Origin of the sequence: Vreelandella stevensii S18214 (assembly GCF_000275725.1) — a bacterium.
Taxonomy (GTDB): domain Bacteria; phylum Pseudomonadota; class Gammaproteobacteria; order Pseudomonadales; family Halomonadaceae; genus Vreelandella; species Vreelandella stevensii.
The window spans coordinates 55,610-170,952 of the sequence record NZ_AJTS01000036.1 but is presented as its reverse complement, the minus strand read 5'-3'; the positions used below and the strand labels follow the sequence as shown (position 1 = coordinate 170,952).

At 61.4% G+C, this 115,343-nt stretch carries 97 protein-coding genes and 3 tRNA genes (1 of these 100 cut by a window edge); 75 read left to right on the top strand and 25 right to left on the bottom strand.

Annotation, left to right across the window (positions count from 1 at the left end):
* Positions 1-12: 12 nt before the first annotated feature.
* The 9 genes from HSS18214_RS0108700 to HSS18214_RS0108660 all read left to right on the top strand — a co-directional run bounded on the left by HSS18214_RS0108700 (position 13) and on the right by HSS18214_RS0108660 (position 8,621).
* Complete coding sequence (locus HSS18214_RS0108700; protein WP_016914906.1) at positions 13-369, top strand: RidA family protein; 357 nt, start codon at positions 13-15, stop codon at positions 367-369.
* A 119-nt stretch (positions 370-488) separates the two neighbouring features.
* Positions 489-1,256, top strand: coding sequence for a helix-turn-helix transcriptional regulator (locus tag HSS18214_RS0108695; protein WP_016914905.1), 768 nt, complete (start codon positions 489-491; stop codon positions 1,254-1,256).
* Positions 1,257-1,481: 225 nt separating this feature from the next.
* Positions 1,482-2,423, top strand: coding sequence for a bifunctional Delta(1)-pyrroline-2-carboxylate/Delta(1)-piperideine-2-carboxylate reductase (gene lhpI, locus HSS18214_RS0108690; RefSeq protein ID WP_016914904.1), 942 nt, complete (start codon positions 1,482-1,484; stop codon positions 2,421-2,423).
* 110 nt (positions 2,424-2,533) lie between these two features.
* Complete coding sequence (dctP, locus tag HSS18214_RS0108685; protein WP_016914903.1) at positions 2,534-3,607, top strand: TRAP transporter substrate-binding protein DctP; 1,074 nt, start codon at positions 2,534-2,536, stop codon at positions 3,605-3,607.
* An 88-nt stretch (positions 3,608-3,695) separates the two neighbouring features.
* Positions 3,696-4,241: a TRAP transporter small permease gene (locus HSS18214_RS0108680; RefSeq protein ID WP_026001825.1), complete on the top strand. Its 546-nt coding sequence runs from the start codon at positions 3,696-3,698 to the stop codon at positions 4,239-4,241.
* Positions 4,238-5,512, top strand: a complete 1,275-nt coding sequence (locus tag HSS18214_RS0108675) for a TRAP transporter large permease (protein WP_016914901.1) — start codon at positions 4,238-4,240, stop codon at positions 5,510-5,512. Before HSS18214_RS0108680 ends, HSS18214_RS0108675 begins: the two co-directional genes overlap by 4 nt.
* Positions 5,513-5,533: 21 nt before the next feature.
* A complete protein-coding gene (locus HSS18214_RS0108670) occupies positions 5,534-6,565 on the top strand; it encodes a histone deacetylase family protein (RefSeq protein ID WP_016914900.1) in 1,032 nt (343 codons plus the stop codon).
* Positions 6,562-7,668 carry a histone deacetylase-like amidohydrolase gene (locus HSS18214_RS0108665; protein ID WP_016914899.1) on the top strand — a complete coding sequence of 369 codons (1,107 nt, stop codon included), beginning with the start codon at positions 6,562-6,564 and terminating at the stop codon, positions 7,666-7,668. Before HSS18214_RS0108670 ends, HSS18214_RS0108665 begins: the two co-directional genes overlap by 4 nt.
* Positions 7,665-8,621 (top strand): branched-chain amino acid transaminase, encoded by a 957-nt coding sequence (locus HSS18214_RS0108660; RefSeq protein ID WP_016914898.1) that lies wholly within the window; start codon positions 7,665-7,667, stop codon positions 8,619-8,621. Before HSS18214_RS0108665 ends, HSS18214_RS0108660 begins: the two co-directional genes overlap by 4 nt.
* A gap of 28 nt (positions 8,622-8,649) precedes the next feature.
* On the opposite strand, the gene HSS18214_RS0108655 is transcribed toward HSS18214_RS0108660, so the two are convergent.
* The 6 genes from HSS18214_RS0108655 to HSS18214_RS0108630 form a co-directional block, all read right to left on the bottom strand.
* Positions 8,650-9,759 carry a pyridoxal phosphate-dependent aminotransferase gene (locus HSS18214_RS0108655; protein ID WP_016914897.1) on the bottom strand — a complete coding sequence of 370 codons (1,110 nt, stop codon included), beginning with the start codon at positions 9,757-9,759 and terminating at the stop codon, positions 8,650-8,652.
* A gap of 25 nt (positions 9,760-9,784) precedes the next feature.
* Positions 9,785-11,167 (bottom strand): FAD-binding oxidoreductase, encoded by a 1,383-nt coding sequence (locus HSS18214_RS0108650; RefSeq protein ID WP_016914896.1) that lies wholly within the window; start codon positions 11,165-11,167, stop codon positions 9,785-9,787.
* Positions 11,168-11,300: 133 nt separating this feature from the next.
* On the bottom strand, positions 11,301-12,953 hold the full coding sequence (locus tag HSS18214_RS0108645; RefSeq protein WP_016914895.1) for an ABC transporter ATP-binding protein: 1,653 nt from the start codon (positions 12,951-12,953) through the stop codon (positions 11,301-11,303).
* A gap of 9 nt (positions 12,954-12,962) precedes the next feature.
* Positions 12,963-13,796 carry an ABC transporter permease gene (locus HSS18214_RS0108640; protein WP_016914894.1) on the bottom strand — a complete coding sequence of 278 codons (834 nt, stop codon included), beginning with the start codon at positions 13,794-13,796 and terminating at the stop codon, positions 12,963-12,965.
* Complete coding sequence (locus HSS18214_RS0108635; RefSeq protein WP_016914893.1) at positions 13,793-14,770, bottom strand: ABC transporter permease; 978 nt, start codon at positions 14,768-14,770, stop codon at positions 13,793-13,795. The genes HSS18214_RS0108640 and HSS18214_RS0108635 overlap by 4 nt, the downstream gene beginning before the upstream one ends.
* A gap of 61 nt (positions 14,771-14,831) precedes the next feature.
* The gene (locus tag HSS18214_RS0108630) at positions 14,832-16,391 is read right to left on the bottom strand and encodes an ABC transporter substrate-binding protein (protein ID WP_016914892.1); all 1,560 of its coding nucleotides are present in this window, start codon (positions 16,389-16,391) and stop codon (positions 14,832-14,834) included.
* A gap of 216 nt (positions 16,392-16,607) precedes the next feature.
* Here HSS18214_RS0108630 and HSS18214_RS0108625 point away from each other — a divergent pair, with 216 nt between their 5' ends.
* The 13 genes from HSS18214_RS0108625 to HSS18214_RS0108565 all read left to right on the top strand — a co-directional run bounded on the left by HSS18214_RS0108625 (position 16,608) and on the right by HSS18214_RS0108565 (position 32,003).
* Complete coding sequence (locus tag HSS18214_RS0108625; protein WP_016914891.1) at positions 16,608-17,336, top strand: GntR family transcriptional regulator; 729 nt, start codon at positions 16,608-16,610, stop codon at positions 17,334-17,336.
* Positions 17,314-18,336: a histone deacetylase family protein gene (locus HSS18214_RS0108620; protein WP_016914890.1), complete on the top strand. Its 1,023-nt coding sequence runs from the start codon at positions 17,314-17,316 to the stop codon at positions 18,334-18,336. Before HSS18214_RS0108625 ends, HSS18214_RS0108620 begins: the two co-directional genes overlap by 23 nt.
* Before the next feature lie 103 nt (positions 18,337-18,439).
* Positions 18,440-22,099 (top strand): ATP-binding protein, encoded by a 3,660-nt coding sequence (locus HSS18214_RS0108615; RefSeq protein ID WP_016914889.1) that lies wholly within the window; start codon positions 18,440-18,442, stop codon positions 22,097-22,099.
* Positions 22,096-22,725: a condensin complex protein MksE gene (locus HSS18214_RS0108610; RefSeq protein ID WP_016914888.1), complete on the top strand. Its 630-nt coding sequence runs from the start codon at positions 22,096-22,098 to the stop codon at positions 22,723-22,725. Before HSS18214_RS0108615 ends, HSS18214_RS0108610 begins: the two co-directional genes overlap by 4 nt.
* Entirely contained in the window at positions 22,722-23,987 is a 1,266-nt protein-coding gene (locus HSS18214_RS0108605) for a hypothetical protein (RefSeq protein ID WP_016914887.1), read from the top strand. Before HSS18214_RS0108610 ends, HSS18214_RS0108605 begins: the two co-directional genes overlap by 4 nt.
* Positions 23,984-24,850 carry a DUF7281 domain-containing protein gene (locus HSS18214_RS0108600; RefSeq protein WP_016914886.1) on the top strand — a complete coding sequence of 289 codons (867 nt, stop codon included), beginning with the start codon at positions 23,984-23,986 and terminating at the stop codon, positions 24,848-24,850. Before HSS18214_RS0108605 ends, HSS18214_RS0108600 begins: the two co-directional genes overlap by 4 nt.
* A gap of 266 nt (positions 24,851-25,116) precedes the next feature.
* A complete protein-coding gene (locus HSS18214_RS0108595) occupies positions 25,117-26,220 on the top strand; it encodes a DUF262 domain-containing protein (RefSeq protein ID WP_016914885.1) in 1,104 nt (367 codons plus the stop codon).
* On the top strand, positions 26,217-26,864 hold the full coding sequence (locus HSS18214_RS18710; protein WP_081195301.1) for an MAE_28990/MAE_18760 family HEPN-like nuclease: 648 nt from the start codon (positions 26,217-26,219) through the stop codon (positions 26,862-26,864). The genes HSS18214_RS0108595 and HSS18214_RS18710 overlap by 4 nt, the downstream gene beginning before the upstream one ends.
* 276 nt (positions 26,865-27,140) lie before the next feature.
* Entirely contained in the window at positions 27,141-28,112 is a 972-nt protein-coding gene (locus tag HSS18214_RS0108590) for a ribonuclease Z (RefSeq protein WP_016914884.1), read from the top strand.
* Between the two features lie 137 nt (positions 28,113-28,249).
* Positions 28,250-28,873, top strand: coding sequence for a PAS domain-containing protein (locus HSS18214_RS19660; RefSeq protein WP_040460946.1), 624 nt, complete (start codon positions 28,250-28,252; stop codon positions 28,871-28,873).
* Positions 28,874-28,919: 46 nt separating this feature from the next.
* Positions 28,920-29,861, top strand: coding sequence for a cation diffusion facilitator family transporter (locus HSS18214_RS0108580; protein ID WP_016914882.1), 942 nt, complete (start codon positions 28,920-28,922; stop codon positions 29,859-29,861).
* Positions 29,862-29,925: 64 nt separating this feature from the next.
* Entirely contained in the window at positions 29,926-30,579 is a 654-nt protein-coding gene (locus tag HSS18214_RS0108575) for a DsbA family oxidoreductase (RefSeq protein WP_016914881.1), read from the top strand.
* A gap of 728 nt (positions 30,580-31,307) precedes the next feature.
* Entirely contained in the window at positions 31,308-32,003 is a 696-nt protein-coding gene (locus HSS18214_RS0108565) for an aspartate/glutamate racemase family protein (RefSeq protein WP_016914879.1), read from the top strand.
* A gap of 25 nt (positions 32,004-32,028) precedes the next feature.
* Here HSS18214_RS0108565 and HSS18214_RS0108560 read toward each other — a convergent pair whose 3' ends face one another.
* Positions 32,029-33,225, bottom strand: a complete 1,197-nt coding sequence (locus HSS18214_RS0108560) for an E22 family MetX-like putative esterase (protein ID WP_016914878.1) — start codon at positions 33,223-33,225, stop codon at positions 32,029-32,031.
* Between the two features lie 77 nt (positions 33,226-33,302).
* Positions 33,303-34,475, bottom strand: coding sequence for a UbiH/UbiF/VisC/COQ6 family ubiquinone biosynthesis hydroxylase (locus tag HSS18214_RS0108555; protein ID WP_016914877.1), 1,173 nt, complete (start codon positions 34,473-34,475; stop codon positions 33,303-33,305).
* 96 nt (positions 34,476-34,571) lie between these two features.
* On the opposite strand from HSS18214_RS0108555, the gene HSS18214_RS0108550 reads away from it, so the two are divergent.
* Positions 34,572-35,438 carry an NAD-dependent protein deacetylase gene (locus HSS18214_RS0108550; RefSeq protein WP_016914876.1) on the top strand — a complete coding sequence of 289 codons (867 nt, stop codon included), beginning with the start codon at positions 34,572-34,574 and terminating at the stop codon, positions 35,436-35,438.
* Here the strand turns inward: HSS18214_RS0108550 and HSS18214_RS0108545 are convergent.
* Positions 35,435-36,049, bottom strand: a complete 615-nt coding sequence (locus tag HSS18214_RS0108545; protein ID WP_016914875.1) for a DNA-3-methyladenine glycosylase — start codon at positions 36,047-36,049, stop codon at positions 35,435-35,437. The two genes, HSS18214_RS0108550 and HSS18214_RS0108545, sit on opposite strands and share 4 nt — an antisense overlap.
* 109 nt (positions 36,050-36,158) lie before the next feature.
* On the opposite strand from HSS18214_RS0108545, the gene HSS18214_RS0108540 reads away from it, so the two are divergent.
* The 7 genes from HSS18214_RS0108540 (at position 36,159) to HSS18214_RS0108510 (ending at position 42,992) form a co-directional block, all read left to right on the top strand.
* Entirely contained in the window at positions 36,159-37,652 is a 1,494-nt protein-coding gene (locus HSS18214_RS0108540; protein ID WP_026001822.1) for a protein adenylyltransferase SelO, read from the top strand.
* A 63-nt stretch (positions 37,653-37,715) separates the two neighbouring features.
* The gene (gene dinB, locus HSS18214_RS0108535; RefSeq protein ID WP_016914873.1) at positions 37,716-38,762 is read left to right on the top strand and encodes a DNA polymerase IV; all 1,047 of its coding nucleotides are present in this window, start codon (positions 37,716-37,718) and stop codon (positions 38,760-38,762) included.
* A gap of 127 nt (positions 38,763-38,889) precedes the next feature.
* A complete protein-coding gene (locus tag HSS18214_RS0108530) occupies positions 38,890-39,702 on the top strand; it encodes an alpha/beta fold hydrolase (RefSeq protein WP_016914872.1) in 813 nt (270 codons plus the stop codon).
* Between the two features lie 18 nt (positions 39,703-39,720).
* Positions 39,721-39,969: a YkoF family thiamine/hydroxymethylpyrimidine-binding protein gene (locus HSS18214_RS0108525; protein ID WP_016914871.1), complete on the top strand. Its 249-nt coding sequence runs from the start codon at positions 39,721-39,723 to the stop codon at positions 39,967-39,969.
* 170 nt (positions 39,970-40,139) lie between these two features.
* Positions 40,140-41,156: a TRAP transporter substrate-binding protein gene (locus HSS18214_RS0108520; protein ID WP_016914870.1), complete on the top strand. Its 1,017-nt coding sequence runs from the start codon at positions 40,140-40,142 to the stop codon at positions 41,154-41,156.
* Positions 41,153-41,665, top strand: coding sequence for a TRAP transporter small permease (locus HSS18214_RS0108515; protein WP_016914869.1), 513 nt, complete (start codon positions 41,153-41,155; stop codon positions 41,663-41,665). Before HSS18214_RS0108520 ends, HSS18214_RS0108515 begins: the two co-directional genes overlap by 4 nt.
* A gap of 22 nt (positions 41,666-41,687) precedes the next feature.
* Positions 41,688-42,992 carry a TRAP transporter large permease gene (locus HSS18214_RS0108510; RefSeq protein WP_016914868.1) on the top strand — a complete coding sequence of 435 codons (1,305 nt, stop codon included), beginning with the start codon at positions 41,688-41,690 and terminating at the stop codon, positions 42,990-42,992.
* Between the two features lie 107 nt (positions 42,993-43,099).
* Here the strand turns inward: HSS18214_RS0108510 and gabT are convergent, their stop codons facing one another.
* The 6 genes from gabT to csiR all read right to left on the bottom strand — a co-directional run bounded on the left by gabT (position 43,100) and on the right by csiR (position 49,657).
* Positions 43,100-44,374, bottom strand: coding sequence for a 4-aminobutyrate--2-oxoglutarate transaminase (gene gabT, locus HSS18214_RS0108505; RefSeq protein ID WP_016914867.1), 1,275 nt, complete (start codon positions 44,372-44,374; stop codon positions 43,100-43,102).
* A 67-nt stretch (positions 44,375-44,441) separates the two neighbouring features.
* Complete coding sequence (locus HSS18214_RS0108500) at positions 44,442-45,380, bottom strand: GGDEF domain-containing protein (RefSeq protein WP_016914866.1); 939 nt, start codon at positions 45,378-45,380, stop codon at positions 44,442-44,444.
* Positions 45,381-46,175 (bottom strand): EAL domain-containing protein, encoded by a 795-nt coding sequence (locus tag HSS18214_RS0108495; protein WP_026001821.1) that lies wholly within the window; start codon positions 46,173-46,175, stop codon positions 45,381-45,383.
* Between the two features lie 271 nt (positions 46,176-46,446).
* The gene (locus HSS18214_RS0108490; RefSeq protein WP_016914864.1) at positions 46,447-47,661 is read right to left on the bottom strand and encodes a CaiB/BaiF CoA transferase family protein; all 1,215 of its coding nucleotides are present in this window, start codon (positions 47,659-47,661) and stop codon (positions 46,447-46,449) included.
* 27 nt (positions 47,662-47,688) lie between these two features.
* A complete protein-coding gene (locus HSS18214_RS0108485) occupies positions 47,689-48,867 on the bottom strand; it encodes an acyl-CoA dehydrogenase (RefSeq protein ID WP_016914863.1) in 1,179 nt (392 codons plus the stop codon).
* 100 nt (positions 48,868-48,967) lie between these two features.
* Positions 48,968-49,657: a DNA-binding transcriptional regulator CsiR gene (gene csiR, locus HSS18214_RS0108480; RefSeq protein WP_016914862.1), complete on the bottom strand. Its 690-nt coding sequence runs from the start codon at positions 49,655-49,657 to the stop codon at positions 48,968-48,970.
* 111 nt (positions 49,658-49,768) lie between these two features.
* Between csiR and lhgD the strand changes: the two genes are divergently transcribed.
* The 4 genes from lhgD (at position 49,769) to HSS18214_RS0108460 (ending at position 54,694) form a co-directional block, all read left to right on the top strand.
* Positions 49,769-50,962 carry an L-2-hydroxyglutarate dehydrogenase gene (gene lhgD, locus HSS18214_RS0108475; protein WP_016914861.1) on the top strand — a complete coding sequence of 398 codons (1,194 nt, stop codon included), beginning with the start codon at positions 49,769-49,771 and terminating at the stop codon, positions 50,960-50,962.
* A 131-nt stretch (positions 50,963-51,093) separates the two neighbouring features.
* Positions 51,094-52,053 (top strand): TAXI family TRAP transporter solute-binding subunit, encoded by a 960-nt coding sequence (locus tag HSS18214_RS0108470; protein WP_026001819.1) that lies wholly within the window; start codon positions 51,094-51,096, stop codon positions 52,051-52,053.
* A gap of 13 nt (positions 52,054-52,066) precedes the next feature.
* Positions 52,067-52,588, top strand: a complete 522-nt coding sequence (locus HSS18214_RS0108465) for a DUF1850 domain-containing protein (protein ID WP_016914859.1) — start codon at positions 52,067-52,069, stop codon at positions 52,586-52,588.
* Positions 52,589-52,681: 93 nt separating this feature from the next.
* Positions 52,682-54,694: a TRAP transporter permease gene (locus tag HSS18214_RS0108460; protein ID WP_016914858.1), complete on the top strand. Its 2,013-nt coding sequence runs from the start codon at positions 52,682-52,684 to the stop codon at positions 54,692-54,694.
* A 103-nt stretch (positions 54,695-54,797) separates the two neighbouring features.
* Here HSS18214_RS0108460 and HSS18214_RS0108455 read toward each other — a convergent pair whose 3' ends face one another.
* Positions 54,798-57,326, bottom strand: a complete 2,529-nt coding sequence (locus HSS18214_RS0108455) for a penicillin-binding protein 1A (RefSeq protein ID WP_026001818.1) — start codon at positions 57,324-57,326, stop codon at positions 54,798-54,800.
* A 191-nt stretch (positions 57,327-57,517) separates the two neighbouring features.
* On the opposite strand from HSS18214_RS0108455, the gene pilM reads away from it, so the two are divergent.
* The 12 genes from pilM (at position 57,518) to eno (ending at position 74,522) form a co-directional block, all read left to right on the top strand.
* Complete coding sequence (gene pilM / locus HSS18214_RS0108450; protein ID WP_016914856.1) at positions 57,518-58,579, top strand: type IV pilus assembly protein PilM; 1,062 nt, start codon at positions 57,518-57,520, stop codon at positions 58,577-58,579.
* Positions 58,576-59,136, top strand: coding sequence for a PilN domain-containing protein (locus HSS18214_RS0108445; protein ID WP_016914855.1), 561 nt, complete (start codon positions 58,576-58,578; stop codon positions 59,134-59,136). The genes pilM and HSS18214_RS0108445 overlap by 4 nt, the downstream gene beginning before the upstream one ends.
* Entirely contained in the window at positions 59,133-59,777 is a 645-nt protein-coding gene (locus tag HSS18214_RS0108440) for a type IV pilus inner membrane component PilO (RefSeq protein ID WP_016914854.1), read from the top strand. Before HSS18214_RS0108445 ends, HSS18214_RS0108440 begins: the two co-directional genes overlap by 4 nt.
* Positions 59,778-59,791: 14 nt before the next feature.
* Positions 59,792-60,292, top strand: coding sequence for a pilus assembly protein PilP (locus tag HSS18214_RS0108435; RefSeq protein ID WP_016914853.1), 501 nt, complete (start codon positions 59,792-59,794; stop codon positions 60,290-60,292).
* Positions 60,293-60,367: 75 nt separating this feature from the next.
* The gene (locus tag HSS18214_RS0108430; RefSeq protein ID WP_016914852.1) at positions 60,368-62,383 is read left to right on the top strand and encodes a type IV pilus secretin PilQ; all 2,016 of its coding nucleotides are present in this window, start codon (positions 60,368-60,370) and stop codon (positions 62,381-62,383) included.
* Complete coding sequence (aroK, locus tag HSS18214_RS0108425; RefSeq protein ID WP_016914851.1) at positions 62,383-62,949, top strand: shikimate kinase AroK; 567 nt, start codon at positions 62,383-62,385, stop codon at positions 62,947-62,949. Before HSS18214_RS0108430 ends, aroK begins: the two co-directional genes overlap by 1 nt.
* Complete coding sequence (gene aroB, locus HSS18214_RS0108420; RefSeq protein ID WP_016914850.1) at positions 62,946-64,052, top strand: 3-dehydroquinate synthase; 1,107 nt, start codon at positions 62,946-62,948, stop codon at positions 64,050-64,052. Before aroK ends, aroB begins: the two co-directional genes overlap by 4 nt.
* Before the next feature lie 454 nt (positions 64,053-64,506).
* Positions 64,507-68,949 (top strand): glutamate synthase large subunit, encoded by a 4,443-nt coding sequence (gltB, locus tag HSS18214_RS0108415; protein WP_016914849.1) that lies wholly within the window; start codon positions 64,507-64,509, stop codon positions 68,947-68,949.
* Positions 68,950-68,981: 32 nt separating this feature from the next.
* Positions 68,982-70,400 (top strand): glutamate synthase small subunit GltD family protein, encoded by a 1,419-nt coding sequence (locus HSS18214_RS0108410; RefSeq protein WP_016914848.1) that lies wholly within the window; start codon positions 68,982-68,984, stop codon positions 70,398-70,400.
* A 234-nt stretch (positions 70,401-70,634) separates the two neighbouring features.
* On the top strand, positions 70,635-72,290 hold the full coding sequence (gene pyrG, locus HSS18214_RS0108405; RefSeq protein ID WP_016914847.1) for a CTP synthase: 1,656 nt from the start codon (positions 70,635-70,637) through the stop codon (positions 72,288-72,290).
* A gap of 10 nt (positions 72,291-72,300) precedes the next feature.
* Positions 72,301-73,164: a 3-deoxy-8-phosphooctulonate synthase gene (gene kdsA / locus HSS18214_RS0108400; protein ID WP_016914846.1), complete on the top strand. Its 864-nt coding sequence runs from the start codon at positions 72,301-72,303 to the stop codon at positions 73,162-73,164.
* A 68-nt stretch (positions 73,165-73,232) separates the two neighbouring features.
* Positions 73,233-74,522, top strand: a complete 1,290-nt coding sequence (eno, locus tag HSS18214_RS0108395) for a phosphopyruvate hydratase (RefSeq protein WP_016914845.1) — start codon at positions 73,233-73,235, stop codon at positions 74,520-74,522.
* Positions 74,523-74,996: 474 nt separating this feature from the next.
* Here eno and fdxA read toward each other — a convergent pair whose 3' ends face one another.
* Positions 74,997-75,320, bottom strand: a complete 324-nt coding sequence (gene fdxA, locus HSS18214_RS0108390; protein ID WP_016914844.1) for a ferredoxin FdxA — start codon at positions 75,318-75,320, stop codon at positions 74,997-74,999.
* Positions 75,321-75,471: 151 nt separating this feature from the next.
* Positions 75,472-78,039: a DNA mismatch repair protein MutS gene (mutS, locus tag HSS18214_RS0108385; RefSeq protein WP_016914843.1), complete on the bottom strand. Its 2,568-nt coding sequence runs from the start codon at positions 78,037-78,039 to the stop codon at positions 75,472-75,474.
* Between the two features lie 123 nt (positions 78,040-78,162).
* Between mutS and HSS18214_RS0108380 the strand changes: the two genes are divergently transcribed.
* The 9 genes from HSS18214_RS0108380 (at position 78,163) to HSS18214_RS0108340 (ending at position 85,459) form a co-directional block, all read left to right on the top strand.
* Positions 78,163-78,687: a CinA family protein gene (locus HSS18214_RS0108380; protein ID WP_016914842.1), complete on the top strand. Its 525-nt coding sequence runs from the start codon at positions 78,163-78,165 to the stop codon at positions 78,685-78,687.
* A gap of 89 nt (positions 78,688-78,776) precedes the next feature.
* Positions 78,777-79,838, top strand: coding sequence for a recombinase RecA (gene recA / locus HSS18214_RS0108375; RefSeq protein ID WP_016914841.1), 1,062 nt, complete (start codon positions 78,777-78,779; stop codon positions 79,836-79,838).
* Between the two features lie 26 nt (positions 79,839-79,864).
* Complete coding sequence (locus tag HSS18214_RS0108370; RefSeq protein WP_016914840.1) at positions 79,865-80,338, top strand: regulatory protein RecX; 474 nt, start codon at positions 79,865-79,867, stop codon at positions 80,336-80,338.
* A 288-nt stretch (positions 80,339-80,626) separates the two neighbouring features.
* Positions 80,627-83,239: an alanine--tRNA ligase gene (gene alaS / locus HSS18214_RS0108365; RefSeq protein WP_016914839.1), complete on the top strand. Its 2,613-nt coding sequence runs from the start codon at positions 80,627-80,629 to the stop codon at positions 83,237-83,239.
* A 106-nt stretch (positions 83,240-83,345) separates the two neighbouring features.
* Positions 83,346-84,596, top strand: coding sequence for an aspartate kinase (locus HSS18214_RS0108360; RefSeq protein WP_016914838.1), 1,251 nt, complete (start codon positions 83,346-83,348; stop codon positions 84,594-84,596).
* A 191-nt stretch (positions 84,597-84,787) separates the two neighbouring features.
* Positions 84,788-84,976 carry a carbon storage regulator CsrA gene (gene csrA / locus HSS18214_RS0108355; protein WP_016914837.1) on the top strand — a complete coding sequence of 63 codons (189 nt, stop codon included), beginning with the start codon at positions 84,788-84,790 and terminating at the stop codon, positions 84,974-84,976.
* 125 nt (positions 84,977-85,101) lie between these two features.
* A tRNA-Ser gene (locus HSS18214_RS0108350) sits at positions 85,102-85,194 on the top strand.
* Positions 85,195-85,238: 44 nt separating this feature from the next.
* Positions 85,239-85,315, top strand: a tRNA-Arg gene (locus HSS18214_RS0108345).
* 67 nt (positions 85,316-85,382) lie between these two features.
* Positions 85,383-85,459 (top strand) — tRNA-Arg (locus tag HSS18214_RS0108340).
* Positions 85,460-85,624: 165 nt separating this feature from the next.
* On the opposite strand, the gene HSS18214_RS0108335 is transcribed toward HSS18214_RS0108340, so the two are convergent.
* Positions 85,625-86,596: a tRNA dihydrouridine synthase gene (locus HSS18214_RS0108335; protein ID WP_237718599.1), complete on the bottom strand. Its 972-nt coding sequence runs from the start codon at positions 86,594-86,596 to the stop codon at positions 85,625-85,627.
* Positions 86,597-86,723: 127 nt separating this feature from the next.
* On the opposite strand from HSS18214_RS0108335, the gene HSS18214_RS0108330 reads away from it, so the two are divergent.
* The 3 genes from HSS18214_RS0108330 to HSS18214_RS0108320 all read left to right on the top strand — a co-directional run bounded on the left by HSS18214_RS0108330 (position 86,724) and on the right by HSS18214_RS0108320 (position 90,227).
* Positions 86,724-86,981 (top strand): OadG family protein, encoded by a 258-nt coding sequence (locus tag HSS18214_RS0108330; protein ID WP_016914835.1) that lies wholly within the window; start codon positions 86,724-86,726, stop codon positions 86,979-86,981.
* A 92-nt stretch (positions 86,982-87,073) separates the two neighbouring features.
* Positions 87,074-88,894 carry a sodium-extruding oxaloacetate decarboxylase subunit alpha gene (gene oadA, locus HSS18214_RS0108325; protein ID WP_026001816.1) on the top strand — a complete coding sequence of 607 codons (1,821 nt, stop codon included), beginning with the start codon at positions 87,074-87,076 and terminating at the stop codon, positions 88,892-88,894.
* 10 nt (positions 88,895-88,904) lie between these two features.
* Positions 88,905-90,227, top strand: a complete 1,323-nt coding sequence (locus tag HSS18214_RS0108320) for a sodium ion-translocating decarboxylase subunit beta (protein ID WP_016914833.1) — start codon at positions 88,905-88,907, stop codon at positions 90,225-90,227.
* 104 nt (positions 90,228-90,331) lie between these two features.
* Here HSS18214_RS0108320 and HSS18214_RS0108315 read toward each other — a convergent pair whose 3' ends face one another.
* Positions 90,332-90,949 (bottom strand): IMPACT family protein, encoded by a 618-nt coding sequence (locus HSS18214_RS0108315; RefSeq protein ID WP_016914832.1) that lies wholly within the window; start codon positions 90,947-90,949, stop codon positions 90,332-90,334.
* 29 nt (positions 90,950-90,978) lie between these two features.
* Positions 90,979-91,398: a LexA family protein gene (locus HSS18214_RS18005; protein WP_232710850.1), complete on the bottom strand. Its 420-nt coding sequence runs from the start codon at positions 91,396-91,398 to the stop codon at positions 90,979-90,981.
* 260 nt (positions 91,399-91,658) lie between these two features.
* Here HSS18214_RS18005 and ccmA point away from each other — a divergent pair, with 260 nt between their 5' ends.
* The 13 genes from ccmA to HSS18214_RS0108240 all read left to right on the top strand — a co-directional run bounded on the left by ccmA (position 91,659) and on the right by HSS18214_RS0108240 (position 107,177).
* On the top strand, positions 91,659-92,279 hold the full coding sequence (gene ccmA, locus HSS18214_RS0108305) for a cytochrome c biogenesis heme-transporting ATPase CcmA (RefSeq protein WP_016914830.1): 621 nt from the start codon (positions 91,659-91,661) through the stop codon (positions 92,277-92,279).
* A gap of 13 nt (positions 92,280-92,292) precedes the next feature.
* Complete coding sequence (ccmB, locus tag HSS18214_RS0108300; RefSeq protein ID WP_026001814.1) at positions 92,293-93,027, top strand: heme exporter protein CcmB; 735 nt, start codon at positions 92,293-92,295, stop codon at positions 93,025-93,027.
* A gap of 14 nt (positions 93,028-93,041) precedes the next feature.
* Complete coding sequence (locus HSS18214_RS0108295) at positions 93,042-93,785, top strand: heme ABC transporter permease (protein WP_016914828.1); 744 nt, start codon at positions 93,042-93,044, stop codon at positions 93,783-93,785.
* Complete coding sequence (gene ccmD / locus HSS18214_RS0108290) at positions 93,782-94,036, top strand: heme exporter protein CcmD (RefSeq protein WP_016914827.1); 255 nt, start codon at positions 93,782-93,784, stop codon at positions 94,034-94,036. Before HSS18214_RS0108295 ends, ccmD begins: the two co-directional genes overlap by 4 nt.
* Positions 94,026-94,535 carry a cytochrome c maturation protein CcmE gene (gene ccmE / locus HSS18214_RS0108285; protein WP_016914826.1) on the top strand — a complete coding sequence of 170 codons (510 nt, stop codon included), beginning with the start codon at positions 94,026-94,028 and terminating at the stop codon, positions 94,533-94,535. Before ccmD ends, ccmE begins: the two co-directional genes overlap by 11 nt.
* A gap of 51 nt (positions 94,536-94,586) precedes the next feature.
* Positions 94,587-96,587: a heme lyase CcmF/NrfE family subunit gene (locus HSS18214_RS0108280; protein WP_016914825.1), complete on the top strand. Its 2,001-nt coding sequence runs from the start codon at positions 94,587-94,589 to the stop codon at positions 96,585-96,587.
* Positions 96,584-97,111, top strand: coding sequence for a DsbE family thiol:disulfide interchange protein (locus HSS18214_RS0108275; protein WP_016914824.1), 528 nt, complete (start codon positions 96,584-96,586; stop codon positions 97,109-97,111). Before HSS18214_RS0108280 ends, HSS18214_RS0108275 begins: the two co-directional genes overlap by 4 nt.
* Entirely contained in the window at positions 97,102-97,572 is a 471-nt protein-coding gene (locus HSS18214_RS0108270) for a cytochrome c-type biogenesis protein (RefSeq protein ID WP_026001813.1), read from the top strand. Before HSS18214_RS0108275 ends, HSS18214_RS0108270 begins: the two co-directional genes overlap by 10 nt.
* Positions 97,569-98,816, top strand: a complete 1,248-nt coding sequence (gene ccmI, locus HSS18214_RS0108265) for a c-type cytochrome biogenesis protein CcmI (protein WP_016914822.1) — start codon at positions 97,569-97,571, stop codon at positions 98,814-98,816. Before HSS18214_RS0108270 ends, ccmI begins: the two co-directional genes overlap by 4 nt.
* A gap of 33 nt (positions 98,817-98,849) precedes the next feature.
* Entirely contained in the window at positions 98,850-102,347 is a 3,498-nt protein-coding gene (smc, locus tag HSS18214_RS0108260) for a chromosome segregation protein SMC (protein ID WP_016914821.1), read from the top strand.
* Between the two features lie 239 nt (positions 102,348-102,586).
* Complete coding sequence (zipA, locus tag HSS18214_RS18000; RefSeq protein WP_040460931.1) at positions 102,587-104,764, top strand: cell division protein ZipA; 2,178 nt, start codon at positions 102,587-102,589, stop codon at positions 104,762-104,764.
* Positions 104,765-104,871: 107 nt separating this feature from the next.
* On the top strand, positions 104,872-106,908 hold the full coding sequence (ligA, locus tag HSS18214_RS0108245; protein ID WP_016914818.1) for an NAD-dependent DNA ligase LigA: 2,037 nt from the start codon (positions 104,872-104,874) through the stop codon (positions 106,906-106,908).
* Positions 106,905-107,177, top strand: a complete 273-nt coding sequence (locus HSS18214_RS0108240) for a YheU family protein (protein ID WP_016914817.1) — start codon at positions 106,905-106,907, stop codon at positions 107,175-107,177. Before ligA ends, HSS18214_RS0108240 begins: the two co-directional genes overlap by 4 nt.
* Here the strand turns inward: HSS18214_RS0108240 and mnmC are convergent.
* Complete coding sequence (gene mnmC / locus HSS18214_RS0108235) at positions 107,171-109,141, bottom strand: bifunctional tRNA (5-methylaminomethyl-2-thiouridine)(34)-methyltransferase MnmC2/FAD-dependent 5-carboxymethylaminomethyl-2-thiouridine(34) oxidoreductase MnmC1 (protein ID WP_083844182.1); 1,971 nt, start codon at positions 109,139-109,141, stop codon at positions 107,171-107,173. The genes HSS18214_RS0108240 and mnmC overlap by 7 nt on opposite strands.
* Positions 109,142-109,348: 207 nt before the next feature.
* Positions 109,349-109,648, bottom strand: a complete 300-nt coding sequence (locus tag HSS18214_RS0108230) for a YciI family protein (protein WP_016914815.1) — start codon at positions 109,646-109,648, stop codon at positions 109,349-109,351.
* A 142-nt stretch (positions 109,649-109,790) separates the two neighbouring features.
* Here HSS18214_RS0108230 and HSS18214_RS0108225 point away from each other — a divergent pair, with 142 nt between their 5' ends.
* Together HSS18214_RS0108225 and HSS18214_RS0108220 are read left to right on the top strand one after the other, a co-directional pair.
* The gene (locus HSS18214_RS0108225; RefSeq protein ID WP_016914814.1) at positions 109,791-110,729 is read left to right on the top strand and encodes a PHP domain-containing protein; all 939 of its coding nucleotides are present in this window, start codon (positions 109,791-109,793) and stop codon (positions 110,727-110,729) included.
* Between the two features lie 81 nt (positions 110,730-110,810).
* On the top strand, positions 110,811-111,431 hold the full coding sequence (locus HSS18214_RS0108220) for an L-threonylcarbamoyladenylate synthase (protein WP_016914813.1): 621 nt from the start codon (positions 110,811-110,813) through the stop codon (positions 111,429-111,431).
* A gap of 71 nt (positions 111,432-111,502) precedes the next feature.
* Here HSS18214_RS0108220 and HSS18214_RS0108215 read toward each other — a convergent pair whose 3' ends face one another.
* Together HSS18214_RS0108215 and HSS18214_RS0108210 are read right to left on the bottom strand one after the other, a co-directional pair.
* Positions 111,503-112,393, bottom strand: coding sequence for an ion transporter (locus tag HSS18214_RS0108215; protein ID WP_016914812.1), 891 nt, complete (start codon positions 112,391-112,393; stop codon positions 111,503-111,505).
* A gap of 38 nt (positions 112,394-112,431) precedes the next feature.
* Positions 112,432-113,328: a CYTH domain-containing protein gene (locus HSS18214_RS0108210; protein ID WP_016914811.1), complete on the bottom strand. Its 897-nt coding sequence runs from the start codon at positions 113,326-113,328 to the stop codon at positions 112,432-112,434.
* Between the two features lie 131 nt (positions 113,329-113,459).
* Here HSS18214_RS0108210 and HSS18214_RS0108205 point away from each other — a divergent pair, with 131 nt between their 5' ends.
* Together HSS18214_RS0108205 and HSS18214_RS0108200 are read left to right on the top strand one after the other, a co-directional pair.
* Entirely contained in the window at positions 113,460-114,140 is a 681-nt protein-coding gene (locus HSS18214_RS0108205) for a TIGR00153 family protein (protein WP_016914810.1), read from the top strand.
* A 9-nt stretch (positions 114,141-114,149) separates the two neighbouring features.
* On the top strand, positions 114,150-115,343 hold the 5' portion of the coding sequence (locus HSS18214_RS0108200; protein WP_016914809.1) for an inorganic phosphate transporter. 72 nt of this gene lie beyond the right edge of the window; 1,194 of the gene's 1,266 nt are visible here — the first part of the coding sequence; its start codon is at positions 114,150-114,152; its stop codon lies beyond the right edge, outside the window.

Genomic DNA, 115,343 nt, shown 5'->3' with positions numbered 1-115,343 from the left:
GGAGACAACCCCATGGGCGTGACCTATCACGAAAGCAATGCACGCATGAGCCAAGTGGCCATTCATAACGGAACGGTCTACCTCGCGGGCCAGGTGCCGGCCGATGCCACGGTGGGCATGCGTGGCCAAACCGAACAGGTGCTGGCGCGTATCGATGAGCTGCTGGCGCAGGCGGGCACTTCCAAAGAGCACCTGATCTCTGCGCAGGTATGGGTCACCGACATGGCCGAGTTCGCAGAAATGAACGAAGCGTGGGAAGCCTGGGTAGTTCCGGGTCGTCCGCCGGTGCGCGCTGCGCTGGAAGCCAAGCTGGCCAAGCCCGAGTGGAAAGTGGAAATCATGGTCATCGCGGCACTGCCCGACGCCTGATCGGTTGCTTCAAGGCTGTCACGAGGGGGCGTTAACCGAGCGTTAACGCCCCCTCGATTTTTCTTTCGTGATCGTTTTATAGTGAAGCTTCCTTCTCACACTTCCCGAACGGTACGGTCATGGTCCAGTTCGAGCTGCATAGCCGCAATCTGGCGCAAGAGCAGGTAGCGCACACCCACGATTTTCACCAGTTGATACTGGCCACGTGTGGCGTGACGGAACTGTCCATGGAAGGCCAGGGGGAGCGGGTGACCGCTCGCCGGGGCTGCTTGATCCCTTCGTCACGCCATCACGAGTATCAGGGCGATGGCAGCAACCGTACCCTGGTGCTGGATATCCCCGTGCAGCACCTGGCCACGCTGGAAAAGGGCAGTGAGATCGAGCGGCTATTCGATAAACCGCGCTTCTTTACCGTTCCCCCCGCTTTGAACCAGCTCACCCATGCGCTGGCCCATCAGTTGGATCAGTGTCCAGCCCTGCAAAACGAAATTGCCGCACTGTTACTGCGGGCGCTCTACATGTACCTGCAGGATGCACCGCTCCAGACGGCAGCCCAAATGGGCGCGCGCTGCATCAGTGAGCGGCTGGACCTGGAGCGCCTGGATGCCTGGCTCGATCAGCACCTGGCCGATGACATTCGTGTCGAGCAGATGGCCGCACTATGCGCCTTGAGTCCCGGCCACTTTCATAGCTGCTTTCGTGAGCTGACCGGGGTGACGCCGCTGGCCTATGTGCAGCGCAGGCGGCTGGAGCATGCGCGCACCCTGGTACGCCATAGCGCCATGAGCCTTGGCCATATCGCCATGTTGGTGGGTTTTCGCGATCAGGGCAGCTTTTCCCGCGCCTACCGTCGTTACTTCGACATTTCCCCTTCGTCGGATCGCTAGCGTCTGAAACCTCGGCCTACCTGACTTACGGGCAAACTTGCCAGAGTCTCGGGCAAGCAACCGTTGCTGCATCGTCGTAGTCTCAAGAGAAGTTCGATGACTCTGGAGAGCGCTGATGCTACCACCCTCGTTTTATCCCCATACCCACACGCACGCGTTGGCCTTTGCTACCCATCGGGTCATTGTGCAAGGCCTCGTCGCCTGTCACCTGCAGGGGGAGTGGGCATGAAGGTCATTTCTGCCAAGGAAGTCGAGCAGTGTTTAGCCTGGCCAGGCCTGATCGAGCGCCTGCGCCACACCTTCGTGAACGGGGTGGAGTCGCCACCGCGCCACCATCACGCCATGCATCGGCCGGATGGCGAAGCCACCATGCTGCTGATGCCCGCCTGGGAAGCCGCAGGCTATATCGGGGTGAAGATGGTCAACGTGTTTCCGCAAAATGCCGAACACGGCCTGCCGGCCATTTCCGGCCTTTACCTGCTCAGCGAAGGCCAACACGGCCAGCCGCTGGCGTGCATCGATGGCAGCGAACTGACCCGCCGTCGCACCGCCGCTGCTTCTGCGCTGGCGGCTCAGGTGCTGGCCCGGGAAGACGCCGAAACGCTGCTGGTGGTGGGTACCGGCAAGCTGGCCCCCATGGTGATCGAAGCCCACGCAAGCGTCAGGCCCATCAAGCGCGTGCTGGTCTGGGGGCGTAACCCCCACAAGGCAGCCGCCATTGCCGAAGAGTATGCAGACCGCTTCGATACCCAGGTCGTCGACACCTTGGCCACCGCCGTGGCAGAGGCCGACATCGTCAGCTGCGTGACGCTCTCCACCCAGCCCATCATCCGGGGCGAGTGGCTGACGCCAGGCACGCACCTGGACCTGATTGGCGCTTTTCGTCCGCAAATGCGCGAAACCGATGCCGAGTGCCTGCGCCGTGCCCAGGTATTCGTGGATACCTACGCGGGGGCCCAAGGCGAGGCGGGCGACATCCTGCAGGCCATCGAGGAAGGTGCCTTCCAGTTCGAGGAGATCCAGGCGGAGCTGGCCGAAGTGCTGGCAGGCTCTGCCCCCGGCCGTTCGGACCAGCAGGCCATTACGCTGTTTAAATCGGTGGGGGCTTCGCTGGAGGATCTTGCCGCCGCGATTGAGCTGTGGGAGACACTGCCACGGCAGCATTGATAAAACCCGCTGCAGGTGTAGGCCGCACAACAACAACTCAGGCCGCTCCACCTGTCGCGTTGCTACGCCAGTCATAACGCGATCGACCAATAACCCGAACGAGGTATGTTATGAACGCTAAACGCTCCGTGCTATTCGCTGCTCTGGCAGTGCTTCCGTTGGCAGTGGCCAGCGCTTCGGCACAGGCCCAGTCTTATGAAATGGTGATTGCCACCCAGCTCCCGGAAGACATGAGTAATAACGAAATCTATCCGGCGCTGGTGCATTTTAAAAACCTGGTAGAAGCCCGCACCGGTGGGGATCTGGAGGTCACCCTGTTTGGCGGTGGCCAGCTCGGTTCTGAAGTGGAAAATGGCTCAGAAGTGCAGGGTGGACGGACGCTACAGTCCACCATCATGTCCGCTGGGGCAATGTCATCGTTCTACGGTGACTATCAAGCCGTTACAGCCCCTTTCTTGTTTACCAGCTGGCGCCAGGCGTGGAGCTTTTTTGACAGTGAGTGGTTTGCCGATTTCATGTCGGGCACCGTGGAAGCTGCCAACATGCGCTACCTGGGCACCTTCGATGATGGGGGCGGCTTTGTGGCCTTTACCAACAACGTTCGATTGATCGAAACGTTGGAGGATCTGGAAGGGCTCAACATTCGCACCGAAGAGAACCCTGCCCACGTGGCCATCATGCGCTCGCTGGGGGCGTCTGCCACGCCGCTGCCCTGGGGGGAGCTGATCACTGCGTTGGAAACCGGCCTGGCCGATGGTCAGTTCAACGCTCCGGTCCTCAATACCACGTTCAACTTCGATGCGGTCACCGACTACACCACGCTCACCGGGCATGTGTATAACAGTGCGCCCTGGGTGGTCAGCGAGTCCTGGTACCAGTCGCTGCCGGAAACCCACCAGCAGGCGTTGGTGAGCTCTGCACGTGAGGCCATTCAGCTGAGCCACGGCATGTCGGGCGCGCTGGCCACGGCTAGCTGGGTAGAGTCCTGTGAGCGTTTCGAAGCGTGCTACCTGATGCCTGACGCCGAACGTGAGCGTATGGCTGAGATTGCCCGCCCCGCCTGGCAAGAGTGGATCGTTAACGACTTTGGAATGGAAGCAGAGCGTGTGCAGGGGCTGTTGGATGAAGTCGAGCGTGTGGGTCAGCAACTGGCAGAAGACGACATGCGCATTTATGGCCAATAAAAGCCCCGCCTGAAACCGACGTGCATCATCACGATGCGCGATGAAAAAACACCGGGGCCTTGCCCGCCCTGGTGCGAGGACCCTCGCCATGAGTGTGCTAACGCCTTTACGCCGACTTAGCGATGTCGTTAATCAGATAGCCATTGTGGTATGTGTTGGCTGTATTCTGGCGATGCTGAGCATCTCCTTTACCGCGTTCCTGTATAAGTTGATGACGGGCAGCACGCTGAGCTGGACCTACTCGTTGGCCAGACTATTTCTGCCTTGGATCGGCTTTCTGTCCATGACCATCTCCTTGCGCTACGGCGAGCACGTTGCCATGACGCTGCTGGTCCGTAGCCTGCCGAAAATACTGGTGCAGGTGGCAGCAGGCGCCTGTTTGGCGATTATCGGGCTCTTTGCCCTCATGCTGACCTGGTATGGCTGGGGGTATTTCAGCAATGCCACGCAAGTTTACATGGTGTCTGACCAGATTCGGATTCCCAGTAAGGTCACGGCCATTGTGGTGCCGATCAGCGGTGCGATCATGCTGCTACATCTGGTGCATGGGTTTGCCTTGCTGGAACACTTTCTTGATGAGCGGGAAGTCATCGATGAGCTCATCGAAACCGTGGATGTGGAGCGCCGCTCATGACCCCTGCCATTATCGTTTTTGTGTTGTTGCTATTGATTGGCGCACCGGTCGCTGTGGTCATGGCCATGTCGGGCTTGGCGGGCGGCTTCATGTTAGGCGGTGAGCGCATGCTGGGTATTATTGCCGACCGCATGTTCTCGGGCGTTTCCGGCTTTCTGCTGATTGCCGTGCCCTACTTTATCTTTACCGCTGAGCTGATGAACCAGGGAGGGCTCACCCATAAACTGATCGCCTTCAATAACTCGCTGTTTGGGCGTGTTCGTGGCGCGCTGTCCCACGTCAATATCTCGGTCTCGGTATTTTTTGCCGGGCTAACCGGAGCGGCGGTGACCGATACGGTGGCAATTGGCAAGATCATGATTCCCGAGATGAAGAAGCAGGGGTATGACGCCGAATATGCGGCCGCCGTGACGGCCTGCTCCTCTATCATTGGGCCGATCATTCCGCCTAGCGTGGTGATGGTGGTTTACGCCACGTTATTGCGCGATATCTCCGTCATCGACCTGTTCGCGGGCGGTATCATTCCCGGGCTGCTAATGGCGCTGGCCTTGTTGGGGGTCAGCTTCTTTTTAGCCTGGAAGCGAGGCTATCCCAAACAAGCGCCTACCCCTTTTAAAGTGGCCATGATGTCGCTGGTCGTTGCGCTGCCTGCCATGGTCGTGCCGTTCATCATTCTGGGCGGCATTCTCTCGGGGCTGACCACCATTACCGAAGCTTCGGGCTTCGCTGCGGTATATGCCATCGTGATTGGCATGGTGTTCTACCGTAACCTGACGTGGAAAAAAGTCTGGGCTGCGCTGGTCACGACAGTGCGCTTTTCCGGCGTGGTGTTTTTCCTGCTGGCCACCTCGGCAGTGTTGGGCTGGTTCGTGACCCGCTCCGGGATCGCCCGGGAAGCAGCGGGTTTGATCACCACGTTTAGCGATGCCGCCTTCATGCAGCTGATGCTGGTATGCGTGCTGCTCATTATTATCGGCACCGTGATGGATGTCCTCCCCGCGTTGGTGGTGGTGGCGCCAGTGCTGGTGCCCGCCATGATTCAGCTAGGCTTCGATCCGCTGCACTTCGCCATTCTGATGATCGTGGTGCTCAATATTTCCAACGTGACACCGCCGGTGGGGATGACGCTCATGACCGCAGCGAGAATTGCCGAGGTGCCCTATGAACGGGCCATCGTGGCCTCTCTGCCGTTTTATGTCTCGTTTCTGGTGGTGATTGTGCTGCTGGCAGCCTTCCCGGCGCTTTCCACCTGGATTCCGTCACTGCTGTGATTCGCTAAGGACTGCAATGTCATGAAGTGTTTTTATCATCCTGACCAGGCGCTGCATGCGCCGCCCACTTTCCTGCTGCGTGGCCAGCCGGCGCCTTCCCCGGAAGGGCCGGTGCGGGCCGAGCTGCTCACCCAGGGGTTGGCAAAGGTGGGCCTGGCGCTGGTGGCCCCGGGCGCGTCGGACTCGCCCCAGCTGCGCCAGCGGCTGGCGCAGATTCATACGCCGCGCTATCTGACCTTTCTGGAAACGATCCATGCCCGCTGGCAGGCGTTGCCCAACGCCGCCGCGCTGGTGGCGCCCAACATTCACCCCTGCGGCGGCGGCCACCACTACCCCCGCCACCCCATCGGCCAGGCGGGCTGGCACCTGCACGACATGGCTTGCCCGCTCAGCGCTACCAGTTTCCAAGGCGCATTGGCCTCGGCGGCCACCGCAGAAGCAGCCGCGGAAGCCGTGTTAGCAGGGGAGACGGTGACCTATGCGCTGTGCCGCCCACCCGGCCACCATGCCGGGCCCGAGCGGGCAGGCGGCTTTTGCCTGCTGAACAACTCGGCGCTGGCCGCGACCGTGCTGCGCGAACGCTTTGCCAGAGTGGCGATCATCGATGTGGATTTGCACCACGGCAACGGCACCCAGGACATTTTCTACGCCAGAAACGATGTATGGACCGGTTCGCTGCACGCCGACCCCAGCGACTTCTACCCCTTTTTCTGGGGTGGGGCTGACGAAGAAGGCAGCGATGACGGCGTGGGCGCCAACGTGAACCTCCCCCTGCCGGTGGGCAGCGACGGTGAGGTCTATCTGGACGCGCTGGCAATTTTGATCGATCACTTGCAGCGTTTCGAACCGGAAGCGGTGGTGGTCGCTCTGGGGCTGGATGCCCATAAGGAAGACCCGCTGGCCGGTTTGAACGTGGAAACCGAAGCGTTTATCGAGGTAGGCAAGCGTCTGGCCGCGCTGTCGCTCCCCATGGTGATCGTGCAGGAAGGCGGCTACCCCACCGAACATCTCAGCGCCAACCTGGCGGCCTTCATGGAGGGGTTTAACGCATGAGCGGTACCGGCTTCTACTGGCACGAACGCTGCTTCTGGCACGACCAGGGGGCCATCGGCGTGTTCTCGGCGCCGGGTGAGTTCTTGCAGCCCCAGGCCGCCTCGGAAAGCCCCGAAAGCAAGCGGCGGCTGAAAAACATTCTGGAAGTCAGCGGGCTGATCGACGAGCTTTACGTGGTCAAGCCGCCCGCCGCCACGCTGGAACACCTGCTGCGCTTTCACACGCCGCGCTACCTGGAAGAACTTCAGGCAGGCGATGCGGCAAGGGGCGGTAACGGCGGCGACTGCGCGCCCTACATGCCGGGCAGCTGGGCCGCCGCGACCCACTCGGCGGGCTTGGCCATCGCCGCCGTAGACGCCGTCGCCCGGGGCGAAGTACGCAACGCCTACGCCCTGTGCCGCCCGCCGGGCCACCATGCCGAAGCCGACCAGGGCCGTGGGTTCTGCCTGTTAGGCAATATTCCCGTGTCGGTGATGCGTGCCCAGGCGCTGGGCCAGGCCAGTCGCGTGGCGATTCTCGACTGGGACGTACACCATGGTAACGGCCAGCAGGCTGCGTTCTATCGCGACCCGAACACCTTCACCATCTCAATACATCAGGCAGCCAACTACCCGCTGGAGAGCGGCGCTTTCGAAGAGCAGGGGGAGGGCGCTGGAACCGGGACGAACCTCAACCTGCCGCTGCCCCCCGGATGTGGCCTGGGGGCCTATGCGTATGCCATGGAAAGGCTGGTGCTGCCTGCGCTGGAAGCCTTCCAGCCCGATCTCATCATCGTCGCCTGTGGCTATGACGCCTGTGCCAAGGACCCGCTGGGCAAGATGCTGCTCAACAGTCAGGCCTTCGCCACCATGACGGCGCAAGTAAAGGCCGTGGCGGAGCGCTGCTGCGCTGGCAAGCTGGTGATGGTGCACGAAGGCGGCTACTCCGAAGGCTACGTGCCGCTCTGCGGCCATGCGGTGGTCCAGACGCTGGCGGGCAGCACGACCGCCGTGTTCGACCCGCAAAATGACGAAATCGCCGCCTGGGGTTATCAGGCGCTGCAGCCGCATCAGCAGGCATTGATCGATAACTGGCAACGACAGTGGGAGCAAACCACCCGATGACACCTCTTCATGATCGAGACGGCTGGATCTGGCAGGACGGCCACTGGCTTGCCTGGCGAGATGCCAGGGTTCACGTGTTCACCCATACGCTGCATTACGGGATGGGCTGCTTCGAGGGCGTGCGGGCCTACGCCGGTGCGCAAGGCCCGTGCCTGTTCCGGGTGGAGGAGCACACCCGCAGGCTCGTGGACAGTGCCCACGCGCTGGATATTCCGCTGCCGTTTCGTGAAGCCGAGCTGATCGATGCTCAGTGCAAAAGCATCACCAAAAACGGCTTGCAGGATGCCTACCTGAAGCCCACCGTGTTTCTGGGTTCGGAAGGCCTGGGGCTGCGCGCCCAAGGGCTGACCACCCATGTGATGATCGCCGCCTGGGATTTGGGGCCGTACCTTTCACCGCAGGCCGCGACCCATGGATTGCGTGCCTTGACCTCTTCCTGGGCGCGCCACCATGTCAACATCAGCCTGTGCCGCGCCAAGACCAGCGGCCACTACGTGAATTCGATGCTGGCGCTCAACACGGCGGTCAAGGCCGGGTTCGATGAGACCATCATGCTCGACCCCGAAGGGTACGTGGCCGAGGCCTCGGCGGCGAATGTCTTCCTGCTGCGCAATGGCGTGCTGCACACCCCGGAAGTCACCTCTTGCCTGCAGGGCATCACCCGAGACAGCATCATACAGCTGGCCCGCGACGTGCTGGGCATCGAAGTGAAAGAGCGGCGTATCACCCGCGATGAGCTGTACACCGCCGACGAAGCCTTCCTGACCGGCACTGCTGCCGAAATTCTGCCGCTCAGGGAGCTGGATGGACGACGCATCGGCCATCGTGCCGAAGCACCGCCGCCCAGCGAGCCGATACCTGCCCACAGCGTCACGGCGCAGCTGCAGCAGCTCTATCGCCAGGTGGTACGCGGCGAGCTGGAGGCCTACCAGCACTGGCTGACCCCGGCATGAGAGGGGAATGGCGCCGGGGCCTGCGCGGCTAGCCGTGCTGTCGAAGCGCCTTTTCCAGCGCCGCCAACCTGCCCGGCTGCAGTGCCTCTTCTACCGCCGTGATGCGAATCACGTTGGACAGTTGCGGGTGAGCAAGGCGGGCCACCAGCACGCCATCGTCCAGCAGCTCCTGATGCACGGTGGCGGCCAGCTCGGCGCTGGATAGGCGGATGCCGACGAAGTTGGTGGCGCTGGGCAGCACGTCTGCCCCCAGCGCCGTGAAGTGCAGCGCCAGCTGTTCACGGCGCGCTTTGACATCCGCAATATGCTGCTGCACTTCCTCGGGGTGGTCGAGCACGACCTCGGCGGCGGCCTGGGTGAAGGAAGAGACCGCGTAGTGAATACGCACTTTCATCATCATTGCCAGCACGTCGGGCTCAGCAATTGCGTAGCCAATCCGCATGCCCGCCAGTCCATGAGCCTTGGAGAGCGTGCGCAGGCGAATCACCCCCGGCAGCGCCTGGCCCAGAAACTCACTTCCCGCATCGTCACGAAAATCCCCGTAGGCCTCATCCAGCAGCAGCCAGCAGTCGTTGGGGAGCGCCTGGCGAAACTTGAGAATGGCGCTATCGCTGTGCAGGTGGCCGCTGGGGTTGTCCGGGTTGGCCAGGTACACCAGCCGCGCTTGCTCCTGATGGGCCGCTGCTGCCAGCGCTTCCAGATCGGGGGCGAGCACGCTAGGCGCTTCATGGTAGCTGGGCTCGACCAACCGGCAGCCCTGGCCCTGGGCAAAGTACCCGAAGGTGGGGTAGGTGCCTGCGGTGCTCACCACGGCCTCACCCACGGTGCAGGTGGTGCGCAGCGCCAGGGCGATCAGGCTGTCGGCACCGGCGTCCACCAGCAGGTGGTCGAGGGGAATGTCTTGCTGGGCGCTGATGCGCTGGCGAACGCCCAGCGCTTCGGCATCGCCATAGCAATACACGTGTTGTGTCACGGCATCACCGAAGTGTTCCCGCAGCGCGCGGTGGGGCATGTCCAGCCCCTCGTTGGAGCCCAGGCGGTGAGGGATCTCACGGCCGAGCCGCCGCTCCAGCACCTTGATGCCGGGGAAAGGGTTCACGGGGCCAACGCCCGTCAGGTGGTCGGGGTAGCGGGGCATAATCAGGTCCTGATCAGTTCAATGTTCAACGCAATATTTTGCCACGGTTCAGCAGCTTATGAGGGTCGAGTGCCTGCTTGAGGGTGTGCATCAGCGCAACTTCCTCTGCCGAGCGGCAGGTCTCCAGCCATGGGCGCTTTTCCAGGCCGATCCCATGTTCGGCAGACACCGAGCCGCCCAGCGCCGCCAGGGGTTGATATACCAGGGTCTCGACTTCCCGGCGTACCGCTAATTCATGACTGCCCACGCACACCGAAATATGCAGGTTGCCATCGCCCAGGTGGCCAAAGACCACGAGCCGGGCATCGGGCCAGCGCTGGGTCAACTGGTGCTCCAGGGCATCGGTGTAGCGCTGCATATCGGCAATCGGCAGGCTGACATCGAACGTCAATACCGGGGTCATGGCCTTGACCAGGCCTTCGATGTCTTCACGAATGGCCCACAGGCCGTCTCGCTGCGCCGCTGATTGAGTCAGCACCGCATCGACGATCAGCTCGTTCTCCAGCGCGCTCTCCAGGGCCTCACGGAACTGGGTCGTATTGCGCTCGGCATCGCTGCCCAGGGATTCGATGATGACATAAAACGGATGGCTGGTGGCAATGGGGGGCGTGTGGCGTCCCGAGGTTTCCGTCAGCAGGCGGTAATGGTTCTGCCACATGACCTCGAAAGCCCCCAGGCTACCGCCCAGCGCCTTGCCCATGTGGCGGAGCAGGGCCGTCAAGGCCTCGAACGAGGGGCAGGCCACCAGCGCGGTTTGTTCACTGGGCGTGGGCGGCTGCAAGCGCAGCACCGCGCGGGTCACGATACCCAGCGTGCCTTCACTGCCAATGAAAAGCTGCTTGAGATCGAACCCGGCATTGTTTTTCAGCATGCGGTTCATGGAGCTCACGATACGGCCATCGGCCATCACAGCTTCCAGCCCCAGCACCTGCTGGCGCATCATGCCATAGCGGATCACCCGCACGCCCCCAGCGTTGGTGGCGATATTACCGCCAATCGTGCAACTTCCCCGGGCGCCCAAATCCAGCGGGAACTGCAAGCCCGCGTCGCTGGCGGCTTCCTGTACCCGCTGCAAAGGGGCACCGGCCTGAACGGTCAGCGTACCGCCAACGTGGTCGATCTCTTCGATGGCGGTCATGCGCTCCAGTGAAATCACCAGCTCCTCTTCGCTGGCGTCGGCGCCGTGCACCAGCCCGGTCAGCCCGCCGTGGGTCACCACCGGCTGCCGGACCTCGTGGCAAGCGCGCATCACCTCGGCCAACGCTTGGGTGCTGGCCGGGCGCACGATGGCACCGGCAAGGCAGGGAGCGCCGGTCATCCAGTCGACGCGACGGCTTCGCACATCGTCTCCGGTGAGTACGTGCGCGGGGCCGACGATGGCGCGAAGCGCCTCTAGGGTAATCTGCATGCCTGTTTCCTTACGTGACGTTCCATTGTTGTGTGAAGACAGTTGTGTGAAGACAGTTGTTTGAAGACAGTGGTGTGAATAAAGACGTATAAATCAACGCTGATGAACCAGTGTGTGATGCCTAAAAGGCTGTTCAAGCAGACGCGGCGGCAGGCGCTTCGCGCCCCGGAATCGCATCGAGCAGCGAGCGGGTATAGGCCGCCTGGGGGGCCAGGAATATCTGCTCGGCGCTGCCTTGCTCGACAATGCGCCCATGCTGCATGACGACGATACGATCACAAATCTGGGCGGCCACCCGCAAGTCGTGGGTGATGAACAGCAGTGACAGCGACAGCCGCTGTTTCAGAGATTCCAGCAGCTCCAGCACCTGCGCCTGAATGGAAACGTCCAGCGCAGAGACCGCCTCATCGGCCACGATCAGCTCAGGGTTGAGGGCTAGCGCTCTGGCAATGCCGATGCGCTGGCGTTGGCCGCCTGAAAACTCATGGGGGAAACGCGTCACGGCACTGGCACCCAGCCCCACCAGTTCCAACAGCTCACCGGCTTGGCGGAGCGCGTCGGCCTTCGGCGTGCCGTTGGCCATGGGGCCTTGGGCGATGGCCATGCCGACCCGGGTGCGCGGGTTCAAGGACGCATAAGGGTCCTGAAAAATCATCTGCACCCGGTGGCGTTCGCGGCGCAGCGCGCTGCCGCTCAACTGCGAAAAATTGACCCCATCCAGCAGCAGCTCGCCATTATCCGGGTGCTCCAGGCGCACCACGCAGCGGCCAAGGGTCGATTTGCCCGAGCCGGACTCGCCCACGATACCCACCGTCTCGCCTTTGGCCAGCGTCAGCGATACGTCATCCAGCGCGCGCACTTCCCGAGTGGCCTTGAACCAGCCCCCGCGTGAACGAAACACCTTGTTGAGCCCCTTGATCTCCAGCAGGGGCGCCGAGGTGGCAGGTTCCCGGTGAGGGGGAAGGGCGTTACTGGGAATGGCGGCGATCAAGGCCTGGGTATACGCATCCTGGGGGTTCTCCAGCACATCACGGGCGTTGCCGATTTCGACGATGCGGCCATGGCGCATGACGCAGACACGGTTGGCGATTTCCGCCACCACGCCAAAATCGTGGGTGATGAACATGACGGCCATGCCACGCCGCTGTTGCAGATCACGAATCAGCGCCAGAATCTGCGCCTGGGTGGTCACATCCAGCGCTGTGGTGGGCTCATCGGCAATCAACAGCACCGGTTCGAGCGCCAGCGCCATGGCAATCATCACCCGCTGCCGCTGCCCGCCGGAAAGCTCGAAGGGGTAGGCGCTGATGGCCTTCTCTGGCTGCGGGATACCCACTTCCACCAGCAGTTCCAGCGCCCGCGCCTGGCGCTGCCGGGGGCTGAGCTGGCCATGGGCCTCGAACACTTCGGCAATCTGTGCGCCCACGCGCATCAAGGGGTTCAGCGCCGTCATTGGCTCCTGAAAGATCATGCCGATCTTCAGGCCGCGCAGCGTTCGGTGCTGTTTTTCGCTCAGGGCCAGCAGGTTCTGGCCTTCGAACGTGACGCTGCCCTGCACGGGGCGAACGCCCTTGGGCAGCAGGCCCATGACCGTGTTGGCGGCCATGGACTTGCCCGACCCGGACTCCCCGACCACGCACATGATCTCGCCACGGTTGACGCTATAGCTGACATTCTCCACCGCCAGCGGCCGGTCTGCGCCTTTGGGCAACGCCACGCTCAAGCCTTCGATCTGTAGTACGGCGGGCGCATCGTCCTGGCCAGCGGGTTGCACGACATCGTTCATGGCAGGCTCCTAACGCTCACGGGAAAGTTTGGGGTTCAGCGCATCGTCCAGCCCTTCACCGACCAGGTTGAGTGCCAGGACGGTCAGCAGAATGGCCACGCCAGGGAAGAAGCTCAGCCACCATGCCTGGCGAATCACGGTTCGCGCGGCACCGATCATGTAGCCCCAGGACATGACGTTCGGGTCGCCCAGCCCCAGAAACGAGAGCGACGACTCCAGCAGAATCGCCGTGGCCACCATGAGCGAGGCCAGCACGATGATGGGCGAGAGGGTATTGGGCAGGATCTGGCGCAGGATGATGGTGGTATTGGACTGGCCGACCAGCCGAGCGGCCTCGACGTACTCCCGGTGGCGCAGCGACATGAACTCCGCCCGCACCAGGCGGGCCACGGGCGGCCAGCTCACCAGGGCAATGGCCAGCACGATGGAGGTCACGCTGGGCTGCATGATGGCCACCAGCACGATGGCCAGGGCAAAGTTGGGAATGGTCTGGAAAAACTCGGTGATGCGCATCAGCACGTCATCGATCCAGCCACCGTAATACCCGGCAATGGCCCCCAGCGGCACGCCAATCAGCAGGGCCACGCTGGTGGACACTAGGCCAATCAGCAGCGATACCCAGGCGCCATGCATCAGGCCCGCCGCCACATTGCGGCCCATGGTGTCGGTGCCCAGGGGAAACCCCTCCTGCGAGAACGGCGGCAGAAAGGGGCGCTGCACCATGCGCCAGGGCGATTCGGGAAACAGCAGCGGGGCAAGAAGGGCCATGGCGATGATCACCAGCAGGATAACCAGCCCCACCAGCGCCCCGCGGTTCTGGGCGAAACGTGCAAAAAAGCTCATGAGGCCCCCTTGATGCGTGGGTCTGCCAGGCGATACACCAGATCGGTGAGAATGTTGAACACGATCACCAGCGCCGCAGAGAAGAAGAAAATACCCAGCAAGAGGTTGTAGTCACGCTGTTGCAGCGCTTCGAACATCAGCCTGCCGATGCCGGGCCAAGCGAACACGGTTTCGGTGAGGATCGCGCCGCCCACCATTTGCCCGGCCTGCAGGCCCGCCAGCGTGATGATGGGAAGCAGAGCGTTGCGCAGCACATGGCGGCGCTGGATGACGCCCGGCTTGAGCCCCTTGGCCCGGGCCGTTTTGACATAATCCTGCTGAGCGGCATCCAGCATGGAGGTGCGCGTCATGCGGGTGTAAATCGCCATGAAAAAGAGCGCCAGGGTCGTGGCAGGCAGCACCAGGTGTTTCGCCACGTCCAGCGCCAGGGCCAGCCCGGTATGGCCAGCGCCCACGGTGTACAGCCCATAGGCAGGCAGCCAGCCCAGGTACACCGAGAACACCACCACGGACATCAGCGCCACCCAGAACAGCGGCGTCGCGTAGAACACCAGCGCCAGCGCCATGATCAGCGAGCCCGATGGTTTCTTGGCTCTGGCCGCCGCCATGGAACCGGCAATGATGCCCAGCACCAGCGAGAGCACAAAGGCGGTGCCGGTGAGCAGCAGCGTGGCGGGCAAGCGTGCCATGATCAGGTCGAAGACGGGCGTGCCCAGCCGGTAGGAGTAGCCAAAATCCAGCATGGCAATGCCGGAGGCGTAGCGCCATAGCTGCACGTAGATAGGCTGGTCGAGGCCGAAGCGCACGCGCAGCTGGTCGAGAAATTCCTGGTCGGCGGCACCGGCTTCCCCGGCCAGAATGGCCGCCGGGTCGCCGGGGGCCATCTGAATCAGGAAGAAGTTGAAGATCACGATCAAAAACAGGACGATCACGGCTTTGAACAGCCGCATGACGATCAAGCGGGCATATAACATGAGCATATTCCTGACATAGCTGAAACACCCGGGTCGCCATGGCGGCCCGGGTGGCACCTACCTAGCGGTCCAGCCAGGCATCCTTGAAGCCATCGTTCACGCCGACCCCGGAGGTCACCAGGTCCTGAACATCACAGCGGTAAAGGGTGGGGAAGCCAAGCTCCATCAGCCAGCCAACCGGAACATCCTCATGCAGAATTTCCTGCACTTCACGGTAGAGGGCTTCGCGCTCCTCATCAGGAAACGCCGTGGCGGCGGCATTGAACAGCTCATCTACCCGCTCGTTCTCATACCCCTGAACGTTATTCCAGGGGGAGCCCTTGGCGATGTTGTCAGATAGATAGGTACGTGAAATGCCCAGCGCAGGGTCGCCGTACTGGAAAAGATAGGTAAAGGCCAGGTCGTAATCCCAGTCACCCAGGCGCTGGTTCCAGCCGCCCACGTCGGTGGCCTGGGTGCGGACGTTGATGCCTACTTCACGCAGGTTCTGCTGCACGGCTTCTGCCCAGCGGGTCCAGGTCTCGCCGTAAGGCAGCGGCAGAATGGTGATCTCTTCGCCGTCGTACTCCATCTCTGCCAGCAGCTCCCGAGCGCGCTCGGGGTTGTGGTCGTAGGGCTCCAGGCCGTCATACTGGAAGCTGGCATTCGAACCAAATGCCGACAGCGGTACATTGCCCAGCCCATTCCAGAGCACGTCGCGGGCAAATTCGCGGTCCATGGCGTACATCACGGCCTGGCGGAAGCGCTTGTCGGCGGTGGGGCCTTCCCGGTTGTTCATCCACAGCATGGCAAAGGGGCTGAAATACTCATGGCCCTGCTCGGTCATGCAGACGTTATCCATGGCCGAAAGGCGCGGAATATCGAAGTTTTCCACGGTGCCGCTGGGCAGGACATCGATGGTGCCATTCTCGAAGGCCACAGCCCGGGAGCCGCCATCGGGAATCACGTGCCAGTTGACCCCATCCAGGTAAGGCAGGCCCTCTTCGTAGTAGTCGTCGTTTCTGACCAGCTCGATGACCGTGCCACGCTCCCAGTTGGCGAACTTGAACGGCCCCGTGCCAATCGGGTGGTCATTGTGCTCGTTATTGCGGAAGTCGGTGCCTTCGTACAAGTGCCTGGGTACCATGGTGAAGGTGCCTGCCTCGAACGAGATCAGGAAGGGGCCGAAGGGCTCGGTCAGGGTAAATACCACCGTGTGGTCGTCGCTGGCCTCGATGCTTTCCACATGCTGTAACACGGCCCGTGCGCTGGGGTTCAACTCACGGTGGAAAACATCGGCAGAAAACACCACGTCGTCGGCGGTGAAGGGCTCTCCATCGTGCCAGCTGACGTTATCGCGCAAATGGAAGGTATAGACCCGGCCATCGTCGCTGACCTCCCAGGACTCGGCCAACTGGGGCATGGGCTCCAAGTCGGTGGTGTAGCGCAGCAGGCCTTCATAGATATTGCCCGCCACGGTGCGCGTGGGGGCGTTCTGAATCATGCCCAGTACCAGCCCCGGCGGCTCGGGTTGAATGATGGTGTTGACCGTTCCACCGGATTGCGGGTCTGCGGCCAGCACGGATGTGGAACCCAGCGCAAGCGTGACGGCAGAGAGTGCCAAAGCCAAAGGTGTTTTCATGTTTCCTGCTCCTCGGTTTATTGGTACGTAAAAGCTTTACGTCGTCGTTAGTCGAGCGAGGCGTGACGTGTTCAGGCCAGGTTGTGGTGTTTGTTGGCGGCCCTTTTTGACCATAGCAGCGGCTGGTAAAACTGTCGACAGTCGTCAATCGTCCGTCGACAAGTGTGGTTTTTTTGTCATACTCAAGGCATGTCATGGCGACCACGAGTAGACTTTATGGCCCCTTTGCCAACGGCGCCGCAGGCGGTTATCCAGCAGCACAACCTGGTCGAGCAGGTGGCGGATTACCTGACCCAAGCAATTATTCAGCAACACTTTTTACCCGGCGAACGGCTTTCTGAAGTGCAGCTTTCCCGCGCGCTGGGGGTGAGCCGTGCGCCGGTCCGTGAAGCGGCGCGCTTGCTGGAAAGCCGCGGTTTGCTGATTTCGAAGCCGCGGAAGGGCTTCTTCGTACGTGCGTTGAATACCGTTGAACTGGAGGATGTCTTCGACCTGCGGCTGTGCATGGAGCGGCACGCCATTCAGCGCCTGTGCCAGCGTTACACGCCCGAGGCCGAGCAGGCCTTGCAGCAGCAAGTAGCCGTGCTGTGCGAGGCCGCCGCTGGAAACGACGGCACGCGCCGCATCGAAGAAGACCTGACGTTCCACCGCCTGATGCTGCACTACGCAGGCAACGAGCGTCTGCTGCGGGCCTTCGATGACCTGGCCCATGAATTACGCCTCTGTATTGCGCTGATCACTAAAACCCATGAAGCCCCCGAGACCATCGCCACCAGCCATTTCAAGTTGCTCGACGCCCTGGCCACGGGCCGCCCGGAAGCCTGCCGCGAGGCCATCGATTTTCATATCGGGGTGGCCAGAAACTTCGTGGTGAAGGGGGTGGGCGAGAGTGAGAGCGAAAGCGAGAATGGAGCCCCGGCCAATGAAGACCTTCTTTCACGCTGAACAGCGCCTGCACCATCCGCGCACCTACTTCTCGCGGGGCAAGATGCGCGCCCCGCAGGAAGTACCCGAACGCGCCACGGCGCTGCTGTCGGCCGTGCACCGGCTGGGGTTTGATGTGCAGGCTCCCATCGACCACGGCGTCGCGCCGTTACGGGCCGTGCACTCGCTGGCCTATTTGCGTTTTCTGGAAAGTGCTTATCGGCGCTGGCATGCGCTGGACGAAGACTGGGGGGACGAAGTGATCTCCAATATCTTCGTGCGATCGCCCAACGCCCTGCGCGGTATCCTGGCCGAAGCGGCACGTTACCTGGCCGATGGTAGCGCGCCCGTGGGCCAGCACACCTGGCACTCGGCGTACTGGTCGGCGCAAAGTGCCGTGTCCGGGGCGGAGGCGTTATTGGCTGGGGAGCGCTTCGCGTATGCGCTGTCACGCCCGCCGGGCCACCATGCGGGTATCGACTCCGCCGGTGGTTTCTGCTTTCTCAACAATGCCGCCATTGCTGCCCAGCACCTCACCGCGCGGTTTCCGCGCATCGTCGTGCTCGACCCGGATATGCACCACGGTCAGGGCATACAGGAGATCTTCTACCAGCGCGACGATGTGCTCTATATCTCCATCCATGGCGATACCACCAACTTCTACCCGGCGGTTTCCGGCTTCGAAGAGGAGCGCGGGGAAGGGGCCGGGCTGGGCTACAACCTCAACCTGCCCATGCCCCACGGCTCGGCAGAAGCGGTGTTTTTCGACCGCCTGGCCCAAGCCTGCCAGGCCATTCGCCTGTTCGAGCCCGATGCGCTGGTGCTGGCGCTGGGGTTCGATATTCATGAGCGCGACCCTCAGGCCAAAGTAGCGGTATCGACACCAGGTTTTGGCGAGTTGGGACGCACCATCGCGAGCCTTGACGTGCCCACCCTGGTGGTACAGGAAGGCGGCTACTACCTGGAAGGGCTGGAAGCCAACGCGGTGAGCTTTTTTGAAGGATTGATGATGCGCCGCTGATCGTACTGCCACATTCCACCCGCTTCACCGAGAAGAGTAAGACAAGCGCTGGAGGTGTCTGGCAAGATAGCGTTTTCGGACGTTAAACGATCAAGGACACGGCATGGCGCATCTGCTACGCATCGTGATGATTCACGGCCACCTGAACGGCGTGGTCGAGCTCAGTGTGGACGGCCACACCAATATTTGCGGCACCAACGCGTCGGGTAAAACCACGCTCCAGCGGCTGGTGCCGGTGTTTTACGGCGAGCTGCCCAACAAGGTGGTGCCGAAAACCCGCATGAAATTCGATGCGTTCTATTTGCCCCATCGCAACAGCTACCTGGTATACGAATACCGCCGCGAAGCGGGCAACGTGTGCCAAGCGGTGCTGACCCGTAAGCAGGAAGGCGGCGTGGAGTATCGCTTCGTCGGTGCGCCTTACCGCCCGGAAGACTACCTGGTCGAGACCGAGCAGGGCCCGCTGGCGCTGGACTACACCCAGTGGGCCAGCGGGCTGCGCCGCAGCGGCACGCCGGTGTCGCCCAAGCTGGGGGCCACCTCCGAGTTCCGCTCGGTGATCCAGAACGACTTTACCCAGCTCCACGGCAACAGCCGCGATGGCCTGAAGCTGCGCCAGATCGCCGCCCAGTTCAGCCTGGTCAACCCCGAGCGGCGCATTCGCCATATCGAAAAGCTGGTCTCGGCGGTGCACGCCAAAGAGGGCAAGATGGACACCCTCAAGACCATGCTGGCGGCGATTTTCGAAGAGGACGGCGTCGAGCTACCGGTTACTCGTATTCGCAGTGCCAAGGCCCGTGAGTGGATTCACCAGATGCGCCAATCCATGCGCCTGGAGCCACTGCAGGCCGCGTTGGCCAAACTCTCCGGCATCGACCGGGAACTGGCCGAGCTCGACACTACTCTGTGGCAACTCAAACCCCATTTGGCCGCCGACCGCGAACAGGCCCAGCGGCAGGTCGCCGACCTGGAAGGCGAACTCAACCGCCACCAGCGGGAGTTTCAGGCCGAAGAGCAGGCCTACGGCGAACGGCGGGATGCGCTCAACGACCAGCACAGCGAAGTGGCAAGCCAGCTGCAGCACGCCCAGCACCGCCTCAACGACCTGCAAACCCGCTTCGAGCAGTACGCCGATGCCGACATGCCCGGCCTGGAGCGGGACATCAACGCGCTGCCCCAGTGGCGCGAACAGCGCGACCAGCTGCAGCAACACCTGCAAGTGATGCAGGACGCAGTAAAGGAAAGCCAGGCACGCCTGGATGGGCGACTGCGCGAACTCTCCGAAAACCTCGCCCGCCAGACTCAAGAGCACCAGGAACTGATCGACGCGCTGGTGGAGGAGAAAGCCGAGCGTCGCGAGCAGCAGTGGCAAACCGAACAGCAGCATAACGAGCGCTACCAGCAGGCCCGCCAGCGGCTGGAGAGCGAGTATCAGGCCCAGCTGGAGCTAGGCGTCGAGCAGCTGGCCGAGCTGAAGGCCCAGCTGGCCATGCCCAGCCAAACCCGCGAAGAGGCCCAGGAGGCCGAGCTGGCCCAGGCGCGGCTGGACGATGCCCAGCAGGCCCGCAGCGCGGCCGGGGCCACCCTGGAAGCGCTGCGCCGCGAGCTGGAAGCCCACAAGCGCGAGCGCGACACCGCCGAACAGCATCTCGTGCAGTGCCGTCAGCAGCGGGAGCGTGCCGAGCAGCACTGCTACACGCTTTATCAGCAGCAGACCCCCGAGCAGGGCAGCCTGCGCCACTTCCTGCGCTACCACCGCCCCGGCTGGGAACAGCAGCTCGGCAAGGTGATCGCCCCGGAACTGCTGGAGCGCCGCGACCTCGCCCCCCAACTGGCCGACCACGCCAGCGACGACCTGTTCGGCCTGGCGTTGGACCTTTCCGCCATCGCGCTGCCCGACTACGCTCAGGACGAAGCCAGCCTGCTGGCCGCCATCGAGGGAGCCGAGAGCGCCAAGGCCCGAGCCCACACCGCCTGCACCGCCGCTGAAAAGGCCCTCAAGCAGCACAACGAGCGGGTACAGCAGGCCGATGACGCCCAGGACACCGCCCGCCTGGCCCACCAGCGCGCCGAGCAGGAGGTGGAGTACGCCCTGGAAGCGCGCCGCCAACAGCAGGCCCGCCACGCGGAAAGCCAGAAAGCCCGCCGTGCCCACATCGAAGCCGCCCTGGCCCGCCAGGAGCAGGCCCAAACCGAGCTGCGCGACGAGAAGCGCGACGCCCTGGCCGAGCTGGCCGAAACCCATCAAGGCCAACTGCTGGAGCTCAAGGCCGACGCCCAGAGCCAGCTCGATAGCCTCGATGCCCAGCTACGCACCTACAAACAGCAGCTCAGCGATGCCAACGCCGAACACCAGCGCCAGCGCGCCGAGCTGGAAGAGGCCTTCAGCCAGGAGCTGGCCGAACAGGGCGTCGACCCCGCCCAGCTCAAGGCCACCCGAGCCCGCCTGGAAGCCCAGAACGAGCGCATTCGCAAAACCGCTGCCCGCCAGGAGGAGCTGGCCGAGTACCAGCGCTTCATGCGCATCGAGTGGGGCCAGCACAAACCCCAACTGGTGGCGGAAGAGGCCGAGCTGACCCAGCGCGACCAACAGCTCAAGCGCGACAAAGCGCATCTGAAAAACGCCTTCCACGCCGCCAGAGAGGCCCATCAGCAGGCAGTGAACGGCCTGAAGGCCCAGCGCGACAGCGCCCGTGGCACCCTGGAAGCCCTGACGCCGCTGCTCAACCAGCTGGAAAGCCTGGAGCTGGTGGCCGAAGGCGCGCCGCTGGAAGCCAGCCTGGGCGATGTGGACGAACGCATCGAACGCACCCGCCAGGCCCTGGCCAGCCGCCACCAGCAGCTGGAGCAACTGCGCCGAGGCTGCCTGGACGTCGAGAGCCAACTGATCAAGGACGCCAGCAGCGGCTTTGCCGATGCCCTGCAAAGCGAGCGCGACAAGCTGCCCAGCGACAGCCCCCGGCTACTGCTGCCGCTGCTGCGCGGCATGCTCAAACTGCTGGAAGACCAACAGCAGCAGCTGATTCAGGAAGGCCGCAACCTCAGCGACGACCTGGACAAGTTCTTCATCGTCTTTCGCGACCTGAACCGGCGCATCAGCGCCCAGAGCCGTCGGCTTTCGGAAGAGGTCGCCGACGACCTGCGCCTGGAAGGCATCACCAAGGCGGAAGTGCGCATTCAATCCACCATCGACGAGCTGGGCTTCTGGGAGCCGCTCAAACTGTTCGCCCAGCGCTACAAGGCGTGGCGGGAGTCCGGCCAGACGCTGCCCAGCGACGACTACCTCAACGCCCTGGCCGACGTGGTCGATTTGCTGCGCAGCGACCAGCAGTACAGCTTCGAAAGCCTGCTGCGCCTGGAGCTGCACCTGAACGAAGGCGGCACGGACCTGGTGATCAAGAACGACCGTCAGCTGCTGGAGTCCTCCAGCCACGGCATGGCGTATCTGATTCTGTGCAAGTTCCTGCTGGCGTTTACCCGCCTGCTGCGGGGCGATGCGCACATCGCCATCCACTGGCCCATCGATGAGATCGGCACCCTGGCCTACCACAACGTCGAAAAACTGTTCGATGCCTGCGACAGCAACCGCATCCATATCGTCGGGGCCTTCCCTAACCCGGAATCCGACGTGCTGCTGCTGTTCGCCAACCGCTACCTCATCGAACGGGACGCCCAGCAACAGCGCCAGCTCAAGCGTATCGAGCCGCGTCTCAGCGCGCTGGCGCAGAAAATCAAGCAGCGCCAACAGGAGGTGAGCGCATGATCGAACACGGCCCCCTGCTCGAACGCCTGCTGGCAGGCGACTTCATCTGCGCCGTCAGCGACGACAACGCCTACCGCCACCTGGCCAACGAAGAGACCCGCGAGGCCATCGACGCCTACCTGCGCCCGCTCAATCGGCGGCTGGCCAGCAACGAGGATGCCAGCGTCTACTTCCTGGCCTGGCGGCAGCTCAACGACACCGCACGGGAGCAGCTCTCCCGCCAGCTCGCCGACACCCTCAACAGCCTGCTGCCCATGCTGGAGTGGCTGCAACTGGTGCAGGAAGCGCTGGGCCGCGACGCCCTGGCCGCCCCTGGCGATGTGCTCAAACCCGCCGAGTTCAGCGCCAAGTGCGAAGACAACCAGAGCCTGCGCGAGCGCCTGGAGCGGCTGGCCACAGACAGCTTCTTTGGCTCCCAGAGCGACCAGCTGGATGCCCAGGTGAAGCAGATCTTCAAACGGCTGAAAGAGCACGGCTACCTGATGCAGCCCCACAGTGAACGCCAGGTGTTCGTGGTGACCGGCAAGATGGACTACCTGGTGGACGTGGTGCGCTTCATCCGCGACGAAGAGAACCTGCCCATCGATGCCGACGAGGAGACGGGCACGCAGGAGGCCCTGCTGTGAGTCGGCGTGAGGGCAGCGTTGCGGGCAGTGGCTTGAGCGAGCTGGAGAGCCGCCTGCTCAAGACCGGCGCGGAACGCCTGGCACTGCTGGGCAAGCACGCCGAACGGCTGATGCAGGCCTACACCCGCGACGACGTACCGCTGGAAGGCCTGAGTGACGGCGCGCTGCGCAAGCTGCTGGCCGCCCGGGTGCTGTGGCGGCCCGACGAGCAGAGCGGCGTCAAACTCTCGCCCAAAGTGCGCGACCTGATTGCCGAAATGCTCGCCGACGAAACCCGCCGCCACGTCAATGCCGATGTGGCCGAAACCCTGGAGCTGATTCGTACCCAGGTAGATAGCTACCGGGAAGCCCGCAGCAAGGGCGAACACTGGCGCCAGGAGCAGCAGCTACTGCGCCTGCGCCAGGAGGTAGACGACCTCAACGGCCGCTTTGCCGACGCCATCGACAGCCTGTGGCAGCGGCTCAACAGCGATTTCGGCTTCGTCAGCCAGCTCAACGACAAAATCCGCGAGAACGACCGCGCCCAGAAGCAGATCGTGCGCCTGCTTGACGGCCTCGCGCTGATCGACTTCGACGAGCTGATCGCCCTGGTGGGCAGCGACGGCAGCCTGCGCAAGCTGCTCATCAGCCAGCTCCAGAACCGCTTGAGTCACCACTACACCAGCCTGCGGGAAGTGCAGCGGCGGCTGATCGAACTCATGGCCCGCTTCCGCAAGCAGCAGGCCCGCAGCCGCCTGATGACCGGCATGGCCGCCTTCATGCGCGAACACCCTGGCTTCGTGCCCGGCAACTACGCCCAGCGCAGCGAGGTGCCCGCGCTGTTCAACCGCGCCGCACCGCTCAACCCCGCCGCTGCCCCAGCGCTGGACCGCCCCCTGGACACTCGGGTACTGGCCGAGCTGCTGCATGACTTGCCCGCCCCGCGCCACGCCGCACAAAACGTGGCCGTGGCCAACCCCGTGCAGCTCGCCGAAGAGAGCCTGGCCGCCGCCCGCCAGCAGGCCCTCAAGCTGGACGTCGAGCGCTTCTACCTCGCGGTGCTCGACCAGCCGCCTGCTGAATCCGTCAGCGCCCTGGCCTACCTGCAACAGAGCGGCCTGGAGTGGGCAGATGAAATCTGGCTGTTTCAGGTGATCGCCGAATACCAGGGCCTGCCGCGCCGCGAGCAGCAGGCCTTTCGCCTTCATCAGGAAGAGAGCAAGGCCAGCGCCTATAACGACCTGCGGCTGATTCACGATGTGGCCTTGGCGGTGGCGGTATGAACCTGCCCAGCCGCGCACGGGCAGGGCTCAACGGCGTGGCCCGGGAACTCAACCGCCAGCCCACGGTGGAGAAGCCCCGCCGCCAGTGGGTGGAAGACGTGGTGGCCTGGTGCCGCCAGCAGGATATCGACCTCGGCATGCGGCTTTCCAGCCAGGCCCTGCGCTTCGATACCGAGCTGCTGGCGCAGATCGATAGCGTTCTGGCCAGCGCCCACCTCGCCCCGCTGGGCCGCTCGCTCAGCGGCCTGAGCAGCGCCGCCCAGGCCAAAGAGGGCGTGGAAGAGGACAAAGCCACCCGCGAAGGCCCCCGCGCCTGGCGCGTACTGCTCAACCTGCCGCCCCAGCCCACTCCGGGGCTTTCCCACGAGCCGCGTTGCAGTCGCGACGTGGACGTTCGCCACCTCACGTTGGGGGCTTTCGGCGCGCTGGTGCAAGTGGAAAACCTCGACAGCTTCTACGCTTTCAACCCGAACATCAGCGCCCTCAGCGGCTACGCCCAGCCGCTCATCGCCTACCGAGGCGACAGCCACTACGGCGGCGGCTTCGCCCACCTGGCCGAGGTATGGCGCAAAACCCGCAGGCCGCACCTCTACGCAGGCGACTTCGACGCCAAGGGCGTGACCCTCGCGCTGGACAGCGGCGCCACGCACCTGCTGCTCCCCGACATCGCGTGGCTCAGCCAACACGCCACCCCCCTGCACCAGCCCGCCGGGCAGCTCCCCTACCAACGGCGCCTGCGCCAACTCCACGTCAGCCTACCGCCCCAACACCCGCTAAGGCCCTACCTCACACTGCTGGAAAAACAGCGCGGCCTCAAACAGCAGTGGTTTGAGGGGGAATTGGTGGCGGTGGGGGTTGGTTAGCGGATTGGTTTCTGCCTCTTGGCTGGGAGAATCAGCCGTGCAGTGCTTTGCTTGCGGTTTGGTGAGGCAGAGCAGAACGTGCCAGCGTGCAACTTTGGGCTGTTCCGGCTACTTTTTCTTTGCTTTCAGGCGAATCGGTGGGGTAGAGTCGATTGAGGTGGCTACATAACACTCAATGAATGAGCGGTCAGGTTTATTAAAATTATGTAGCCTTCCAGGTAGCCAGTGTTTTTAAAATCAATTAATGGAAAATGCAAGGAATATTGATGAGTCTCGAAAAAGAAATAAAGACAGCTAGGAAAGAGATAGTATCTGACGGGTATGATATGTCCTTGGGTGAGGTCATGAATTTGTATAAAGATGGTGAGCTAAGGATAAACCCTGAATTTCAAAGGCTATTTCGTTGGGATATTACTAGAAAAACAAGGTTCATTGAGTCGATATTGTTAGGCATCCCGATACCCCCAATTTTCGTTTTTCAGGACAAAGATGGAAATTGGGAGTTAATTGATGGTCTTCAACGTCTTTCAACTATTTTAGAGTTTACAGGGATTTTAAAAGACCCAGAAGGCAAGAAAGTAGAGCCCAGTACACTTGAGGGGACTAAGTTTTTGCCAAGCCTATCTGATAAGCGATGGCAGGTATGGGTAGACGGGGATGCTGCGATTGATAAATCGATGCAAATGCAGGTGAAACGGGCTAGGATACGCGTTGAGATTTTGCTTAAAGAAAGTGATGAAAATGCCAAGTATGAGCTTTTTCAGCGTTTAAATACAGGGGGTGCACAACTATCACAGCAGGAAGTTAGAAATTGTATCGCTGTTATGATTAATCCTGATTTGTATAATCTTTTGATTAAGCTTTCCAAAAATGATGATTTTGTTGAAACGACAAATCAAACAGAGAGCGCTGTAGAAAAGCAGGCAGGGGTTGAACTTGTTCTTAGATATTTTGCATTTAAGCACCACCCTTATACAAATGGTTTAGATGTTCATGAGTACCTTGACTCTGCGCTGGTAGAAATATCTAAGAATGAAGAAATTGATTGGGAAAAAGAGGAGGAAGAGTTCGATAAAACATTCAGCTTGCTAAATGAGTCACTGAGTGATAAAGCATTTAAACGCTGGGATGGTAATAAGTTTAGTGGGAAGTTCTTAATGTCACTTTATGAAACTATTGCCTTTGGTGTTTCTCAAAATATCGATGAAATTACTAATCAGGGTAGAAGCGATCAAAAGGAGTTTGTCATTTCTAGAGCGAAGGAGCTTTGGACTGACCCTGTTTTCGAGAAAAATTCTGGTGCAGGAGTGAGAGGGACAACACGCCTTTCAAAGCTCCTTCCAATGGCTAAAGGTTTCTTCAAGCCATGAGTAAAATTAGAACGATTGACCAGCTTCAAACTATCTTGGATGGTGAGTTTTCATGGCGATTGAAAGAAATTGCAAATTTAAAGATTGTTGTTCGGTCGTCTGATAAGCTCAGCAGAAACACAGCCGTCAGAGCTGCAATACCTTTGTTGTATGGACATTGGGAAGGTTTTATAAAAAACGCATCAACGCACTACTTAGACTACGTAAATGGACAGTCATTAACTTATAGAGAGCTGAAGTCTTGCTTTGTAGTTTTTGGTGTTAAAAGAAGAATTAATGATTTGGTTAGTTCTAAAGATTCTTCTGTCTCTATCGCTACTTTAGATTTTTTACGGGATGAGCTTGATGAAAGAGCGAAGCTGAAAATTGAATCGGCGATTCGGACTGAATTTAACTTGAGTTCAAAGGTATTTGCTAATATTGCTAAGTCCATTGGTATTGATACTCAAGGTTATGAATCCAGGTACCACCTCATCGACGAGAGTTTGTTGAACAGGAGAAACCATATAGCGCATGGTGAATATTTAGATGTCGACTCAGAAGGGTTTCGAGAGTTAGCAGATGAAATACTTTATTTGCTACGTTCATACAAGACAGATATAGAAAATGCGGTCTCGCTTGAAGAATATAAGCTAAGTGCATAATAATTGCTTCCAATGTAATGTCAAAAACCGTATTTTTTATTACTCGCTGCGCTAAAGTGCTAATAAAAGCTGTTCCTTGGGTGCAGCTGGAAACGTTATTCTTGTCTTCATGCTAATTGCTATAATCACATATTGCATCAGCCGCATTTACAGTATGTATATAGGGGTTAGTTAGGTTTGTTAGTTATTTTAAAAGTGCAGTGGTTTAAGTTTGGCTGGATGATGTTTATTGTTTTAATTGTAAAGGGAGTGTATAGGCGTGGTTACGAGCAAGTTATGAACCTACTTTTCCTCGGCACTTCCGCCGGTGTGCCTACCAAACAACGCAACGTCTCCGCCATCGCCTTGCAAGAGAGCAAGGGCAAGGGCTGGTATCTGGTCGATTGCGGGGAGGGCACTCAGCACCAGGTGTTGCACACCAGGCTGTCGTTTCATTCGCTGAAGGCCATTTTGATTACCCATGTGCACGGCGACCACTGCTACGGGCTGCCGGGCATTCTGGCCAGTGCGGCCATGGGTGGGCGCACGGCGCCGCTGACCCTTGTGGCACCCAAGGGTATCCAAACCTGGCTGGAAGCCACCTGTGCGGTCACCCAACTCTGCCTGCCCTTCGCGCTGGAGTTCATCTGCGCCGATGACCTGCCCAGCATCGAGTTCGAGAACATGGCGGTGGAAACGAGTGTGCTTTCCCATCGCGTGCCGTGCTACGCCTATACGTTCACCGAGCGCAACGTGGAGGCCGCCTTGGACGTGGATAAATTGGATCGGCACGGCATTCCCAGAGGGCCGTTGTGGGGGCAGTTGAAGCAGGGGAGGGAGGTGGCATTCGAGGGCAAGCCGTTGCGCAGCCAGGATTACCTGCTGTTCAAACACGCCGCCAGAAAAGTGGTGATTGCCGGAGACAACGACCAACCCGAGCTGTTGGCGCAAGCCTGTGCCGGGGCGCAGGTGCTGGTGCATGAAGCCACTTACACCGAAGCAATGGCCGAGAAAGCCGGTGAGGTAGGGCATAGCTACGGCAGGCAGGTGGCGGCGTTTGCCGAGCAGGCCGGCTTGCCCCACTTGGTGCTGACCCACTTCAGCCCCCGCTACCCGCTCATTTCCCATACCGTGCCTTCCATCGCGGACATCCAACGCGAGGCACAAAGCGTTTACTCAGGCGCGCTCTTCCTGGCGCAGGACTTTAGCGAGTACCACCTGGATAAAGCGGGCCATGTCACCGAGCAAACCCGCGAGCCGCCTTGTTAAGCGTTGCTTGCAAGTGAGTTTGGCGTTGGACTTGGCGGTGCGGTCTCGGCATAGTGCTGTGCAGATACGTACGACTTAAGTCGCCGGTGAACAGGCGGGCGTACCCTAGCATTCCACTTTGAAAGGCCATGACCAGCATGTCTGAGCAAGACAGTATCTATGAAAGCATCGCGTCGCGCATGAACGGGTTTCTGTACCGCTGCCGCAACGATGAGCACTACACCATGCTGAACCTGAGCGGCAGGGTTCAGGAACTGACCGGCTATGCCATCGACGATTTGATCGATAACCGCCTGCAATCCTACGTGGCGTTGATCTACGCTGAGGATGCGCCAGGGCTGGATCAGGCCATCGAGCGCGCCATCGACGCTGACAAGAACTGGCAAGCCGATTATCGGGTGCGCTGTAAAGATGGCCGCCTGCGCTGGGTGAGCGAGTACGGCGGTGCCGTGAAAGATGGCGAGGGCAACGTCATCTACCTGGAAGGGGTGGTCACCGACATTCAGCAGCGGCGGCAAAGCGAGGAGCAGCTGAGTGCCATCAGCCGCGACATTGCCACCGAAACCGAGAAAATTGCCCATTCACTGAAGATGCTGCAACTGCTCAGCATCAACGCGGGGATCGAGGCAGGGCGGGCAGGCGAGGCTGGCAAAGGCTTCGCGGTGGTTGCCGAACACGTGCGCCGCCTAGCGGATGACACCAGCAGCTCGGCAAAAGTGATTACGGGATTGATGAAGCAATTGAGAGAGCTGCAGGGTTGAGAGAACGGAAGGATGAGCGGATTTTCGCACTGAAAGGGATAACGTCATGCGTAGTTTCGATCTGAGCGACGAGAGCGGCGTACTGAGAACGTCCATCGCCGTCACGCTGGTGATTGCGGGGCTGGGCATCGGCTTTGGCCTGATGTCCGGGTCGTTTTCGATCATGTTCGATGGCATCTATGCCCTGGTGGATGCCAGCATGAGCCTGCTTTCGCTGCTGGTGGTGAACCTGATTACCTCGTTCGTGTCGTCGAAAGGGCTGTCGCGCAAGCTGAGGGAGCGCTTTTCCGTGGGCTTCTGGCACCTGGAGCCCATGGTGCTGGGGGTCAACGGCACGCTGCTGATTGGCGTGGCGGTGTATGCCCTGGTCAACGCCATCAGCAGCCTGCTGGAAGGCGGGCGCGAGCTGGAGTTTGGCTGGGCAATCGTTTATGCGGTGATTACCCTGGTGGCGTGTGTTGCCACCGCTATCGTGGAGGCCCGTGCCAATCGCCGTATCGGCTCTGACTTCGTGCGGCTGGACGTGCGGGGCTGGATCATGTCGGCAGGCATCACGGCGGCGCTGCTGGTGGCGTTCTCGCTAGGCTATCTGGTGCAGGGCACGTCGTGGGAGTGGGTGTCGCCCTACATCGACCCGGCGGTGCTGGCGGTGGTGTGCGTCATCATCATTCCGCTGCCGATTTCCACCGTGCGCCGCGCGCTGGCGGATATCTTCCTGGTCACCCCGAGCGCCTTGAAGCAGCATGTGGATCAGGTGGCACAGGCCTTCGTGCAACAGCACGGGTTTACCACCTACCGCGCCTATATTGCGCGGGTGGGTCGCTCCAGGGAAATCGAACTCTATTTTATCGTCCCCGCCGATGCGCTCCCGCGCACCATTGGCGAATGGGATGCCCTGCGTAACGAAGTCAGTGACTTGCTGGGCGACGAAGGGCCGCACCGCTGGCTGACGGTCGTGTTTACCGGAGACCTGGAGTGGGCGGATTGAGGCAGTGGCATGGCCATAACTGCCGGATGTTACCCATGATGAATGAACCCAAAGGAGACACCCCATGCAAAAGGTAAGAATCGATCTGGTATCCGATGTGGCCTGCCCGTGGTGTGCGATTGGCTATCGGCGCCTGGAGCAGGCGTTGGAGGTGCTGGCTGGCGAGATCGAGGTCGAGCTGGTCTGGCAGCCTTTCGAACTGAACCGGGACATGCCGCCCGAGGGCGAGCCGATTCTGGAGCATCTGTGCCGCAAGTACGGCAAGGATGCGGCCACCATGGAACAGTCCCAGCGCGAGATCATGGCCGCCGCCGAAGCGCTGGGCCTGAATTTCCGTGGCGCGCTGGAGCGCCGGGCGAACAACACCTTCGCCGCGCACCGTGTGCTGGCCTGGGCCGGCACGCAGCACCAGGAAACGGCGCTTCAACTGGCGCTGTTCGAGGCCTACTTTGGCGAGGCGAAAAATCCCGCCGACCCCTTGGTGCTTCGCGAAAAAGCTATCGAGGTGGGGCTGGACGGCGACACCGCCGAGGCCATCGCCCGCTCCGACCAGTACACCGAAGAAGTGCGTGAGGCAGAGCAGCGCTTCATGGACATGGGCGTCAGTGCCGTGCCGGGCTTCATTCTCGATGGCCGCTACCTGATTTCCGGCGCCCAACCCGCCGATGTGCTGGTCGATGCGCTGCGTCAGGTGGCCGAGGAAAACGCCAGCGGCTAATGTGTGGGAAGCGCTGCCTGAAGTATGTGGCATCGGAATCTTGTGGACGACGAAGGTCTGCGCCGCTGGCTGACCGTCGTGTTTACCGGAGATATGGAGTAGCCAGGTTGAGCTTTCACAACCAACAATGCAACGAGTAAGGGAGTCATGATGCCAAGGATGCAAATGCGCCCGCTGATGGCCAGCTTGTTGGCGCTCTTGGGGCTATGGATAGCGCTACGTCCATTACCGGATGCCGCCGTTTCTCTGTCGATCGCTCTGGCTGGTCAAGAGGACATTTCTTCAAGCGTATTGATGGCTCAGTTTGTGCATTTTTTTAGCAATAGTTTGATCGGGCTGAGTCTTATTCTGTGGCGTGAGGCATTGAGCCGATGGCTGGTGCCGCAAGGGTCAGGTGTATTGGTAAGCCCCCGAGCTTGCATGGCGGTGGGGACAGCGCTCATGGGTATTTATTTTATCGCTGCTGGCACGGTGCTGTTGGGGGAGTTTCTCGCGCAACAGCGGCCAAACGCTAGCGCTTACTTATTAGGGCGTGGGGGGACCTCCGTGGTCGTGGGAGCCGTTTTGCTTTTAAGCTCAGCGGGGGGCAGCCGGTTATGGGCGCTACTGTTAAAACTGCGAAGTGCCGGATGGCGGTAAGCATGTGAGCCTCTGATAGAGTCCGAAGCCTTGTCTGCTGCCTTCGCAATACACTCTCTTTCTTGTGACCAAAAGGTGGAAGTGCATCCATGAAAACCATCGGCTTGATCGGCGGCATGAGCTGGGAGTCCACCCAAACCTACTACCGCCTCGTCAATCAGCATGTGCGCACGGCGCTGGGCGGGCTGCATTCTGCCAAAGTGGTGCTGTACAGCGTGGATTTTGCCGACATCGAGGCGCTGCAGCATCAGGGCAACTGGGAGGCGACTGCCGAGATATTGGCAGCGGCGGGCAGCGCGGTGGGGGCAGCAGGGGCCGATTTTCTGGTGCTGTGTACCAACACCATGCACAAGGTTGCCGAGCCGCTGGAAGCGGCGGTCTCCATTCCGCTATTGCATATCGCCGATGCCACCGCCCGGGTGCTGCAGCGCCAGGGCATTACCTGCGTAGGTTTGCTGGGCACCCGGTTCACCATGGAGCAGGCGTTTTATATCGAGCGTTTGCAGCGCCACGGTATCGAAGTAGTGGTGCCTACCGAACCACAGCGCGAGCGTGTGCACACGGTGATCTACCAGGAGCTGTGCCTGGGTGTGGTGAAAGCAGAGGCCAAAGCCGACTACCTGGAGATCATCGAGGCGCTTGCCGAGCGCGGCGCGCAGGGGGTGATTCTAGGCTGCACCGAAATCGGCCTGCTGGTTCAACAGGCCGACACTCCCGTGCCGCTCTTCGATACGACCGAGATCCATGCAGAGCAGGCGGTGCAGTGGGCGCTGGAAAGCCGCTAGCGAGATTGGACTTCCAGGCGCTGTGTCACTCCAAAAACGCCCGCAGCGTATCGCTGGCTTGCTCGATGGCCACCACGCCATCCAGGTGGCCTCGGTTGCCTTCCAGCGTTTCTAGCGTCACCTCAGTACCGTCAGCTTCGATCAGCTCGGCGGTGCGGCGTACGCCCTCGGGGGCGAAGACCAAGTCGTTCTCGCTATACAGCATCAATGTGGGGGCTTCGATGGCGGCCAGCCCCGCTTCCAGCGAGTCGCCGTAGCCAGCCATGAAGGTCTGGTTGGCGCGCACTAGGTAGAGCAGGTGGTTGGCATCGGAAAGCGCCGCACGGGCGGCGGCGATGTCATCTAGGGTTTGTTCGATGGCATAGCGGGCGGTGATGTCCTGGGCGGGGTCGCGCGCGTCGTCGGCCCAGTCGCGGTTGAACGCTTCGTTGGCCCACTGCCAGTGGTTGGCATTGAGCGTCACCAGCTTCAGCGCCTCTTTAAGCCCGTCGGTGGGCGGTTCGCCGTCGTAATAGTCGCCTTCGTTCCAGCGGGCATCCAGGCGAATCGGCGCGGCCCAGGCGCTGAGCGTGGCCAGCAGCCACGGGTCGGCCACACCGCCACCAATCACGGGAATCAACCGCTCGACTCGTTCAGGGTAAGCGCTGGCCCACTCGATGGCCTGCAAGGCACCCATGGAAGCGCCCATGACCGCATGCAGTGATTCAATGCCCTGGCTTTCCAGCAGGGCGCGCTGCACCTCGACAAAATCACGGATGGTCACGACCGGAAAATCCATGCCCCAGGGCTCGCCAGTATCGGGGTTAAGGGTGGCAGGCCCCGTGGTGATCACGTTCGGGTCGTTCGCCCCCAAATTGACCAGCGTATCGGATGAGATGATGTAGTACTGATCGGTATCCAGTGGCTTGCCAGGGCCAATGATGGCATCCCAGTAGCCGGTAGCCTCACCCTCGGCCTCGTAACGGCCTGCGGCGTGGCTGGTGCCTGAGAAGAAGTGCGTAATCAGAATGGCGTTATCGCGTGCCTCGTTCAGCTCGCCGTAGGCTTCCCAGCCCACCGCCACGTTGGGAATCGTCTCGCCGCCCTGGGTGGTAAAGCTCTCGATCTCGAACCGCTGCTTCTCGACCACGCCATCCCAGGCCCATAAGGGCGTGGCTAGCAACAGGCCAAGGCCGGTAAACGAGGCGGTCGTTACTAGCGCGAATGGTTGCTTGCGTCGCATGCGCTTTCCTTTTTTGAGGGGTTATTGTGATTGTTGTAGGGCTGCTTTCCGCAGCCACTCCCTCAGCATAGTCAGCTTCAGCCCACCTTGAACGGATTCAACCCATTGGCCTGCTGCATCATCATACGTTTGGCAAACGGTACTCGCTCGGCGAGGTGCAGGCTGAGATCACCCAGTTGGCGGAGCGGCTTGGCCCCGGTGAAGAGGTGGTGGAAGCTATCGGTGGCGGCAATCATCGCCTGGTTGGCCAGACGCCGGTGGCACTCGAAACGGTGCAGGCTGATGTGGTCGCCAGGGTCACGGCCTTTGATGATCAGCTCGGCCAGGGTGTCGGCGTCGTGCAGGCCGATGTTCAAGCCTTGACCTGCCAGCGGGTGCACCACGTGGGCGGCGTCGCCGATCAGCGCGAGCCGTTTGCCGATGTAGCGTTTGGCGTGCTGGCGCTTGATGGGGAAACTGGCCCGTGCCACCACCCGGGTCAATTTGCCCAGCCGTTTGGGGAAGGTGGTTTCAATGGCGTGTTGCAGGGCGTCGTTGGAAAGCTGTTCGCGGGCCTTGGTGGCCTCATCGCTGTCGTACCACACCAACGAGGCGCGGTGGCCGGGCAGCGGCAGCATGGCCAGCGGGCCTTTGGGGGTAAAGTACTGCCAGCTGACATCCTGCTGGGGCAGCTCGGTCTCGACGTTGATGATCATCGCCCGCTGGTGGTAGTCGTAGCTGCTGGTGGAGATGCCTGCCAGCTCACGCAGGGTTGAACGTGCGCCATCTGCGGCCACCATCAACCGGGCGCTGAGGGTCTTGCCGTTGTCCAGCTCCAGCAGCCGATGGGTGCTGGCGGCCAGCGTACTCACCGGGGCACACTGGGTGTAGCAGGTGACGCTGGGAAGCTGCTCCAGGCGCTGCCAAAGGGCGTACTGCAGGGCGCGGTTTTCGATGAAAATACCGAAATCGTTCATGCCGCTGTCGTGGGCCGAGAACAGCGAGTGACCGCTGCCATCCAGGTTGGAGACATCGATGTGCCGGAACGGGCAGCAGCGCTCTCCCGGCAGGACCGCACCGCTGGCTTTCACGAACGCCAGCGAGCGGGCGTTGAGTGATGAAATACGCAGGTCGTAATCGCCGCTGGGGGGCGTGGGAGCGCTGGCGCGCTCTACCAGGCCAACCGACATGCCCGCCTGGCCCAGCCTGGCCGCCAGGGCCGCGCCCACCATGCCGCCACCAACAATGACAATCTCGTGATCCCACTGCATGAGAGGCTCCTTAATCCGCTATCGAGGGCACATTGCATGTGCTTATATTGTCCTACAGTATCGTTGACTTGTCGCAGTATTGCCTAGGGTGATCCATTGACGCAGGCCGTGGAAAGTGTCGAAAAACGTGAGAGCAGCCAGGTGGCCGGGGAAGCACTGGCCGCCTTTATCAGGCGCTACCCCAAACTCTGGGTGATTACCGGGGCGGGCGTAAGCACCGACAGCGGAATCCCCGATTACCGCGATGCCGATGGCCAGTGGAAGCGCCCGCCGCCGGTGCAGCACGGCGATTTCATGAGTTCCTTCGCCGTTCGCCAGGGCTACTGGGCGCGAGCGCTGGTAGGCTTCAAGGCCATGCGTGAAGCCCAGGTGAGCGGCGCGCATCGTGCGTTGGCGAAGCTCGAGGCCATGGGCCACGTGGAGCTTCTCGTCACGCAAAACGTTGACCGGCTGCACCAGCGGGCGGGCTCGAAAAAGGTGATCGATCTGCACGGCAGGGCAGACGTAGTCGCCTGCATGGCCTGTGGCTACCAGATGATGCGCCACGCCATGCACAGTGAAATGGCCCGCATGAACCCCGCCTTCGCCGCGCTGGAGGCCCGCCACGCGCCGGACGGCGATGCGGATCTAGAAACCGATTTCTCCAACTTTAAAGTATTGGACTGCCCGCGCTGCCGGGGCATCCTCAAACCGCAGGTGGTCTACTACGGCGATGTGGTTCCTCCGGCGCGGCGCCTGGCAGCTCAGGAGGCGCTGCAACGTGCCGACGCGGTGCTGGCAGTGGGTACGTCGTTGATGGTCTATTCCGGCTACCGGTTCTGTCGTGATGCCCACGCCATGGGCTTGCCCGTGGCCTCGCTGTCGTTGGGCGTGACCCGCGCCGATGCATTACTGACCCACCAGTGGCGCGCACCGCTGACGCCGGTATTGGAGCAGGCAGTGGCCTGCTTGCAGAACGCTTAACGCGCTTTAGATACCCAAGGGTTGCTCTCGCTCCACAGCCGCCAGGGGGCGTCGCGGTCAGCGGGCTGGGCGTAATCGATGCCCACGCGTGGGCCGCTGGCAACGGCGCCGGGTGGTTCGCCCGGTGAAATCCATAGCCCGTCCGTGGGGTCGTCGCGTTGCGTCATGTCGTGGCCGTAGAGGGCGTTGTCGATACGCAGTGCACGGGTGAGTTTGCCGGGGCCGTTGCTGAGGTTGCGCCCCGCCACGCTGCGCCATGCCCGCATGGCAGGCTCGCCGATCACCGGCTCTACCGCTCGAATCAGTACCGCGCAGGGGTTGCCTTCCGGCTGTGTCACCACGTTCAGCAGCCAGTGCATGCCGTACACCAGATACACGTAGGCGTGGCCGGGTGGGCCAAACATTGCCTCGGTGCGCGGGGTTCGGCGCCGATGGGCATGGCAGGCGGAATCTTCCGAGCCCCGGTAAGCCTCGGTTTCCACGATGCGTGCTGCCATGAGTTCGCCATCGAGCTGGCGTACTAGCAAACAGCCCAGCAAGTCGCGGGCGACCTCCAGCGTATCGCGATTGTAGAAGGCCTGGGGCAGGGGAGTGAAAGCCTCTTGTTCCATCGGTAATTTAATACGGGTTAAAGCGTCTCTATGCGGCATGCTATCGCCCATTACTTGAGTAAGCTGCTAGGGTATTCTGTAGGCCATTCATTGAACAGCGGAGTTGCCCGTGCTGACTTTCGAACACCAGTTCGCCACCTTGCCAGAACCGCTCTGGGCGGCCTGCCAGCCCACGCCCGTGGCGCAACCCAACCTGATCGCATTCAACGAACCCTTGGCCGTGGCGCTAGGCATGCAAACGCGGCCCGACGATGCCACGCTGGCCCAATGGTTCAGCGGCAATCGGCTACCGCCAGGGGCCGAGCCCAGAGCGCTGGGCTATGCCGGGCATCAGTTCGGTAATTTCGTGCCTCAGTTGGGCGATGGCCGGGCGCTGCTGCTGGGGGAAGTGGTGGATCAGCAGGGCCAGCGGCAGGACGTGCAGCTCAAGGGCAGTGGCCGCACGCCGTTTTCACGGGGCGGGGATGGACGCTCGCCGCTTGGCCCGGTGCTGCGGGAATATCTGGTGAGTGAGTTCATGGCCGCCGTGGGCGTGCCCACCACTCGGGCGCTGGCGGCCGTGACCACGGGGGAGCGCGTGGTACGCCAGATGGCCGAGCCGGGGGCCATCCTGACCCGCGTGGCTCGCAGCCATATCCGCGTGGGCACGTTCCAGTTTGCTGCCGTGCGTCGCGATGAAGCCGCGCTGAAAGCGCTGGCCGACCATGTGATTGCTCGCCACTACCCAGAAACGGCCAATGCTGACGATCCGTACCTTGCCCTGCTGGAAGCCGTTACCGCCCGTCAGGCGGCGCTGGTGGCACGCTGGATGAGCCTGGGCTTTATTCATGGCGTGATGAATACCGACAACTGCAGCATTGCTGGCGACACCATCGATTACGGCCCCTGCGCGTTTATGGAACAGTTCGACCCGCAAAAGGTCTTCAGCTCCATCGATCAGGGCGGGCGCTACGCTTTTAACCACCAGCCGGGCATCGCCCAGTGGAACCTGGCCCGCTTTGCCGAAACCCTGCTGCCGCTGATGGGGGAAGAGGGCGAGGCCGTTGTAGAGCAGGCCACCGAGGTGCTTCGCGGCTTTACCGCTCGTTTTGGCGCCGAACAGCGCCGCCTGCATGCCGACAAGCTGGGCCTTGCCCCGGAAAGCGATCACGCCGTGGCGCTGATGGAGGCATTGGAAACCCAGATGCATCAGGGCCGCATGGACATGACCGCGACGTTCGACGCGCTGACGCACTATGCCAAAACGCTGGGTGCCCAAGCCTTGAGCACGGACACGCCAGCCCACTCCCAAAAAGAGGCGCTGCTGGCGCTGACCACTCAGCCAGATGGCCTTGCGGCTTGGCTGGCCGACTGGGAGAACGCCCAGCAAGCCAGCCGAAAGAATGAGCGCCTGGAGGCCATGCGCCGCGCCAACCCGGTGGTGATCCCCCGTAACCACCGCATTCAAGCGGTGATCGACGCGGCAACAGAAGGTGATTTCGAGCCTTTCCACACGCTGCTCGCGGCGGTCACTCAGCCCTTCGATGAATCTGAAGCCGCGCGCCAACTGGCAGCCCCTGCCACGGCCAGTGAGCAGGTGCTGCGCACTTTTTGTGGTACGTGACGGCGGCACACCCTGTGATAAACTGTGCTTTTTTACAGGTAAGGGCGGAGGCAAGGTCGGCCTGTGCGCAAAATCATTCACTGCGACTGTGACTGCTTCTATGCGGCGGTCGAGATGCGCGACAACCCCGCGCTGGCGGAGATTCCCATTGCCATTGGCGGCAGTGTGGAGCAGCGCGGGGTGGTGGCCACCTGTAACTATCCTGCCCGCGCGTTTGGCATCCACTCCGCCATGCCCATGGCTCAGGCGCTCAAACGCTGTCCTCACCTCACGGTGATTCGTGGCGATATGGCTAAGTACAAGGCCGTGGCACGCCAGGTGTTTGCCATCTATCGCGATGTCACCGAACTGATTGAGCCGCTCTCGCTGGACGAAGCCTTTCTGGACGTCTCGGACGTCACGCAGTATCACGGCAGCGCCACCCGCATGGCAGAAGCCATTCGCCAGCGGGTGAAAGAGCAAGTCGGCATTACCGTGTCGGCGGGGGTGGCACCCAACAAGTTTCTCGCCAAGATCGCCAGCGACTGGCGCAAGCCCGATGGGCTGTTTGTCATCACGCCAGACGACATCGACGCCTTCGTGCAGCAGTTGCCGGTGAAAAAAATTCATGGGGTGGGGCCGCGCACCGCTGAAAAGCTGGCCGAACTGGGGATTCAAACGGGGGCGGATCTGCGCGCCCGGCCGCTGACCGAGCTGGTGGAGCGCTTTGGTCGCTTCGGCCATCGGCTGCACGAGCTTAGCCACGGGCGAGATGAGCGACCGGTCAAGACCCACCGCGAGCGCAAGTCGATCAGCACCGAACAAACCTACTCTCGGGACTTGCCGACCCTCGACGCCTGCCGCCATGAGCTGCCAGAGCTGATCAGCGATCTGGAGCGCCGCTACGCACGCCTCGACCCGGCCCCCGCCGTGCGCGGGCTGATGGTGAAGGTGAAGTTCAACGACTTTACCCAAACCACCGTCGAACACGCCGACCCGGCGCCCGATCTGGAGCAGTTCGAAACCTTGCTGAACGTGGGCTGGGCCAGGGGTGAACGCCCCGTGCGCCTGTTGGGGGTGGGGTATCGGTTGGCGGAAGAGACGGCTGCCCAGCAGCTCTCGCTGTTTTAATTAGCCGGTTAATCCTTGGGTGGATTGACGGGTACTCGGGCTCGCGTTAAAACAGTTGTATGATAGGGCTTGCGTGATAGCCCTTATGTGATCGCCCCCGAACCGCCAGATGACCCACGAGCCCGCCATGCCTGCCGATGCCACCCAACGCCCCCGTTTAGTGTTTGCCCATGCCAACGGCTTTCCCGGCTTGAGTTACCGCAGCCTGTTAGACCCGCTGGCGGAATCGTTCGATGTTCACCCGCTGGACCGCTTGGGCCACCACCCGGATTACCCGGTGAACCACAACTGGGGCAACCTGGTAGAGGAGCTGTTGAGCTACCTGCCCGACACCGATGCACCGCTCTTGGGGGTAGGGCATTCGCTGGGCGGCACGCTGATGGCCATGGCTGCCGACAAGCAGCCGGAGCGTTTTCGCGGTGTGATCATGCTCGACCCGCCGCTGATGCTGGGGCCAGACGCCTGGGCCATGAAAGCGGCCAAACGGTTTGGGTTCATGGACCGTATCACCCCAGCGGGTAAAACCAAGGGGCGGCGCACGGTGTGGCCCAGCCGTGAGGCCATGGCGATGTCGCTGCGGCGGCGAGGGCTGTTTCGTCGCTTTACCCCCGAGGCACTCAACGACTACATTGAAGCAGGCACGCGACTATTGGACGACGGCAGCGCCGAGCTGACCTTCGACCCGCGCATCGAGCTGGAAATTTTCCGCCACCTGCCGGATCACCTCTCCGGCTTGCCCCAACGGGTAGGCGTACCCGTACAGCTAGTGGCCGGGCTGGAGTCGCACTTGATGACGCCATCGCGGGTCAAGCGCATCGCCCGCCGGGGGTTGCCGGTCAGTACGGTGCCGGGCACCCACATGTTCCCCATGGAGCACCCGGAGGAGACCCGCTCGGCGATCCTGGCCGCGTGGCAGCAGTTTCAAACAGCGCCATCATAGGGCGCTCAAGGAGTCGATATGTACCTTTCCGTACAGCTGAGTTACTACCCGCTGGCCGATGATTTCAAGCCCGTGGTGAAAGAGGTGGTCAAACGCCTGGAGGCCACCGGGTTGGAAGTACACCCCAACCGAATGAGCACTCAGGTATTTGGCGAGTTCGATGAGGTGATGGCGGCACTCGGCGAGGTGATGAAGTGGTCGTTCGAGACCCACGGCAAAGCCGTGTTTACCGCCAACTTTTTGGAAGGTGATCGGCGGCCCCGGTAAATGATTTTGTGCTCAGTCATTGAGCAGCCGGGAAAGTAAATTAAACTTTTGTTTTACCTAGCTCTGCGTGTCGCAGTTCCAATGTTGCATGTCGTAAATGCGAATCGAGAGGGGTGAGATCATGGTAGGTTGATGAGCAAGATCAATAAAAGTCAGGGGAACCTTAAAACATGATCACAACGACACTCAAGCAGGGACGCTATGCCCCTGCCACGGCCCTACTGGCCCTTCTGAGCGTTTCGGCCGTGCTTCCATCGGCGCATGCGCAGACACACCGGCTAGACTTTTCCAACGAATACAATGCAAGTTCCATCCACGCCCAGGGCGATGCCTACTTCATCGAACGCGTTGATGAGCTGACCCAAGGAGAGGTCGCCATCACCCTGCACACTGGTGGAGCGCTTGGGTTTAACTCCGGAGATCATTTTTACGCTGTTGCCGATGGTGCCATCGATATCGCTGATACCCTTTCTGGGACCATGAGCGGTGTGGACTCTATCTTTCTCCTTTCTTCTCTACCATTTCTGGTCAATGACATAGAAGACGCACGACGACTCTACGACATTGCCAGACCCTACTACGAAGCAGTCTTCGAGGATAACGACCAGGTGCTTCTGTACGCGTCTCCTTGGCCGCCCAGCGGCATCTGGTCCAGAGGTGACATTGAACACGCCAGTGATCTGCAAGGCCTAAAAATTCGTACTTTTGATCGCAGCGGCACGGAAACCTTCCGCAACCTGGGTGCGTCGCCGGTCAGTTTGTCCTGGGGAGATGTGGTGCCACAGTTGGCGACAGGCGGCATCAGCGCAGTGCTGACCTCGGCAGAGGCGGGAGCCAATGCCAGTTTTTGGGAGCATCAGGACTACTTCTCGGCTGTTCAGTACGCTATTCCGCTCAATATGGTGCATATGAACAAGGCTGTCTTTGATGCTCTCGACGAGACGCAGCAGGAAGCCGTGCTGGAGGCCGCGCGCCTGACCGACGAGCACAATTGGGAAGCGGTCATCACGCGGACCGAAGAGAACTACCGCACGTTGGCCGAGCATGGTGTCGTGGTCAACGATCCTGCCACGCAAGATGTCATGGAGGCGTTGTCTCAGGCGTCAGAAAGCGTGATCGACAATTGGCTGGCGACTAGCGGTGAGGTCGGTGAAGCGATTCTGGATGCGTTTCGGAGCCCGCAATGAGGCTGCTTTACGCCATTGAGCGTGTCTCGGTGCTGTTGAACAGGTTGGGTGCGCTCATCGCTATTTTATTGATCGTCTACATGCTTGGTCATATCGTGCTGGAAATCGTCTTGCGATTGATGGGCCGTTCGACGTTCATCCTGGATGAGTACATTGGCTATGCCGTGGCGACCATGTCTTTTCTGGGGCTGCCCTATGTACTGGAAAAGGGCGGTTTGATCCGTGTCTCACTACTATTGGGGCGCATCCCCGTGGAGATGCGCTGGCCGCTAGAGCTGTTCAGCAGTCTGCTGACGGCCGCGGGTTTCATCTGGTTATCCACCTTCTGGTTTACCAACGTGCAAAGGAGTTACTTGCGGGGTGTGGTCAGCGACACGATGGCTGAAACGCCCCTTTGGTTGCCCGAGGGAGGCATCTTGATCGGAATGTGGCTGATCGCCTTCACACTGTTGGTAAGGTCTCTGAAGATTAGCTTGCTGCGCTCACGCTATATATCACCGACGGCCTGAAGCCGGTGAACAGGAAGAAACTATGGATATTTTCTGGACTGCCGTTGGTGTCGCGCTGCTGCTGATATTCCTGCTCTCCATGGGTACCTGGATATTTGCTTCGATGCTGGCCGTTTCCATCGGGTCGTTATGGCTGTTCGGTGACTTTGGGGGTGACCGTATCGGCTTGATTTTCTCGCGTATTCTGTATCGAGCAAGTAATAGTTGGGAGCTGTCGGCGATTCCGCTATTCATCCTGATGGGGGAGCTGATCTTTCGATCCAATCTCTCGGAGCGGTTGTTCAAAGGGCTGGTACCCATGACCAGTCGCTTGCCCGGTGGGATTCTGCATACCAACGTTCTGGGATGTACGTTGTTTGCGGCAGTGAGCGGTTCCAGTGCCGCCACGACCGCTACCATTGGTAAAATAACCACTCAGGAACTCAAACGGCGCGGCTATGACCGACATTTATCGATTGGCTCGCTGGCTGGGGCGGGCAGCCTTGGTCTGTTAATTCCTCCCTCTATTGTCATGATTGTGTACGGGGTACAGGCGGAAGTCTCGATCAGTCGGCTGTTCATGGCGGGGGTTGTGCCTGGTTTGGTGATCGCCCTGCTCTACAGTGGATATATTGCGTTGCGTGCCATGCGTTCGCCCGAGCTGGCACCTAAGCAGGTCATCCATGGGCAGACGCTGGTGCAATCTCTGGGTCTTTTATTTCCCATCGTAATGTTGATCGTGATTGTGATCGGCTCCATCTATACGGGCATTGCCACACCTTCCGAGGCGGCCGCCGTTGGTGTGACCGCGACCCTATTGCTATTGGCAATAGAGCGGCAGCTGAGTATATCGATGCTGGCAGATGCGCTTCGCGGCACACTGATCACCTCCATCATGGTGTGTAGTCTGCTGATCACGGCCACGCTGCTATCGACCGCCATGGGCTACCTGCACTTGCCGCGCGAACTGGCGAGCTGGATTGCGGCTCAAGCATTCAGTCCTATGCTGCTGCTATTGGCATTGGCCCTGTTCTATATCGTGTTAGGGCTGTTCCTGGATGGTATTTCCATTACCGTCATGAGCCTACCTATCACCCTGCCCATTGTACTGATGGCTGGGTTCGACCCGATCTGGTTCGGTATTTTTCTTATTATCATGATCGAGCTTGGGCAGATTACCCCGCCGGTAGGTTTCAACCTGTTCGTTCTACAGAGCCTGACGGGCGAAAGTATTGGACGCGTTGCCTGGGCATCACTGCCGTTTTTCTTGCTAATGTGCTTGGCGGCAGTGATCGTCAGTGTCTGGCCGGAATTGGTCCTTTGGCTACCTCGTTATATGGCGGGCTGACTCTTTTTGATTGAGGACGTTTGGGAAGTCTGAACGATTAGCCTGATGATCAACGCCGCCCGATGGGGCGGCGTTTTATCTAGTGTGAACTGCGTTGGGATAAGGGCTTAGATCAGCGATTCCAGGCAGGACTCGATGATGTCCAGGCCTTCGTTCAGCACGTCGTCTTCGATGGTGACGGGCATCAGGAAGCGGATGGTGTTGCCGTACATGCCGCAGGAGAGCAGGATCAGACCCTCTTCACGGGCTTTTTTGCACAGCGCTGCTGCCAGCTCCGGGTTCGGGGTGCGGTCGGTCTTGTTGTTGACCAGTTCGAAGGCGGCCATGGCGCCCATGTTGCGCACATGGTCGATGCAATCGAACTTGCCCTGCCACTCGTTGAAGCGCGCCGCCAGCTTCTCGCCCAGCGCCTGGCTCTTCTCGAGGATGTTCTCCTCTTCGAAGATTTCCATGACGGCCAGCGCAGCCGCACAGGCGGTGGGGCTGCCGGTGTAGGTGCCGCCCAAGGAGTTGGGGCCAGAGGCGTCCATCACCTTGTCGGTACCGACGATGGCCGAGATCGGCATGCCGTCGGCCATGCTCTTGGCCATGGTCATCATGTCCGGCTCGACGCCGCTGTGCTCGATGGCGAACATCTTGCCGGTGCGGCCAAAGCCTGACTGCACTTCATCGATGATCATCAGCATGCCGTGTTCATCGCAAATTTCGCGAATCTTTTCGAGGAAGCTTTTCGGGGCGGGGTAGAAGCCGCCTTCACCCAGTACTGGCTCCAGAATGATGGCAGCGGTGTCTTTGGGGTTGGCGTCGGTTTTCAGCGTCATCTTCAGGCCGCGAATCGCTTCGTCTTCGCTGACGCCGTGGTAGGGCACCGGGTAGGGGGCGCGGAATACGGTGCCGGGCATCGGGCCGAAATCGGTCTGGTAGGGTGCAACCTTGCCGTTCATGGCCATGGTGTAGAAGGTACGGCCGTGGTAGCCGCCATCGAAGCAGATCACGTTGGAGCGGCCAGTGGCGGCGCGAGCGATCTTCACCGCGTTTTCCAGCGCTTCGGCACCGGAATTGGCCAGCATGACTTTGGCGTGGCCACGGACGGGAACCAGATGGCTGAGCTTTTCGGCGACCTTGACGTAGCCTTCATAGGGCATGACCGTCTGGCAGGTGTGCATGACCTTGTCGAGCTGGGCTTTTACCGCGGCCACCACTTTCGGGTGGCGGTGCCCCACGTTTAGGACGCCGATACCGCCCGCGAAGTCGATGAAGCGGTTACCGTCGGCGTCCCAGATCTCAGCGTTTTCGGCGCGGTCCGCAAAAGCGGTGGCAGGGCTTGCTGCCCCTGCCGCGACGTATTTCTGCTTTAGTTCGTTTAGCTCGGCGTTGCTCATGGCTCAACTCCTTTGGGTTGGGGTGTGCTTGTCAGCATCTTGTAAGCATAGTGCGCATCAGCGTGCATCACACAGGTGACGATGCGATGACGACGCGATTCCGCCCTGCCTGCTTGGCTTGGTACATGGCCTTGTCAGCCCGGTCCAGCATTCGTGTGCTGGTGGCTTCACTGTAACATGCGATACCCGCCGACAGCGTCACGGTGAGCTGGTGCTGGGTATAGGGCGTTTGTGCCACCTCTTGGCGGATGCGCTCCAGGGCGGTTTGAGCCCCTTCGGCGTCGATCTCCGGCATGATGATCAGGAACTCTTCGCCTCCCAGACGTATCTGGACATCCGTGTTGCGTAGCTGTTGGTTGACCACCCGCGTCAGCTCCTCGAGCACGCCGTCGCCGGCGCCATGCCCATAGGTGTCGTTGATCTGCTTGAAATCATCCAGGTCGAAGAGCGCAATGCTCAGCGGGTTGCCGTAGCGCTGGCAGCGTTCGATGGCTTCCTCCAGCTTGGCAAGCCCTTGGCGACGGTTTAGCAGGCCGGTCAACTCATCGTGGTGCGCCAGATATTCCAGGCGCTCGTTGGCTTGCTTCAAGCGCTCTTCCAGCCGCTTGCGCTGGGTGATATCGACGATGAACGTGACCTTGCGGGCCAGCCCATCATCGCCCTCTATGCGGGCGGCTTCGGCGATGATGGTGCGTACTTCGCCGTTCTTGCAGCGCACTTCCCACTCCTGGCGCAGCTCGTGAGTGTCGTTGCCCTGGATGAACACATCGTGCAGCTGGCTGAGCTGTTGTCGATACGCTTCGGGCACCACGATGGTGAAGTGCTGGCCGATCAACTCTTCCTCTTGATAGCCGTAAAACTGGCAGTAGGCAGGGTTGACCATTTCGAAATGACCATGGGGGTCGGTGATACAGATGCCCAAGGGTGCGGTCTTGATAACGTTCTTCGTATTGCGCTTTGAGCGGTGTATCAGTTGATACAGATAATCGGTGCCGATTGCGTTCATTCAGCGCTCCATGCCTGACGATATCTCGTGACCTAGCGCTTCCAGCATAGGCGTTAGTTCCGTTGCCAGCTCGCCAATCCGGGGTTTGGCATAAAAGAACCCTTGCTGCCGCGTGATGCCAGCCCGGGCAAGCCACAGCGCTTCCTGGCGTGTTTCCACGCCTTCGGCAATCAGCGTCATGTCCAGTTCCCTGGCCAGCAGGATGATCGCATTGAGCAGGGCCTGACGACGTGGGTGCTGATCACAGTGCATGACCAGTTCGCGGTCGATCTTGAGTTTGTCCGGTGCCAAAACAGTCAACAGGTCCAGGTTGGCGTAGCCGTTGCCAAAGTCGTCCAGGGCTGTCTTGAATCCCATGCTGCGGTAAGCATCGATGATGTTGCACAAGTGTTGGCGGTCGCGTACCCGCTCGGTTTCGGTGATCTCGAAGATCAGTTTGTCGGTGGGCCAGCCCACCCGTTGAGATACCTCCAGCGTGGCTTGAATGCAGGCCTCGGGTTCATATACGGCGTTGGGCAGGAAGTTGATGGAGAGGTCGGTCTCCATGCCAAGTTCGCTGGCCAGTTCGATGGCACGAACCCGGCACGCCTGATCGAAGCGATACAACAGGTCATCGGTCACCTGGGACAGGATGCTCCATGCCGATTCACCATTCGGGCCGCGCACCAGTGCTTCATGGGTTACCACGCGGGCCTTTGAAAGCTCGACGATGGGTTGGAAGGCCATGGTGAACTCAAAGGGCAGCTCGCCCTCACAGCGTTTACACACTCCGCTCACTCGCGCACAGTTAGCCATGCCGTTACCCCATGTCGTCTTTTATTCGGCCGACGGGTCACGTCGCCTGGATTGGAAATCGTCGTAAAGCACGTGCTCGGGTTGGCCACGAGCTGCCAAGAGATAAGCTTAGTCTAGCGATAACGACACTGTCTGTATAGGTTTTGTATAGAGTGGTGATGGCAGGCAAAAAAAACGCCCGGCTGGGCGTTTCAAGGGGTACTACATCGACATAGGTTCATAGTTAAAGTGGGTAATAGTTAAAGTGGGTCATATTCGGAAGAGAGCAGTGCTAGATGATGCCTGCCGCGCGAAGCGCCGCGCGCTGCTCGTCACTAATACCGATGGCATCCAGCACGCTATCGGTGTGCTCGCCCAGGGTCGGGGGAGCGCTCTGGGCACTCAGTGACTGCCCGTTGATACGAATCGGGTTGGCGACGAGATTGACCTCGCCTGCCAGTGCATGGGGCAGCGTCTGTTTGAGCCCGCGTGCCTTGACATGAGGATCGTCAAACACGCGATCAAGGGTATTAATGGGCCCGCAGGGCACACCGACCGCTTCGCAGGCTGCCAGCCAGCTATCGGTAGGCTGTGCTGCCAGGGCGAGTGCCAGGATCGGCACCAGCGCTTCGCGATGCTGTACACGACTGCCATTGGTGGCAAAGCGCTCGTCCTGTGCCAGCTGCGGCTGGTCGATGACCTGGCAGAAGCGCTTGAACTGTTCGTCGTTGCCGACGGCCACGATCATGTGACCATCGGCGGTAGCAAACGCCTGATAGGGCACGATATTCGGGTGCGCATTGCCCAGCCGCTGGGGTACCTGGCCGGAGGTCAGGTAATTGAGTGCCTGGTTGGCCAGCACACCTACCTGTACGTCCATGAGCGCCAGGTCGATATGGCAGCCTTCGCCACTGTCGCGGCGCTGGTACAGCGCTGCCAGCACCGCATTGGTGGCATACAGGCCCGTGAAAATGTCAGTGATGGCGACCCCCACCTTGACCGGGCCGCCACCGGGTTCACCGTCGGGTTGGCCGGTCAGGCTCATGAGGCCGCCCATGGCCTGGATCATGAAATCGTAGCCCGCTCGATGGGCGTAGGGGCTCTGCTGGCCAAAGCCCGTAATGGAGCAGTAGACCAGGCCAGGATTGAGTGCTTTCAGGCTCGCGTAGTCCAGGCCGTATTTTTTCAGCCCGCCGACCTTGAAGTTTTCCAGCACCACGTCCGATTGGGCCGCCAACTGCTTGATCAGTGCCTGGCCTTCGGGCTTGGCCATATCGACCGTCACCGAGCGTTTTCCACGATTGGCGCACAGGTAGTAGGCCGACTCGTTGCTGCCGGAGAGCCAGGGTGGCCCCCAGTGGCGCGTGTCATCGCCGCTTTGGGGGCGCTCTACCTTGATCACCTCGGCACCCATGTCGGCCAGCATCTGCCCGCACCAGGGGCCTGCCAGTACCCGAGAGATATCGAGTACCTTGATGCCTGCCAGGGGCTTTGCGACTGTGCTCATGGGGTGCCTCGCTGAGTGATGACGACGTTAGAAGAACGACTGAATGCCGGTTTGTGCGCGGCCCAGAATCAGGGCGTGCACATCGTGGGTACCTTCATAGGTATTCACGGACTCCAGGTTCACCATGTGGCGGATCACGCCGTACTCGTCGGAGACGCCATTGCCACCGTGCATGTCGCGGGCCACCCGGGCGATGTCCAGCGCTTTGCCACAGTTGTTGCGTTTGATCAGCGAGATCATTTCCGGCGCCCAGTTGCCGCTGTCCATCAGGCGGCCCACCTGCAGGGCGGCTTGCAGGCCCAGGGTGATTTCGGTCTGCATGTCGGCCAGCTTCTTCTGGATCAGCTGGTTGGCGGCCAGCGGGCGGCCAAACTGCTTGCGGTCCAGGGTGTACTGGCGGGCAGCGTGCCAGCAGAATTCAGCGGTGCCCATCACGCCCCAGGCAATGCCGTAGCGTGCTTTGTTCAAACAGCCGAAAGGACCTTTCAGGCCGCTGACGTTGGGCAGCAGGTTCTCTTCGGGAACGAAGGCGTTGTCGAGGACGATTTCGCCGGTGATCGATGCACGCAGAGAGACCTTGCCTTCGATTTTCGGGGTGGAGAAGCCTTCGGTGCCACGCTCGACGATGAAGCCTTTGATCTGGTTATCGTGGGCAGCGGACTTGGCCCAGACCACCGCGATATCGGCAATCGGGCTGTTGGTGATCCACATCTTCGCCCCGGTCAGGCGGTAGCCGCCATCGACTTTTTCTGCACGGGTGATCATGGAGCCCGGGTCGGAGCCATGGTCGGGTTCGGTCAGGCCGAAGCAGCCCACCATCTCGCCACTGGCCAGCTTGGGCAGGTATTTGTGTTTCTGCTCTTCGGAGCCATACGCTTCGATGGGGTACATCACCAGCGATGACTGCACGCTCATGGCCGAGCGATAGCCAGAATCGACACGCTCCACTTCACGGGCGATCAGGCCATAAGCCACGTGGTTGACGCCCGCGCCGCCGTATTCCGGGGAAACCGTGGCGCCCAACAGGCCCAGCTCGCCCATCTCGGACATGATGTCACGATCGAAACGCTCTTCGCGGAAAGCGCTCAGCACACGTGGCTGCAGGTTTTCCTGGCAGTAGTCGTGGGCGGCGTCACGAATCTGGCGCTCTTCATCGGTGAGCTGGTGTTCGAGAAGCAGCGGGTCGTCCCAGTTGAAGCGTGTCATGGCGTTGAACTCCGAAAGATGATCTTGTTGAGCTCAATGTATCGCCGTTATTTAAAAATATCTACATTTTTTTAAAACGCAGAATTTAATCGCCCGGCATTCAATCGATGCCGCGGGCTTGCAGTACCCGTGTAATGATAGGCACCGGAGTCATCAGGTGGTCGCGCATCAGGTCGGCCGCCTGTTCGGTGTTGCGGGCGAGAATGACGTCGACCAGCGCCGCATGCTCCTGGCGCTTGATGTCCAGCGCCTGGGGCGACATGACGGTCTCTTGCAGCCACAGGTGGCGATAGCGCTCTACCTGATCGAACAGGGTGTTGCGCATCTGCAGCAGGTGGGGGGAGTTGCAGCCGCTGGCAATGGCGGTATGGAACGCCTTGTGGCGTAAATCCCAGCCGTCCAGCAGTTCGTCGGGGGAGCTGACGTCGGTGACTTTGGCCAGGCGGTGCGCCGTGGCCAGCACGTTGGCTTCCCAGTCGTCGTCGCCACGTTCGATGGCGAGGCGCAAAATCAGCCCTTCCAACTGAGCGCGAGCGTCGTAGATATCGTTCAGTTCGGCCAGCGACATGGCCGCCACCCGGTAGCCCCGTTGGCTGATGGCCACGACCAGTCGGTCGGCGACCAACTGTGACAGCGCTTCACGCAGGGGGCCGGTGCTCACGCCGTAATACTCTTTCAAACGGCTCATCAAGAGCTTCTCTTCGGGGGCATAGCGGCCACGAATGATGTCCTGCTTGAGCGCGTGGTAAGCGCTAATCGCCAGGTTCTGGCGCGGTGCATCGTGCTCCATGGGGACTCCTTGGATCAGTGTGGCTTAGACCAATGTAGGGGCATGGCGGTCAACGTAGAATAACGGCTATTATCAATAAATTTTGCAAATTTGGCACAGGTAACGACATTCATGTGGGATTTCATCATTGTCGGCGGCGGCATACTGGGTTTTTCCACCGCCATGCAGCTGCAACAGGCCTATCCGGACAAACGCTTGCTGGTGTTGGAAAAGGAAGCAGGCCCCGCTCAGCATCAAACCGGCCATAACAGCGGCGTGATTCATGCTGGGGTGTATTACACGCCGGGAAGCCTGAAAGCGAAGTTTTGCCTGGAGGGGAACCGTGCGACCCGCGAGTTCTGTGACCAGCATGGCGTGGGTTACGACATCTGCGGCAAGCTACTGGTGGCCACCAACCCGCTGGAAAAGCAGCGTATGGAAGCGCTCTGGGAGCGCACCGCCGCCAACGGCCTGGAGCGGGAGTGGCTGGAGGCCGCGGCGCTCAAGGAGCGAGAGCCTAACATTACCGGTGTGGCGGGCATTTTCGTGCCTTCCAGCGGCATCGTGAACTATGCCGAAGTCACCCAGGCGATGGCTGACGAGTTCACCCGGCTGGGCGGCGAGATTCGCTTCGATCACTGCGTGACGGGCCTTGACGAGCGGGCCGATGAGGTCGTGGTGACCACCCAGCACGAGACCTTCACCAGCCGCTACCTGGTCTCCTGCTCGGGGTTGATGGCCGACAGGGTGATCCGCATGCTGGGCAAGGATCCCGGCTTCACGATTTGCCCTTTCCGTGGCGAATACTACCTGCTTCCCGAGCACCACAACCGCATCGTCAACCACCTGATCTACCCGATTCCCGACCCCGCCATGCCTTTTTTGGGTGTTCACCTCACCCGCATGATCGACGGGACGGTTACCGTTGGGCCCAATGCGGTGCTGGCGCTCAAGCGCGAAGGGTATCGCAAGCAGGACATGTCGCTACGCGATATGGGGCAGATGTTCAGCCACCCAGGCATCCTGAAAGTGCTGGGCAAGCATCTCAAGCCTGGACTGGTGGAAATGAAAAACTCGCTCTACAAGCGCGGCTATCTGGAGCTGGTACGCAAGTACTGCCCGAGCCTGACCCAGGAGGATTTGACCCCTTACCCGGCGGGCGTACGCGCTCAGGCGGTCTCCAACGATGGTCGGCTGGTGGATGACTTCCTGTTCGTGAATACTCCGCGCACGGTCAACGTGGGCAATGCGCCATCGCCTGCGGCGACCTCGGCGCTACCCATTGGTGCGCATATCGTGGAGCAGGTGAAAACGTTGTTGGATTAGTATCTAACGCAACTGCCGTGCTAACGTTTAAATACCGTTCTCGACGCCGCTGACGGCGGCGAGAAACTGGCTTCTTACCTCCTTTACGTCAACCATAATCAATAAGTCCAAGCAGGACGGAGGCAATTCCAATGAACAAACTAAAATACACCGTTGCAGCGACCATGTTGGCGGCTGCACTGCCCGCCAGCGCCCAGCAGCTCTCCATTGCGACCGGCGGTACCGGCGGCGTTTACTACCCGATCGGTGGTGGCTTTGCCGAAATGATCAACAACCATATCGATGGCGCTCAGGCGACCGCCGAAGTGACCGGTGCTTCCGTCGAGAACATGGGGCTGATCATGCGCGGTGATGCCGACCTGGCCTTGGTGCTGGCCGATACCGCCTACCAGGCCTATACCGGCACGGGTGATTTTGAAGGTCGTCAGATCGAGAATACCCGTGCGCTGGCCTCGGTCTACCCGAACGCGGTACAGCTCGTGACCCTGGCCGATTCCGACATTCACAGCATTGCGGACCTGGCGGGCAAGCGTGTTTCCGTGGGTGCGCCGGGCAGTGGTACCGAGCTGAACGCGCGTGCCCTGCTGGAAGCCAACGGCGTCAGCTACAGCGACTTCACTCCCCAGCGCCTGAACTTCAACGAAACCGCTGATGCCATCCGTGATGGCGATATCGACGCCGGTTTCTGGAGCGTTGGTCCGCCCACCAGCTCGATTCTCAACCTTGCTGCCACGCGCGACATTCGCCTGATCGGCCTGTCCGATGAAGAGATTGCCAACGCCCAGGAAGTGGAAGCGGTGTTCGCCCCTTATGAACTGGCCGCGGGCATGTACGACGGCATGGACGAAGCGGTCCAGACCATTGGTATTCCTAACGTACTGGTCGTCAACGCCGATTTGGACGAAGAGCTGGCCTACCAACTGACCCAGCTGCTGTTCGAAAACATCGATGAGCTGATCGCCGTTCACCCGGCTGCCAACGACACTACCGTCGAGTTCACCATGGGCTCTACGCCGGTGCCGCTGCATCCGGGCGCTATCCGCTACTTCGAAGAAGTCGGTGCGGATATCCCTGACAACCTGCGCCCCTAATCGCGGAGCCGCTATGCGGTGGTGTTTTCCACTGGTGGCGCTTTTCTCGATGAGCGGCATGTGCGCCGAAGCGGGGACCGCCCCTGCTTCGGCGTCGCAGCGTCTGGTCGTCACGACGGAAGAGCATCAGGCGCTGCTGAATGTCGCGGCACCCAGCGGCAGCCGCTGGTGCATCCAGTGGCAGCACTCGGTGAAGCATTTCACGGTCCTGGACTGCTACCGCAATGCGGCAGGAACGCTGCAGCTGGAGCGTAGCCATCAGCCGGATTTTGCCGCTGGGCTCGGGCATGTCCTGGGCCGTGGCGAGCAAGTGTCGGATGGGGAGGGTGGCTACTGGATCGATGCTATCAACGAAGCAGTGCCCAATAACCGCTACGCGCTACGGGTGGGGGCTCTCGCGGTAAACCATCAGGTCATCTGGCCCGATGGTGAGCATGCCGTGTGCAGCTTGAGCGAGCGGGTGGCCGGGCAGCGTGTCACGATTCAACTGATGGAGGCTCGCGACGTTTTACCCCATGACGATATCTGTCAATGACAGCCTGATGCCAAGCACATCATATAAAGCCGGGTGTACCACGCCTGGCGTTATTACATAACGTATAAGTTTGCTAACGCTTCCGAGGACTTCATGAACGAATCCACTCCACCGCCGGTCATCATGCCGGGCGGGAATGCGATTCAACCCCGCATCGTGCTGTGGTGTATCACCATTGTTGCCGTGGGGCTTTCGTTATTCCAGCTCTATTCTGCGGGTATTCAACCCCTGGGTCTCTTCTATCAGCGTAGTATCCACCTTGCGCTGATCATGCTGTTGGCCTTCATGATGTTTCCTGCCTTTGGCCCTCACCGTAAACGCGGTGTGCTGGGCTGGGGGATCGATCTTATCTTTTTTGCCGGGGCGCTGATCACCGGGGGGTATCTGGTGCTCAACCTGGACGCCATTTTCAGCCGCGCCGGGTTCTGGAACGAGACGGACATTCTGGTGGCCTGTATTGCCACGGTGACCGTACTGGAAGCCAGTCGCCGTGCGGTGGGCCTGGGCATGACGATCATTGGCCTTCTGGCGATCATCTATGCCTTTGCCGGGCCAAGGGGCGAGCTGCCTTGGCTGGGCGAGTGGATGCCCGGCATTCTGGCCCACCGTGGCTACAGCCTCGACCGCGTGGCGGGCCAGCTTTATCTGGGGCAGGAAGGTATCTTCGGCCTACCGCTGGGCGTGGCGGCAACCTATATCTTCATTTTCGTCCTGTTTGGCGCGTTCCTGGAAAGCACGGGGGCGGGCAAGTTTTTCATCGATATGGCGTACGCAGCCACGGGCAGGCAGCGTGGTGGCCCGGCGAAGGCGGCGGTGCTGGCATCTGCGGGCATGGGGTCGATTTCTGGCAGTGCCATCGCCAACGTGGTGACCACGGGGGCGTTCACTATTCCGCTGATGAAAAAGCTGGGCTATAAGCCGAAGCAGGCGGGAGGCATCGAGGCGGCGGCCTCTACCGGTGGGCAGATCATGCCGCCGCTGATGGGGGCCGGGGCGTTCCTGATTGCCGAGTACACCAATACGCCGTACCTGGAAATCGTCAAGATCAGTATTCTGCCGGCCATCATGTACTTTGCCACGGTGTATCTGTTCGTGCATATCATTGCCTTGAAGCAAGGCATGCAGGGCATGGCCAAAAGCGAGCTGCCGCAGATGCGCCAGGTGATGAAGGATGGCTGGCATTTTCTGCTGCCGCTGGCGGTGCTGGTATGGCTGTTGGCCATGAGCATGTCGCCCATGCGAGTGGGCTACTACGCGGTGGTGACCATGATTGCCGTGGCGGTGATTCGCTACGCGCTGTGGTACTTCTTCGTGGCCCCCAAACAGGGCCAGCCCGTGACCCTGGAGCGCACCAGGGGCGTGCTGTGGGCAGGGTTGGTGAAGCTTGTGCAAGGGCTGGAGCTGGGCGCGCGCAATGCCGTGGCGGTTTCCATGGCCTGTGCCGTAGCGGGCATCATCGTAGGCGTCGTAGGGCTGACCGGCCTGGGGCTCAAGTTCTCCTCCATGATGCTGGCCTTCTCTGGCGGTAACCTGGTGCTGGCGCTGGTGATGGTCCTGCTGGCGAGCTTGATTCTGGGCATGGGGCTGCCCGTAACGGCCAGCTATATCGTGCTGATCGTACTGGTTGGTCCGGCCTTGACCGCCGAGTTCGGCGTGCCGCTGCTGATCGCTCACCTGGTGGTGTTCTGGTACTCCCAGGACTCCAACGTGACGCCTCCCATCGCCCTGGCAGGCTTTGCCGGGGCAGCGATTGCGGGCAGTAAACCCATGGAGACCGGCGTGCAGGCGTGGAAGTTTGCCAAGGGCCTCTACCTGATTCCGCTGTTCATGGTGTTCAACCCGGAAATCATCGTGGGTGGCCCGGTGCCGGTGGTGATCTGGAACGGGGTCATTGCCATCCTGGCGCTGGGGGCGTTTGCCGCTTCGCTGGAGGGCTATCTGTTTACGCGCATGTCGTGGTTGCCGCGTTTGGCCATTGGCGGCGCGATCTTCGCGGTGTTCTACCCCAGCCTGTGGACAGAAATCGCCGGTGTGGTGGTCATGAGCGTGGTCATCGCAGCCAACTGGCAGGCCAGCCGTCGTGAAAATCTGAGCGTAACGAGCTAACGGCCATCCCTAAAAGAAAGCCCGGAAACCTTGAGAGGTTCCCGGGCTTTTTCATGCCTGCGGTTCAGGCCAGGCTATTTCGCAGCGCGGTCCTGACGGGCGGTTAGAAGATCGACTCTGCCGCGCCTGACCCCTGCGAGCCGCTGGCTTCTTCCAGCTCCTGGCTGATGCCTCGGGCCTGATAGTCCGGCAAGTGGTCGCGGTGGAACAGCTCGGAAATACCGCCTGACTGGTCATCGTGCAGGCGTCGCCCAGTGGAGGCGTCCACGCGTGCCGATATGACCGTGGAAGGCCGCTCGGGGATCGCTGAGGGCGAGCCTGCCAGGGCATCCCCCATGAACTCTATCCAGATGGGCAGGGCGGCATTGGCACCGTACTCGGCGATGGTTTCATTGCTGTCCTTGCCCACCCAAACGGTGGTCACCAGGTCGCCGTTGAAGCCCGCGAACCAGGCATCGCGTTGGCTGTTGGTGGTGCCCGTCTTGCCCACGATGTCATCGCGATTCAGGCTGAGCGCTGCACGGCCAGTGCCCGAGGTAATGACGTCACGCAGCATGTCACGCAGGATATACACCGCCGCCGCATCGGCCACGCGGGGAGCAACGGGGTAGGTCTTGCCATCGATTTCCACGGTTTCCTGGCCTTCGGCACAGCTGGCACAGGCCACTTGCGGGGTGGCTTCGTCGATCACTTCGTTGTCATCGTCGCGGGTAATCCGGTCGATGAACCAGGGGGAGACCTGGAAGCCGCCGTTGGCAATCACGGCGTAGGCATTGGTCATTTCCAGCGGCGTCAGGTCGGCACTGCCCAGCGCCAGCGACAGGCCACGTGGCAGGCGCTGGGGCGCAAACCCAAACCCTTCCAGGTACTGGATGGTGTGATCCAGCCCCATGGTCTGCAGCACACGAATGGTGACCAGGTTGCGAGAGCGAGCCAGCGCGGGGCGCAGGCGCATGGGGCCCTGGAAGTCACGGCTGGAGTTCACCGGGCGCCACAGGGCGTTGCTGCCGTCGTCCAGCACTACCGGTGCGTCATTGACCACACTGGCGGCGTTCATTTCGCCATCTTCCAGCGCCGCCAGATAGATGAACGGCTTGAAGATGGAGCCCGACTGGCGCTGCGCCTGTACGGCGCGGTTGAACTTGCTGGCGTTGAAGTCGAAGCCACCTTGCAGGGCCAGAATCGCACCGGTACGCGGGTCCTGGGCTACCAGTGAGCCTTCGGCATCCGGGCGCTGGGAAAGGCGCAAGGAGCCATCGTCGTTCTCGATGACGCGAATCAGGTCGCCACGCTCGGCAATCTGGCTGGCGCTGCTGGGTTCGGCGCCGCGGCTGCGCGGGCTGAGGTAGGGGCGCGCCCAGCTCAAGCCGCTCCAGGTGATGGTGTGCAGTTCACCGCCACGGGTGAGTACCTGCATTTCACGGCCACTGCTTTCGACCACGATGGCGGGGCGCAGCAGGCCGTAGTTGGGCGTACGCTCGAGTACCTGCAGCCAGTTACTCACGTCGCCATCGACACCGTCCACTTCCGTCTGGCTGCGCTGGGCGGCCTGGCGGGCGGTCTGGCGAATTTCAGGAGACTCCGAGAGCTCTTCTTCTAAGCCCTGGGTGTTGGTCTGTTCCTGAGCTTCGACCAGACTGGACGCAATTTCACGCTGCTCGGCACCACGCCAGCCATGACGCAGGTCATAGGCAATCAGGCCGTTGGCCAGCGCCTGACGGGCGAAGGGCTGCATGGTGCTGTCGATAGTGGTGTAAATGCGATAGCCACCGGTGTATGCCGTATCACCAAAGCGCTCGATTGCGTACTGGCGCGCCATCTCCGAGACGTAGGCGGCATCCACTTCGGTTTGGGTGAAGTGACGACGGGCGGTGACCGGGGCCTGCACCGAGGCCTGGTACGCTTCGTTATCGATGTAGCCCAGTTCGCGCATCCGGAACAGGATCCAGTTACGGCGAATCAGCGAGCGCTCGGAGTTGGCCAGCGGGTTGAAGGCAGACGGCGCCTTGGGCAGGCCTGCAATCATGGCGGTTTCGGCCAGACTCAGCTCGGCCAGCGGCTTGTTGTAGTAGGTTTCCGCTGCCGCGGCGATACCGTAGGCGCGGTTGCCAAGGAAGATCTTGTTGACGTAGAGCTCGAAGATCTCCTCTTTGCTGAGCACTTTTTCCATCTGCAGGGCCAGCAGGATCTCGCGTATTTTACGCGTGAACGTCTGATCCAGCGTCAGCATGTAGTTACGTGCCACCTGCATGGTGATGGTGGAACCACCGGACTGAATGGCACCACCGCTCTGTACCAGCTCGACCGCTGCCCGGGCCAGGCCACGAGGGTCGACACCGGCATGGTTGAAGAAGCTGGCGTCCTCGGCGGCAATCAGCGCGTTGACCATGTTGTCCGGGATTTCATCGAAGTCGATCGCCATGCGGCGCTCTTCACCAAACTCGCCAATCAGCTTGCCGTCATTGGTGTAGATACGGAGCGGTGTGTGTAGCTCGAAATTCTGCAGTTGCCGAACGTCGGGTAACCCCGGAGAGAAATAGATCGCTGCGCCGATGACCGCCAGTACCGTGGCGCCCATCAGCGCAACGACCAGCGAAAATAGCGACAGCACTAGAGTTCGTAAAAACGTCATGAACAGTGGGCACCCATGAAAAGAGAGTAGGTATGGTGGTGTAACCGCCATAGCGCGCAATGGCTGCCATTATAGGAAGGGGAAGCAGCGGCCACCAGTGTTGATATGGCGTAGAGGCATTGGCGTGTGCCTTAAGCAAAAATCATGTAACCTCGAAACTTGCACGATAGGCAGGCGGAGCCGAACTCAACATGCGCTTACTAACACCCAGTAAAGGGTTGATTGGTGTCGATATTACCTCGGCGACCGTCAAGCTGCTCGAACTCAAGCAGAGCAATGACAATTTTCAGGTAGAAAGCTACGCCGTGCGACCCCTGCGTGAAGGCGCAGTGGTCGAGCGGCGTATCCGAGATATCAACGATGTGGCCAGCGTGTTGAGTCGGGCAGTAGAGCATGCCAAGCCTTCGACCCGTAAGGCGGCCGTTGCCGTTCCCGCCAGCGCCGCGATTACCAAAACGCTGCAATTTCCCGTCTCGCTCAGCGAAGACGAAATAGAAGAGCGGATCATCGCCGAGTCTGACCGCCATATCCCCTTTCCGTTCAATGAAGTGGCGTTCGATTTTCACTGCCTGGGCCCTGCGCCTTTCGATGAAGAGCAGCAGCAGGTCATCCTGGTCGCTTGCCGCCAGCAGGACGTCTCTCAGCTCACCGAAACCCTGGAGCGTGCGGGGCTCGAACCCGCCGTGGTGGACGTGGAAACCTTTGCCATGGAACGCTCGCTGGCCGAGCTGCGCCGTCAGTTGAAGGTAGATAGTGACCCCAACGCCTGCGTGGGGCTGGTGGATATCGGCGCCAATATGAATGCGTTCCATGTGGTGCGCGGTGGTCATATCGTCTATAGCCGCGACACGGTCTTTGGCGGAAAGCAGTTGACCGACGCCATCCGCGATCACTATTCGCTCAGTATCGAAGAAGCCGGGTTTGCCAAGAAACGCGGCGGCTTGCCCGATGACTATCAGGAGAGAGTGCTCAATCCGTTTCTCGATACGGTCGTGCAACAGGTAGGGCGCTCTCTGCAGCTTTACTACACCGCTGGCCGCCAGCACGAAGTGCAGCATATCGTTCTGGCTGGCGGGTCCAGCGTGATTCCCGGGTTGGCAGAACGCATCGCCGACGATAGCGGCATGTCGGTGACCATCGCCAACCCCTTTCAGCGCATGCGGATCAACAAACGGCTCAACATCGAAGGCCTCACCAATGATGCGCCTGCCATGCTGACCGCCGGTGGGCTGGCCATGAGGGCCGGGCTATGAGTATTACCATCAACCTGCTGCCCTGGCGTGAGGCGCGCCGCCAGCGCCGCACACAGCGCTTTTACAAACTGTTGATCATGATGGTGCTGCTGGCGGTGGGTCTGGGGCTGGGCGCGTCACAGCTCTATCAGCAGATGCTGACGGCGCAGCAACAGCGCAACGCTTATATTGCGCAGCAGATCGAGCGCCTGAACAGTGAAATTGCCGATGTGCAACGCTATCAGGCCTCAGTGACCCGGCTGGGTGAGCAGCTGACGCTGTTTCAAACGCTGCAGGGCGAGCGCGCCAGCACGGTCAAGCTATTCAATGACATCGCGGCCAGCGTGGTCGATGGCGTGGTGTATCAGCGTCTGTCGCGCAGTGGCGACCGCGTCAGTGTATCGGCCATGGCCGGCAATGAGCGTCAGGTATCCGAGCAGTTGCGCCAAATAGCGGACATGCCAGGCCTGGGGGTGCCGCTGCTGTCGGAAGTCGCCAGTGGGTCGGACGGTACCAGCCGGGTCTTCCAGTTCGAGGTCGTGCAGCTGTTGCCCGGTAGTGAGGAGGCGACGCCATGATCTGGAGCCGAGAGCGTTGGCGCAACGAATGGCAGCGGCTGCGGGACGTCGAGTGGCAAGCGCTTGATGTCAAAGAGTCTGGCGAATGGCCGACCTTGCTGAAAGCGTTATCCGGCCTGCTGGTCTTTGCCATCGTGCTCGGTGGTTTGAGCTGGTGGCTGCTTGGCGAGAAACGCGCTGCGCTGGAGGCGGCGCAGCGCCAGGAAGTGCGCCTGCTGGGGGAGTATCGTGGCAAGGTCGGCGAGGCCGCGTTCTTGCCGGAAGTACGCGACCAGTTGATGCTGCTGGAAGAGCAGATTGCCTCGATGCGCGCCATGCTGCCCACCAGCGCGGAAATCCCGACGCTGCTGGACGGCATCAGCGATGCCGCAGTGAGCAATAACCTGACCATCGAGACCATTCGCCTACGGCCTACGGTGCGTAATACCCACTATGTAGAGCATCCGTTCGATATTCAGGTCAGGGGCGGGTATCACGAATTGGCGCGCTTTGCGGCAGATATCAGCCAGCAGGCGCGGATCATTACCCAGCAGGATGTCACGCTGGTGCCGGTCGAACAGGGCAGCGATACGCTGCGTATGTCGTTACTGGCGCGTACGTATAGCTATATAGAAGATGCACAGCAGGGGGGTACGCCATGAGGCGGTGGCCAGGCATGGTAGGTGGGCTTTTGCTGCTGGCCGGGTGTGGAGAAGCCAACCTTGGCGAGCTGGACGAACAGCTCAGCGACATTCGGCGCAGCCCAGCGGGGCAGCCGCCGGTAGAAATACCGACGATTCCCGATTACCGAGCCGTCGATTACCGTTATAGTGACGCGCGAAGCCCTTTTTTAGCGCCCGAGAGCATTCGTACCCAGGCCGCGACGGCCCTGTTGGAAAGTGCGTTGGCCCCCGACCAGCAGCGTTCTCCCGAGCCGCTGGAGCAGTTTCCTCTGTCATCGCTGCGCCTGGTGGGTACGCTGCGCATGGGCGGTCAGCAGGTGGGCATGATCGCTGCTCCGGATGGCAGCGTGACCAGTGTCAGGGTGGGCAACTACCTGGGCACTGACCATGGCCGCATTACGGCCATAGCGCCGCAGGAAGTGCGTCTGACCGAGCGCGTTTTCAATCAGCAGCAAGGCTGGCAGGAGCGCCCGGCGACGCTGACGTTGGAGTAAACCGCCCCGCGTCTGCTGCCCAATAGTTTCGCCCTTGCAATAGTGTCGACCTTTTTCAGTTACTGGATGACTTTTATGGCCATCACGCTCCGCCAAATAACGCTTTCCCTGTTTGCCATGATGCCTGCGCTGGCCTGGGGCTCCGTGCTCACGGCGCTGGATGTTCGCGAGACCTCACGGGGTGATGTGGAGCTGTTGCTGCAGTTCAGCGGCGGGGTGGCGGAGCTGAGCGGTTATCGCCTGAATGCGCCGCCGCGTCTGGCGCTGGATCTTGCCGATACGCAAAGTGGGCTGGCGCAGCGCCGCATCAACGTCGGCAATGCGGGCGTCGAGCGAATCACCGCGTTAGAGGGCAATGGCCGCACGCGGCTGGTGGTCGACCTGAGTCAGCCGTTGGAGTACACCTCGCGGGTCGACGGCGACCGGTTGAGGATTACGCTCTCGCCTGATGCCTCGCCTCAGGGAGGCCTGGAAACGTCGCAAGGCCCTCAGGTCAGTAACATCGACTTCCGCCGGGGTACGGATGGCTCGGGGCGCTTGCTGGTGACCTTCGACCGTGACGGTGTCGTCACGCAGGTGCGTGAAGGCAGCGGGGGGCGCGTGATTGCCGAATTGCGAGACGTGGATATCCCCGATGCCTTGAACCAGATTTACGATGTCACCGATTTTGCCACCCCGGTTAGCCGCATCACGCCCCGCGCTGGCCAGCGCGATACGCAGCTGGAGCTAAGCATGGATGGCCCATACGCCATGCTGTCCTCGCAGAGTGGCCGCACGTTGACCATCGAGGTCCAGCCGGTCAGTCAGGCGCCCCAGCAGCAGCGCGAGCGCGAAGGGCAAGCGTTCACTGGCGAGCGCTTGAGTCTCAACTTCCAGGATATCGAAGTGCGTGCCGTGCTGGCGACGCTGGCCGAGTTTACTGGCCTGAACCTGGTGGCCAGCGACAGCGTGACGGGGCGCGTCACCTTGAATCTGAATGACGTGCCCTGGGATCAAGCGTTGGCGCTGATTCTGCAAAGCCAGGGGCTCTCCAGCCGTGAGCAGGGCAATGTCATCGTGGTAGCCCCTGCCAGCGAGCTGGCCGATCTGGAGCGGCAGGAGATCGAGGCGCGCAACCAGCAGCAGACTCTGGCCCCGCTGATTACCGAGTTCGTCGAAGTCAAGTATGCGCGGGCAGAGAACCTGGCGCAGCTGTTGCGTGGCGGTGACGGGTTTGGCTTGTTGACCGACCGCGGCCGCGTCAGCGTAGACCAGCGCACCAATACGCTGCTCATTCAGGATACCGCGGAACAGGTACGCGACATCATGCGTACTCTGGACAGGCTGGATGTGGCCGTGCGCCAGGTGCAGATCGAGGCGCGTATCGTGATAGCCCGAGACACCGCTTCCCGGGAGCTGGGCGTGAACTGGGGCGTCTCCAGCACGCGAGGCTTCATGGAAAACGATGCTGGGCAGTTCGTGCCGCGTAACATCAACCCGGGAGGGCTCAACCGTGCCCAAGGGGGGCTGGCGGTGGACCTGGGCTCTGCCTCTGCGGCCAGCACCGGTTTCAGCTTTGGTTATCTCTCCGGGGATATTCTGCTCGACCTGGAGCTGCGTGCCCTGGAAAGCGAAGGCAAGAGTCAGACCATCTCGCAGCCACGGGTGATTACCGCCAACCAGCGCACGGCCACCATTCGCCAAGGTGAAGAGCGTGCTTTCCAGAGCGTCGATGCACAGGGTAACCCGGATACCGAGTTCAAGGAGGCGGAGCTGTCGCTGGAAGTCACGCCGCAAATTACCCCGGACAACCGTATCATCATGGATCTGGTGATCAAGAACGACAGTTTCCGGGAAAGCGAGTTTGGCGGTGAGCCGCCCATCGACACCAATCAGATCGAAACTCAGGTGTTGGTGGACAACGGTCAGACGGTAGTGCTGGGTGGGATTCTGACCACCGAGCAGCTGAGCCAGATGGCCAAGACCCCGCTGCTGGGTGATTTGCCCTTTATCGGTCGGCTGTTTCGCTATACCGAAGAGAGCAATGAAAAGGTAGAGTTACTGGTCTTTATTACTCCTCGTTTACTTGATGATGGTTTGGCGGTTCGCTGATGCAGGATTTACCCAATATTTTTTTGATCGGCCCCATGGGGGCTGGCAAGAGCACGATAGGCCGCCTGCTGGCGGCGGAGCTATCGCGCACCTTCCATGATAGCGACCATGCCATCCAGGATCGTTGCGGTGCTGATATTCCGTGGATCTTCGATGTCGAAGGGGAGCCCGGCTTTCGTCAGCGTGAAATTCAGATGATCGATGAGCTGACGCGGCTCTCCGGTGTCGTGGTGGCCACCGGAGGCGGTGCGGTGCTACGTGAAGAGAACCGTCGTGCGCTGCGTGAGCGCGGCACCGTGGTGTACCTGATGACCACCGTAGAACAACAGCTCAAACGCACGGCCAAGGACCGTAATCGTCCGCTACTCCAGTGTGCCGACCGGGAGCAGGTGCTCAACGACATGTTCGCCACCCGTGACCCGCTCTATCGCGCCACGTCCGATATTACCGTGCGCACGGATCGTCGCAGCCCGCGCGCCGTGGTCAATGAAATTCTGCGCCGAGTCCACCGGCTGGTCGACCCGCTGGAAGCAACCGGCACAACGCAAACAAAGGTATCGTCATGACACAGCCCTCAGGCATAGAACGCACTCTGAACGTGGATCTGGGTGAGCGAAGCTACCCCATTCATATCGGCGTGGGGCTGTTGAATCGCCCTGAGCGGTTCGTGCCTTACCTGGCGGGTGAGCAAGTCATGGTGGTCACCAACGAGACCGTTGCGCCGCACTATCTCGAAGCGCTGTGCCACGGCTTGCCTGACCACCTTGACGTACGCACGCTGGTGCTGCCCGACGGCGAGCAATACAAGAGTATCGAACAGGTCAGCCGCATCTGGGATGCCTTGCTGGAAGCTGGGTTCAATCGCCGCTGTACGCTCATTGCGTTGGGTGGTGGCGTGATTGGCGACATGGTGGGCTATGCGGCGGCCTCCTATCAGCGTGGCGTCGCGTTCATTCAAGTGCCCACCACCCTGCTCTCGCAGGTGGACTCCTCGGTGGGCGGGAAGACCGGGGTGAACCATCCGCTGGGCAAGAACATGATAGGCGCCTTCTGGCAGCCCAAAGCCGTCATCGTCGATATCGATACCTTGGCCACGCTGCCGCCCCGGGAACTGTCGGCGGGCCTGGCCGAAGTGGTGAAGTATGGCTTCATTCGTGACGAAGATTTTTTGGGCTGGCTGGAAGCGCACATGGATGCCCTGCGTCAGGTGAAGCCAGGCATCGTGGCCGAGGCGATTGCCAAAAGCTGCCAGATCAAGGCCGACATCGTGGCCGAAGACGAAACCGAGCAGGGGGTTCGCGCGCTATTGAACCTGGGGCACACCTTTGGCCATGCCATCGAAGCGCATCAGGGGTATGGCAACTGGCTGCACGGTGAGGCGGTGGGGGCGGGCATGGCCATGGCGGCCACGCTGTCATGCCAGCTAGGCTGGATCACGGAGGATGCGCTGGCGCGCACTCGCTCGGTGATCGAAAGTGCCGGACTGCCGCTGGCCGCGCCGCGCGATATGAGCGCCGATGATTTTCTGGTGCGCATGCGCCTGGACAAGAAAAACGTCGATGCGCGCCTGCGCCTGGTGCTGCTCAAGGCGCTGGGGGATGCCTGCGTCAGCGATGCCACGCCCCCGGAACTGCTGACCGAGCTGCTGACCGGCTACCCTCGCGCCTAGCGAGGTAGCGTCGGATGCTGATCATGCGTCAGTCATGATATTGGCAAAGCCCGCCCACTCCACGGCGGGCTTTTTATTGGCTCTCAGTATCCAATCAGCATGGCTTATGCGCTATCGGCATGGGTTTTTTGCTTTACTTTAGACCAAAGTCTAATGCTTTGTAGGCAGCGTTTAAAAATCGTGCAATGACTGTGCAAGTGCTTGAAGTGTATGTATTTTTTTGTAGTTTGAGCATGCAACTACAGGATTTGACAAGGTTTTTTTGCGATTGGCGAGTTCTGGGTGATTGCGCTACGCGACTGCAAATCGCTATGCTGAGCAACCATTTTCTTGCAGCAGCGGATGCGGGAAAGCCCTTATTGTAGGCGGGTAATAAGAGCTATAAAAAAAGAAAAACCCGAAATAATACCATAAAAACGCTGCTGGTAAAATACGCTGACTAGAGGCACGCCCAATGAATAGAGGTCTTCACCAGCCTGGCGAGTTTCGCGATAACTGTGGTTTTGGCCTGATTGCCCATATGGAAGGGCAGGCCAGTCACGACTTGCTGAAAACGGCCATTGAATCACTTACCTGCATGACGCATCGCGGTGGTATCGCGGCAGACGGTAAAACCGGCGACGGCTGTGGTCTGCTGCTCAAGATGCCAGCGCAGTTCATGCGCGCGGCAGCTCAAGAGGCGCTCGGTGTGGCGCTGGGCGAGCGCTTTGCCGTGGGCGTGGTATTCCTGCCTGACGACGATGCGCGTGCCAGCAAGGCCAGGGAAACCCTGGTCGGCGAGCTGAGCACCCGCGGCCTGGACGTGCTGGGCTGGCGAGTGGTGCCCACCGACTCAAGCGTCTGTGGCCCCATGGCACTGGACTGCCTGCCGCGTATCGAGCAGCTGTTCGTGGCGCCCGGCAGCAGCGACAACTTCGATGTCGACCTGTTCATGGCGCGCCGCTATGCCGAGCAGGCCCTGCGTGGCGATGAAGACTTCTACGTGGCGTCGCTTTCCAGCGAAGTGGTCTCCTATAAAGGCCTGGTAATGCCGGAAGACCTGCCAGCCTTCTACAAGGACCTGAACGACCCGCGCCTGGAAACCGCCATTTGTGTTTTCCACCAGCGCTTCTCAACCAACACGGCGCCGCGCTGGCCGCTGGCGCAGCCGTTCCGCCTGCTGGCACATAACGGTGAAATCAACACCATCGAAGCCAACCGCGGCTGGGCGAACTCGCGCAAGGCGAACTTCGTCAACGAGCGTCTGCCCGATATCGCCAAGCTGGATGAAATCGTCAACACCACCGGCTCCGACTCCTCCAGCATGGACAACATGCTGGAAGTACTGCTGACCGGGGGGATGGAGCTGCACCGCGCCGTGCGCATGATGGTGCCACCTGCCTGGCAGAACGTGGAGACCATGGATGCCGAGCTGCGGGCGTTCTACGAATACAACTCCATGCACATGGAGCCCTGGGATGGCCCCGCTGGCGTGGTCATGACCGACGGCCGTCAGGCCGTGTGTATGCTCGACCGTAACGGGTTGCGTCCGGCGCGCTGGGTGATCACCAAAAATGGCTACATCACGCTGGCGTCGGAAATCGGCACTTACGGCTATCAGCCGGAAGACGTGGTGGCCAAAGGTCGAGTCGGCCCTGGTCAGATGCTGGCCGTGGATACCCACACCGGCGAAGTGCTGCACACCCAGGACATCGATGACCGCCTGAAGTCTGCCTACCCCTACAAGCGTTGGCTGAAGCAGGAAGCCAGCTACCTGGAGTCGGCGTTGACCGAGCTGGCGCGATTCCAGACCATGGATACCGATGCCCTGAACGTGCAGCAGAAGATGTTCCAGGTGACCTTCGAAGAGCGCGACCAGGTGCTGCGTCCGCTGGCAGAAAGCGGCCAGGAAGCCGTCGGGTCCATGGGCGACGATACGCCCATGGCGGTCCTGTCGAGCCGTCCGCGCCTGCTGACCGACTTCTTCCGTCAGAAGTTTGCTCAGGTCACCAACCCGCCCATCGACCCGCTGCGCGAAGCGATCGTCATGTCGTTGGAAACCTGCTGCGGTGCCGAGCTGAACGTCTTCAAGGCCACGCCGGAGCACGCGCACCGCTTGATCCTGACCACGCCGGTGCTGTCGCCACGCAAGTTCACTGCGCTGGTGAGTCAGGACGACCCGGCATTTGCCAGCCATCTGCTGCCGCTGGGTTACGACCCGGAAAGCACCAGCCTCCAGCAAGCCATTGTGGCGCTGTGCCAGGAAGCCGAAGCGCAGGTCAAGGCGGGCAAGGTAATTCTGGTACTGAGCGATGCCGAACTGCCCAAGGGCCAACTGCCCATCCAGGCAGCCCTGGCCGTGGGTGCCGTGCACTCGCACTTGGGGCGTCTGGCGCTGCGCCCGAATGCCAACATCGTGGTCGAGACCGGCTATGCCCGCGACGCCCACCAGATGGCCGTACTGTTCGGCGTGGGCGCCACGGCGGTCTACCCGTGGCTGGCCTATCAGGTGATGGCCGACATGCACCGCACTGGCGAACTCACTGGTAACCCGGCAGATGCCCGCGAGAACTACCGCAAGGGCCTGCAGAAGGGGCTGTTCAAGATTCTTTCGAAGATGGGCATCTCGACGCTGGCGTCCTACCGTGGCTCCATGCTGTTCGAAGCCGTGGGCCTGGCCGATGAGGTGATGGATACCTGTTTCGTCGGCATGGCGTCGCGCATTCAGGGCACCGGCTTTGCCGAGCTGCAGCTGCAGCAGGAGCTGCTGGCCAAGGATGCCTGGATTCCGCGCAAGGGCATTTCTCAGGGCGGTATGCTCAAGTACGTGCATGGCCACGAGTATCACGCCTATAACCCGGATGTGGTCAAGGCGCTGCAGGCGGCGGTACAAGAGGGCAGCTACGCCAAGTGGAAGAAGTTCGCGCAGTTGGTGAACGAGCGCCCCGTGGCCACCATTCGTGACCTGCTAAAACTCAAGCCTGCGGCCACGCCGATTCCGCTGGAAGAGGTCGAGCCCATCGAAGCGCTGATTCCACGCTTCGACAGCGCAGGCATGTCGCTGGGCGCACTCTCCCCCGAGGCCCATGAAGCGCTGGCCCAGGCCATGAACGAGGCCGGAGGTCGCTCCAACTCCGGGGAAGGCGGTGAAGACCCTGCCCGCTACGGCACCATCCGCAGCTCCAAGATCAAGCAGATCGCCTCTGGCCGTTTCGGCGTGACGCCTGCCTATCTGGTCAATGCAGATGTACTGCAGATCAAGGTTGCCCAAGGGGCCAAGCCCGGCGAAGGCGGCCAGCTGCCAGGCGGCAAGGTCAATCAACTGATTGCCCGCCTGCGCTACTCGGTGCCCGGCGTGACGCTCATTTCGCCGCCGCCGCACCACGACATCTACTCCATCGAAGACCTGGCGCAGCTGATCTTCGACCTGAAGCAGGTCAACCCTGATGCTCAGGTGTCGGTGAAGCTGGTCTCCGAGCCCGGCATCGGTACCATTGCCACCGGCGTTGCCAAGGCCTACGCGGACCTGATCACCGTATCGGGCTACGATGGCGGCACGGCGGCGAGCCCGCTCACTTCCATCAAGCACGCCGGTTCCCCCTGGGAGCTGGGCCTGCCGGAAGTGCATCAGGCACTGCGGATCAATGGCCTGCGCGACAAGATTCGTCTACAGACCGACGGCGGCCTGAAAACCGGACTGGACGTCGTCAAGGCGGCCATTCTCGGGGCCGAAAGCTTCGGCTTTGGCACGGCGCCCATGGTGGCGCTGGGCTGCAAGTTCCTGCGCATTTGCCATCTCAACAACTGTGCCACCGGTGTCGCTACTCAGGACGACTTCCTGCGCGGTGAACATTTCCGCGGCACCGTGGACATGGTGAAGAGCTACTTCCGCTTCATTGCCGAGGAAGTGCGCGAGCTGATGGCCATGCTGGGCGTGAGCAAACTCACCGACCTGATTGGCCGTACCGACCTGCTGGAAGTGCTGGAAGGCAACACTGCGTCGCAGCGCAAGCTGGATCTGACGCCGCTGCTGTCCAATGACTTCGTACCCGCCGACGCGCCGCAGTTCTGCGTGGTCAGCCGCAACGTGCCCCACGACCCCGGTGCCAAGAACCAGGAAGTGCTGGCGGCGCTGAAAGAGGCCATCGACACCCAGTCCGGCGGCACCTTCGACTTCACCATCACCAACTGCGACCGCAGCGTGGGCGCGCTCACTTCGGGGGCGATTGCCAAGCGCTACGGTGAGGATGGCCTGGAAGCGGCGCCGGTCACCGCGCGCTTCAAAGGGGTGGCGGGCCAGAGCTTTGGTGTCTGGAACGCGCGAGGTTTGAATCTCTACCTGGAAGGCGACGCCAACGACTACGTGGGCAAGGGGATGAACGGTGGCAGCATCGTGATCGTGCCGCCCAGGGTCAGCCAGTTCGAAAGCCACAAGACCGCCATCATCGGCAACACCTGCCTGTATGGCGCCACCGGCGGCACGCTGTTTGCGGCGGGCACGGCAGGCGAGCGCTTTGGCGTGCGTAACTCTGGCGCCACGGCGGTGATCGAAGGCGCCGGGGACCACTGCTGCGAATACATGACCGGCGGCCTGGTCTGTGTGCTGGGTGAGACGGGCGTCAACTTTGGGGCAGGCATGACCGGTGGTTTTGCCTACGTACTGGATGAAGATCGTACCTTCGTGGACAAGTACAACCACGAGCTGGTCGAAATCCACCGGGTGAATACCGAAGCGATGGAAGCCTATCGTCGTCACCTGCGCGAAATGATCGAAGCCTACGTGGCGGCGACCGGCTCTGCGCGTGGTGCGGCGATTCTGGAAGACTTCAGCGACTACGCACGCCACTTCTGGCTGGTGAAGCCCAAGGCCGCCAGCCTGGGCAGTCTGCTGGATCAATCCCGGCGTCAGCCGCAATAACCGTCCGCGCCTACGCTTCGAGGAGAGAGATCATGGCCAACCGTTTGAATAACGATTTTCAGTTCGTCGACGTGGGTCGTAAAGACCCCGAGAAAAAACCGGCGCATACCCGTGCCAAAGAGTTCGCGGAAATCTACGAGCCCTTCAAGCCCACCGATGCGGCCAGTCAGGCGCATCGCTGCTTGCACTGTGGCAACCCGTACTGCGAATGGAAATGCCCGGTACATAACTATATTCCCAACTGGCTGCAGCTGGTGGTGGAAGGCAACATCATCGAAGCCGCCGAGCTGTCCCACAAGACCAACTCGCTGCCGGAAGTGTGTGGCCGCGTGTGCCCGCAGGATCGCCTGTGCGAGGGCGACTGCACCCTGAACGATGGCTTTGGTGCCGTCACCATCGGTTCCGTAGAGAAGTACATTACCGATACCGCCTTTGCCATGGGCTGGCGCCCGGACATGTCCAAGGTGGTCTGGACCGACAAGAAGGTCGCCATTGTAGGGGCGGGGCCTGCGGGCCTTGGCTGTGCCGACATTCTGGCGCGTAACGGCGTCAAACCCGTGGTGTTCGACAAGTACCCGGAAATTGGTGGCCTGCTGACCTTCGGTATCCCGGAGTTCAAGCTGGAAAAGAACGTCATGGAGCGCCGCCGCGCGGTCTTCGAGGAGATGGGCGTCGAGTTCCGCCTGAATACCGAAATCGGCACCGACATCGAGTTCGAGACGCTGCTGCAGGAGTACGATGCGGTGTTCCTGGGCATGGGCACCTACAAGTACATGCAGGGTGGCTTCCCCGGCGAAGACCTGCCCGGTGTCTACAAGGCGCTGGACTTCCTGATTGCCAACGTCAACCGCCGCCTGGGCTTCGAAAAAGACCCCAGCGACTTCATCTCCATGGAAGGCAAGCGGGTCGTGGTGCTGGGTGGCGGCGATACCGCCATGGACTGTAACCGCACCTCGATTCGTCAGCGTGCTGCCAGCGTGACCTGTGCCTATCGCCGCGACGAAGAGAACATGCCGGGGTCGCGCCGTGAAGTGGCCAACGCCCGGGAAGAGGGCGTCGAGTTTCTGTTCAACCGCCAGCCGGTGGCGGTGGTCGGGGACGACAAGGTCGAGGGCGTGAAGGTCGTGCGGACGCGCCTGGGCGAGCCGGATGAAAACGGACGCCGTCGCCCGGAAGTGGTGCCCGGCTCCGAAGAGATCATTGCCGCCGATGCGGTGGTGGTGGCCTTTGGCTTCCAGGCAAGCCCGGCCCCATGGTTCAAAAGCGCCAATATCGAGGTCAACGACTGGGATCTGGTCAAGGCGCCCGAGCATGGCCAGTATGCGTTCCAGACCAGCAACGAGAAAATCTTTGCCGGTGGCGATATGGTGCGCGGTTCGGACCTCGTGGTGACGGCCATTTATGAAGGCCGCCAAGCCGCCGAAGGCATTCTGGACTACCTGAACGTTTAAGCGTGTAACGAGGTGGCTGATAAGGGGTGCCTGAGGCACCCCTTTGCCCGGTAAATCGGCCTCCCACTGCTTATGGGTAGCCAGTGGTTAGTGTGGGAGGCAGCTTTAGCTCGCGACCCGGCACGGCGGCCATGTCAGTTCAAATTGAGCCGAAGGGTGTAATCTGCTATTCTGTCGTCCCATCCTGGTGTGGCTTTCTGTTACGCCTTTTGATCACGTTTCGACAGGTTTTCCATGACACGATATATCTTCGTGACCGGCGGCGTTGTGTCCTCTCTTGGCAAGGGCATCGCGTCGGCCTCGCTGGCGGCGATTCTCGAGGCTCGCGGCCTTAAGGTCACCATGCTCAAGCTCGACCCGTACATCAACGTGGACCCGGGCACCATGAGTCCTTTCCAGCACGGCGAGGTGTTCGTCACCGAGGATGGCGCCGAGACGGATCTGGACCTGGGGCACTACGAGCGCTTCATCCGTACCAAGATGACCCAGCGCAACAACTTCACCACCGGCCGAGTGTACGAGCACGTGCTGCGCAAGGAGCGCCGTGGTGATTACCTGGGCGGCACGGTACAGGTCATTCCCCATATCACCGATGAGATCAAGCAGCGTGTCTACGCTGGCGGCGAAGGCTTCGACGTGGCGCTGGTGGAGATCGGTGGCACGGTCGGCGATATCGAGTCGCTGCCCTTCCTGGAATCCATTCGTCAGATTCGCAGCGAGTTGGGCGCCAGCCGCGCCATCTACATGCACCTGACCCTGGTGCCCTATATCAAGACCGCTGGCGAGACCAAGACCAAGCCGACCCAGCACAGCGTCAAGGAGCTGCGCTCCATCGGTATCCAGCCGGACATTCTGATTTGCCGCAGCGAAGTCGAGCTGGAAGAGAGCGAGCGTCGCAAGATCGCGCTGTTCACCAACGTGGAAGAGCGTGCGGTGGTGCCGCTGCAAGACGCCGACACCATCTACCGCATTCCGCTGATGCTCCACGAGCACGGTCTGGACGATATCGTCTGCGACAAGCTGCGCCTGGAAGCGGCACCGGCCGATCTGTCCGAGTGGGTCAAGGTACTCGATGCCAAGCTCAACCCGCTGAAATCCATCAGCATCGCCATGGTCGGTAAGTACATGGAGCTGCTGGATGCTTACAAGTCACTGAACGAAGCGCTGATCCACGCCGGTATCCAGGGGCGTATCAAGGTCAACGTGGACTACATCGACTCCGAAGATATCGAGCGTCACGGTACCGAGCGTCTGGCTGGCAAGGACGCCATTCTGGTACCGGGTGGCTTTGGTGAGCGTGGCGTCGAAGGCAAGATTCTGACCGCTCAGTTCGCCCGTGAAAACAACATCCCTTACCTGGGTATCTGCCTGGGCATGCAGGTGGCGGTGATCGAGTTCGCGCGTAACGTGGCAGGCTGGAAAGACGCCAACTCCACCGAGTTCACCCACGACACCAAGCACCCGGTGGTGGGTCTGATTACCGAGTGGATCAACGCCGAAGGCAAGATCGAGCTGCGCGATGCGGCCTCGGATCTGGGCGGTACCATGCGTCTGGGTGGCCAGGTATGCCACTTGGCGTCAGGCAGCAAGGCGCGCGAGGCGTACGGCTCTGATGAGATCGTCGAGCGTCATCGCCATCGCTTCGAAGTCAACAATCAGTTCATCGACGAGCTGGAGCGCGCAGGTCTGGTGATTTCAGGCAAGAGCGTGGACCAGTCGCTGGTGGAGATGGTCGAGCTTGCCGACCACCCCTGGTACGTGGCGTGTCAGTTCCATCCCGAATTCACCTCCACGCCGCGCGATGGCCACCCACTGTTCTCCGGGTTCGTCAACGCCGCGCTCGAGTACAAGACGGCACGTACCCGTGCCCACGCCACACCTCAGGAATAAAGGGGGAAGCATGTCTTCTCAATCCCCGTTCCCAGAGCATCACATCCACGTTGCCGGCTTAACCGCCGGCAATTCTTTGCCTCTCATGCTGCTGGGTGGCATGAACGTGCTGGAGTCGGCGGAACTGGCCGATGAAGTCGCGCAGGCTTACGTGGCCGTGACGCAAAAGCTGGGCATGCCGTATGTTTTCAAGGCCAGTTTCGACAAGGCCAACCGCAGCTCGATTCACTCATATCGTGGCCCAGGGCTGGAAAAAGGGCTGCAGATCCTGGCCGATATCAAGGCGCGCTACAACGTGCCCATCATCACCGATGTGCACGAGCCCTGGCAGGCAGCGCCTGCGGCCGAGGTGGCCGATATCATCCAGCTACCGGCGTTTTTGGCACGCCAGACCGATCTGGTAGTGGCCATGGCCAAAACGGGCGCTGCCATCAACATCAAGAAGCCGCAGTTTCTGGCACCCCATGAAATGCGCCATATCCTCAGCAAGTTTCAGGAAGCAGGCAATGACCGCCTGATGCTCTGCGAGCGCGGCACCAGCTTTGGCTACAACAACCTGGTGGTGGACATGCTGGGCTTTGGCGATATGAAGCACACCGGCTACCCGGTGTTTTTCGACGTCACCCACGCCCTGCAGCGCCCTGGTGGCCGCGCCGACAGCGCCGACGGCCGCCGTGCCCAGGTGGCCGAGCTGGCCCGTGCAGGCGTGGCGGTAGGCCTGGCGGGGCTGTTCCTGGAAGCCCACCCGGATCCGGACAACGCCAAATGCGACGGCCCGTGTGCGCTGCCGCTGGAGCAGTTGGAACCGTTTCTGACGCAGCTGGCGCAGTTGGATGGCCTGGTGAAGGGATTTGACCCTTTGACCATCCGTTAATCGCTGCAGAAATTCGTGGTATACATTGGACCTAACCTCCATCAGACCGACAACCAAAGGACACTGTCATGACCAAAATTGTTGAAATCAGTGCGCTGGAAGTGCTCGATTCGCGCGGCAACCCGACCGTTCAGGCCACCGTGCGTTTGGAAAGCGGTGCCGTAGGTAGCGCCTGCGCGCCCAGCGGTGCCTCTACCGGCTCCCGCGAAGCACTCGAGCTGCGTGATGGCGACAAGGCGCGTTACCTCGGCAAAGGCGTGTTGGATGCCGTGGATGCCGTGAATGGCAGGATCCGTGAGGCGTTGTTGGGGATGGATGCACGGGACCAGCGCGGTCTGGATGACGCCATGCTGGCGCTGGACGGCACCGACAACAAGGCCAACCTGGGCGCCAACGCCATTCTGGCCGTGTCGCTGGCCGCTGCCAAGGCGGCTGCCAACGCCAAGGGCGTACCGCTGTATGCGCATATTGCCGAGCTTTACGGTCAACCGGGCCAGTACAGCATGCCGGTACCGATGATGAACATCCTCAACGGCGGCGAGCATGCCGACAATAACGTGGATATTCAGGAGTTCATGGTACAGCCGGTCGGTGCTGCCAACTTCCGTGAAGGCCTGCGCATGGGCGCGGAAATCTTCCACGCGCTGAAGAAAGTACTGTCTGCCAAGGGGCTGTCTACCTCGGTAGGCGATGAAGGTGGCTTTGCGCCCAACCTGGCGTCCAACGCCGATGCCCTGGCTGTCATCAAGCAGGCGGTGGCCGATGCCGGTTACACCCTGGGTAGCGACGTTACCCTGGCGCTGGACTGTGCTGCCTCCGAGTTCTACAAGGAAGGCCAGTACGACCTGGCCGGAGAAGGCAAGCGTTACGACTCCGCAGGGTTTGCCGACTACCTGGCGGGCCTGTGCGCGGACTACCCCATCGTCTCTATCGAAGACGGCATGGACGAGTCCGACTGGGCGGGTTGGAAAGACTTGACCGACAAGCTGGGCGACAAGGTGCAGCTGGTGGGCGATGACCTGTTCGTGACCAACACCAAAATCCTCAAGCGCGGCATCGACGAGCAGATCGGTAACTCGATCCTGATCAAGTTCAACCAGATTGGCTCGCTCTCCGAAACCCTCGATGCGATCAAGATGGCCCAGGACGCTGGCTTCACGGCGGTGATCTCCCACCGCAGCGGTGAGACCGAAGACACCACCATTGCCGACCTGGCCGTGGGCACCTGTGCAGGACAGATCAAGACCGGTTCGCTGTGTCGTTCTGACCGTGTGGCCAAATACAACCGTCTGCTGGTCATCGAAGCAGAGCTGGGGGAAGTGACCTACCCCGGTTTGAAGGCCATCAAGGGCCAATAAGCGAAAAACCAGCGATGGCGTGTAAGAGATCTCTCAAAAATTTGTAAGAGATCTCTTACAAATGCCGACGACATTCGCTCGAAACCTTGTAAGAAAAAGCGAAATTTTTCACTAATCCAACTTTAAGTGCTTGTCTTGATTGGATTTTGTGAAAAAAAGGCGAGCCCGCTGGGCTCGCCTTTTGCGTATTGGGTCCGCTTGAGAAGTTACGCTGTTCTGCCACAATGCATTCAGGACAAGGGGAGGCAAGGATGCTTCAGGCAGGATGCAAACGGGATGTAGGCAGGTGCGCCGGGTGACACAGTGATGTGAGCCCTGGCAAGGAAGCCACCTGAGGAGGTTGACCCAAGGAGTGGTCAGAGGAAGTGCTTGGAGCGGGCGGCCTACGGGCCGCCTTTTTTTTGCCTGCGCATCAGTCAGGTCCAAAAAAACCAGCGCGAACGCTGGTTCTCAGGCAATGCCGTGTCGCTGCGATCAGCGCTCCAGCTTTTCGAGCTTGCCAGGCTTGCCGTCCCACTCTTCTGCATCGGGCAGCGGGTCTTTCTTCTCGGCAATGTTGGGCCACACGTCGGCCAGCTCGGCGTTGATCTCGATGAACTGCTCTTGCCCATCCGGTAGCTCGTCTTCCGAGAAAATGGCCTCGGCGGGGCACTCCGGCTCGCAGAGGGCGCAATCGATGCACTCATCCGGGTGGATGACCAGGAAGTTGGGGCCTTCATAGAAACAGTCGACCGGGCAAACTTCCACGCAGTCGGTGTACTTGCATTGGATGCAGTTCTCGGTAACGACAAACGTCATCTCACTATCCCTCTTGCGGGACCGGAGCGTGCTCCGGTCGTGTTTAATCGCGAATGGTTATAGATTAGCCGTTTTTTATAAGCTAAATGTGGCGCCATTTTAGTAGTGCTGCCCCATGGCGGCAAGCGCCAGGCATCAATCTCACCCGTGTTTACAGCATCGAGCGCCACTGGTAGAGCAGATCCAGCGCCTCGCGGGGTGATAAGTCGTCGATGTCGGTACCGGTCAGTGCGTCCACCACCGGATGTGGCGCGCTGGCAAACAGGTCGTTCTGCTGAGGGGCCTGGGAGCCTGACAAGGGCCGCTGCTGGGTGTCCACGTCGCGCTGTTCCAGTGTCATCAGCTTCTCCCGTGCGCGACGAATCACCGGCCCCGGTACGCCTGCCAGTTGCGCTACCTGTAGCCCGTAGCTCTGGCTGGCGGGGCCGGCTTCGATGCGGTGCATGAAGACGATGCCATCTCCGTGCTCGGTAGCCGTCAGGTGAATGTTGGCCACCCCCTCGGCCTGCTCGGGCAGCGCGGTCATTTCGAAGTAGTGCGTCGCGAACAGCGTCAGTGCACGGGCCCGGGCCAAATGTTCGGCGCTGGCCCAGGCCAGCGACAAGCCGTCGAAGGTGCTGGTGCCGCGCCCGATCTCGTCCATCAGCACCAGGCTGTGCTCGGTGGCATTGTGCAGGATATTGGCGGTTTCGGTCATTTCCACCATGAAGGTGGAGCGCCCGCCTGCCAAATCATCGGAGGAGCCGATACGGGTGAAAATACGATCGATCGGGCCAACCTCGGCGGCATCGGCAGGCACGAAACTGCCGCTGTGCGCCAGGAGGGCAATGAGGGCCGTCTGGCGCATGTAGGTCGATTTACCCCCCATGTTGGGGCCGGTGATGATCAGCATGTGTTGTTCCGGCGTCAGCATGACGTCGTTGGGTACGAACGGTTTGTCGCTGACCTGCTCCACGACCGGGTGTCGGCCCGCGGTAATGGTAATGCCCGTAGTCGCGACCAACTGTGGGCGCACCCAGTTGAGCGCCTCGGCACGTTCGGCAAAGGCGCACAGCACGTCCAGCTCGGCCAAGGCCCGCGAGGTGGCTTGCAGGGCATGCAGCTGCTCATTCAGGGTGGCCAACAGCTGGTCGTAGAGCCATTTCTCTCGAGTCAGTGCGCGTGACTTGGCGGACAGTGCCTTGTCTTCGAACTCTTTCAGCTCGGGAATGATGAAGCGTTCGGCGTTTTTCAGCGTCTGGCGACGAATGTAGTCTGCGGGCGCCTGCTGGGCCTGGGAGCGGGGCAGCTCGATGAAGTAGCCATGGACGCGGTTATAACCCACTTTGAGGTTGGCCAGGCCGGTGCGCTCGCGTTCGCGCAGTTCGAGCTGGACCAGGTAATCGCCCGCGTTCTCGGCCATGCCCCGGTGTTCATCCAGCTCGGCATCGAAGCCATCGGCAATCACGCCGCCGTCACGAATCACCACCGGTGGGTTGTCGACCAGGGCTCGGTTCAGCGTATCGGCCAGCGTCGGGTAGGGGCGGATGTTCGGTGTCAGACCGTCCAGAGCGCTGCCGGTATCGATATCGGCCAGCAGCGCTTCCAGGGTAGGCAGCGTGGCGAGGGTGTCACGCAGTCTTGCCAGGTCACGTGGGCGAGCGCTGTACAGGGCAACCCGGGCGAGAATCCGCTCCACGTCGCCTACATCGCTCAGCGTCTCGCGCAGGCTCATGTAAGCGGCATCGATGGAGAGCAGGGCAACGCCCGCTTGGCGTCCTTCGACGATCTCCCGTTGGCGCAGGGGGCGGTTCAACCAGCGTTTAAGCAACCGTGAGCCCATGGCGGTGGCGCAGGTATCCAGTACGCTGGCCAGGGTGTTGTCGCCGTTGCCGCCGAGGTTGATGTCGATTTCCAGATTACGGCGACTGGCCGCGTCGATCACCACCGCGTCGTCGCGATTCTCCACGCTGATGGACGTGACATGGGGCAGCCGTGAGCGCTGGGTGTCCCGGGCATAGTCGATCAAGACGCCTGCGGCCACCAAAGCGGTAGAGAGATGCGCGCAACCAAATCCGCGCAAGTCGCTCACTTCGAACTGGTCGCACAGGCTGCGCGTGGCGCTTTCCAGGTCGAATAGCCATTCACCCTGGCGGCGCAGGCTGCGCTTTTGCGACCAGGCGTCGGGCAGGGAAAGGCTTTCAGGCACCAGCAGTTCGGCAGGTGACAGGCGGGTCAGCTCGGCCAGCATTTCGGCCTCGCTCTCTACCTCCAGCACGTTGAAGCGCCCGCTGGAAAGCTCCAGCCAGGCAAGCCCCCAGCCTTCCTTGCCCGGGGCCACGGCCACCAGCACGTTGTCGCGGCGGGCATCCAGCAGCGCCTCGTCGTGCAGCGTCCCGGGGGTCACGATGCGCACCACCTGGCGCTCGACAGGGCCTTTGCTGGTGGCGGGGTCGCCAATTTGCTCGCAAATGGCCACCGACTCGCCACCCGCTACCAGCCTGGCAAGGTAGCCCTCGGCGCTGTGATAAGGCACGCCCGCCATGGGGATCGGCTTGCCGCCCGACTGGCCGCGCTGGGTCAAGGTGATATCCAGCAGCGCTGCTGCCCGTTTGGCGTCGTCAAAAAACAGTTCGTAGAAGTCCCCCATGCGGTAGAACAGCAATACCTCGGGGTGCTCGCGTTTGATTTTCAAATACTGCGCCATCATCGGCGTATGGGCGGGGCTGGCCTGTGACATGAGCGTCCTGATTGAGCGTGGCGCAGACCTGAACGGCATGCGGCATGTTCGTTGGGCAATTTCGTTGAGAAAGCTAAACGCAGTATTCTACGCTACCCTAAGGTCTTACATGAAGGAGTCACCATGGCCCCCAGTGTTTCCAGTCTCAAGAATCTCGATTTATCACTGTTGGCTCAACGACTTGGACGGCTGTGCCAGCAGTTGCATGTCGAAGTGACCACCGCCGAGTCATGCACGGGAGGTGGCATTGCCAGCGCCATTACCTCCGTGGCTGGCAGCTCGGCGTACTTCACCGCAGGCTATGTGACCTACTCCAATGCCGCCAAGACCCGCCTGCTGGGGGTCGAACCTGCCCTGCTGGAAGCCCACGGCGCGGTCAGTGAAGCGGTCGTGGGTGCCATGGTGGCGGGCGCCTGTCGTGACAGCGGTGCCGACCTGGCCGTGGCCGTCAGTGGTGTGGCCGGGCCGGAAGGCGGTAGCGAGGAGAAGCCGGTGGGCACCGTATGGCTGGCCTGGGGCGATGCCGAGAGCCAGCAGGCCGAATGCTTTCATTTTCCGGGTGACCGGCAGGCGGTGCGCGAGCAGGCGGTACGTGAAGCCCTGGCAGGGTTGGTCGCTCGGCTTTCCGCGCAGGCCACCAGGAAATAATCGTTAAAGTTGCCGCCGAGGATTTGTTTCATCGCCGATCTTTGGCATACTACTGGCTAATTATACAGCTTGTTATGAGGAATCTCTGCATGGCTCAGGAAGACAACCGCACCAAAGCGCTGAATGCGGCACTCAGTCAGATCGATCGTCAGTTCGGCAAAGGCACCGTCATGCGTCTGGGCGATGCGCCCCGTGTCGTCATGCCGTCTGTCTCCACCGGTTCGCTGGGGCTGGACATTGCGCTCGGCATTGGCGGGCTGCCGTTTGGTCGTGTGGTCGAAATCTTTGGCCCAGAGTCCTCCGGTAAAACCACGCTGACCCTGTCGGTCATTGCCCAGGCGCAAAAGCAGGGCAAAGTGTGTGCCTTCGTAGATGCCGAGCACGCGCTGGACCCCAGCTACGCCGAAAAACTCGGCGTCAATCTGGACGACCTGCTGGTCTCGCAACCCGATACGGGTGAGCAGGCGCTGGAAATCACCGACATGCTGGTCCGTTCGGGCGGCGTGGACGTGATCATCATCGACTCCGTGGCGGCCCTGACGCCCCGTGCCGAGATCGAAGGCGAAATGGGCGATTCCCACGTAGGCCTGCAGGCCCGCTTGATGTCCCAGGCGCTGCGTAAAATTACCGGTAACATCAAGAACGCCAACTGTCTGGTGATTTTCATCAACCAGATCCGCATGAAGATCGGCGTGATGTTCGGCAGCCCCGAAACGACCACCGGGGGTAATGCCCTGAAGTTCTACTCCAGCGTGCGTCTGGATATCCGCCGCACGGGCTCCGTGAAGTCCGGCGACGAAGTCACGGGCAACGAAACGCGCGTCAAGGTCGTGAAGAACAAGGTGGCTCCACCGTTCCGTCAGGCCGAGTTCCAGATCCTCTACGGCAAGGGCATTTATCACGCAGGCGAGGTCGTCGACCTGGGCGTGCAGTGCAGCCTGGTGGACAAGGCGGGCGCCTGGTACAGCTACAAGGGCAGCAAGATTGGCCAGGGCAAGGCCAATGCGGCCCAGTACCTGGAAGAGCATCCTGCGATCATGGAAGAGATCGAGTCGCAAATCCGTGAGCAACTGCTGGCCAAGGTAGAGCCGAAGAAAGAAGAAGCCCCTGCAGCAGATGTGGCCGCCGAAGGCGATGACGATCTGCTTTGAACCAGGCTGTCGAGCAGGAGGCGTGAGTGTTCTCTACTAACGCCGACGCTTCGCCCAGAGAGTGGGCCATTCAGTGGCTGGCTCGGCGTGAGTACTCCCGCGCCGAGCTGGCCCGCAAGCTCGAGCAAAAGGCCTTCGATGCCGACGAGATCAGCGCCTGCCTCGATGGGTTGGCCGAGCAGGCGCTGCAGTCGGATGAGCGCTTTGCCGAAAGCTTCATCCGTTCACGCATCGCCCGCGGGCAGGGAGTGATTCGCATCAAGGGCGAGCTGCGTCAGCGCGGTGTCGACGCGCAAACCTGTGCCGCTGCGCTGGCAGCGGTGGAAGCGCGCGAAGCCGTGGACTGGTTCGAGCTGGCCCGCCAAACCTTGGAACGACGCTTCAGCTCGCCGGGCGAGACGCCCAAGGAGCGTGCCAAGCGAGAACGTTTTCTGGCTGGGCGTGGCTTCGATTTCGAGCAAATCCGCTATGCACTGTCCTGTTTGTCGCCCTCTTCCTAGCCCGCTCAGAGCTGTCATAAACCCGCTCAGGGCTGTCTATAACCCCGCTCAGGGCTGTCTATAACCCCGCTCAGGGCTGTCTATAACCCCGCTCAGGGCTGTTCACCACGTGGTTCCCGTCCTCTATTTATCGTGCCACCCGCCCTCTATTTATTGTGTCATTAGGGGCTCTGCCACTATCTGCGGCTTTAGTCGTTTGACAACTGCGTTATAATGGGCGTTTTGCGACCCCAGCGGGTAGCGGCGACAGCGCCCTGGGGCATCACGCTTTCTTGTCACGGATACCCTATGAAAAGCGCAGAACTCAGACAGGCCTTTCTCGATTATTTCGAACAGCAGGGGCACACCGTCGTGCCCACCGGCTCACTTGTGCCGGGCAACGACGCGACGCTGCTCTTCACCAGTGCGGGCATGGTGCCCTTCAAGGACGTTTTTCTAGGCCGAGATCCGCGTCCCTACGTTCGTGCGGCATCTGCGCAGCGCTGCGTGCGTGCTGGCGGCAAGCACAACGACCTGGATAACGTCGGCTACACCGCGCGCCACCACACCTTCTTCGAAATGCTCGGCAATTTCAGCTTTGGCGACTATTTCAAGCGTGATGCCATTCGCTTTGCCTGGACGTTCCTGACCGAGCGTCTGGGGCTGCCTGCCGAAAAGCTGTGGGTCACGGTGTTCACCGAAGATGAGGAGGCCTACGCCATCTGGGCCGATGAGATTGGCGTGCCGCATGATCGCATTGCGCGCATTGGTGCCAAGGACAACTTCTGGCAGATGGGTGACACCGGCCCCTGTGGCCCGTGTTCCGAGATATTCTTCGATCACGGCCCGGAAGTCTGGGGTGGCCCGCCCGGAACGCCTGAGGAAGACGGTGACCGTTTCATCGAAATCTGGAACCTGGTCTTCATGCAGTACGACCGTTCAGCCGATGGCACGCTGCACCCGCTGCCCAAGCCGTCGATCGATACCGGCATGGGGCTGGAGCGCGTGGCGGCGGTGATGCAGGGCGTACACTCCAACTACGAGATCGATCTGTTCCAGAACCTGCTACAAGCCGCGGCCAAGGCCACCGGGCATCAGGATACGATAACGCCCTCGCTGCGCGTGATTGCCGACCATATTCGCTCTTGCGCCTTCCTGATTGCCGACGGCGTGCTGCCTTCCAACGAAGGGCGCGGCTACGTACTGCGTCGTATCATCCGTCGCGCCATTCGTCATGGCCACAAGCTGGGCGCGGCCGAGCCGTTCTTCCACAAGCTGGTGAGTGCACTGGATGCCGAAATGGGCGACGCCTACCCCGAGCTGCGCGAGGCCAGCGAGCAGATTGCCCGCGTGCTGCTGAAAGAGGAGGAGCAGTTCGCCCGTACGCTGGATCACGGCATGGGGCTGCTGAATGCTGCGCTGGAAGAGCTGCAAGGCGACGTGCTGCCCGGTGAGACTGTGTTTAAGCTGTACGATACCTACGGTTTCCCCTTCGATTTGACCGCCGACGTGTGCCGCGAGCGGGAAGTCACCCTGGATGAAGAGGGCTTCCAGCGTGAGCTGGAAGCGCAGCGTGAACGTGCCCGCGCCGCCAGCCAGTTCGGTGCCGACTACACCGCCTCCATCGACCTGGAAGGCGAGACGCAGTTTACCGGCTACGATCAGCTGGTCGATCAGGCCACCGTGATGGCACTCGTGGATAGCGAAGGCAATGCACTGGCGGCCCTGGAAGCGGGCCAGAAGGGCACCGTGGTGCTGGATCGCACGCCGTTCTATGGCGAGTCCGGCGGCCAGGTAGGCGATACAGGCTACCTGCACGTCGACGGTGGCCGCTTCCAGGTCACCGATACCCAGAAGCAGCGCGGCCATCACCTGCACCAAGGGGTGATGGTGGAAGGCTCGCTGAGCGTGGGTGCCAGCGTGCGCGGCGAGGTGGATGCTAGCCTGCGTACCGCCACGCTGCGCAACCACTCGGCGACCCACCTGTTGCACGAAGCACTGCGCATGGTGCTGGGGGATCACGTTCAGCAGAAGGGCTCGCTGGTCAACGCCGAACGCCTGCGCTTCGACTTCAGCCACTTCGAGCCGATGACCGCTGAACAGATTGCCGAAGTGGAGCGCATCGTCAACGCCCAGATTCTGGCCAATGCGCCAACGAAAATCGAACACATGAGCCTGGCTGAGGCCAAGGCCAAAGGCGCGGCGGCGCTGTTCGAAGCGAAATACGCCGATAGCGTGCGCGTACTGACCATTGGTGCCGATGACTTCTCCATCGAACTGTGTGGCGGTACTCACGTAAGCCGCAGTGGTGACATTGGCTGCTGCCATGTGGTCAGTGAGGTGGGCATCGCTTCCGGCGTGCGCCGTATCGAAGCGATTACCGGGGAAAATGCGCTGGCCTACTTCCGCGAGCAGGAGGCCCGCGTACAGCGCCTGAGCGAGCGTCTGAAAACCAAGCCCGAGCAGGTGGAAGCACGCGTGGAATCGCTGGTCGAGCGCAACCGCAGCCTGGAGAAAGAGCTGGAGCAGCTGAAGGCCAAGCTGGCCAGCGCGGCAGGGAGCGACATGCTCAGCCAGGTGCAGGAAGTGGCGGGTGTAAAGCTGTTGGTCACCCAGCTCGAAGGCGTCTCGGGCAAGGACTTACGCGGCGTGTTGGATCAGCTCAAGAACAAGCTTGGCTCGGGCGTCATCATGCTGGGCGTAGCCGATGCCGATGCTGGCAAGGTCAGTCTGATTGCAGGTGTCACGGCTGATCTGACCGGTCGTGTGAAGGCTGGCGAGCTGGTCAACCATGTGGCGTCGCAGGTTGGCGGCAAAGGCGGCGGTCGCGCCGACATGGCTCAGGCGGGCGGTAGCCAGCCCGATGCGCTGCCCGGAGCGTTGAATAGCGTTCCGGCTTGGTTGGAAAACACACTTAGCTAAATGAGAGGGCCGGTGGCATCATTTGCTACCGGCCTTTTTGTACGTCAGGAAAATTGGCAATAACAACATTCACCCTCCATTCCCGAACGTAAAGGAAGAACGGCATATGGCACTATACGTACAGAAGTTCGGCGGCACTTCGGTGGGCTCTGTCGACCGTATCAAAGCCGTGGCGGAAAAGGTCAAAGGCTTTCGTGATCAGGGGCACCAGGTCGTCGTCGTCGTCTCTGCGATGAGTGGCGAAACCAACCGCCTGACCGATATGGCGCATGCCCTGAACGAAGATCCCGCCCCGCGTGAAATGGATATGCTGCTCTCGACGGGCGAGCAGGTCACCATCTCTCTGCTGGCTATGGCGCTGCAGCACATTGGCGTCTCGGCAACCTCGCACACCGGCGCACAGGTAGGCATTCATACCGATAGCGCGTATACCAAAGCGCGTATCCAGCGTATCGAAACCGACGATCTGAAAGCCGATCTGGACGCTGGCAAGGTCGTGGTGGTCGCCGGTTTCCAGGGGGTGGACGAAAACGGCAACATCACCACGCTGGGGCGTGGCGGCTCGGACACCACTGGCGTGGCGCTGGCAGCGGCCCTGGGGGCTGATGAGTGCCAGATCTATACTGATGTGGACGGTGTTTACACCACCGACCCGCGTGTCTGCTCCAAGGCTCAGCGCCTGGAGAGCATCACGGTAGAGGAAATGCTGGAACTGGCCAGCCTGGGCTCCAAAGTGCTGCAGATTCGCGCGGTGGAATTCGCTGGCAAGTACAACGTACCGCTGCGGGTTCTGTCGAGCTTTGAAGATGGCCCTGGCACCCTGATTGTTGCAGACTCTGACCAAGACGAGGACTCTATGGAAGAACCGCTAATCTCCGGTATCGCGTTTACCAAGAACGAAGCCAAGCTGACGCTGCTGAATACCCCCGATGTGCCCGGCGTTGCCTCGCGTATTTTAGGTCCGATTGCCGACGCCAACATTGAAGTGGACATGATTGTCCAAAATGTAGCACCGGCAGGTGATTACACCGATTTCACCTTCACGGTGGCAAAAGGTGACTACAAGGCCACCAAGAAGCTGCTGGAAGAGACCGTCATTCCCGATCTGGGCGGCGGTGAACTGCGCGGCGACGACAACATTGCCAAAGTGTCGCTGGTAGGTGTCGGTATGCGTTCACATGCCGGCGTAGCATCGAAGATGTTTCGCGTGCTGGCCGAAGAGAACGTGAATATTCGTATGGTATCGACGTCTGAAATCAAGATTTCCGTGGTGATCGACGAAAAACACATGGAACTTGCGGTCAATGCCTTGCACAAGGCATTTGGCTTGGATAAGGCCGATAGCGAATCTGAATAACACTTGTCCCTCAAACCTTCTACGCTGAGGGTACTCGCTGCCGTGTGGTGGTGGGCTTCCATTCAACGGGAGGTTAAGGTGTCATAGGGTTAAAGCCATTGGTAGCAGGGGTCACCATGCCGCATAATGGCGTGGTGGCGCTACCGGCGGACACATCCCGTTGTATCAAACGTCTGAGAAGGAGATCAGCCATGCTCATCCTAACCCGCCGCGTTGGCGAAACGCTGATGATCGGTGATGAAGTCACCGTCACAGTGTTAGGTGTGAAAGGTAATCAAGTGCGCATTGGTGTCAACGCACCAAAAGATGTCGCGGTACACCGTGAAGAGATCTATCAGCGCATTCAGCGTGAACGCAATAGCGAAAGCGAAGTGGAATAAATGGCCGCCAGTGTTGTGCTCAAAAAGGGCGCTGTAGCGGTAACTATCAGGGCGGCGTGAAAAAAAATCGGCACAGGGGTGGACACCAGTCCCCATAATCGGTAACATTCGCGCCGTGCTGTTGAGGAGAGGTGGCCGAGTGGCTGAAGGCGCTCCCCTGCTAAGGGAGTATAGGGTTTATAGCCCTATCGAGGGTTCGAATCCCTCTCTCTCCGCCAACCGCACCATGTAACATCGTTAGACACGTAGCATCGTTAGCTATGCGCCCGTAGCTCAGCTGGATAGAGTACCTGACTACGAATCAGGTGGTCGGAGGTTCGAATCCTCCCGGGCGCGCCAAGTTGCAAACGTAAGGTTTTGATGTTACAGTGGATTCATTGCTTTTCGAGAAAAGCATGACTGTCAAGCGCCCGTAGCTCAGCTGGATAGAGTACCTGACTACGAATCAGGTGGTCGGAGGTTCGAATCCTCCCGGGCGCGCCAGATTTCAAAACCCGCTCTCTTATTAGAGAGCGGGTTTTCTGCTTCTAGCCTGACCAACGTAGCTCGCACGTTGCTCTTGCGATCGTGTAAAGCGCCCCCGCATCTTGCGGAAGGGCGCTTTTTTTTGGTTCGTAAGCGTTGGGGTCTGAGTCAGAGGGCGAAGCGTTACGGCACCAGGTTGTCGAGCAGTATGTCCAGGTCCGTGACCCGCTTCAGGCGCTGAAAGTGCTGCTCGGCTTCGCCATTGCCCTGACGCATCTGCGCCAGCCACTGTTTCACCAGAGAAACCACGACGCGATCGGGTAGCTGTTGGCGTTGATGCTCGGCGTACTCTTGTAGCACGCTGGCACGCATTGCCCAGGTGGTATCCGGCAGCCGCTCGCCGGTTTCCTGCCAGTGGCGAATGCGGGGTGCCAGCCAAGGGTCAGCCAGGGCGCTGCGGCCCAGCATGACGTCATGGCAGCCCGACAGCGTGCGCGCCTTCCAGTAGTCTTCCAGCGTCCAGATATCGCCGTTGGCCACCACGGGGATGTCCACGTGGTGACGAACTCTGCCGATCCACTCCCAGTGCGCGGGCGGGCGGTAGCCCTCGTCTCGGGTTCGTCCATGCACCACCAGCCGTGCGGCGCCGCCTGCCTGGGTCGCCTGGGCGCAGGTTACCGCCATGCGTCGATTGGCGAAGCCCAGACGTATCTTGGCGGTGACCGGAATCTCGCCGGCCAGGGCATCAGCAACCGCCCTGACAGCCTGGTAGACACGCTCGGGCTGGCGCAGCAAGGAGGCGCCGCCGTCGTGACGGTTGACCAGCTTGGCCGGGCAGCCAAAGTTGAGGTCGACGCTGATGGCGCCCAGTGCAAGCGCCTGACGAGCATTCTCGGCCAGCGCGCTGGGGTCGGAGCCGAGTAGCTGCAGGTGCACCGGGATGCCGCTGGGAGTAGCCACAGGGCGCTGTTGGAGCTCAGGGCAGTGCTTGTAAAACACCCTGGGGGGAAGGCGGGTATCCACCACCCGCACGAACTCTGTCACCGTCCAGTCGAAACCGGGCTGGCGGGTGAGCAGGTCGCGGGTGAGTGCGTCGATGACCCCTTCCATTGGCGCAAGGCCAATCTTGCCTTTATGTAGTAAATTAACAACCATGACTTCCACTATGGCGCGATTGCATTCTATGCTGGATGTGGCAGGTTAGTGTATTACCCTTACTCCGCCAAGCGCCGCTGGAGGCGTTTGGTGTGCCAACCACCTTACACAACAAGGAGAGCGCGCTATGCAAGGGTCGGAGTTGCTCCAGGAGGGGCTCGCCCTGATGGGGCTTGGTATGGGGTTTGTTTTTGTTTTTCTTGCGGTTTTGGTGGTCAGTGTCACGCTGATGTCGAAGCTGATTGGGCGTTTTCAGCCCGCACCGGTGGCACCGGCTGCCAAGCGGAAAGGCCGTCAGACCGCTGCTCAGGCAGGCCTTGACGATGAGGTGGTGGCCGTGATCAGTGCTGCAGTGCACCGTTATCGGGCTGCGCATCGCCGTTAACGGCGGAATGGATAACGAATACACTCCCTCTTCAAGAATGAATTTTGCTAAATTTACTACAAGTCAATAAAGCTAAACGGTGAGTCACGACCATGAACGATGTAAAACGTCCGCTAGGAATCACTGATGTTGTGTTGCGCGATGCCCACCAGTCGCTATTCGCGACCCGGCTGCGGCTCGACGACATGCTGCCTATCGCCGAAAAGCTCGATAAGGTCGGGTACTGGTCGCTGGAGACCTGGGGCGGCGCCACCTTCGATGCCTGTATTCGTTATCTGGGTGAAGACCCTTGGGAGCGCATTCGTGCCCTGAAAGAGGCAATGCCCAACACGCCGCAGGCAATGTTGCTGCGCGGGCAGAACCTGCTGGGCTACCGTCACTATGCCGACGATGTAGTCGACAAGTTCGTCGAGCGTGCCAAAACCAACGGCGTGGATGTATTCCGCGTGTTCGACGCCATGAATGACCCGCGCAATCTGGAGCGTGCCATCAAGGCGGTGCGCGCTGTGGGTGGTCATGCCCAGGGGACCATTTCCTATACCGTCAGTCCGGTACATACCCTGGATAGCTGGGTAGATCTTGCGAAAACCATTGCCAACATGGGCGCGGACTCTCTGGCTATCAAGGATATGGCGGGGCTGCTGACGCCCTACACGGCGTTCGAGCTGGTGACGCGTCTGAAGAAAGAGCTTTCCATTCCTGTTCACCTGCACTGCCACGCGACGACAGGGCTCTCGACATCCACCATTTTGAAGGCTGTGGAAGCCGGGATCGATAACGTGGACACGGCTATCTCCTCGATGTCGATGACCTATGGGCACAGCCCTACTGAATCCGTGGTGGCAATGCTCAAGGATACGGACCGTGACACGGGGCTGGACCTGGAGTTGCTGGAGGACATCGCCGGTTATTTCCGTGAGGTACGCAAAAAGTATGCGGCGTTCGAGGGCTCGCTGCGGGGGATCGACTCACGCATTCTGGTGGCGCAAGTGCCGGGCGGCATGCTGACCAACATGGAGAGCCAGCTGAAAGAGCAGGGCGCTGGCGATAAGCTCGATGACGTGCTGAGTGAAATTCCGCGTGTGCGTGAAGACCTGGGATTCATCCCGCTGGTAACGCCGACTTCGCAGATCGTGGGCACCCAGGCTGTGATGAACGTCATGATGGGCGAGCGCTACAAGTCGATTTCCAAGGAGGTCCAGGCGCTGTTGAAAGGTGAATACGGCTCAGCGCCTGCCCCCTTCAATGTGGAGCTGCAAAAGCGCGTGCTGGAAGGTGGCGAGCCGATCACTTGCCGCCCTGCGGACAACCTGTCACCGGAAATGGAGCGCCTGGCCGCGGAACTGAAAGAGAAAGCCAGTGCCGACAAGCTGCGCCTGGCAGAAGGCGAGCGGCAGGTGGATGACGTGCTGACCTACGCGCTCTTCCCGCAGATTGGCCTGAAGTTCCTCAAGAACCGTGACAACAAGGAAGCCTTCGAGCCCGCGCCACAAGCAGCAACAAACGCGGCCATGCCTGCCAAGGCAGAACCGGCGGTACCTGCCACCGTGGTCAACAGCGGCCCGGAAACCTATACCGTCAAGCTCAACGGCAAGGCCTATGTGGTCGAGGTGGCCCAGGGCGGCGATATTGGCGAGATCAAGGAGCAGGCTGCCGCCAGTGGAGGCGCTAGTGCTGGAGCGGCAGAAAGCGCTGGAGGAAGCGGTGAAAGTATCGATGCGCCGCTGGCAGGCAACATCTTCAAGGTCAACGTACGCCCTGGCGATCAGGTGGCCGAGGGCGATGTGGTGATCATTCTCGAAGCCATGAAGATGGAGACCGAGGTGCGTGCCAGCAGCGCCGGAACGGTGTCCAAAGTCAATGTCAGCGAGGGCGATAGCGTCGCCGTTGGCGATGCGCTGATCGAGTTTTAAGGGCACCGGCATGGAAAAACTAATCACCTTATGGGAAGGCTCCGGGCTTTATAACCTGCAGCCTGGCCAGGCGGTCATGGTACTGGTAGGGCTGGGTCTTCTTTACCTGGCGATCTACAAGAAGTTCGAGCCTTTGCTGCTGGTACCCATCGGCTTTGGCGGCATTCTGGCCAATATCCCGGAAGCGGGATTGGCCATTTCAGCGCTCGATCAAGCCATCGAAGTGGCCAGGCCCGCCGTGCTACAGCAGATGGCGGCTGCGCTGGGCGTCACGCTGGACCCGTTGTCAGGTGTTGAGGGGTGGCGCGAAGTGCTGAAAGCCGTCGCTCACGACACGGCAGACTACGACCAGCTACGCGCCGCCAAGGACATTGCCTTGGGGGCAGGCTACAGCGATGGTGTGCTGTATAGCTTCTATAGCGTTGCCATTGCCTCGGGCATTGCGCCGCTGCTCATTTTCATGGGCGTGGGGGCCATGACCGATTTTGGCCCCCTGCTGGCCAATCCGCGTACGCTGTTTTTGGGCGCGGCGGCTCAGTTCGGGATTTTTGCTACGCTGTTTGGGGCGGTGCTGCTCTCCTCGCTGGGCGTCATGGACTTTTCGCTCAATCAGGCGGCCGCCATCGGCATCATCGGCGGGGCGGACGGGCCGACGTCGATCTATGTGTCCAGCATGTTGGCGCCAGAACTGCTGGGTGCCATTGCCGTGGCGGCCTATGCCTACATGGCACTGGTGCCGCTCATTCAGCCACCCATCATGCGGCTGTTGACCACCGAAAAAGAGCGCAAGATTGCCATGACGCAACTGCGTCCGGTCTCCAAGCTGGAGAAGGTGATCTTCCCGCTGATGCTGCTGATTGCCGTGGCGCTGTTCCTGCCTGACGCTGCGCCACTGCTGGGCATGTTCTGCTTTGGTAACCTGATGCGTGAGTGTGGCGTGGTGGAGCGACTGTCGGATACTGCGCAGAATGCGCTGATCAATATCGTGACCATCATTCTCGGCCTGTCCGTGGGTTCCAAGCTCATGGCCGAGAGCTTCTTGAGCTTCGAAACGCTGGGCATTCTAGGGCTGGGCATGGTTGCCTTCGCTATCGGCACGGCAGCAGGCGTGTTGATGGCAAAGCTCATGAACATGGTCAGCAGGATGCCCATCAACCCGTTGATTGGGGCAGCAGGGGTGTCGGCGGTGCCGATGGCCGCACGGGTCGCCAACAAGGTAGGCCTGGAGGCAAATCCGCATAACTTCCTGCTGATGCACGCCATGGGGCCGAACGTGGCCGGGGTGATTGGCTCGGCGGTGGCCGCCGGGGTCATGATCAAGTACCTGGGATAGAGCTGGTACTTATAGATAGAACGGGTACTTGGCGATAGAACTGGGCTGAACCCGAGTCTGAGCTGTGTCACGGCTTGCCGAGCCTTCATCGGCAGGCCGTGAACTTACAGTGCTTCGAATGCCACGGCCGTTTTCAGGCGATTCTCCAGACCGCTGATATCCAGCGCCACGTCGCTGGGCCAGCCGATGGTCAGGCACACGCCATGCCCATCGTACTCAGCCTGTTCCACAGGCAGTTCCTGCTCTTCACACCAGGCTCGGGCCTGCGCTTCATGGGCGAAGCCTACACGTAACCGGTAGCTGTCGCGCTCGATCACCTCCCGGGTAGGCAGTGTTTCCAGCCCCGCGTTGACGGCTTGGGCGTAGGCTCTGGCCAACCCACCGGTGCCCAGCTTGGTACCGCCAAAGTAGCGAATGACCACGCAACCCACTTCCCCTAGCTGGCTACCTTGCAGCGCCTGAAACATGGGGCGACCCGCCGTGCCGCCGGGCTCGCCGTCATCCGAAAAGCCAATGCGGGTCTGCTCCCCCGGTGGGCCGACGATAAAGGCGGTGCAGTGGTGGCTGGCATTGGGGTGGGCCGATCTGGCGGCCTGTAACAAGGCGTCGAAGGCGCTGGTGCTGGGGGCATGGCATAGCCAGGTCAGAAACTGACTTTTCTCTACTTCAATCTCGGTAGAGTGCCACGCCTCGGGAGCGATGTCAGGAATGTGGTAACGCAAACAGAACTCCTCGCCAACATAAGGACGAATCAGTGATGCTGAGTCTGCCGGGTGTGGTGCGCCACGCCCATGACCATGCCCAGCACCTGGATATCACCATTATGCAGGAATAGCACGGGCATCGCTGCATCTTCCGGGCACAAGTGGACCCCCAGGCGGGTAATCGATAAATGCTTCAAGGGAAACTGGTGGTCGTTGATGGTCAGGGTGGCCGTTTCCTGCTGGGTGTCGTGCTGATGGCGATGAATGATGAGCAGATCACCGTCGAAGAGCTGGCTGGCCTGCAAGCGGTCGCCACGAATGCGTAGGGCATAGGTGTTGTGCCGGGTCACTTGACCGTCCTGGTTTACCTGGCGAGGGGGAGAAGCAAGGCGCTGACGCAGGTTAGACGGTGGCAGCGGTTGAGAAGGTACGTGAGACGTTATCTGGGGGGTGAGGCAGATCGTCATTGTGTGTTCTCCCATGCAGCGCCTGTGCCAAGGCGGTCGAGTGAGCGAATGGATAAGCGTGGTTGAAGAGGTGTCTATCCATACAGTGGTTATAGTATAAGCCTGTTTTTGCATACAGTGCTAGTGCTGTTTGAAGCGTGGCTTTTGTGGCGAGGGCTTGAGCTGTGTCATGCTGCGACCCCAGGCCGCAGAGCGTGACTGGCGAGAAAGCGCCTTTCCGTGTAGAGTTCGACCCAAAATTAATGCGTCTGGAGAGTCTCTTGAGCCTGTGCCTGCAAGCCCGACAACTGGCCTGTGAACGCGATGATCGTTGGCTATTTGAAGGACTTGACCTCGACATCAAGGGCGGCGAGATCGTCCGCATCGAAGGCCCCAACGGCAGTGGTAAAACCACGTTGTTGAAGATCCTCTCCGGCCAACTGACCGACTACCGTGGCGAGCTATTCTGGAACGGTGCCCCCATGCACCAGGCCCGTGAACATTTTCTCGCAAACCTACTCTATCTAGGGCACGCCCCCGGCGTTAAAGCGGGTCTCACGCCGTTGGAAAATCTGGCGTGGTATCAAGCGCTCAATGGCGAAAAAGGCAGCGATCAACAGCGTGAGCAAGCGCTGTTCGAGGTTGGTCTGGTGGGCTTTGAAGATGTCCCGGCAGGACAACTTTCCGCTGGTCAGCAGCGGCGTATTGCCTTGGCAAGGTTGACGCTGACGCCGCGCGCGCTATGGGTCCTGGATGAGCCTTTCACGGCGATTGACCGCCACGGTGTCATGGCGTTGGAAGCGCAGCTGGTCGCACATGCTCAGTCTGGCGGCTGTGTTCTGGTGACGACCCACCATGCACTGACCGAATCATCGGTGCTGAGACGTATTCAGCTGGGGTAAAAAGGAGTCAGCGTTGCAACGTTCACACGCTCTATCGAGTGCCCCTGAGGTGGTCCTCCATACACCGCAGGGGGGGCTTGGAGTGGCCATTCATGCCACGCTCAAGCGCGACCTGACGCTGATGTTGCGGCGCAAGGGTGAGGTGCTCAACCCGCTGGTGTTTTTTGCACTGGTCATCACGCTGTTTCCCATTGGCATCTCGCCAGACCCTGTCTTGCTGGCCAGCATTGCGCCGGGACTGCTGTGGGTAGCGGCGTTGCTGGCGGCCCTGCTGTCACTGGATGGTCTGTTTCGCAGCGATTTCGAAGACGGCAGCCTGGAGCAGCTGCTGTTGGCCCCCCAGCCGCTGGCGGCGCTGGGGCTTGCCAAGGTGGCCGTGCACTGGCTGTTGACCGGGCTGCCGCTAGCGCTGATGGCGCCGGTGCTGGGTATCATGTTGTCGCTACCAGCAGGCAGCTACGGGGTGCTGGCGCTGTCGTTGGCGCTGGGCACCGCGAGCTTGAGCCTGATAGGGGCCATTGGCGCGGCGTTGACCGTGGGGCTGGCCAAGGGCGGGGTACTGCTGTCCCTGCTGGTACTGCCGCTGTATATCCCGGTTCTGATTTTTGGGGCGGGCGCGGTACAGGCCGCCATTCTGGGTGATGGGATGGCCGCTCACCTGGCCATACTGGGGGCGCTGCTGGCGGTGTCGCTCATGCTGGCACCTTGGGCGATTGCCGCGTCGCTACGCATCAGTATTAACGGTTAAAGGATGGGAAGACCATGTGGGGCTTTATAAATAAACTGCGATCTCCCAAGTGGTTTTATGCGATCAGTGCCAAGCTACAGCCCTGGTTCTGGGTGGCAGCCGCGCTGTTGCTGGCCGTGGGCACCGTATGGGGACTGGTGTTCGCCCCGGCCGACTACCAGCAGGGCAACAGTTTTCGCATCATCTATGTGCATGTGCCTGCTGCGTTTCTGGCCCAGTCCATCTTTGTCTCCATGGCTATCTCCGGGCTGGTGTTCATGGTCTGGAAAATCAAGGTCGCCGACATGTTGGCCACCGTGATTGCGCCGCTGGGTGCCGCCATGACCTTCATCGCGCTGTTTTCCGGCGCCGTCTGGGGCGTGCCCACCTGGGGCACCTGGTGGATGTGGGATGCTCGGCTCACCTCGATGCTGATCCTGCTGTTCCTCTATCTTGGGGTCATCGCCCTGCGTGGCGCCTTCACCAGCCGTGACAGCGGGTCGCGGGCAGCTTCCGTGCTGGCCATGGTGGGCGTCATCAATATCCCGATCATCAAGTACTCCGTCGATTGGTGGTACACCCTGCACCAGCCCGCTACGTTCACCATCACCGGGCGCGCGGCCATGCCCATGGAAATGTGGGCACCGCTGCTGATCATGGTGCTGGGCTTCTACAGCTTTTTTATCGCGCTTGCCTTGATGCGTACCCGCAGTGAAATTCTGCGCAGGGAAGCCAACAAGCGCTGGGTGCGTGAACTCGCCGAGGAGGTGAGCCAGTGACCTTTGCCTCGCTGAACGAATTCTTTGCCATGGGCGGCCACGGTCTCTATGTGTGGGCCGCCTGGGGCGTAACTGCGCTTCTGATGTTAGGGATCCTGCTGCACGCTCGCCTGGAGCGGCGCCAGTTGATCAAGGGAGTCAAACGCCGCATGCGTCGTGAAAAAGCGCAGCGCACGGCTTCCCCCTACGGTACTACGGCTGCGCAGAACCCGGTTAACTCTGCTCAAGGGGATGTTCGCAATGACGCCTAAACGCAAGCAAAAGCTGTTTATCTTTCTGGGTCTGGTCTCGCTGACCGCCATCGCCGTGGGGCTCACGCTGTATGCGCTGCGCGCCAACATCAACCTGTTCTTCAGCCCGGTACAAATCGCCCAAGGGGATGCCCCTCTGGACCGCCAGATTCGTGCCGGTGGCATGGTCCGAGAGGGCTCGGTACTGCGTGACCCCGACAGCCTCGACGTAGCGTTCACGGTGACCGACTACGTGGACGATGTCGAGGTCTACTACAGCGGCATCCTGCCCGACCTGTTCCGTGAAGGGCAGGGCGTGGTGGTGGTGGGCCAGCTGCAGGCCGATGGCCGACTCTACGCCGATAAAGTGCTGGCGCGTCACGACGAAAACTACATGCCGCCGGAAGTCGCCCAGGCACTGAAAGAAGCGGGCTATTCGCCCGCTGATTTCCAGGCCAAGGCCGCCGAAGTGGGTAAGCGCCTGGAGCAGCAGGGCGTTCCACAAGCAAGCGATTACTAACGGCTTATCCCTGCAATATTCGGTAATGCTTACTGCCAATGCGGAGCGCTCATGCTGATTAAAATGATTCCTGAAATTGGCCACTTTGCGCTGGTTATCGCGCTATTGATGGCGATCGTGCAGGCCGTGATGCCGCTGCTGGGAGCCGCTACCCGCCGCCCCCTCTGGATGGCCTATGGTTACCCCATGGCAACCGGCCAGTTCCTGTTCGTGGCCATTGCCTACCTGTGCTTGACCACCAGCTACATGCTGGATGATTTCAGCGTGGCCAACGTGGCCAACAACTCCAACTCCCTGCTGCCTTGGTACTACAAGTTCAGCGCCGTCTGGGGCAACCATGAAGGTTCGGTCCTGCTCTGGAGCCTGATGCTGGCAGGCTGGGGCTATGCGGCTTCGGTGTTCTCCAAGGAGTTGCCTCGGGACATGGTGGCTCGGGTGCAGAGCGTCATGGGCATGGTGTGTGTCGGCTTCCTGTTGTTCATCCTGATGACCTCCAACCCCTTCGAGCGGCTGCTGCCCAACATGCCCGCCGACGGCGCTGACCTGAATCCGCTGCTGCAGGACTTCGGCCTGATTGTTCACCCGCCGATGCTTTACATGGGCTACGTGGGCTTTTCGGTGGTGTTTGCGTTTGCCATTGCGGCGCTGCTGGGGGGGCGTCTGGATGCCGCCTGGACCCGCTGGGCGCGCCCCTGGACCAACATTGCCTGGGCGTTTTTGACCGTGGGCATCGCGCTGGGTAGCTGGTGGGCCTATTACGAGCTTGGCTGGGGCGGCTGGTGGTTCTGGGACCCGGTGGAGAACGCTTCGCTGCTGCCCTGGCTGACGGGCACGGCGCTGGTACACTCGCTGGCGGTGACCGAGAAGCGCGGCTCGTTCAAGAGCTGGACCGTACTGCTGGCCATCTCGACCTTCTCGCTCTCCTTGCTGGGTACGTTCCTGGTGCGTTCGGGCGTGCTCACCTCGGTCCACGCATTTGCCAACGACCCGTTCCGTGGCTTCTTCATCCTGATGTTGCTGGCCATCACGGTCACCCTGTCGCTGCTGGTATTTGCCCTGCGTGCTCCGCGGGTCAGCCACAAGGTGGGCTTCAACTGGCTCTCTCGGGACTCCTTGCTGCTGATCAACAATGTCCTGCTGGTCATCATGACCGTGACGGTACTGCTGGGCACCGTGTATCCGCTGATTCTGGATTCGCTGGGGCTGGGCAAGATCAGCGTCGGGCCTCCCTACTTCAATGCCCTGTTCGTTCCGCTGACCGTGGTGATGTGTATCTTCATGGGCCTTGGCCCGCTGGCCCGCTGGAAGAGCATGAGCGGCAAGGAGCTGTGGCGCAAACTGTGGCTGGCGGGCGCAGCTTCGCTGGCGCTGGGCATCGCCATGCCGCTGGTGTATGGCCGTGAATGGAACCTGTGGGTAGCGCTGGGCATCATTTCGGCGCTGTGGATCGTGCTGCCCATGGTGCGCGACCTGTTCGACAAGACACGCCACGCCAGTTCGTTCGTGGCGGGCCTGCGCAAGCTGTCGCTCTCCTATTGGGGCATGGTGCTGGGCCACCTGGGCGTGGCGGTCACCATCGTGGGCGTGGCCGTGGTGTCGAACTACAACATCGAGCGTAACGTGCGCATGTCGCCGGGGACGACGGTGGAAGTTGCCGGGTACCAGTTCACCATGACCGAACTGACCAATCGTCGTGGCCCCAACTTCCTGGCCGATACCTCGATCATTCAGGTTCAGCGCGGTGAAGAAGGACGCAGCTTCGTCATGCGGCCGGAAAAACGCCTCTACCTGGCCACCGGCATGCCCATGACCCAGGTAGCGCTGCGCCCCGGTTTCTTCCGTGACCTCTACGTGGCCATGGGCGAAGACTTGGGCGATGGCAGCTACGCCATGCGCGTGCAATACAAGCCCTTCGTGCGCTGGCTATGGCTGGGTGGCCTGCTGATGGCCTTCGGTGGCCTGCTGGCCGTCATCGACAAGCGCTACCGCCGAGTCAGCGTACGCCAACCTGAGACTGCCCGAGCCCAGCCCGCTCAGGAGGCGCCGGTATGACGCGACGTTTGCTGCTGTTACTGCTGCCCATCGGCTTTCTGGGCATTGCGCTGTTTCTCTATCAAGGGTTAGGGCAGGACCCTTCCCAGCGGGATTCGGCCCTCATGGCGCGGGAGTTTCCTGAGTTTCAGGCCACTACCTTGCGTGACGCCGAACGCCAGGTCGACCAGTCGCTGTTCATCGGCGAAGTGACGCTGGTCAACGTCTGGGGCGAGTGGTGTCCGGCCTGCAAGCAAGAGATGCCGCAGCTGCTGTCACTGGCGGATCACGGTATCCGCATGGTGGGCATCAACTATCGGGATACCCGCGAGAAAGGCCTGGAGTTTTTGACCGAATTCGGCGACCCCTTCGAGATCAACATCTTTGACCCGGATGGCAGCCTTGGTTTCGACCTGGGCGTGTACGGCGCGCCGGAAACCTTTCTGGTGGATGCCGAGGGCGTGATCCGCTATCACCACAAGGGCTATGTCTCCCCGGAAGATGTCCGTGACCGTATCCTGCCGGAGGTAGAAAAATGGCGATAATTCGTTGGATAGTGACGGCCATGCTGCTGGCCACCGCCGGTAGCGTCATGGCCGGCGGAATCGAAGTGCGCGAGTTCGATGATCCGGTACTGGAAAAGCGCTACCGCGACCTGACCGCCTCCATGCGCTGCCCGCTGTGTGAAAACCAGGCCATCGACGACTCCGATGCGCCCATCTCGGCGGACATGCGCGAGCGCGTCTACGTGCTGCTGAACGAAGGCCAGGCCGATATCGAAATCATCAACCACATGGTGCAGCGTTTCGGCGATTACATTCTCTACAACCCGCGTCTGGAGAACCGCACCTATTTGCTGTGGGGGTTGCCCATCGTTCTGGTGGTGATTGGCCTGGTGGTCGTCATCATGGTGGTGCGTGCCCGCCGCAACGCCTCTGCCAAGGCCCTGAGCGCAGAAGAACGCGCCCGCCTGAATGCCCTGATTAACCGCGAGAGGTCGTCATGACACCGGTCTGGATTGCGATTGCTTTACTGCTGATACCTGCGCTGTGGCTGCTGGTGGCACCCATGCGCGGCGCTCGCACGCTGCGTGACCAGTTGGAAACCTTCGAGGCCAACGACACCACGGCCGAGCAGAACGTGGCGATTTTTCAGCGCCGTCTGGCCTCGCTGGAGGCCGCCCGGGATCGGGGAGACATCGACGACGCGCGCTATCAGGAAGATCGCCTGGAGCTGGAGCGTAGCCTGCTGGAAGACACCGTCGTCGAGACCCGTCGGCCGCTGAAGTCTGCCAGTGCTGGCCGCCTGATGGTGCCGCTGGTGATGGTGGCCGTGGTCGGTGCCAGCACGTTCTGGTACCAGCAGTATGGTGCCGAAGGCGACCTGACGCTGTACGCCATCCAGCAGGAAGTGCGTCAGCACCCTGAAGGCTCGCTGAGCATGTTCACCGAGCGGATGGAAGCCGAAGCCGAGCGCCAGCCCAACAACCCCAACGTGTGGAGCGCGCTGTTTCCCATTTATCGCGACACCGGCCAGCCCGAGAAGGCCGAGGAAGCGCTGGAGCGTTTGCTGGCCATCGAAGGGCGTATCCCGCCCCTGCTGGCGCAAATGGCACAGCTGCAGTTCTTCATGGCCGAGCGTCAGTTGACGCCGGAAGTGCAGGCGCTGGTAGACGAGACGCTGGCGCTCGACCCACGCCAGCCCACGGTGCTGGGCCTGCTGGGCATTCACGCCTTCGATAGTGGCGATTACGAAACGGCCATCGACCGCTGGCGCCGAGCCGTGGCCAACATCGAAAATCCGGAAACGGCGGCCTCCCTGCGCGACGGTATCCGTGTAGCTCAGGAGCGGATGGGTGTCGTGCCGGAAAGCGCCGATGCCGAGGCTGCACAGAGCCAGGGTATACGGGTGAATGTCTCGCTGGACGCCGAGCTGGAAGGCAGTGTCAGTGATGACGCCACGGTGTTCATTACCGCTCGCGATATGGATGGCGAGCTGCCACCGCTGGCGGTGATTCGTGCCCAGGTCGCGGAGCTGCCGATGACGGTAGTGCTGGATGATACGGCGGCCATGTCGGCGGACGCCCAGATCTCCCAGGTGCGTGAAGCGCGCCTGATGGTGCGCGTATCGCCCTCGGGCCAGGCTACACCGCAACCCGGGGACCTGTTCGGTGACCTGGAGAGCGTCACCGTAGGCCCGATCAGCGATGATCAAGCAGCCGAGGTGGTCATCAACCGCGTTTTTGAGTAACCTCCGCGACTTTCGCTGCAGGAAAGGATCACAATGCGCTTAACCTCCATTCGTCTTGTCGGGTTCAAGTCCTTTGTCGATCCGGTCACCGTCCCCTTCGATGGCAATATGACCGCCATCGTGGGGCCCAACGGGTGCGGCAAGTCCAATATCATCGACGCCGTGCGCTGGGTCATGGGCGAGTCGTCTGCCAAGACCCTGCGCGGCGAATCCATGGCCGACGTGATCTTCAACGGCTCGACGGGGCGCAAGCCCGTCGGGCAGGCCTCTATCGAACTCAAGTTCGACAACCGCGACGGCGGCATGGGCGGTGTCTATGCCCAGTACGCTGAAATTGCCGTCAAGCGCCTGGTCACCCGAGACGGGCAGTCCAACTACTTCTTCAACGGCCAGAAGTGCCGCCGCCGGGACATCGCCGACCTGTTCATGGGGACCGGCCTCGGCCCGCGTTCGTACGCCATCATCGGCCAGGGCATGATTTCGCGGCTCATCGAAGCGCGCCCCGACGACCTGCGTGCCACCCTCGAAGAGGCTGCCGGTATCTCCAAGTACAAGGAGCGTCGCCGGGAAACCGAAAACCGCATGCGCCGGACCCAGGAGAACCTGGAGCGACTGGACGACATCCGCGACGAGCTGGACAAGCAGCTGGAGCGCCTCAAACGCCAGGCCGAAGCCGCCAAACGCTATCAGGAACTCAAACAGCAGGAGTATCGCCTCAAAGGCGAGCTGGCGCTGCTGCGTGGGCGCACCCTGCGTGCCGAGCAGTCGCATCAGGAAAGCCGGGTGCGCGAGCTGGAAATTGCCGTCGAGAAAGACGTGTTCGGCGTGCGCCAGTGCGAGACCCGGCTGGAGCAGGCCCGCGAACAGCATGACGAGCTGGCCGATGTGCTGGAGCGTCACCAGCAGCAGTTTTTCGAGACCACCACCCGCATCGCCCGGCTGGAACAGGACCAGGCCCACCGTCGCAGCCGTGAAGCGCAGCTGGCCAGCGACATCGCCACGGCCCGCCGCGACCTGGATGAGCAGCGGCTGGTCAGCGAAGGCGACCGCGAGCGACTGTTCGCCATCGACGAACGCCTGGAAGACGTACTGCCCGAATACGAAGCCCTCGAAGAGCAGCTGGCGGAGCTGGAAGAGACCCTGGCGTCGGCCAGCCCCGCCCTGGAGGCCGCCGAGCAGCAGTGGAGCGATGCCGAAAATCGCTGGCGCGAAGCCAGCCGCGATGCCGACCGCCGCCAGGATCAGCTGCGTGATCTGGAGCAGCGAATTGCCCGCCTTCAGGCCGAAGGCCAGCGCCGCCGCCAGCAGCGCGGCGAGCTGGCCGACATGGCCGCCCTGCGCCAGGAGCACGCCGAGCATCACGCTCGGTTGACCGAGGCCGACCAGCGCGCCGCCACGTTCCAGAGCCAGCGCGAGCAGTGGCAGCAGCGCTTCAGCGATGCCAAGGCGGCTTACCAGCAGGCCCAGCAAGCGCGAGACCAGCAGCGTCAGGCGCTCAGCCAGCAGCAGGGCGAGTTGGCATCGCTGCAAGCATTGATCGATGCCGCCCTGGCGGACCACGACCCTCAATCTGGTGAGGCGCTGGCAGCATACGGTTTGGCCGAGGCACCGCGGTTGGGCGAGGCCATCGACGTGTCGGCGGGCTGGGAGCGAGTGATTTCCTGGCTGTTGGCCCCTTGGCTCAACGCGCGGCTGGTGGCTACCCAACAGCTGCAGGCGCTACCCGAAGCACTGGCCACCGACTGGTGCCTGATCGACCAGGCGCTGCCCGCCGGGCTGCCCAATACGGGCCAGCGGCTGCACGCACTGGTCACCGGGGCGGGGGCCTTGAGCGAGTGGTTGGCGAGCATTCACTTCGTCGATAGCGCGGATGACATTGAGGCGCTGCTGCCCAGCCTGGCCAAGGGTGAAAGCGTGGTCAGCCGCGATGGTGTCTGGCGTGGGCGGGGGTGGCTGCATCAGCAGGCCAACGGCGAAGGCGTGGATGCCCTGCTGGTGACCCGCCGCCGCTTCACCGAGCTTGCAGAGCAGCGCGCCCAGGCCGAAGAGGCGCTGGCGCTGCTCGATGCGCAGTGCGACACGGCCAGCGAGGCGCTGGACGCGCTGGAGGAGCAGCGTGAGCAGCAGGCCGAGCAGGAGCGTGATCACGCCAGCGCCCGCCAACAGCTGGCCATCCAGGAGCAGCGCCTGGCCCAGCGGCTGGAGCATCTGCAAGGCCGTGCCGCCGAGCTGGACGATGAGCTGGCCCGGCTGCAAGAGGATGAGGCGGAGTTAACGCTGACGTTGGAAGAGCAGCGTGCCCGCTGGCACACCGCCATGGAGCAGCTGGAAGCCGCCTCCGAAGCCCGAGAAACCAGCGCCGAGCAGCGCCATCAACAGCGTGAGCAGCGCGAGCGGCTCAATCAGCAACACGCCCCGCTCAAGGCACGGCAACAGGCGCTGGCGCTGGAGCGGGAAAGGTTGAAGGCCGAGCGTGACAGCCTTCAAGCCCAGCAGGCCCGCTCCAGCGATAGCGAGGCGCGGCTGACCCTGCGCATTGCCGAGCTGGAAGAGTCGCGGGAAATGCTGGTAGAGCCGGATGAACTCGCCAGCGAAGAGCTGGAAGAGCTGCTGCATCAGCGCGAGCAGCAGGAGCGCCGCCTGAACGAGACGCGCCAGCAGGCCCAGGCCCTGGCCGAGCAGCTGCGCAATGACGAGCTGGCCCGCCAACAGCACGAGCGTAATCTGGAGCAGAGTCGCGAACAGCTACAGCAGCGGCGCATGGAGGTGCAGGCGCTGGCACTCAAGGCGGCCACTCAGGACGAGCAGTTGGCGGAACTGGGGCACAATGCCGATGAACTGGCCGAGACGCTGCCCCAGGACGCCAGCGAACCCACCTGGCAGGAGCGGCTGGAGAATACCTCCGAAAAAATTCGTCGCCTGGGCGCCATCAACCTGGCGGCTATCGAAGAGTATGACCAGCAGGCGGAGCGGCGTAACTACCTGGAAGCCCAGCATGCAGAGCTCAGCGAAGCGCTGGAGACCCTGGAGCGCGCCATCAAGCGCATCGACCAGGAAACCCGGGTGCGCTTCAAGGAAACCTTCGAACAGGTCAATACCGGGCTGCAAACCCTGTTCCCCCGAGTGTTCGGTGGCGGGGCTGCCTGGCTGACTCTGACGGGAGACGACCTGCTGGAAACCGGTGTGGCGATCATGGCACGCCCACCGGGCAAGAAGAACAGCACCATTCACCTGCTCTCCGGTGGCGAAAAAGCGCTTACGGCGCTGTCGCTGGTGTTTGCCATCTTCCAGCTCAACCCCGCGCCGTTCTGTATGCTCGACGAGGTGGACGCGCCGCTGGACGATGCCAACGTGGGGCGCTATGCCAAGCTGGTCAAGGAGATGTCGGAGAACGTCCAGTTCATCTACATCACCCACAACAAGATTGCCATGGAAGCCGCCGAGCGCCTGATGGGGGTGACCATGCAGGAGCCCGGCGTCTCGCGGCTGGTGTCGGTGGGCATCGACGAAGCCGCCGCGCTGGTGGATTAAAACTCTTTCTAATCCACTACCTCATGGCGGCACTTTATGAGCTTGATAAGGTCTGTGGATTGGCTTAAAAAACGTATATGCCAGTTTAAAAGTGCAAATGCCTGCAAAAAGTGGCCCTTTTTGTAATAATCGCGCTATGCTAGGCATTAAACGTATATTGATCAGAAGGTCCCCCATATTTGGGTGCTGCGCATGCGCTGCATCTTGTAACCGGTTAGTTGACCCATGGAATGCTCGACATGGAATTAAGAGAGTGGTTAATCATTCTAGGACTGGCTCTGGTATCGCTCATCGTCGTTGATGGTGTGCGAAGGCTTCAACGTCAACGTCGTGTTCCGCAGCTGGATCAGGCTGGCAAGGATCTGCCCGCCGTCAAGCCGGAAGAGTTGAGTGACGAGGCCAGAGAAGCTGAAATCAACTGGGAGCTGCCCAACGGCGGTGCGCGGGTGGTCAAACCTGCCGATTACAGCGGCCTGGGCCAAAAGCCCAAATTAAAGCGTCAGGAGCACCCCGGGCCTTCAAAAGTCCTTTCTGACTTCCGCCGCTCGTTTGCCCAATCCGTTACCGCAAACGCCAGGTCGTTTACTTCGAAGTCTGCCAAACCTGCCGTGGCCCAATCCGAACCGACAACGGGTGAGACAGTCAGGCACAGTGAGCCCCTGAAGGCGCCGTCTCGGGCCGAGCCGTCGATGGCTCCATCGTCCGTTACTGCACCTGCTGCACAGAGTGCCATGCCCGAGGCCGCCGACGCTGTTTCTCAAGAAGCCCCACATAGTGAGCCCCGTCGTGAGCCCAGCCTGTTTGCGGCTGAGCCTGTGGCCCCGCAGGACACCACCGTTTCCGCTGCTGCCCCCGTTGAACCAGCCACTGAACCAGCCACTCAGCAGCAGCCTTCACCGGAAACGGCGGCTCCCACAGTTTCCGAGCCTGCTGCCGAATCCGTGCCAACCGTCCGCGTGGAAGCCCCCGCGGCGTCTGCCGTAAGTAAAGCAGCGGTTAGCGAAGCACCTGCCAGTGAAGCACCTGCCAGTGAAGCACCTGCCAGTGACGCAGCCGCTAGTATGGATGCACCCGACCAGTCAGCGGTCAGCGCCGACGTAACCGCATCCACACCTTCCAGTGAACGCTTGGCTGCCAAGGGTGTGACGGATCAGAACGACGTGGCGAACCAGAAAGCCACGGCCGATCAGACGGTCGCGGCGAACCCTGAAAGTGTCGAGCCCGTTCTGTCAGCCAGTGACACGACAGAAAGCACGCTGCTGAGCGCCGTGGAGCCAGAGCCCGATGCCGAGCCAGTGCTGCGCGCCGAGCCGGAAGATGCCGTCTTTGCCAAGACCTCCGAGACGCCGAGACGCCGCCAGCTGCGCTCGGATATCGTAGGTGATGTGGACGAGCTGGATGACGACGAGGTAGATCGTTACCGCCTGGTCGATTTCGAAGGCATTGGCCGCTCCTTCAAGCGCCGTATTATCGAGCGTCGCAAACAGAAAGCGATCAAGAAAGCCGAAAAAGCCAAGCGCGCCGAAGCGCTGGCCAAGCAGAAAGCCGAGCGCAAAGCGCTGGAAGCCGAGCAGCGCCGCGTGGCCAGGGAAGCCGCAGAAGCAGAGAAAGCGCGCATCGCACAAGAAAAAGCCCAGGCCCGTGAGCTAGCGGCGACGGAAGCTGCCGCCAAACGCACTTCGCGTGGCAAGGCCCCGGCTCTGGACAGCTACGAGGCTGCCGAGCGCTTCGATGCACCGCTTAGCGCCCATGATGATGCCTCGCCGCGCTATGATGCTCATTATGCCGACGATGCTCATTATGCCGATAGCGCCGCCGAGACAGATTACGACGCTGCTTACGCGGATATCGACGCGGGCTACGATGAGTCCTACGAGGCTCGGGACAGCGTGGTACGCGCCCACCCGACGCTGGAGAAGGCGCTGCGTCACGATGTCAACGGCGAGCACGCACGAGAAACCCTGGCCGATGCCGAAGAGATGATCGTCATCAGCGTGCTGTCTCGCGACCCGGAAGGGTTCGACGGCAGCAAGCTGCTGGAACTGATGATGGCGTGTGGCCTGCGTTACAGCCGTACCATGGGTGTCTTCCACCGGTTCGAAACCGAAAGCGCCGAGAGCGAGCTGCAGTTCTCCATGGTGAACGTGCTGAAGCCCGGCACTTTCCCCATCGAAGAGATGGACGAGTTCGTCACCCCAGGCATCACCTTCCTGATGCCGCTGCCTGGCGCGCTGGATAGTTCGGCTGCCTTCGAGGCAATGGTGGAAACCGCCATGGTGGTGGTACGCCACATGGGCGGCGAATTGAAAGACGAGAACCGTAGTGTCATGACGGCGCAAACCATCGAGTTTGCCCGCCAGCGTGTGCGCGAGTTCGAGCGTCGTCATCGACTGCATCGCCAGTTGCAGGCACGCTAAACGTTTTTGTCATACCCACACCCGCCTTCCACCCGAAGGCGGGTGTTTTTGTTACGACCGCATTGATGATTCACTGACCCCTTTTTCATTTGTTTCGGAATGTCCGCATGAGTTCGCTAGACCCCGCCCTGCTGGAAGAGATTGGCCAACTGCGCGCTGATCTGGATGACGCCAATTATCGCTACTATGTGCTGGACGAGCCAACGCTGACCGATGCCGACTACGACCGCAAGCTGCAACGTTTGCAGCAGATCGAGGCAGAACACCCTGACCTGATATCACCAGATTCGCCCACCCAGCGAGTGGGCGCGGCCCCGGCGGAAGGCTTTCCGGAAGTGGCCCACGCCATTCCCATGCTGTCGCTGGACAACGCCTTCAGCCGGGAAGACATCGTGGCCTTCGCCCAGCGGGTGGCCGAGCGCCTGGAGTGCCAGCCCGAGGAGATCGAATTCAGCTGCGAACCCAAGCTGGATGGCGCAGCGGTCTCGCTGGTGTACGAACAGGGTGTGCTGGTCAGCGGGGCAACGCGCGGCGATGGGCGTACGGGCGAGGGTATTACCTCCAACCTGCGTACCTTGCGCTCGGTGCCGCTGAAGCTGATGGGAGGTGCGTTGCCCGAGCTGGTGGAGGTGCGTGGCGAGGTCATCATGCGCCACGCCGGGTTCGAAGCGCTGAACCAGCGTGCCCGAGACGAGGGCAGCAAGGTGTTTGCCAACCCGCGTAACGCGGCAGCAGGCAGCCTGCGCCAACTCGACCCGCGCATCACTGCAACGCGACCGCTGGAGTTCCACGCCTATCAGGCGGCGCGGTTGGAGCCCGATATGGGCGATACCACCCACAGCGCCTTGATGGCCAGGCTCTCCCAGCTGGGGTTCAAAACCAGCGCCGAGCTGAGCGTGTTGCAAGGGCCAGACGCCGTGGCCGACTACTGTGAACGGCTGGGCGAAAAGCGTGACCAGCTGGGCTACGACATCGACGGCGTGGTGATCAAGGTCAACGACCTGCGCCACCAGCGGGAGCTGGGCTTCGTGGCCCGCGCGCCACGCTGGGCGGTGGCCTTCAAGTTCCCTGCCCAGGAAGAAGTCACGCTGCTCAACGACGTGGAGTTTCAGGTCGGCCGTACCGGCGCGATTACCCCGGTGGCACGGCTGGAGCCGGTCACGGTGGCCGGGGTGACCGTGTCCAACGCCACGCTGCACAATGCCGATGAGATCGAGCGGCTGGGCGTCATGATTGGCGACACCGTGGCGATTCGGCGGGCGGGGGACGTGATTCCTCAGGTGGTGCGTGTCGATGTCGAGAAGCGCCCAGCCGAAGCCCGCGCCATTGTATTCCCTGACCAGTGCCCGGTGTGCGGCTCAGAAGTCGAGCGCCTGGAAGGCGAGGCGGTGGCCCGCTGTTCCGGCGGCCTCTACTGCGCGGCCCAGCGCAAGGAAGCGCTCAAGCACTTTGCCAGCCGCAAGGCCATGGACATCGACGGCCTGGGGGAGAAACTGATCGAGCAACTGGTCGAGCAGGACTGGGTCAAGACCCCCGCCGAGCTGTTCCACCTGACCGTCGAGCAGCTCAAAAGCCTGCCGCGCATGGGTGAAAAGTCCGCCACCAATCTGGTCAATGCGCTGGAAAAAGCCAAGCAGACCACGCTGCCACGGTTCATTTACGCACTGGGCATTCGTGAAGTGGGCGAAGCCACCGCTGCCAACGTGGCCAACCACTTTGGCACGCTGCAAGCCCTTCAGGAGGCCGACACGCCCGCGCTGGAAGCGGTCAACGACGTGGGGCCCATCGTGGCGAAACACATCCATACCTTTTTCCGGCAGCCGCACAACCTCGACACCCTGGATGCGCTGATTGCGGCGGGGGTTGTCTGGCAGGAAACCGAGGTGGCCCAGGGGCCCACGCCGCTGGAAGGCCAGTCCTGGGTGCTGACCGGCGCCATGGAGAGCATGACCCGTGACGAAGGCAAGGCACGTTTGCAGGCGCTGGGGGCCAAAGTGGCGGGCAGCGTGTCCAAAAAGACCACCTGCCTGGTGGCCGGTGAGGCTGCGGGCAGCAAGCTCACCAAAGCCGAGGAACTAGGCGTCGAAGTGATCGACGAAGCCACCTTTATCGAGCGTTTGAGCGCGTGGGAGCAGAGCGAATGAGCCGTTTCATAGAAGTCCCCGCCCGCATGCTGCCGCCCGAGACGCTGGATGCGCTGCTGGAAGCGTTCGTGACCCGCCAGGGTTACGACACCACCGATACCGGCGAAGGCATGCGCGGCTGGGTCGCCGAGGTCAAGCGGCAGCTGGAGCGTCACGAGCTGATCATCGCCCATGACCTGGAGCTGGAAATGACCGAAGTGATGACGCTCGCCCAATGGCGTGCCTTTGGGCGAGAGCTGGCCGATGACGAGGAAGAGGGCGATTACTGAGCGCGGATCAGCGCACTGATCAGGCGCCTTCCCGGGTGCAGGTGGTCCACCAGCGGCTGCTCCAGAGGGAGCGGCTCATCGCACAGGCTGGAAGCCAGCACTTCGGCGCACAGCGGCGCGCTGGCCAGCCCACGAGAGCCATGGGCAGTGGATATCCACAGCCCGCCATGGTGTTGGCCTGGGGTCTCCGGCACCTTCGAGGCATCCTTGGCCAGCGCCGCGTAGGCCGTGCGCCACGCCGCTGCGTCGGGCACTGGCCCGGCATAGGGTGTCTTGTCGGGGCTGGCGGCGCGCACGGCGGCTCGGCCCGTCAAGGCGCTGGGCGTCAGCGGCCCTGTGGCGGCCTCCAACGCCGCGACCCAGTCAGGCAAGGCCTGGCGCAACTCGTCGATATTGCGCTGATGGTCTGCGTCGGCGGTGTGGGTGGTGGCATCGTTGGGCACGAAGCTGGCGCCGAAGGTGAGCACGCCCTCCAGCGGCGGCGAGACATACCCCCCCGCACACACCACGCGCTGGGGAGCCGCCGTGCCCTCCGGCAGCGGCAGTTCGCTCACCTGGCCACGCACCTGCTGCAGCGGCAGCTCCGCCGTCTGGGCGAAACCGTTGGCCAATGACGCCGTGGCAATCACCACCTGGTCGGCGGCCAGGGTGTCGCCGTTGGCCAGGGTGATCTGCCAGCCCGCTGGCGTGGCGTGCAGCGCCGTGGCTTCCCCGTGGTGCAGGGTGATGCCGGGGTGTTGCAGCAGTTGCTCGCACAGCCGTTTGGGCTGTACCCATCCCGCCTGTGGGTAAAAAAGGCCCTGTGCCGCTGCCGTGGGCACCCCGGCCAGTGCGTCGGGGGCCTCGCTGGCCGCGACCAGCGTTTCCGGCAGCGGGTGGTGGGCCATGAAGCGCTGCTGGCGGCTCGCCTCTTTCTCGCTCAAGGCCAGCTGCACCACGCCGCAGGGCTGCCAGAGCGGCGGCTGCTGTGGCCGCGCGGCCGCGAGTTGGCCCAGCCAGCGCTGGCTGTAGAGCAGCCCCGCCAGGTAGAAGCGGCTCTGCAGGTTGGTTTCCACCGCAAGCTTCACGTATAGCGCCCCCTGCCGATTACCCGACCCGCCCGCGCCGGGCTGCTCACGCTCCAGCACCGTTACCTGGCGGCCGCGCCGTGCCAGGGCGGCCGCCACGCTGCTCCCGGCCATGCCTGCGCCAATCACCACGATGTGCTGCGAGCGAAGGGTGGGCGGTGGCGTAAACCATGGCGTCCGCTGGCGACGGTTGTCCACAGGCGGTGTGGCAATACTGCCAGCCAGCATTTCCCGCTTGCGACCGAAGCCAGGCACCTTCTGCCAAGCGAAGCCTGCGGCTTTCAGGCCGCGCTTGACGATCCCCGCGCAGGTGAAGGTAGCAAAGGTGGCTCCGGGCCGCGAACGGGCCGCCATGGCAGCAAACAGCTCAGGCTGCCACATCTCCGGGTTTTTGGAAGGGGCAAAGCCATCCAGGAACCAGGCATCCACCTGGCCTTGCAAGGCTTCCAGCCGTTCGGTGGTGTCGCCAAAGTGCAGGTCCAGGGTGACACGTTCGCTCAGGTGCAAACGGTGAACGCCGCTGACGGGATCGGGCCACAGGGCGCAGAGCGCCTGTGAATAACTGGCCAACGATGGCCAGGCGCTCAGGGCACGCGCCAGGGCAGTGTGGCCTAACGGAAATTTTTCGGTAGAGAGCAGGTGCAGCCGTGCCCCTGGCGGGGCGTGGCGTTCGAAGCAGGCCCAGGCACACAGCATGTTCAGCCCGGTGCCAAAGCCGGTTTCTCCAATCACGAATGCCCGGGGTGCCTGCCACTCGGCAAACCGCTGGGGCAGATGGTTGGCTGCCAGAAAGACGTGTTCGGTTTCCGCGCGACCGTCCTCCCGGGAAAAATAGACGTCACCGAAGGCATCAGAGTGCGGGGCATCGTCGTTCCAGGAGAGCGTCGGGGCGGTCATGGCCGCCAGCGGGGGCAGGTCAGTGGGGCGCTGGGTCACGCGAATATCCGTGGTGGTCGAAGAGTGAACGAGGGTGGTCAAAAAATGATCAATTTGTTCAGCAGGGCGCTATCTCTGGCTTATAGAAAAGCGTCCGCCGTGTTTTCACAGAGTTTTCCACAGGCTCTGTGAAAAAGCAGGCGGACCCTCCACAGTCGCCCTTGTGGGTCAAGGCAAAACTTTCTTGAACGGCTTAACAATTACCTTGGCATAGACCCCGGCAATGATGTAAGGGTCGGCATCCGCCCACGCCTTGGCCGCTTCCAGGCTGTCGAACTCGGCCACCACCAGGCTGCCGCTAAAGCCCGCTTCGCCGGGGTTGTCGGTGTCGATGGCCGGGTGGGGGCCAGCCAATACCAGACGGCCTTCGTCACGCAGCGCTTCCAGCCGTGCCAGGTGGTCCGGGCGGGCGGCCAGTCGGCGCTCCAGGCTATTGGCCACATCTTCACTGATAATTGCATACAGCATAGGGATAACTCCTTGAAGGCAGTGCGGTTGGGGAAGCCTTGCAATCGCTCCCGGCATTGACCGCGTGCTGGTTAACGCGCACCATGGCGAGCTGTTGTACCACACGCCTATTCTGACAAACTCGCCACACGGCGTCATGCTAATGCCACGACTTCCTGAAGCTTTTCCCCCTGCACTGCCCCGTGTGTTCGATGCCGATCAGCGTTACCCGGTCGATTTGCACATGCACTCTACCGCCTCGGATGGGGCGCTGCCGCCTGACGAGCTGGTGGCGCTGTGTGCCGCCCGAGGCATGACGCACATTGCCCTCACCGACCACGACACCATGGACGGCACGGCAGAAGCCAGCCTGGCCGCCGAGCAGGCGGGCCTGTGCCTGGTGCCCGGCTGCGAGTTATCCACGCGCTGGCAGGGCATCGGTATTCACGTGGTGGCGTTGATGCCGGGCGGCTTGCAGGGAGCGCTGGTGGAGGGCCTGGAGCAGCAGCGTCAGGCGCGTATCCAGCGGGCTGAAGTGATTGCCGAGCGGCTGGAGAAAATGGGCCTGCCCGATGCGTTGGCCAAGGCCCGCGCCCAGGCAGGCAGCGACCGCCCGTTGGGGCGCCCGGATTTTGCCCGTGCCTTGGTGGCGGAAGGCGTGGTGGCCGACTGGGCCGGAGCCTTCAAGCGCTACCTGGGCAGCGGCAAGAAGGGCGATGTGAAAGCCCACTGGCCCGAAATTGCCGATGCCGTGGGCTGGGTGGTGGCGTCCGGCGGCGTCGCGGTGCTGGCCCACCCGCTGCGCTACGGGCTGACCCGGCGCAAGCGTGGCCTGTTGCTGGATGCTTTCACCGCCGCAGGGGGCGAGGCGGTCGAGCTGGTCAGCGGCCAGCAGAACCCGGACAGCACCCGTGACCTGGCGCGTCAGCTGGTGGAGCGCTCGCTGTACGCCTCGCTGGGCAGCGATTTTCACTTTCCCGGCAGCCACGCCGCCCCCGGCAGCATGAGCGTGGTGCCACGTACCGCCGCACCGCCCATCTGGGAACACCCCCGGCTGGCGCACATGCGCGATGCCGCGCCGGGCATGCTGGCGGCTGGGTGATCACGCGCCGTATCGGCTAAGCTGTCGGTATCGCGCTAACGAATGTGCAACGAACGGACCGCCGAACGGCAGGAGCAAGCGATGAGCCAATATTTCCAGATTCACCCCGAGAACCCGCAAAAACGGCTGATCGATCAGGCCACCGAGATCATTCGAAAAGGGGGCGTGGTGGCGTACCCCACGGATTCCGGCTATGCGCTGGGCTGCCACCTGGGCGAAAAGAAGGCCATCGAGAAGATCAAATGGCTGCGCTCGCTGGACGACAAGCACAACTTCACCCTGATGTGTTCGGACCTTTCCGAGATCGGTACCTACGCCAAGGTAGACAACGCCGTGTTCCGGCTGCTGAAAGCCCACACGCCGGGGCCTTACACCTACATTCTGGATGCCACCACGGAAGTGCCGCGCCTGCTGCTGCACCCCAAGCGCCGCTCGATAGGGGTGCGCGTGCCGGACCATCGGATTACCCACGCCTTGCTGGAAGCGCTGGGTGAGCCGCTGATGAGCGTGACGCTGATTCCGGTGGGGGAAACGCTGCCCATGAGCGACCCGGAAGAGATCCGCGAGCGCTTTGGGGCACATCTGGATCTGATCATCGACGGCGGCGCTTGCCACCTGGACCCGACCAGCGTCATCGACCTGCGCGAACTGCCGCCGACCATCGTGCGTGAAGGGCGCGGCGACACCACGCCTTTCCAGTAGCGTTTCACTCGTTCTCTTTCACAAGCCCTTTTTCCAGCTGGCCATGACGCCAGCGCCTCCCGGCGCTGGCGTTATTGTTGGGGGGCTTCCTCGGGCGGTTCTTCCTTGGGCTTGCGCGGGTCTTCGCTCTCTTCGTCCAGCCAGGTGCCGCAGCGCAGGCAGTAGCGTGCGCGCTTTTCGTGACGGTCGTGGCCGCAGCCGGGGCAGGCTTCTTCCGAGTAGCGGTCTTCGCGGATGGAGCGGATCACCTGGGCCGAGAATACCCCGGTGGGCACGGCAATGATCGAGTAACCAATCAGCATCAGGATGACGGTGATGGCCTTGCCCAGTGGGGTGGCGGGCACGATGTCGCCATAGCCCACCGTGGTCATGCTGACGATGGCCCAGTAAATGGAGATCGGGATGCTGGTGAAACCTGCCTCGTCGGACTCGATGGTGTACATCAGCGCGGCAAACAGCGTCACCAGCATCAGAATGCTGAAAAAGAACAGCAAAATCTGGCGCAGGCTGCGCTTCAGGGCATCCAGCAGCAGCCGTGCTTCGCCGACGAACTCCATCAGGCGCAGGATGCGGAAAATGCGCAGCACGCGCAGAATCCGCACGATCACCAGCGCATGGGCGCCGGGCAACAGCAGCACCAGCCAGGTGGGGATGATCGCAATCACATCGACCACCCCGTAAAAGCTCTTGAGGTAGACGGTGGGCCGTTCCAGGCAGTAAAGGCGCACCAGCAGCTCAAGGCTGAACAGCAGCGTGAACATCCACTCCATGTAGAAAAACAGCGTGTCATAGCGCTGGGCGTACTGCTCTACGCTGCCCAGCAGAATCACCGCCACGCTCAGCAGGATGGCGATGATCAAGGCGATATCGAACGCTTTGGCCCCCGGGGTATCCGACTCGAAAATCACGTGGAATAACCGCGTGCGCAATCCTTCGGCACCGGGGCTGAGGTCAAAGCTCATGGTTTCGTCCTGAAATAAGCGGCCAAGGGGGATGCGTTTCAGCGTAGCGCGGTTTGCTGACCAAGGCGACGGGCCAGCGTCAACGCTGCAACGCCGTACGCCGCCGTGGGCTGGCCGGTGGAGCCCAGCTCGGCCGTCAGCGTGATGGCCTCGCGCTGTGCGGCGTCATCCAGCGTTGGGTGCTGGGCCAGTTCACTCAGCGCCTGTTGGGCCGCCGCCAGGTGCTCGGGGTGGCCACTGTCATGGAAGGCATCCAGCGCCACGGTGGCGCGGTGCAGCCATGCGCTGGGGGTGCTGGCTTCGGGCAGCGTCCACTGCTGCTGGCCCAGGGCATTGCCTCGGGCGGCCTTGCTGCTGTCGGAAGGGCGCAGTGCTACCTGCTCTGCCAGTGCCAGGGCCAACCCCCATAGCGCATCGGCGCTGCCCTCTTTCAGCTCCAATTCGACCTCGCCAATAGGGGCGCGGGCGCTACCCGCCACGATCTCCCCTTCGTCCACCACCAGCTCGATGGCGCTGCCTTGCCATGCCAACTGCCAGGTACGGCGGTGGAAATCGGTGCTCAGCGTGGGTTGCAGCGCCGCTATCTGCTCGGCCAACGGCCCTTGAAACGGCGGCAGCTTGGCCAGCCCGGCCTGGTCGAGAGCGTGCTCGTCCAGCGGCCACTCCCACTCTTCACGACGCGATAGCCCGCCGCCGCCCTGGCCTGCGGTCTTGACCGTTTGCAGCACGCGCTGGCCCAGTCGGCGCAGCCGAACGGCGACCCGGCCAGCGGCCAGATGGCCCTGGGGAGTATCGAAATAGGTGTTGGTCAAGGCCTGCTGCTGGGGCGGCTCTGCCAAGAGCGGATGGGCCAGCAGCGCGTCGAGCGCGCCGGGCCCCAGGGCCAGTTTCAGTTCGACTTCCTGAGGGGCCGCCGGATGAGGGTGTTGGGTCATGACGCTTCCTGCCAAGTGGTCTATGTTGCGTATTGATGACGGTTAAATGAACTTTTTATGACGAAGCCGAGCGCACTCTTTATACTGTCGCCCGCCATTTCCAGGCTCCCCGAAAACAGGCTAAAGGCTCTATGGTAACCTCCAACCCTTTTTCCGCGATGTTTGGCCGCTCGCCATTCCAGCCGCTGCTGGCCCACATCGTCAAGGCCAATGAATGCGCCGACCTCCTCCTGCCGTTCTTCGAAGCGACCCTTGCCGGTGACTGGGACGCCGCCGCCGAGCTGCGCGAGCAGGTGACCACTCTGGAGCACGAAGCCGACACCCTCAAGACCGAGCTGCGGCTCAACCTGCCCAACAGCATGTTTCTGCCGGTCTCGCGCTCGGACCTGCTCGATTTGATCAGCGTACAGGACAAGATCGCCAACAAGGTGCGTGACATTACCGGCATCATGCTGGGCCGTAAAATGCGCGTGCCCGACGAGCTGGCCGATTTGATGCGCGAGTACATGGCCACCAGTGTGGCCTGCGTGGCCCAGGCGCGCCAAGCGTTGGAAGAGTTGAAGGACCTGCTGGAGTCCGGCTTTGGGCGCAACGTCTCGGACGTGATGCAGAACATGATCCGCGAGCTGCACGTGCTGGAGCACCAGGCCGATGATCAGCAGGTGGCGATTCGCCGCCGTCTTTTCGAGCTGGAAAGCCAGCTTCCCCCCGTGGATGTGATCTTTCTATACAAGATCATCGACTGGGTCGGCGAAGTCTCCGACCGCGCCGAACGCGTGGGCAGCCGCCTGCAGATCCTGACCGCACGCTAAGGGGCTCCCATGCAGATTATTGTCCAGCACGGCGACATCTTTATCATTCTGGCCTGCCTGTTTGGCTTCTTCATGGCCTGGGGGGTGGGTGCCAACGACGTGGCGAACGCCATGGGCACCTCGGTGGGATCGAAAGCGATCACCATCAAGCAAGCCATCATCATTGCGGTCATTTTCGAGTTTCTGGGGGCCTGGCTGGCCGGGGGCGAAGTCACCGCCACCATCCGTGGCGGCATGCTGGACCCGGTACTGCTGGAAGCCAACCCGCAGCTGCTGGTATACGGTATGCTTTCGGCCCTGCTGGCGGCGGCTATCTGGCTGATGATTGCCTCGGCCCGAGGCTGGCCGGTATCGACCACCCACTCGATCGTGGGTGCCATCGTGGGCTTTGGTGCCGTGGGCCTGGGCGTGGAAGCCGTGGCCTGGAGCCGCGTGGGCACCATTGCTTCCAGCTGGGTCGTCTCGCCGCTGCTGGCGGGCACCATCGGCTTCGTGCTGTTCAAGTCGGTGCAGTACCTGATTTTCGAGAACAAGGACCCGTTTGCCGCCGCCAAGCGCTACGTGCCGGGCTATGTGTTCCTGGTAGGCTTCATCGTTTCCATGGTCACCCTCACCAAGGGGTTGACCCACGTGGGCCTCGACCTGAGCTTTGGCCAGAGCTTCCTGCTGTCGATGCTGATCGGCATCGTGATCATGGGCGTCGGGGTGGTCATGCAGCGGCGTATCAAGTACGTGCAGAGCGCCAGCGACCACTTCGGCTATGCCAACGTGGAACGGGTATTCGGCGTGCTGATGATCTTCACTGCCTGTGCCATGGCGTTTGCCCACGGCTCCAACGACGTGGCCAACGCCGTTGGCCCGCTGGCGGCGGTGATCAGCGTGGTACGCAGTGACGGCGTGATCGACAGTGCCGCGCTGGTGCCCTGGTGGGTACTGGTGCTGGGTGGGGGCGGCATCGTGTTTGGCCTGGTGACCTACGGCCATAAAGTGATTGCCACCGTGGGCACCGGCATTACCGAACTGACCCCCAGCCGTGGCTTTGCCGCCACGCTGGCGGCAGCCACCACTGTGGTGCTGGCCTCGGGCACCGGGCTGCCTATCTCGACCACCCACACGCTGGTGGGGGCGATCCTCGGCGTGGGCCTGGCCCGCGGCATGGCGGCGCTGAACCTGCGGGTGATCGGCACCATCGTCATGTCCTGG

Bases quoted from the DNA above. Each gene is read 5' to 3' on its own strand.
- HSS18214_RS18005 (WP_232710850.1), bottom strand. From the start codon at position 91,398: ATGACGATCTGCCTCACCCCCCAGATAACGTCTCACGTACCTTCTCAA.
- HSS18214_RS0108465 (WP_016914859.1), top strand. From the start codon at position 52,067: ATGCGGTGGTGTTTTCCACTGGTGGCGCTTTTCTCGATGAGCGGCATG.
- alaS (WP_016914839.1), top strand. From the start codon at position 80,627: ATGAAAAGCGCAGAACTCAGACAGGCCTTTCTCGATTATTTCGAACAG.
- HSS18214_RS0108620 (WP_016914890.1), top strand. From the start codon at position 17,314: ATGAAGACCTTCTTTCACGCTGAACAGCGCCTGCACCATCCGCGCACC.
- kdsA (WP_016914846.1), top strand. From the start codon at position 72,301: ATGTCTTCTCAATCCCCGTTCCCAGAGCATCACATCCACGTTGCCGGC.
- HSS18214_RS0108495 (WP_026001821.1), bottom strand. From the start codon at position 46,175: ATGGCTAACTGTGCGCGAGTGAGCGGAGTGTGTAAACGCTGTGAGGGC.
- aroK (WP_016914851.1), top strand. From the start codon at position 62,383: ATGCAGGATTTACCCAATATTTTTTTGATCGGCCCCATGGGGGCTGGC.
- oadA (WP_026001816.1), top strand. From the start codon at position 87,074: ATGAACGATGTAAAACGTCCGCTAGGAATCACTGATGTTGTGTTGCGC.
- HSS18214_RS0108655 (WP_016914897.1), bottom strand. From the start codon at position 9,759: ATGCCCCGCTACCCCGACCACCTGACGGGCGTTGGCCCCGTGAACCCT.
- HSS18214_RS0108240 (WP_016914817.1), top strand. From the start codon at position 106,905: ATGAGCCGTTTCATAGAAGTCCCCGCCCGCATGCTGCCGCCCGAGACG.
- HSS18214_RS0108435 (WP_016914853.1), top strand. From the start codon at position 59,792: ATGGTAGGTGGGCTTTTGCTGCTGGCCGGGTGTGGAGAAGCCAACCTT.
- HSS18214_RS0108610 (WP_016914888.1), top strand. From the start codon at position 22,096: ATGATCGAACACGGCCCCCTGCTCGAACGCCTGCTGGCAGGCGACTTC.
- HSS18214_RS0108670 (WP_016914900.1), top strand. From the start codon at position 5,534: ATGAAGTGTTTTTATCATCCTGACCAGGCGCTGCATGCGCCGCCCACT.
- HSS18214_RS0108630 (WP_016914892.1), bottom strand. From the start codon at position 16,391: ATGAAAACACCTTTGGCTTTGGCACTCTCTGCCGTCACGCTTGCGCTG.
- HSS18214_RS0108695 (WP_016914905.1), top strand. From the start codon at position 489: ATGGTCCAGTTCGAGCTGCATAGCCGCAATCTGGCGCAAGAGCAGGTA.
- HSS18214_RS0108270 (WP_026001813.1), top strand. From the start codon at position 97,102: ATGGCGATAATTCGTTGGATAGTGACGGCCATGCTGCTGGCCACCGCC.
- HSS18214_RS0108360 (WP_016914838.1), top strand. From the start codon at position 83,346: ATGGCACTATACGTACAGAAGTTCGGCGGCACTTCGGTGGGCTCTGTC.
- HSS18214_RS0108515 (WP_016914869.1), top strand. From the start codon at position 41,153: ATGAGGCTGCTTTACGCCATTGAGCGTGTCTCGGTGCTGTTGAACAGG.
- HSS18214_RS0108675 (WP_016914901.1), top strand. From the start codon at position 4,238: ATGACCCCTGCCATTATCGTTTTTGTGTTGTTGCTATTGATTGGCGCA.
- HSS18214_RS0108700 (WP_016914906.1), top strand. From the start codon at position 13: ATGGGCGTGACCTATCACGAAAGCAATGCACGCATGAGCCAAGTGGCC.
- HSS18214_RS0108575 (WP_016914881.1), top strand. From the start codon at position 29,926: ATGCAAAAGGTAAGAATCGATCTGGTATCCGATGTGGCCTGCCCGTGG.
- ligA (WP_016914818.1), top strand. From the start codon at position 104,872: ATGAGTTCGCTAGACCCCGCCCTGCTGGAAGAGATTGGCCAACTGCGC.
- smc (WP_016914821.1), top strand. From the start codon at position 98,850: ATGCGCTTAACCTCCATTCGTCTTGTCGGGTTCAAGTCCTTTGTCGAT.
- aroB (WP_016914850.1), top strand. From the start codon at position 62,946: ATGACACAGCCCTCAGGCATAGAACGCACTCTGAACGTGGATCTGGGT.
- pilM (WP_016914856.1), top strand. From the start codon at position 57,518: ATGCGCTTACTAACACCCAGTAAAGGGTTGATTGGTGTCGATATTACC.
- HSS18214_RS0108650 (WP_016914896.1), bottom strand. From the start codon at position 11,167: ATGCAGATTACCCTAGAGGCGCTTCGCGCCATCGTCGGCCCCGCGCAC.
- HSS18214_RS0108460 (WP_016914858.1), top strand. From the start codon at position 52,682: ATGAACGAATCCACTCCACCGCCGGTCATCATGCCGGGCGGGAATGCG.
- HSS18214_RS0108445 (WP_016914855.1), top strand. From the start codon at position 58,576: ATGAGTATTACCATCAACCTGCTGCCCTGGCGTGAGGCGCGCCGCCAG.
- HSS18214_RS0108645 (WP_016914895.1), bottom strand. From the start codon at position 12,953: ATGAACGATGTCGTGCAACCCGCTGGCCAGGACGATGCGCCCGCCGTA.
- HSS18214_RS0108215 (WP_016914812.1), bottom strand. From the start codon at position 112,393: ATGAGCTTTGACCTCAGCCCCGGTGCCGAAGGATTGCGCACGCGGTTA.
- HSS18214_RS0108680 (WP_026001825.1), top strand. From the start codon at position 3,696: ATGAGTGTGCTAACGCCTTTACGCCGACTTAGCGATGTCGTTAATCAG.
- ccmI (WP_016914822.1), top strand. From the start codon at position 97,569: ATGACACCGGTCTGGATTGCGATTGCTTTACTGCTGATACCTGCGCTG.
- HSS18214_RS0108525 (WP_016914871.1), top strand. From the start codon at position 39,721: ATGTACCTTTCCGTACAGCTGAGTTACTACCCGCTGGCCGATGATTTC.
- HSS18214_RS0108275 (WP_016914824.1), top strand. From the start codon at position 96,584: ATGACGCGACGTTTGCTGCTGTTACTGCTGCCCATCGGCTTTCTGGGC.
- HSS18214_RS0108545 (WP_016914875.1), bottom strand. From the start codon at position 36,049: ATGGAACAAGAGGCTTTCACTCCCCTGCCCCAGGCCTTCTACAATCGC.
- HSS18214_RS0108510 (WP_016914868.1), top strand. From the start codon at position 41,688: ATGGATATTTTCTGGACTGCCGTTGGTGTCGCGCTGCTGCTGATATTC.
- lhpI (WP_016914904.1), top strand. From the start codon at position 1,482: ATGAAGGTCATTTCTGCCAAGGAAGTCGAGCAGTGTTTAGCCTGGCCA.
- mutS (WP_016914843.1), bottom strand. From the start codon at position 78,039: ATGTCACAGGCCAGCCCCGCCCATACGCCGATGATGGCGCAGTATTTG.
- HSS18214_RS0108560 (WP_016914878.1), bottom strand. From the start codon at position 33,225: ATGCGACGCAAGCAACCATTCGCGCTAGTAACGACCGCCTCGTTTACC.
- HSS18214_RS0108555 (WP_016914877.1), bottom strand. From the start codon at position 34,475: ATGCAGTGGGATCACGAGATTGTCATTGTTGGTGGCGGCATGGTGGGC.
- HSS18214_RS0108280 (WP_016914825.1), top strand. From the start codon at position 94,587: ATGCTGATTAAAATGATTCCTGAAATTGGCCACTTTGCGCTGGTTATC.
- HSS18214_RS0108580 (WP_016914882.1), top strand. From the start codon at position 28,920: ATGCGTAGTTTCGATCTGAGCGACGAGAGCGGCGTACTGAGAACGTCC.
- HSS18214_RS0108565 (WP_016914879.1), top strand. From the start codon at position 31,308: ATGAAAACCATCGGCTTGATCGGCGGCATGAGCTGGGAGTCCACCCAA.
- fdxA (WP_016914844.1), bottom strand. From the start codon at position 75,320: ATGACGTTTGTCGTTACCGAGAACTGCATCCAATGCAAGTACACCGAC.
- eno (WP_016914845.1), top strand. From the start codon at position 73,233: ATGACCAAAATTGTTGAAATCAGTGCGCTGGAAGTGCTCGATTCGCGC.
- HSS18214_RS0108500 (WP_016914866.1), bottom strand. From the start codon at position 45,380: ATGAACGCAATCGGCACCGATTATCTGTATCAACTGATACACCGCTCA.
- HSS18214_RS0108220 (WP_016914813.1), top strand. From the start codon at position 110,811: ATGAGCCAATATTTCCAGATTCACCCCGAGAACCCGCAAAAACGGCTG.
- HSS18214_RS0108205 (WP_016914810.1), top strand. From the start codon at position 113,460: ATGGTAACCTCCAACCCTTTTTCCGCGATGTTTGGCCGCTCGCCATTC.
- HSS18214_RS18710 (WP_081195301.1), top strand. From the start codon at position 26,217: ATGAGTAAAATTAGAACGATTGACCAGCTTCAAACTATCTTGGATGGT.
- pyrG (WP_016914847.1), top strand. From the start codon at position 70,635: ATGACACGATATATCTTCGTGACCGGCGGCGTTGTGTCCTCTCTTGGC.
- ccmE (WP_016914826.1), top strand. From the start codon at position 94,026: ATGACGCCTAAACGCAAGCAAAAGCTGTTTATCTTTCTGGGTCTGGTC.
- HSS18214_RS0108640 (WP_016914894.1), bottom strand. From the start codon at position 13,796: ATGAGCTTTTTTGCACGTTTCGCCCAGAACCGCGGGGCGCTGGTGGGG.
- HSS18214_RS0108410 (WP_016914848.1), top strand. From the start codon at position 68,982: ATGGCCAACCGTTTGAATAACGATTTTCAGTTCGTCGACGTGGGTCGT.
- lhgD (WP_016914861.1), top strand. From the start codon at position 49,769: ATGTGGGATTTCATCATTGTCGGCGGCGGCATACTGGGTTTTTCCACC.
- HSS18214_RS0108490 (WP_016914864.1), bottom strand. From the start codon at position 47,661: ATGAGCACAGTCGCAAAGCCCCTGGCAGGCATCAAGGTACTCGATATC.
- HSS18214_RS0108210 (WP_016914811.1), bottom strand. From the start codon at position 113,328: ATGACCCAACACCCTCATCCGGCGGCCCCTCAGGAAGTCGAACTGAAA.
- HSS18214_RS0108530 (WP_016914872.1), top strand. From the start codon at position 38,890: ATGCCTGCCGATGCCACCCAACGCCCCCGTTTAGTGTTTGCCCATGCC.
- HSS18214_RS0108590 (WP_016914884.1), top strand. From the start codon at position 27,141: ATGAACCTACTTTTCCTCGGCACTTCCGCCGGTGTGCCTACCAAACAA.
- HSS18214_RS0108430 (WP_016914852.1), top strand. From the start codon at position 60,368: ATGGCCATCACGCTCCGCCAAATAACGCTTTCCCTGTTTGCCATGATG.
- zipA (WP_040460931.1), top strand. From the start codon at position 102,587: ATGGAATTAAGAGAGTGGTTAATCATTCTAGGACTGGCTCTGGTATCG.
- csiR (WP_016914862.1), bottom strand. From the start codon at position 49,657: ATGGAGCACGATGCACCGCGCCAGAACCTGGCGATTAGCGCTTACCAC.
- HSS18214_RS0108470 (WP_026001819.1), top strand. From the start codon at position 51,094: ATGAACAAACTAAAATACACCGTTGCAGCGACCATGTTGGCGGCTGCA.
- mnmC (WP_083844182.1), bottom strand. From the start codon at position 109,141: ATGACCGCCCCGACGCTCTCCTGGAACGACGATGCCCCGCACTCTGAT.
- HSS18214_RS0108330 (WP_016914835.1), top strand. From the start codon at position 86,724: ATGCAAGGGTCGGAGTTGCTCCAGGAGGGGCTCGCCCTGATGGGGCTT.
- HSS18214_RS0108625 (WP_016914891.1), top strand. From the start codon at position 16,608: ATGGCCCCTTTGCCAACGGCGCCGCAGGCGGTTATCCAGCAGCACAAC.
- recA (WP_016914841.1), top strand. From the start codon at position 78,777: ATGGCTCAGGAAGACAACCGCACCAAAGCGCTGAATGCGGCACTCAGT.
- dctP (WP_016914903.1), top strand. From the start codon at position 2,534: ATGAACGCTAAACGCTCCGTGCTATTCGCTGCTCTGGCAGTGCTTCCG.
- HSS18214_RS0108295 (WP_016914828.1), top strand. From the start codon at position 93,042: ATGTGGGGCTTTATAAATAAACTGCGATCTCCCAAGTGGTTTTATGCG.
- HSS18214_RS0108665 (WP_016914899.1), top strand. From the start codon at position 6,562: ATGAGCGGTACCGGCTTCTACTGGCACGAACGCTGCTTCTGGCACGAC.
- csrA (WP_016914837.1), top strand. From the start codon at position 84,788: ATGCTCATCCTAACCCGCCGCGTTGGCGAAACGCTGATGATCGGTGAT.
- HSS18214_RS0108225 (WP_016914814.1), top strand. From the start codon at position 109,791: ATGCCACGACTTCCTGAAGCTTTTCCCCCTGCACTGCCCCGTGTGTTC.
- HSS18214_RS0108595 (WP_016914885.1), top strand. From the start codon at position 25,117: ATGAGTCTCGAAAAAGAAATAAAGACAGCTAGGAAAGAGATAGTATCT.
- HSS18214_RS0108380 (WP_016914842.1), top strand. From the start codon at position 78,163: ATGGCCCCCAGTGTTTCCAGTCTCAAGAATCTCGATTTATCACTGTTG.
- HSS18214_RS0108230 (WP_016914815.1), bottom strand. From the start codon at position 109,648: ATGCTGTATGCAATTATCAGTGAAGATGTGGCCAATAGCCTGGAGCGC.
- HSS18214_RS0108485 (WP_016914863.1), bottom strand. From the start codon at position 48,867: ATGACACGCTTCAACTGGGACGACCCGCTGCTTCTCGAACACCAGCTC.
- HSS18214_RS0108520 (WP_016914870.1), top strand. From the start codon at position 40,140: ATGATCACAACGACACTCAAGCAGGGACGCTATGCCCCTGCCACGGCC.
- HSS18214_RS0108455 (WP_026001818.1), bottom strand. From the start codon at position 57,326: ATGACGTTTTTACGAACTCTAGTGCTGTCGCTATTTTCGCTGGTCGTT.
- HSS18214_RS0108440 (WP_016914854.1), top strand. From the start codon at position 59,133: ATGATCTGGAGCCGAGAGCGTTGGCGCAACGAATGGCAGCGGCTGCGG.
- HSS18214_RS0108600 (WP_016914886.1), top strand. From the start codon at position 23,984: ATGAACCTGCCCAGCCGCGCACGGGCAGGGCTCAACGGCGTGGCCCGG.
- HSS18214_RS0108335 (WP_237718599.1), bottom strand. From the start codon at position 86,596: ATGGTTGTTAATTTACTACATAAAGGCAAGATTGGCCTTGCGCCAATG.
- HSS18214_RS0108615 (WP_016914889.1), top strand. From the start codon at position 18,440: ATGGCGCATCTGCTACGCATCGTGATGATTCACGGCCACCTGAACGGC.
- HSS18214_RS0108660 (WP_016914898.1), top strand. From the start codon at position 7,665: ATGACACCTCTTCATGATCGAGACGGCTGGATCTGGCAGGACGGCCAC.
- HSS18214_RS0108635 (WP_016914893.1), bottom strand. From the start codon at position 14,770: ATGTTATATGCCCGCTTGATCGTCATGCGGCTGTTCAAAGCCGTGATC.
- HSS18214_RS19660 (WP_040460946.1), top strand. From the start codon at position 28,250: ATGTCTGAGCAAGACAGTATCTATGAAAGCATCGCGTCGCGCATGAAC.
- gltB (WP_016914849.1), top strand. From the start codon at position 64,507: ATGAATAGAGGTCTTCACCAGCCTGGCGAGTTTCGCGATAACTGTGGT.
- HSS18214_RS0108320 (WP_016914833.1), top strand. From the start codon at position 88,905: ATGGAAAAACTAATCACCTTATGGGAAGGCTCCGGGCTTTATAACCTG.
- gabT (WP_016914867.1), bottom strand. From the start codon at position 44,374: ATGAGCAACGCCGAGCTAAACGAACTAAAGCAGAAATACGTCGCGGCA.